The 115,343-nt window shown below is 61.5% G+C and carries 96 protein-coding genes, 1 tRNA gene and 1 pseudogene (1 of these 98 running past the window's edge); 31 read left to right on the top strand and 67 right to left on the bottom strand.

The genetic code is table 11. The features are described 5' to 3' along the window. The 4 genes from Cth01_RS19350 to Cth01_RS19335 form a co-directional block, all read right to left on the bottom strand. A protein-coding gene (locus tag Cth01_RS19350; protein WP_045840123.1) for a TonB-dependent receptor crosses the window boundary here: on the bottom strand, positions 1–551 show its 5' end (the start). Its footprint begins 1,549 nt before the window's first position; 551 of the gene's 2,100 nt are visible here — the first part of the coding sequence; the start codon lies at positions 549–551; the stop codon falls past the left edge of the window. A 351-nt stretch (positions 552–902) separates the two neighbouring features. Further along, positions 903–1,106 carry a hypothetical protein gene (locus Cth01_RS19345; protein WP_045840150.1) on the bottom strand — a complete coding sequence of 68 codons (204 nt, stop codon included), beginning with the start codon at positions 1,104–1,106 and terminating at the stop codon, positions 903–905. A 351-nt stretch (positions 1,107–1,457) separates the two neighbouring features. After that, positions 1,458–2,402, bottom strand: a complete 945-nt coding sequence (locus tag Cth01_RS19340) for a bifunctional OB-fold nucleic acid binding domain-containing protein/MaoC family dehydratase (RefSeq protein WP_034360358.1) — start codon at positions 2,400–2,402, stop codon at positions 1,458–1,460. 4 nt (positions 2,403–2,406) lie between these two features. Then, positions 2,407–3,621, bottom strand: a complete 1,215-nt coding sequence (locus Cth01_RS19335; RefSeq protein WP_034360356.1) for a thiolase family protein — start codon at positions 3,619–3,621, stop codon at positions 2,407–2,409. A gap of 210 nt (positions 3,622–3,831) precedes the next feature. Between Cth01_RS19335 and Cth01_RS19330 the strand changes: the two genes are divergently transcribed. Genes Cth01_RS19330 through Cth01_RS19320 form a run of 3 tightly spaced genes read left to right on the top strand, consistent with a single transcriptional unit; the run spans position 3,832 to position 7,780 of the window. After that, positions 3,832–4,839 (top strand): WD40/YVTN/BNR-like repeat-containing protein, encoded by a 1,008-nt coding sequence (locus Cth01_RS19330; protein WP_045840122.1) that lies wholly within the window; start codon positions 3,832–3,834, stop codon positions 4,837–4,839. Next, the gene (locus Cth01_RS19325; RefSeq protein WP_045840121.1) at positions 4,836–7,322 is read left to right on the top strand and encodes an efflux RND transporter permease subunit; all 2,487 of its coding nucleotides are present in this window, start codon (positions 4,836–4,838) and stop codon (positions 7,320–7,322) included. Before Cth01_RS19330 ends, Cth01_RS19325 begins: the two co-directional genes overlap by 4 nt. Then, the gene (locus tag Cth01_RS19320; protein WP_045840120.1) at positions 7,322–7,780 is read left to right on the top strand and encodes a nuclear transport factor 2 family protein; all 459 of its coding nucleotides are present in this window, start codon (positions 7,322–7,324) and stop codon (positions 7,778–7,780) included. Before Cth01_RS19325 ends, Cth01_RS19320 begins: the two co-directional genes overlap by 1 nt. 169 nt (positions 7,781–7,949) lie before the next feature. Here Cth01_RS19320 and Cth01_RS19315 read toward each other — a convergent pair whose 3' ends face one another. The 14 genes from Cth01_RS19315 to Cth01_RS19250 form a co-directional block, all read right to left on the bottom strand. Then, positions 7,950–9,053, bottom strand: coding sequence for a dienelactone hydrolase family protein (locus Cth01_RS19315; RefSeq protein ID WP_045840119.1), 1,104 nt, complete (start codon positions 9,051–9,053; stop codon positions 7,950–7,952). A gap of 71 nt (positions 9,054–9,124) precedes the next feature. Then, the gene (locus Cth01_RS19310) at positions 9,125–10,636 is read right to left on the bottom strand and encodes a DUF1302 domain-containing protein (protein ID WP_004341209.1); all 1,512 of its coding nucleotides are present in this window, start codon (positions 10,634–10,636) and stop codon (positions 9,125–9,127) included. A 35-nt stretch (positions 10,637–10,671) separates the two neighbouring features. After that, on the bottom strand, positions 10,672–12,051 hold the full coding sequence (locus Cth01_RS19305) for a DUF1329 domain-containing protein (RefSeq protein WP_034360342.1): 1,380 nt from the start codon (positions 12,049–12,051) through the stop codon (positions 10,672–10,674). A gap of 281 nt (positions 12,052–12,332) precedes the next feature. Then, positions 12,333–14,039, bottom strand: coding sequence for a class I adenylate-forming enzyme family protein (locus tag Cth01_RS19300; protein WP_034378508.1), 1,707 nt, complete (start codon positions 14,037–14,039; stop codon positions 12,333–12,335). Between the two features lies 1 nt (position 14,040). Next, entirely contained in the window at positions 14,041–15,168 is a 1,128-nt protein-coding gene (locus Cth01_RS19295) for an acyl-CoA dehydrogenase family protein (protein WP_045840118.1), read from the bottom strand. Between the two features lie 133 nt (positions 15,169–15,301). Then, positions 15,302–16,498: an acyl-CoA dehydrogenase family protein gene (locus tag Cth01_RS19290; RefSeq protein ID WP_034396838.1), complete on the bottom strand. Its 1,197-nt coding sequence runs from the start codon at positions 16,496–16,498 to the stop codon at positions 15,302–15,304. A 12-nt stretch (positions 16,499–16,510) separates the two neighbouring features. Next, on the bottom strand, positions 16,511–17,578 hold the full coding sequence (locus Cth01_RS19285; protein WP_045840117.1) for an MBL fold metallo-hydrolase: 1,068 nt from the start codon (positions 17,576–17,578) through the stop codon (positions 16,511–16,513). Further along, a complete protein-coding gene (locus tag Cth01_RS19280) occupies positions 17,571–19,382 on the bottom strand; it encodes a long-chain-acyl-CoA synthetase (protein WP_034396834.1) in 1,812 nt (603 codons plus the stop codon). Before Cth01_RS19280 ends, Cth01_RS19285 begins: the two co-directional genes overlap by 8 nt. 42 nt (positions 19,383–19,424) lie before the next feature. Continuing rightward, positions 19,425–20,606 (bottom strand): acyl-CoA dehydrogenase family protein, encoded by a 1,182-nt coding sequence (locus tag Cth01_RS19275; protein WP_045840116.1) that lies wholly within the window; start codon positions 20,604–20,606, stop codon positions 19,425–19,427. Between the two features lie 17 nt (positions 20,607–20,623). Then, positions 20,624–21,796: a lipid-transfer protein gene (locus tag Cth01_RS19270; protein ID WP_034410426.1), complete on the bottom strand. Its 1,173-nt coding sequence runs from the start codon at positions 21,794–21,796 to the stop codon at positions 20,624–20,626. Positions 21,797–21,828: 32 nt separating this feature from the next. Beyond that, positions 21,829–22,245 carry a MaoC family dehydratase gene (locus tag Cth01_RS19265; RefSeq protein WP_003078281.1) on the bottom strand — a complete coding sequence of 139 codons (417 nt, stop codon included), beginning with the start codon at positions 22,243–22,245 and terminating at the stop codon, positions 21,829–21,831. Between the two features lie 12 nt (positions 22,246–22,257). Continuing rightward, entirely contained in the window at positions 22,258–23,361 is a 1,104-nt protein-coding gene (locus Cth01_RS19260) for an acyl-CoA dehydrogenase family protein (protein ID WP_045840115.1), read from the bottom strand. Between the two features lie 15 nt (positions 23,362–23,376). Then, complete coding sequence (locus Cth01_RS19255) at positions 23,377–24,321, bottom strand: Zn-ribbon domain-containing OB-fold protein (RefSeq protein ID WP_045840114.1); 945 nt, start codon at positions 24,319–24,321, stop codon at positions 23,377–23,379. Positions 24,322–24,339: 18 nt separating this feature from the next. Next, entirely contained in the window at positions 24,340–25,131 is a 792-nt protein-coding gene (locus Cth01_RS19250) for an SDR family oxidoreductase (RefSeq protein ID WP_034360305.1), read from the bottom strand. 108 nt (positions 25,132–25,239) lie between these two features. Between Cth01_RS19250 and Cth01_RS19245 the strand changes: the two genes are divergently transcribed. Continuing rightward, positions 25,240–26,052 (top strand): enoyl-CoA hydratase, encoded by an 813-nt coding sequence (locus tag Cth01_RS19245; protein ID WP_012837522.1) that lies wholly within the window; start codon positions 25,240–25,242, stop codon positions 26,050–26,052. Positions 26,053–26,262: 210 nt separating this feature from the next. Here the strand turns inward: Cth01_RS19245 and Cth01_RS24555 are convergent. Together Cth01_RS24555 and Cth01_RS19235 are read right to left on the bottom strand one after the other, a co-directional pair. Further along, positions 26,263–26,454 (bottom strand): annotated as a pseudogene (locus Cth01_RS24555) (GFA family protein); the annotation flags it as partial. 220 nt (positions 26,455–26,674) lie between these two features. Then, positions 26,675–27,442: an SDR family NAD(P)-dependent oxidoreductase gene (locus tag Cth01_RS19235; RefSeq protein ID WP_045840112.1), complete on the bottom strand. Its 768-nt coding sequence runs from the start codon at positions 27,440–27,442 to the stop codon at positions 26,675–26,677. A gap of 108 nt (positions 27,443–27,550) precedes the next feature. On the opposite strand from Cth01_RS19235, the gene Cth01_RS19230 reads away from it, so the two are divergent. The 3 genes from Cth01_RS19230 to Cth01_RS19220 all read left to right on the top strand — a co-directional run bounded on the left by Cth01_RS19230 (position 27,551) and on the right by Cth01_RS19220 (position 30,267). After that, the gene (locus Cth01_RS19230; RefSeq protein WP_045840111.1) at positions 27,551–28,462 is read left to right on the top strand and encodes a LysR family transcriptional regulator; all 912 of its coding nucleotides are present in this window, start codon (positions 27,551–27,553) and stop codon (positions 28,460–28,462) included. A 43-nt stretch (positions 28,463–28,505) separates the two neighbouring features. Then, entirely contained in the window at positions 28,506–28,946 is a 441-nt protein-coding gene (locus Cth01_RS19225; RefSeq protein WP_045840110.1) for an acetyltransferase, read from the top strand. Positions 28,947–29,355: 409 nt separating this feature from the next. Next, positions 29,356–30,267 carry a bifunctional GNAT family N-acetyltransferase/nucleoside diphosphate kinase regulator gene (locus Cth01_RS19220; RefSeq protein WP_045840109.1) on the top strand — a complete coding sequence of 304 codons (912 nt, stop codon included), beginning with the start codon at positions 29,356–29,358 and terminating at the stop codon, positions 30,265–30,267. Positions 30,268–30,429: 162 nt separating this feature from the next. On the opposite strand, the gene Cth01_RS19215 is transcribed toward Cth01_RS19220, so the two are convergent. Further along, positions 30,430–30,807 (bottom strand): steroid Delta-isomerase, encoded by a 378-nt coding sequence (locus Cth01_RS19215; RefSeq protein WP_045840108.1) that lies wholly within the window; start codon positions 30,805–30,807, stop codon positions 30,430–30,432. A 144-nt stretch (positions 30,808–30,951) separates the two neighbouring features. Continuing rightward, a complete protein-coding gene (locus Cth01_RS19210; protein WP_045840107.1) occupies positions 30,952–31,725 on the bottom strand; it encodes a 3-alpha-hydroxysteroid 3-dehydrogenase in 774 nt (257 codons plus the stop codon). A gap of 155 nt (positions 31,726–31,880) precedes the next feature. Between Cth01_RS19210 and Cth01_RS19205 the strand changes: the two genes are divergently transcribed. From Cth01_RS19205 to Cth01_RS19180, 6 genes are all read left to right on the top strand, one after another. Then, positions 31,881–33,896 (top strand): NADPH-dependent 2,4-dienoyl-CoA reductase, encoded by a 2,016-nt coding sequence (locus tag Cth01_RS19205; protein WP_045840106.1) that lies wholly within the window; start codon positions 31,881–31,883, stop codon positions 33,894–33,896. Between the two features lie 16 nt (positions 33,897–33,912). Continuing rightward, entirely contained in the window at positions 33,913–36,039 is a 2,127-nt protein-coding gene (locus Cth01_RS19200) for an NAD(P)/FAD-dependent oxidoreductase (protein WP_045840105.1), read from the top strand. Between the two features lie 222 nt (positions 36,040–36,261). Continuing rightward, positions 36,262–36,846: a nucleotidyltransferase family protein gene (locus tag Cth01_RS19195; RefSeq protein ID WP_034410474.1), complete on the top strand. Its 585-nt coding sequence runs from the start codon at positions 36,262–36,264 to the stop codon at positions 36,844–36,846. Between the two features lie 123 nt (positions 36,847–36,969). Beyond that, on the top strand, positions 36,970–37,446 hold the full coding sequence (locus Cth01_RS19190; protein WP_034396803.1) for a GNAT family N-acetyltransferase: 477 nt from the start codon (positions 36,970–36,972) through the stop codon (positions 37,444–37,446). Positions 37,447–37,684: 238 nt separating this feature from the next. Next, complete coding sequence (locus Cth01_RS19185) at positions 37,685–38,176, top strand: hypothetical protein (protein WP_034378479.1); 492 nt, start codon at positions 37,685–37,687, stop codon at positions 38,174–38,176. Positions 38,177–38,456: 280 nt separating this feature from the next. Next, positions 38,457–39,290, top strand: a complete 834-nt coding sequence (locus Cth01_RS19180; RefSeq protein ID WP_034360279.1) for an aminoglycoside phosphotransferase family protein — start codon at positions 38,457–38,459, stop codon at positions 39,288–39,290. A gap of 52 nt (positions 39,291–39,342) precedes the next feature. Here Cth01_RS19180 and Cth01_RS19175 read toward each other — a convergent pair whose 3' ends face one another. From Cth01_RS19175 to Cth01_RS19160, 4 genes are read right to left on the bottom strand one after another with little or no spacing between them, the layout of a single operon-like run. Then, on the bottom strand, positions 39,343–39,603 hold the full coding sequence (locus Cth01_RS19175; protein WP_034360276.1) for a hypothetical protein: 261 nt from the start codon (positions 39,601–39,603) through the stop codon (positions 39,343–39,345). Between the two features lie 18 nt (positions 39,604–39,621). After that, positions 39,622–40,014 carry a nuclear transport factor 2 family protein gene (locus tag Cth01_RS19170; protein WP_034360523.1) on the bottom strand — a complete coding sequence of 131 codons (393 nt, stop codon included), beginning with the start codon at positions 40,012–40,014 and terminating at the stop codon, positions 39,622–39,624. Positions 40,015–40,031: 17 nt separating this feature from the next. Beyond that, positions 40,032–40,931 carry a twin-arginine translocation signal domain-containing protein gene (locus tag Cth01_RS19165; RefSeq protein ID WP_034360274.1) on the bottom strand — a complete coding sequence of 300 codons (900 nt, stop codon included), beginning with the start codon at positions 40,929–40,931 and terminating at the stop codon, positions 40,032–40,034. A 50-nt stretch (positions 40,932–40,981) separates the two neighbouring features. Next, on the bottom strand, positions 40,982–41,620 hold the full coding sequence (locus Cth01_RS19160; protein ID WP_034360271.1) for a DsbA family protein: 639 nt from the start codon (positions 41,618–41,620) through the stop codon (positions 40,982–40,984). A 79-nt stretch (positions 41,621–41,699) separates the two neighbouring features. Between Cth01_RS19160 and Cth01_RS19155 the strand changes: the two genes are divergently transcribed. Then, positions 41,700–42,635 (top strand): LysR family transcriptional regulator, encoded by a 936-nt coding sequence (locus Cth01_RS19155; protein WP_034360268.1) that lies wholly within the window; start codon positions 41,700–41,702, stop codon positions 42,633–42,635. Between the two features lie 262 nt (positions 42,636–42,897). Here the strand turns inward: Cth01_RS19155 and Cth01_RS19150 are convergent, their stop codons facing one another. Both Cth01_RS19150 and Cth01_RS19145 read right to left on the bottom strand, forming a co-directional pair. Beyond that, positions 42,898–43,668, bottom strand: coding sequence for a glucose 1-dehydrogenase (locus Cth01_RS19150; RefSeq protein WP_034360265.1), 771 nt, complete (start codon positions 43,666–43,668; stop codon positions 42,898–42,900). A 284-nt stretch (positions 43,669–43,952) separates the two neighbouring features. After that, the gene (locus tag Cth01_RS19145; RefSeq protein ID WP_034396793.1) at positions 43,953–45,377 is read right to left on the bottom strand and encodes a coniferyl aldehyde dehydrogenase; all 1,425 of its coding nucleotides are present in this window, start codon (positions 45,375–45,377) and stop codon (positions 43,953–43,955) included. 124 nt (positions 45,378–45,501) lie between these two features. Between Cth01_RS19145 and Cth01_RS19140 the strand changes: the two genes are divergently transcribed. From Cth01_RS19140 to Cth01_RS19130, 3 genes are all read left to right on the top strand, one after another. Beyond that, entirely contained in the window at positions 45,502–46,836 is a 1,335-nt protein-coding gene (locus Cth01_RS19140) for a spinster family MFS transporter (protein ID WP_233425231.1), read from the top strand. Between the two features lie 22 nt (positions 46,837–46,858). Next, complete coding sequence (locus Cth01_RS19135) at positions 46,859–47,695, top strand: SDR family NAD(P)-dependent oxidoreductase (protein ID WP_045840149.1); 837 nt, start codon at positions 46,859–46,861, stop codon at positions 47,693–47,695. A 158-nt stretch (positions 47,696–47,853) separates the two neighbouring features. Next, a complete protein-coding gene (locus Cth01_RS19130) occupies positions 47,854–48,963 on the top strand; it encodes an aromatic ring-hydroxylating dioxygenase subunit alpha (RefSeq protein ID WP_034360249.1) in 1,110 nt (369 codons plus the stop codon). 176 nt (positions 48,964–49,139) lie between these two features. On the opposite strand, the gene Cth01_RS19125 is transcribed toward Cth01_RS19130, so the two are convergent. Both Cth01_RS19125 and Cth01_RS19120 read right to left on the bottom strand, forming a co-directional pair. Beyond that, the gene (locus Cth01_RS19125) at positions 49,140–49,865 is read right to left on the bottom strand and encodes an EthD domain-containing protein (protein ID WP_034360246.1); all 726 of its coding nucleotides are present in this window, start codon (positions 49,863–49,865) and stop codon (positions 49,140–49,142) included. After that, positions 49,862–51,157, bottom strand: a complete 1,296-nt coding sequence (locus Cth01_RS19120) for an MFS transporter (RefSeq protein WP_233425230.1) — start codon at positions 51,155–51,157, stop codon at positions 49,862–49,864. The genes Cth01_RS19125 and Cth01_RS19120 overlap by 4 nt, the downstream gene beginning before the upstream one ends. 309 nt (positions 51,158–51,466) lie before the next feature. Here Cth01_RS19120 and Cth01_RS19115 point away from each other — a divergent pair, with 309 nt between their 5' ends. Together Cth01_RS19115 and Cth01_RS19110 are read left to right on the top strand one after the other, a co-directional pair. Continuing rightward, positions 51,467–53,182: an N-acyl-D-amino-acid deacylase family protein gene (locus Cth01_RS19115; protein ID WP_034410378.1), complete on the top strand. Its 1,716-nt coding sequence runs from the start codon at positions 51,467–51,469 to the stop codon at positions 53,180–53,182. A 260-nt stretch (positions 53,183–53,442) separates the two neighbouring features. Next, a complete protein-coding gene (locus tag Cth01_RS19110; RefSeq protein ID WP_034378327.1) occupies positions 53,443–53,883 on the top strand; it encodes a hypothetical protein in 441 nt (146 codons plus the stop codon). A 101-nt stretch (positions 53,884–53,984) separates the two neighbouring features. Here Cth01_RS19110 and Cth01_RS19105 read toward each other — a convergent pair whose 3' ends face one another. From Cth01_RS19105 to Cth01_RS19075, 7 genes are all read right to left on the bottom strand, one after another. Next, complete coding sequence (locus Cth01_RS19105) at positions 53,985–55,610, bottom strand: AMP-binding protein (RefSeq protein WP_045840103.1); 1,626 nt, start codon at positions 55,608–55,610, stop codon at positions 53,985–53,987. Positions 55,611–55,875: 265 nt separating this feature from the next. Beyond that, complete coding sequence (locus tag Cth01_RS19100) at positions 55,876–57,234, bottom strand: spinster family MFS transporter (protein ID WP_045840102.1); 1,359 nt, start codon at positions 57,232–57,234, stop codon at positions 55,876–55,878. Between the two features lie 103 nt (positions 57,235–57,337). Continuing rightward, on the bottom strand, positions 57,338–59,749 hold the full coding sequence (locus Cth01_RS19095; RefSeq protein WP_052703390.1) for an acyl-CoA dehydrogenase family protein: 2,412 nt from the start codon (positions 59,747–59,749) through the stop codon (positions 57,338–57,340). A gap of 29 nt (positions 59,750–59,778) precedes the next feature. After that, positions 59,779–61,485, bottom strand: coding sequence for a GMC family oxidoreductase (locus Cth01_RS19090; RefSeq protein WP_045840101.1), 1,707 nt, complete (start codon positions 61,483–61,485; stop codon positions 59,779–59,781). 86 nt (positions 61,486–61,571) lie between these two features. Then, complete coding sequence (locus Cth01_RS19085; RefSeq protein ID WP_045840100.1) at positions 61,572–63,731, bottom strand: 3-hydroxyacyl-CoA dehydrogenase NAD-binding domain-containing protein; 2,160 nt, start codon at positions 63,729–63,731, stop codon at positions 61,572–61,574. Positions 63,732–63,748: 17 nt separating this feature from the next. Continuing rightward, on the bottom strand, positions 63,749–64,954 hold the full coding sequence (locus tag Cth01_RS19080; protein WP_045840099.1) for an acetyl-CoA C-acetyltransferase: 1,206 nt from the start codon (positions 64,952–64,954) through the stop codon (positions 63,749–63,751). Positions 64,955–65,240: 286 nt separating this feature from the next. Further along, positions 65,241–65,984, bottom strand: a complete 744-nt coding sequence (locus Cth01_RS19075) for an SDR family NAD(P)-dependent oxidoreductase (protein ID WP_045840098.1) — start codon at positions 65,982–65,984, stop codon at positions 65,241–65,243. Between the two features lie 184 nt (positions 65,985–66,168). Between Cth01_RS19075 and Cth01_RS19070 the strand changes: the two genes are divergently transcribed. Further along, positions 66,169–67,302, top strand: coding sequence for a CaiB/BaiF CoA transferase family protein (locus Cth01_RS19070; RefSeq protein WP_045840097.1), 1,134 nt, complete (start codon positions 66,169–66,171; stop codon positions 67,300–67,302). A gap of 269 nt (positions 67,303–67,571) precedes the next feature. Here Cth01_RS19070 and Cth01_RS19065 read toward each other — a convergent pair whose 3' ends face one another. From Cth01_RS19065 to Cth01_RS18950, 24 genes are all read right to left on the bottom strand, one after another. Then, positions 67,572–69,020: a sensor domain-containing diguanylate cyclase gene (locus tag Cth01_RS19065; protein ID WP_174447120.1), complete on the bottom strand. Its 1,449-nt coding sequence runs from the start codon at positions 69,018–69,020 to the stop codon at positions 67,572–67,574. Between the two features lie 617 nt (positions 69,021–69,637). Then, positions 69,638–70,885: a LuxR C-terminal-related transcriptional regulator gene (locus Cth01_RS19060; protein WP_034360209.1), complete on the bottom strand. Its 1,248-nt coding sequence runs from the start codon at positions 70,883–70,885 to the stop codon at positions 69,638–69,640. Between the two features lie 41 nt (positions 70,886–70,926). Beyond that, the gene (locus tag Cth01_RS19055; protein ID WP_045840096.1) at positions 70,927–72,129 is read right to left on the bottom strand and encodes an acetyl-CoA C-acyltransferase; all 1,203 of its coding nucleotides are present in this window, start codon (positions 72,127–72,129) and stop codon (positions 70,927–70,929) included. Positions 72,130–72,265: 136 nt separating this feature from the next. After that, complete coding sequence (locus Cth01_RS19050) at positions 72,266–72,751, bottom strand: MaoC family dehydratase (protein WP_012837483.1); 486 nt, start codon at positions 72,749–72,751, stop codon at positions 72,266–72,268. A 2-nt stretch (positions 72,752–72,753) separates the two neighbouring features. Further along, positions 72,754–73,539 carry an SDR family oxidoreductase gene (locus Cth01_RS19045; protein ID WP_034378317.1) on the bottom strand — a complete coding sequence of 262 codons (786 nt, stop codon included), beginning with the start codon at positions 73,537–73,539 and terminating at the stop codon, positions 72,754–72,756. A gap of 216 nt (positions 73,540–73,755) precedes the next feature. Next, positions 73,756–74,934, bottom strand: coding sequence for an acyl-CoA dehydrogenase family protein (locus tag Cth01_RS19040; protein WP_045840095.1), 1,179 nt, complete (start codon positions 74,932–74,934; stop codon positions 73,756–73,758). Then, on the bottom strand, positions 74,931–76,070 hold the full coding sequence (locus Cth01_RS19035; protein WP_233425229.1) for an acyl-CoA dehydrogenase family protein: 1,140 nt from the start codon (positions 76,068–76,070) through the stop codon (positions 74,931–74,933). The genes Cth01_RS19040 and Cth01_RS19035 overlap by 4 nt, the downstream gene beginning before the upstream one ends. Before the next feature lie 68 nt (positions 76,071–76,138). Continuing rightward, entirely contained in the window at positions 76,139–77,014 is an 876-nt protein-coding gene (locus Cth01_RS19030; protein ID WP_034396763.1) for an SDR family oxidoreductase, read from the bottom strand. A gap of 57 nt (positions 77,015–77,071) precedes the next feature. Then, positions 77,072–78,661, bottom strand: coding sequence for an amidase (locus Cth01_RS19025; protein ID WP_080746878.1), 1,590 nt, complete (start codon positions 78,659–78,661; stop codon positions 77,072–77,074). Further along, positions 78,662–80,227 (bottom strand): amidase, encoded by a 1,566-nt coding sequence (locus Cth01_RS19020; RefSeq protein ID WP_045840093.1) that lies wholly within the window; start codon positions 80,225–80,227, stop codon positions 78,662–78,664. A gap of 100 nt (positions 80,228–80,327) precedes the next feature. After that, positions 80,328–81,482: an acetyl-CoA C-acetyltransferase gene (locus Cth01_RS19015; RefSeq protein WP_045840092.1), complete on the bottom strand. Its 1,155-nt coding sequence runs from the start codon at positions 81,480–81,482 to the stop codon at positions 80,328–80,330. Continuing rightward, positions 81,479–82,618, bottom strand: a complete 1,140-nt coding sequence (locus Cth01_RS19010) for an acyl-CoA dehydrogenase family protein (protein WP_034410342.1) — start codon at positions 82,616–82,618, stop codon at positions 81,479–81,481. The genes Cth01_RS19015 and Cth01_RS19010 overlap by 4 nt, the downstream gene beginning before the upstream one ends. Before the next feature lie 17 nt (positions 82,619–82,635). Next, a complete protein-coding gene (locus tag Cth01_RS19005; RefSeq protein ID WP_034360180.1) occupies positions 82,636–83,790 on the bottom strand; it encodes an acyl-CoA dehydrogenase family protein in 1,155 nt (384 codons plus the stop codon). Between the two features lie 28 nt (positions 83,791–83,818). Further along, complete coding sequence (locus Cth01_RS19000; RefSeq protein WP_034360178.1) at positions 83,819–84,577, bottom strand: enoyl-CoA hydratase family protein; 759 nt, start codon at positions 84,575–84,577, stop codon at positions 83,819–83,821. Positions 84,578–84,599: 22 nt separating this feature from the next. Next, positions 84,600–85,688, bottom strand: a complete 1,089-nt coding sequence (locus Cth01_RS18995) for an NAD(P)H-dependent flavin oxidoreductase (protein WP_045840091.1) — start codon at positions 85,686–85,688, stop codon at positions 84,600–84,602. Beyond that, positions 85,685–86,587 carry an enoyl-CoA hydratase gene (locus tag Cth01_RS18990; protein ID WP_034360173.1) on the bottom strand — a complete coding sequence of 301 codons (903 nt, stop codon included), beginning with the start codon at positions 86,585–86,587 and terminating at the stop codon, positions 85,685–85,687. Before Cth01_RS18990 ends, Cth01_RS18995 begins: the two co-directional genes overlap by 4 nt. A 1-nt stretch (position 86,588) precedes the next feature. Next, complete coding sequence (locus tag Cth01_RS18985; protein WP_034360171.1) at positions 86,589–87,359, bottom strand: CoA-transferase subunit beta; 771 nt, start codon at positions 87,357–87,359, stop codon at positions 86,589–86,591. A gap of 12 nt (positions 87,360–87,371) precedes the next feature. Beyond that, complete coding sequence (locus Cth01_RS18980) at positions 87,372–88,250, bottom strand: CoA transferase subunit A (RefSeq protein WP_034360169.1); 879 nt, start codon at positions 88,248–88,250, stop codon at positions 87,372–87,374. Between the two features lie 16 nt (positions 88,251–88,266). After that, positions 88,267–89,169, bottom strand: coding sequence for a VOC family protein (locus tag Cth01_RS18975; protein WP_034360167.1), 903 nt, complete (start codon positions 89,167–89,169; stop codon positions 88,267–88,269). A gap of 294 nt (positions 89,170–89,463) precedes the next feature. Beyond that, positions 89,464–90,546, bottom strand: coding sequence for an alkene reductase (locus tag Cth01_RS18970; protein WP_034396755.1), 1,083 nt, complete (start codon positions 90,544–90,546; stop codon positions 89,464–89,466). Between the two features lie 9 nt (positions 90,547–90,555). After that, positions 90,556–91,203 carry a nuclear transport factor 2 family protein gene (locus tag Cth01_RS18965; protein WP_045840090.1) on the bottom strand — a complete coding sequence of 216 codons (648 nt, stop codon included), beginning with the start codon at positions 91,201–91,203 and terminating at the stop codon, positions 90,556–90,558. 15 nt (positions 91,204–91,218) lie between these two features. Beyond that, a complete protein-coding gene (locus tag Cth01_RS18960) occupies positions 91,219–91,986 on the bottom strand; it encodes an SDR family NAD(P)-dependent oxidoreductase (protein ID WP_045840089.1) in 768 nt (255 codons plus the stop codon). Positions 91,987–91,998: 12 nt separating this feature from the next. Then, positions 91,999–92,730 (bottom strand): SDR family NAD(P)-dependent oxidoreductase, encoded by a 732-nt coding sequence (locus Cth01_RS18955; protein ID WP_034378305.1) that lies wholly within the window; start codon positions 92,728–92,730, stop codon positions 91,999–92,001. Positions 92,731–92,963: 233 nt separating this feature from the next. Beyond that, positions 92,964–94,451 carry a short-chain fatty acyl-CoA regulator family protein gene (locus Cth01_RS18950; RefSeq protein ID WP_034410332.1) on the bottom strand — a complete coding sequence of 496 codons (1,488 nt, stop codon included), beginning with the start codon at positions 94,449–94,451 and terminating at the stop codon, positions 92,964–92,966. Positions 94,452–94,622: 171 nt separating this feature from the next. Between Cth01_RS18950 and prpC the strand changes: the two genes are divergently transcribed. The 5 genes from prpC to prpF are packed head-to-tail and all read left to right on the top strand — an operon-like array spanning position 94,623 to position 100,818. Further along, complete coding sequence (gene prpC, locus Cth01_RS18945; protein ID WP_233425228.1) at positions 94,623–95,819, top strand: bifunctional 2-methylcitrate synthase/citrate synthase; 1,197 nt, start codon at positions 94,623–94,625, stop codon at positions 95,817–95,819. A gap of 24 nt (positions 95,820–95,843) precedes the next feature. Further along, complete coding sequence (locus Cth01_RS18940; RefSeq protein WP_233425227.1) at positions 95,844–96,332, top strand: GntR family transcriptional regulator; 489 nt, start codon at positions 95,844–95,846, stop codon at positions 96,330–96,332. Between the two features lie 25 nt (positions 96,333–96,357). After that, on the top strand, positions 96,358–98,985 hold the full coding sequence (gene acnD / locus Cth01_RS18935; protein ID WP_045840087.1) for a Fe/S-dependent 2-methylisocitrate dehydratase AcnD: 2,628 nt from the start codon (positions 96,358–96,360) through the stop codon (positions 98,983–98,985). Between the two features lie 9 nt (positions 98,986–98,994). Further along, positions 98,995–99,570 (top strand): 2'-5' RNA ligase family protein, encoded by a 576-nt coding sequence (locus tag Cth01_RS18930; protein WP_045840086.1) that lies wholly within the window; start codon positions 98,995–98,997, stop codon positions 99,568–99,570. 54 nt (positions 99,571–99,624) lie between these two features. Continuing rightward, positions 99,625–100,818 carry a 2-methylaconitate cis-trans isomerase PrpF gene (gene prpF / locus Cth01_RS18925; RefSeq protein ID WP_045840085.1) on the top strand — a complete coding sequence of 398 codons (1,194 nt, stop codon included), beginning with the start codon at positions 99,625–99,627 and terminating at the stop codon, positions 100,816–100,818. A gap of 51 nt (positions 100,819–100,869) precedes the next feature. On the opposite strand, the gene Cth01_RS18920 is transcribed toward prpF, so the two are convergent. Both Cth01_RS18920 and prpR read right to left on the bottom strand, forming a co-directional pair. Further along, a complete protein-coding gene (locus tag Cth01_RS18920) occupies positions 100,870–101,817 on the bottom strand; it encodes a sensor domain-containing diguanylate cyclase (protein WP_034360149.1) in 948 nt (315 codons plus the stop codon). Positions 101,818–102,048: 231 nt separating this feature from the next. Beyond that, positions 102,049–104,058 carry a propionate catabolism operon regulatory protein PrpR gene (prpR, locus tag Cth01_RS18915; RefSeq protein WP_082085688.1) on the bottom strand — a complete coding sequence of 670 codons (2,010 nt, stop codon included), beginning with the start codon at positions 104,056–104,058 and terminating at the stop codon, positions 102,049–102,051. 183 nt (positions 104,059–104,241) lie between these two features. Here prpR and Cth01_RS18910 point away from each other — a divergent pair, with 183 nt between their 5' ends. From Cth01_RS18910 to Cth01_RS18900, 3 genes are all read left to right on the top strand, one after another. Beyond that, the gene (locus tag Cth01_RS18910) at positions 104,242–105,216 is read left to right on the top strand and encodes a Bug family tripartite tricarboxylate transporter substrate binding protein (protein WP_034360145.1); all 975 of its coding nucleotides are present in this window, start codon (positions 104,242–104,244) and stop codon (positions 105,214–105,216) included. 75 nt (positions 105,217–105,291) lie between these two features. Then, positions 105,292–106,293: a Bug family tripartite tricarboxylate transporter substrate binding protein gene (locus tag Cth01_RS18905; protein ID WP_045840084.1), complete on the top strand. Its 1,002-nt coding sequence runs from the start codon at positions 105,292–105,294 to the stop codon at positions 106,291–106,293. 129 nt (positions 106,294–106,422) lie between these two features. Then, a complete protein-coding gene (locus Cth01_RS18900) occupies positions 106,423–107,283 on the top strand; it encodes an isocitrate lyase/PEP mutase family protein (protein WP_034360141.1) in 861 nt (286 codons plus the stop codon). A 145-nt stretch (positions 107,284–107,428) separates the two neighbouring features. Here the strand turns inward: Cth01_RS18900 and Cth01_RS18895 are convergent, their stop codons facing one another. Then, positions 107,429–108,766 (bottom strand): aminotransferase-like domain-containing protein, encoded by a 1,338-nt coding sequence (locus tag Cth01_RS18895; protein ID WP_045840083.1) that lies wholly within the window; start codon positions 108,764–108,766, stop codon positions 107,429–107,431. A gap of 90 nt (positions 108,767–108,856) precedes the next feature. Between Cth01_RS18895 and Cth01_RS18890 the strand changes: the two genes are divergently transcribed. Next, positions 108,857–109,459 carry a DJ-1/PfpI family protein gene (locus Cth01_RS18890; RefSeq protein WP_045840082.1) on the top strand — a complete coding sequence of 201 codons (603 nt, stop codon included), beginning with the start codon at positions 108,857–108,859 and terminating at the stop codon, positions 109,457–109,459. 240 nt (positions 109,460–109,699) lie between these two features. Here the strand turns inward: Cth01_RS18890 and Cth01_RS18885 are convergent, their stop codons facing one another. After that, positions 109,700–110,266: a TetR/AcrR family transcriptional regulator gene (locus Cth01_RS18885; RefSeq protein ID WP_139032105.1), complete on the bottom strand. Its 567-nt coding sequence runs from the start codon at positions 110,264–110,266 to the stop codon at positions 109,700–109,702. A 150-nt stretch (positions 110,267–110,416) separates the two neighbouring features. On the opposite strand from Cth01_RS18885, the gene Cth01_RS18880 reads away from it, so the two are divergent. Further along, positions 110,417–111,634: an MFS transporter gene (locus tag Cth01_RS18880; protein WP_034360135.1), complete on the top strand. Its 1,218-nt coding sequence runs from the start codon at positions 110,417–110,419 to the stop codon at positions 111,632–111,634. Positions 111,635–111,676: 42 nt separating this feature from the next. On the opposite strand, the gene Cth01_RS18875 is transcribed toward Cth01_RS18880, so the two are convergent. Continuing rightward, positions 111,677–112,600 carry a LysR family transcriptional regulator gene (locus Cth01_RS18875; RefSeq protein WP_034360133.1) on the bottom strand — a complete coding sequence of 308 codons (924 nt, stop codon included), beginning with the start codon at positions 112,598–112,600 and terminating at the stop codon, positions 111,677–111,679. 128 nt (positions 112,601–112,728) lie between these two features. Here Cth01_RS18875 and metE point away from each other — a divergent pair, with 128 nt between their 5' ends. After that, on the top strand, positions 112,729–115,050 hold the full coding sequence (metE, locus tag Cth01_RS18870; RefSeq protein ID WP_045840080.1) for a 5-methyltetrahydropteroyltriglutamate--homocysteine S-methyltransferase: 2,322 nt from the start codon (positions 112,729–112,731) through the stop codon (positions 115,048–115,050). A 210-nt stretch (positions 115,051–115,260) separates the two neighbouring features. On the opposite strand, the gene Cth01_RS18865 is transcribed toward metE, so the two are convergent. Then, positions 115,261–115,334 (bottom strand) — tRNA-Cys (locus Cth01_RS18865). Positions 115,335–115,343: the final 9 nt, after the last annotated feature.

Below are 115,343 nucleotides of genomic sequence, written 5' to 3'. Positions count from 1 at the left end.
TCGCCACGGCGCTGGTTCCAGCGCCCCAGAGTCAAGCCCACTTCGCTGAGATTGACGCCGGGCTTCTTGGTGATGCGATTGATCAGGCCGCCCGACGAGCCGCGCCCGTACAGCACCGATGCCGGACCCTTGAGCACTTCGATCTGCTCGATATTGGACAGATCGCGGAAATACAGCGCGTCATCGCGCAAGCCGTCCACAAACTGGTCGGCAATGGCCGAGAAGCCGCGAATGGTGACCTGATCGCGCTGACCGTCACCATGAGAAAAGCCCACACCAGGCACGGCCTTGAGAGCGTCCTGCATGGATTGAGCGACCTGATCGCGCAGCAGGCTCTGAGGCACCACATTCACGGTCTGAGGAATATCACGCAACGGGGCCTCGATCTTGGTGGCGCTCGTTGCCGTGGGTGGGTTGTAGCCGGAATCGGGCTGGCGATCGCTGCGGACCTGTACTTCGTCCAGCACCACCTCTGAAGCTTGCTGCGCCCACGCTGCACCGGAAAAAGCCAGCCCCAATGCCGCTGCCAGCGGCGAATACCTCAATGCCATGAATGCCTCGTTATACGGAGTTTTAATTCGGCTTGGCGGGTATCGTCCGCAGCAGGGACTACGGCATCAATTGGCTACAACCTGTGTGCTGTGCAAAAGCGTGCGCATCATAAGCGAGAATCGGTCTCATTTACCTGTACTTTACAGTATAGAAATTATCTGGAGATCAAAGTCATATACATGCTTTGAAAGCAGCAAGAGTCCATGGCTTAACAAAGCCGTATCCCCCCCTCCGAGGCGGGCTGGAGGCGATGCCGATGCAACGGCAACTCGCTGCCATCAGGCCGCCGATTTCAGGACCGATCAAGGGAAAACGAGAGGGCCCAACCGGCAGAGCTTTCAGCCCAGGGCTCAATAGCCCGATGCAAAAACCGCGCTCCAGGAAGTCTGGGCACCGGCCAGCACGATGCCTGCGGGCAGCTTGAGCGCAGAGTCCGCCTGCGCCGCCACCGCGGCACTCTGAGGCAGATTCATGGCGGGCAGATACAGCGCCAGTGCCGCAGCGGCCAGCGACACTGCGCGAAGTGCATTCATCCAGCGAAAAGAGGTTTTCATGCTTGTCTCCTGTGCAGGCTCTATGGCCTTTCTGGTTTGCAGTATGGCCAGCACGGAAAACGCAACATCGTCCATTTTGATGAGCAGGTATTTACTTAGGTGGCAACCCCAGATCGCCGACCCAAGGGCGCCGCCGCATGACTTTGACTCCTGCCGGCAAAGTTTCAATAATTTGATAGCTGCCATCGCTTTTAAGACATAGGTATAAAGCCAATTTGACTGATATTTCTCGCATTCCAACAGAGCCAGGATCCCATCCATGAACGGCCGCAAAAAAAGGGCTTTGCTTGCGCAAAGCCCCAACCCTTGAAGAAACTGAAACACCCGCCTTCACCGGGCGGGCAACGGCGATTACATGTAGAGAATCACCAGGTCGTTGATGACTGCAGGACGGTCCTGGCCGACCACATGGATGTTGAGCTCCATCGTGGCCTGCACGCCGCTCTTGACCTGCTCCACAGCCTTGATGCGAGCCCGCGCACGGATCTTGCAGCCGGAGGGCACGGGGGTCGGGAAGCGCAGGCGGTCCGAACCATAGTTGACCATGTTGTTGAAGTCCACCACCTCGTAGTCCAGCGGAATCCTGAGCTGACTGGCCAGCACCTGCACCAGAGCGCCGTGGGCGATGGTGGTGCCGAACGGGCTTTTCTCGCGCGCCTGCACGGGGTCGGTGTGAATCCAGTAGTCGTCGCCAGAGAGCCTGGCAAACTCGTTGATGACTTCCTGGCTTACAGTGAACTCGTTGGACCAGGGGCTGTACTCCTCGGACACCAGCGACTTCATGGCCTCGATGTCCTTGACGGAAATCCTGCGCTTGGCTGCGGCAGCCTCCTCCACCACGGCAACCGCAACTGCGGCCTCGGCGTCGGCCTTGATGACGGTCGGGTGGCTGCCCGCACGGGCGGTAAAACGCAGCAGGGTGACCTCGCCGGGGCGCTCGTCAAACACGGGACGCACCTCCATGCCCACCTTCAGCGCCTCGGGATCCACGCCGACCATGGTGGTGTTGATGCGCACGCCTTCGCGGAGTTCGACCACGGCCAGGGCCTGGGGCATCTCGTCCGTGAATTCGGGCATGGTGGGAATGCGTGCGATGGTGAAGCTGTAGAGCGTGCCTTCGCCCGACACTTTGTTCCACTTCAGGGTGCGCGATCCGCAAGTGGGGCAATGGGTGCGTGGGAAAAACAGCGAGTGTCCACGATCGCATTGCTGAATGCGCACTTCGTGGGCCTTGAGACCGTCCCAGTACGGCGCAGAAATTTCCGTGGGATGGGGCAGAGGTTTGTTCCAAGCCATGTTCTTATGCTCCCCGCAGGATCAAGGCGCCCTGCTCGCTCATCACGCCACCGGTGCCGGACACATAGGCCAGATCGTTGCGACCCAGCTGCCTGTCGCCGGCACGCCCCTGAATCTGGTGCACCGCTTCAATCACCTGGGACATGCCGCCCGCTGTGCCGGACTGACCGAAGCTCAGCTGGCCGCCATGGGTATTCATGGGGAAGTTGCCCTTGAAGGTGAAATCGTTGTTGCGCAGAAAGTCCATGCCCTTGCCCTTCTCGCAAAAGCCCGCGTCTTCCAGCGTCAGCATCACGGTGATCGTGTAGCAGTCATAGATCTGCGCCATATGCATGTCTGAGGGACGCATGCCCGCCATTTCGAAAGCCTTGGCAGAAGCCGGGCCGATGGGGGTCTGCAGCATGTCGGCCATATAGGTGGGCGACTTGCTGCTCACATGCTCGCCGCAGCCGACGATGCTGACGGGGCGGTGTCTGGTGGTTTTGGCGCGATCGGCGCGCGTGACGATCATGGCGCCGCCGCCCGCAGCCGGCAGCACGATTTCCAGCACATGCAAAGGGTCGGCCACCATGCGCGAGTTCAGCACGTCATCCACCGTGATGGGCTGACCGTAGAACATGGCGTCGGGGTTGTGACAGGCATTGAAGCGCTGGTCCACGCTGATGCGTGCCAGAGCGGCCGCGTCGTAGCCATGGACCGCGCCATAGCGCTGGGCGATCATGGCATAGCCGGTGTTCTGCGCCATATGGCCATAGGGCAGGTCCATCTCGGCCTCGGGCGCTCCAAAGCGAGTGCTGTGGCCGCCAAAGCGGCTGGCCTTCATGACTTCCTTGATGTGGTCGTCATGTTCTGAGATCGGTGCCATGCGCGAGGGCAGCACGCAGACCACGGTGTTGCACAGCCCCAGCTCGATCGCAGCCGCCGCGCGCCAGACCATGGCCACGGAACTGGCTCCCCCCAGGTCCACGACTTCGGCAAAGTTCAGGCGCACGCCCAGGTATTCGCCGGCCATGGCCGGCACAAAACAGCTGGCTTCATGAAAGTGCGGAGCGCTGGTGATCAGACCGTCCACCTCGGACAGCTCCATGCCGGCGTCCTCCAGAGCCTGCAGCGTCAGATCGGCCACCTGTTCCAGATGGAACATGCGCGGCGCCGTTGCGTACTTCTGCGGCTTGTACTGCGCGACGCCAACCAGCGCCGCTTTTCCTTGCAAACCCATATGTCTCCCTTACCAAGAAAGTGTGCATTCATTGTGTAAATGAAGCAGACCGAATCCATCGTCTGTAGAGACTAAAAAGCCGGCCCCGTACATACCCCTAATTCTCCGGGCAAACGTCCATTCGGACGATGTTGCTGAAGCTCCAAATCAAGAACCTGCACCCGTGTTTGCAATACATGCACAGCGTGTACGAATCAATAAGGAGACAACGTGAAAACAGCCGTCGGTATAGGCGCAGCAGCATTGGTGGCCTTTGCCTCAGCGCTCGCCTTTGCACCCCGCACACCGCCCCCCCTGGCCCCCACCACCATTGGCATCGAGCGCAGTCACTTCAACACCATCACGCAGGTGGGCGATCGTCTGCTGACAGCCGGCGCACTCGGTGAAATCCTGTACTCGGACGACAAGGGTGCTCACTGGCAGCAGGCACAGATCAAGGAGCAGCGTCAGGCGCTCATCGTCAGCATGGCTTTTGCGCCCGACAGAAAGACCGGCTTCGCCGTGGGGCACGAAGGCTGGATTCTGCGTACCAAGGACGGAGGCAGCACCTGGGAGGAAGTCGCTTTCTCCAAGGAAAACGGAGAGCCTCTGATGTCGATCGCGCGCCTTCCTTCGGGCGACTGGATCAGTGTCGGCGCCTTCGGCCGTGCCATCACCTCCAAGGATAACGGTCAGACCTGGGAGCAGTTGCCCCTGCCCTCAGAGGTGGAGGACAAGCACATGAACCGCATTGCCAGCGCCGAAGATGGCAAGCACTGGCTGATAGTGGGCGAGCGCGGCCTGGTCATCAAGTCCGAGGACTCCGGCGCAAGCTGGCAGATCGAGCCCGGGTTCTACAACGGATCTTTCTACAACGCCATGCCTACACGCGACGGCGGCTGGCTGATCTATGGCATGCGCGGCAACGCCTTTGTGCAGGCCGTACCGGGCGCGCAATGGGTCAAGTCGACGATTCAGGCTCCGGTCTCCTTCTTTGGCCATGCCCAGGAAAAGGACGGAACCATCATCCTGGTAGGACAGGGCAGCATGCTCGGCCTGAGCAGGGACGGCGGCAAGAGCTTCAGCCTGCAACGCGCCAAGGGCCGCGCCACCCTGACCGACATTGTGCTTACCGGCCCCGACAGCGGATGGATGTCCAGCGACGCAGGCCTGCAACCCTTTCCCCCACCACAACAAGCCAAGGCAGCCGCTCAGGCTGACCCAGGAGCGACACAATGACTCTGAGCGAACCCACCAGCCGGCTTGACCGGTTTATTGCATCCACGGCACGCTGGCTGATTTCGTGGAGCAAGTCCATAGTCGTGCTGACGCTGATTGCCACGGCACTGCTGGCTGTCTCGGCCATGCGCACGCACCTGGATCCAGGCTTCAACAAGTTGATCCCCATGCGTCATGAGTACATGACGGCATTTCTCAAGCATTCAGCCACCTTCTCCGGAGCCAACCGCATTCTGGTGAGCGTGGAATGGAAGGGCCGGCAAGGCGATATCTATAACAAGGAATTTCTCGAAGCCCTGCGTGGCGTGACGGACGAGGTCTTCTTCACCCCCGGCGTCAACCGCGGCCAGGTGTATTCGCTGTTCACACCGAACGTGAAATACATCGAGATCACCGAAGACGGCTACGTGGGCGAGGTGCTGATTCCTTCGCGCTTCGAGGCCAACGAACAAGGCCTGGCCCAGGTACGCTCCAACGTGGCCAAGTCCGGTCAGATCGGCTCTCTGGTCAGCAACGATCTGAAATCCGCCATGGTGCGCGCCGACCTGCTCGAGGTCGACCCAAAGACCGGAGAAAAGCTCGACTATCACAAGGTTGCGCAGCGCCTGGAAGAGATCCGCAGCAAGTTCGAAGGCAAGGACATCTCCATCCACATCATTGGTTTTTCCAAGGTACTGGGCGATGTGATGGACGGCCTGACCACGGTGATGACCTTTTTTGCCATCGCCTTTGTCATCACGGCCATCATGCTGCGTCTCTACACCAAGTCAACCAACATCACGGTGGTCGGCCTGGCCGTGGCACTGCTGCCCGTGATCTGGCTGCTGGGCATTTTGCCGCTGATCGGCTACGGCATCGACCCCATGTCGATCCTGGTTCCCTTTCTGATCTTCTCCATCGGTGTATCCCATGCGGTGCAGATGACGGGAGCCTGGAAGCATGATGTGCGCGCCGGCCTAAGCTCCAGACTGGCCGCCGAGAACGCGATTCGCAAGCTGGCCATTCCCGGAGCTCTGGCGCTGCTGACCAATGCTCTGGGCTTCATGGTCATCATGCTGATCGACATCCCCATCGTGCACGAGTTGGGCGTGACCGCCTGCATGGGCGTGCTGCTGATGATCATCACCAACAAGGTGTTCCTGCCCGCGGTGCTGGCCAATCTGCGCCTGGAAAAAAAGGCCATGCAAGCCCCCTCCTCCTCCTCAGCCAATGGCCGTAACCCCATCTGGTGGAAGCTGTCGGCACTGGCCGAAGGCAAGCCCGCCATGCTGACTCTGGTGGTGTCGCTGCTGCTGCTGGCCGCTGGCACCTACGAATCGCGCAATCTGCTGACAGGTGATGTGGGAACGGGCGCTCCCGAGTTGCGCGCTGAGTCGCGCTACAACCGTGATAACGACACCATCATCGGCAGCTATTCCATAGGCATGGACGTGCTGTCCGTCTTCGTCGAAACCTCCAACCTCGACGAAGGCTGCCTTAACTGGCAGGTGATGAACGCCGTGGAGCGCTTTGAATCGCGCATGCGCCGGGTTGACGGCGTGCAATCCGTCTCCACCGTCTCCGGTCTGGCCAAGATCGCGGCCTCCAGCAACAACGAGGGCAACCCCCGTTGGGCAGCGCTGCAGCGCACCGAAGCCGCATTGCGTTCGGGTGCCAAGGCACTTTCTCCCGATCTGGGCCTGAACACAGAGGGCTGCAAGGTCATCAATCTGCAGGTCTTCCTCAAGGATCACGAAGGCGCCACGCTGACCCATGTCGTCAATGAGGTGCGTGATTTCATCGCTGCGGACAAGACGCCCAACGTCAAGTTCCTGCTGGCTGGCGGCAACGCCGGCGTGGCGGTCGCGACCAACGAAGCCGTGGAACATGCCGAAGTGCAGATGCTGGGCTCCATCTTCGGCGCCATCACGCTGCTGTGCTGGCTGACCTTCCGCAGCTGGCGCGCCGTGCTGTGCATCGTCGTGCCCCTGGCCATCGTCTCCATACTCTGCAATGCCTTGATGGCCATGCTGGGCATAGGTCTCAAGGTCCCCACACTGCCCGTGGTGGCGCTGGGCGTGGGCGTGGGCGTGGACTACGGCATCTATCTGTTCGAGAGCATGCAGCATGAGCTGCGCGAGCGAGACATCACGCTGCGCGAGGCTTTCTATGAAGCCATGCGCCAGCGCGGCAACGCCGCCATCTTCACGGCGCTGACCATGTCCATAGGCGTGGGTACCTGGGCGTTCTCGGCACTGAAGTTCCAGGCCGACATGGGCATCTTGCTGGCCTTCATGTTCCTGGTGAACATGCTGGGCGCGATCTTCCTGCTGCCTGCCATGGCCTACTGGCTGAATGTGGGCGCGGCGGAAGCCAGGGCACGCGTCAAGCGCCTGCACCGGCAGCCCAGACACGCCCATGCGACGGGCAGCGCAGGCGGTATCAGCCATGCGGGCGGCATGCTCAAACCCGAGCCCCAGTCATCCGTGAACGGCAAAGTGTGATGCAGACCGCAGCAAGCACGCTGGAGCAGGTTCTTCTTGAACATGCTCTGACCCAGACCCTGACCCGCTACGCCACGGCCTGCGACACCCGCAACTGGGACTTGCTGCAGCAGGTGTTCACACCTGACTGCACCACGGTCTACGGTGGCAACTACATCTGCGAAGGGGTCGCCAAGGTCCGCCGCATGATCAGCACCCATCTTGACGGCTGCGGCCCCACCCAGCATCTGCTGGGCAATCTGGAAGTCGATGCAGCCGACCCGCAGCGCCCGCTCAGCAGGATTCAGGTGCGAGCCGCGCATCAGGGACTGGGCGAGCGCAGTCATCTGCGCTACGACGCCATTGGTTTCTATGAAGACGAATGGGTAAGGCTGCCCGAAGGCTGGCGCATCCAGAAGCGCAGCATGACCATGTTGCTTGAGATCGGTGAGCGCTCCGTGCTGCAGCCCGGCACCTGAGCAGCCACACTCCATCAATCAAGCCGCGCGGCCACGCTGCGCGGCTTTTCTGCTTCCGGACGACTCAATTGACAGAAGCCTACGCTCCATCAAAAAAGAACTTCGGGCAAATTTGACACGTGAAAAAGGCCAGCATTTGCTGGCCTTCTGCTTTTCCGCCGAGTCCTGTCTACTGCTCGAACTTTACCTTGAGAAACTGCAGCAACTGCTTGCCGGCCAGACTGCGTGCGGTTTCATCGCGTCCGGCGATATAGCCCACCTTGACGCAGTCCCCCAGAGCCTTGCCGCTCTGCACCCGAATCCTGTAGCGGGTCTGGCGATCGGACTGGACCCCGGCGGGAATCAGCGGCTGGCCATTGAGGACGGGAAAGTCCTTGTCATTGAACTCTATCGTGCAGCCGGACAGATAGGGGCGGTTCGTCATCTCTCGTGGCTTGTCGCTTTCCCAATCATGGCCTGCTCTGGCATAAACCACCGTACTGACCTCGGAGCCCGCCTCACGCAGGATTTTTTCCTGCTGCGCACAGGCCACCAGATCATTCGATGCATCCTCCCCCGCTCTGAAGCTGAGCAAAGGCGAACCCGTGGTTTTGCGTGACTGCAGCAGCGCATAGCAAGGCCCGTAAAAGTCCACATGCAAGGCAAAGGGCTGAATGAAAGGCGCCAGCTTGTCACGAATGCGCGCATCCAGGCTCATGCGTGCCGCAATTCCGCCTTTGGAAAATCCCATCACCCCGATACGCCAGCCATCGATGGCCGGGTGCTTGTTCAAGGCCTTGAGGGCGGCATAGGCATCGGCCACGGCATCGAACTCGGAGGTACCCATGATCTTGAGCGCATAAGGCATGTCTTCGCTGATGCCACGCGGCTTGAAGTTATCAACCAACAGCGCAGCTATGCCGTTGTCGGCCAGCATCTGGGCCGTTTCGCTCTCGCGCCCGGGAATGGCCCCCGCGCCACCTGGCAGGACAACCATGGCCGGTACCTGCTTCTTTTCGCTGGCCCCCTTGGGCAGGAACAGCTTTCCCATACCCATGGTTGCCTCTGCCCTGGCAGGCTGACTGAGCAGCACATCGAGGTCGTACGGGCTGCTGGACTTGAAACGGATATCGCCCTGTGTATCACCATGCAGCTCCGTGGGGGCCATCAAGGGAGCCACCTTGGGCAAAGGAGGCAAAGCATCGAACAGATGCTGTCCTGATGCCGCACTGCTCATCAGGCTCAGGGCTGCAGCTCCCAAAGGAGTTACCCATTTTCCGGTCAGTATTTGCATTCGCTTGCGCCTCTTTCAAACACAAAAGCCCGGAGAGCCGGGCTTTTGTGGTGTTGGCTCGTTGGTGTGGTTCAGAACGAGTACTTGGCGGTAACAGACAGCTGGTCGCGGTCGGCCAGCGGGCGTGCACGCAGGGAATCGGCAGAAGGATTGCCCAGGTAGTTGATGTAGGCCACGTTGATCGAGAAATTGCTCTTGCGAACGAAAGTCGCGCCAATGCTCAACCGGCTGTCGCTCTGGCCGCCGCCGAAGGTGCCAACCAGAGAACGGCCGCGCAGTTGCGACTGGTAGCTGATGGGGATGCTCAGATCCCAGCCTTCGAAGATGCCGGGGTAGCCCAGCGTCAGGGTCGCACCGGCCACCAGGGAGTTGCGGGTCTTGAAGCTCAGGTTATCGGTAGAGCTGCCATCGGCCACACTGATCACGCGAGAGCCGGAAATTTCGGCAGCCAGGGACATGTCGTCCGCGATACCGGTGCGGCCGATATTGAAGATACCGCCGACGTTGCCCTGCACAACATCGCCACGCACCGCCACACCATTGCCGTTGAGCACTGGCGTACCTTTTCGATAGCTGGCTTCACCAAATGCAGAGAACTTGCCGAAGGTCGTGCTGACCGTCGTTCCCAGCATCTTGATGTCGTCGAAATAGCGAACCTGATAGCCGGTCGGTATCGCACCATTCATGTTCACGACCAGCGATGGAGTGCGGTCGTTGTAGTTCAGGTAGTACAGACCGACTTCCGTCTCGTCGGTGACGCGGTAGCGACCGCCGATACCCCACTGACCCGAGCTGCTGGGCCGGATGTCGGTACCGCGTCGCAGGCCGCGACAGGTCGCACCGTTGTAGACGCCCAGGCAGGAGGCGCCGGGACCCAGGGCATTGCTGGTGCTGGTGTACATGCCGGGAGCCGGCAGCAGCGTTTCATGGAAGCCGAACTGGTAGTGACCAAGCAGCGAGAGTTTGGGACTGACTTCCAGCGAAGCCGAGATCTGATCTTCCGGCAGAAGGATTTCCTTGACCTCAGCGCCAGGCGAAGCTGCCTTTGCTGCATCGCTGGGTCCCTGGGCCGCAGCGATATTGGCAAAGTACATGGACTCGCCCCAGTTCACCACCTGCTTGCCCAAGCGTACCGTGGCGCGGGCCTCGCCCATGTTGAAGCTGGTGTAGGCGTAGGTATCCAGAAGGCGCGAATAGCCGCCACCATAGCGCTTGGCGGCAGAGTTGAACTCATTGACGGGACCTGCCGTGCTGATCGGTCCCTTGTTATCGTTGCGCTGGTGATATACGTCGTCATAAAAGGTGCTGGCATTCAGCACAAAGCCGCTGTCACCTTTTGACAGCTTGCTTTCCCAGACGGCACCCAGTCGGTTCGCCGTCAGAGCACCTTTCTTGAAATTGTTGTTGCCGTCTGTGTTCAGCACCGGAGACGGGTTATCCAGACGAACACCCAGGCCATAGCTCACGTTCAGACGCCAGTCGAACTTGAGGCCATCTCCCAGCTCGACAGTCTCCCCCGCCTGAACTGCTCCCATACCCAAGGACAGCAGTGCCGCCACTGCGATGGGCGTGAGTTTCTTCATATTGTTTTTCATAGTGAGTCGCTCGTTGATAAAACTTAGTTGCCCGCGTTGCGTGCGGCTTCTGGTGTGAACATGGCGGGCACGAGATCACCCTTGTTCAGGATGGGTCCTTGGGGACGCTCCTGAAAAAGGTTGTAGCCCATGTAGCCGCCGGAATTCAGGTCGTGATAGAAGGACGTGCCTGCATGCCAGGCCTTGATGTCAAAGGAGTAGTAGTAGTTGATGAAGGCGTGCTGCCACAACTGGCCACGCGCGTCGTACATGTCCGCGGCCACTGCCTGGCCGGTGTCCTCGTCCACGAACAGCACACGCTTGCCATACACATGTCGGAAACCGTCCTTCAGCGTGCCTTCCACGGCCCAGACTCTGCGCAGCTCGTAGCGCATGAAGTCGGGGTTGGCATGACCGGGCTTGAGCAGGTCGGCATACTTCACCGTGGGCTGATGGATCTTGTAGTTGTTGGCGGGGATATACATCTCCTTCTTGCCCAGCAGCTTCCAGCTGTAGCGCTCTGGCGAGCCATTGAAGAGACGATCCGAGTCGATGGTCATCTTGCCGCCGGTACCAGCCATGGGCTGGTCAAAGCCATACTCGGGCACCTGGCGCACGCGGCGTGTACCGGGGTCATAGCTCCAGGCCAGGCGCTTGTCCTTGCCGAAATTGACGGGCTCCACCGAGTGGGTCACACCGCCCTTTTCACGCTCTGGGGCCAGCGTTCTGGTGCGGGTATAGGCCATCACGCCCTCGACCGGCTTGCCAAGCATTTCAGGCTTGTTGACCATGTCCAGGTTCAGGTTCTGCATACGGCCAAAGCTCATGCTGCCGTCCGACAGCACATTCGCCATGTCACGCGTGATGGCCTCGGTGTAGGCACGCGTGGGCAGCAGGTTGTTCCAGATCACTTCCTGCCCGGTCTTGGGAATCGGGAAGTTGATCGCACCAAAGCTACCCTTGATTCCCATGCCGTTATCGACGACCTCGGACTCCAGTGCATTCTTCTTCAGCACTGCACAGACCTCATCGGTGTAGCGGAAATCGCGATGCCCCTTGTAGACCGGAATCTGCATGGTCTTGGAATACTTCTGGAACATGGCTTTCTGACCAGCACTGAGCTTGTCGCCATACTTCTCCATGTTCTCCGCAGTGATCACGAACAGTGGTTTTTCATCGGCATAGAGATCCACGGGGTGCTTGCCGCTGGATTGCACATGAGCCACGCCTGCAGGGGCACCGACCCATTTGCCTGTGAACTCTGGAATCGTGCCTTCCTTGTTGCCGGCCTTGATGGCACCCACGCATGTCAATTCCTTGCCCAGCTGTTCTGCCTCGTTCGCCGGCACCTTCGCCCATACCGACGTCGCCACCATCAAACCCACTGCCGCTGCGAGTGGAGTCTTGGCTGTCACAAACTTCATCTCTGTCTCCTAGGTTCTAGAACTTATTTTTGGCGGGTGCTACAAACGAGGTACATTGCCTCGCATCGCCCCATTGGTTTTGCCGTTTGCAGGCAGTTGCATACTGCGTCAGCAGGTCTCTTCAACCATCGTCTGAGTTGACTACTGACAGACCCTAGCGACCTAGTCCACATGGGTCACCTGAAGCGCCGCCCCGAATGAAAAAACCTGCTGGTGCACGAAGCAGCAGCAGGCTTTCGGAGCGTGATCGGGAAAGTCCTAGGACCACCCAATTCCGTGCATCAGGTCAGCAGGTGAGCGCACTCCTTGCGAATCGATGCCTTGAGCATCTTGCCTGCGGGATTGCGAGGCAAAGGCTCCGCGCGCACAACGATCCGACTGGGAACCTTGTAGCCCGCCAGGCGCTGTGCAACGAACTCGCGAAGCAGCTCGGGAGTCACCTGACTCCCGGACTTTCCGACCACCACGGCAACGACCTGCTCGCCCGTGACCTCATGCGGCATGGAGAACACAGCAGCCTCTTCCAGTGCCTCATGCTGCAGCAGACAGGCCTCGACCTCCGCCGCAGCAATCTTTTCACCACTGCGGTTGATCACGTCCTTGATGCGATCGACGATGGTCAAAAAGCCTTCATCGTCCAGAACGCCTATGTCTCCGGTATGGAACCAGCCGCCCTGCATGGCTTTGGCTGTGGCCTCTGCATCACCGCAATAGCGCTCCATCAGGGTCACGCCACGCAGCCAGACCTCACCGGGCTCACCGATAGGCAAGGCTGTGCCATCCAGGTCTGCGATTCGTACCTCGATGATGGGCGACAGCACCCCCGAGCTGCGCGGATGCGCCTCGAACATGCGCCCCGAGCTGCCTGCGCAGACTCCATTGGATTCGGTCAGTCCAAATCCAATGCCTGACATGCGCCCCTTGAACTTGGCCAACACCTCATCGATCAGGCGCGGGTGCAGGCCCGCTCCGCCAAAGCCCACACCGGAGAGGTTGCCAGAGCTTTCAGGCTGCTCGAAGCCGGGCAGTCCAATGAGCTGCTGCACCATGCTGGGCGCACCATTGAACTGCGTGACCTTTTCCTTGCGAATCAGCTCGGCCGCCTTCTCTGGCTCCCAGCGGTGCACGAAGATCAGGCGGCGACCATGGCGCAGGCTGACCAGCAACTGGGCATGCAGGCCGCTGACATGAAACAGAGGAACTGCCGACAAGGTCGTGGGCTGCAGCTGTCGCGCCATGATGGCGGCGATGGCGTCCGGCGAAGTCATGGCTGCCACTGCACCGATGAAGTCAATATTGAAGATGCCCTGGCAAACGGCGCGGTGGGTGGATTCCACGCCTTTGGCCCGGCTGGTGGCGCCCGAAGTGAACAGAATCAGCGCAGGCTCATCGGCACTCAGCTGCGGCGACACGAATCCATCATGGCCGCCTGCGGTCAACTCCGACCAGCTGATATCGCCCCCCTCGCCATCCACCACCACCGTCTTGATGGCAGTCTGCGCAATGGCCTGGCTGATGCGAGCATGGCGGTCCGCATCACAGATCAGCATCACCGGCCGGGTGTCCTCCAGATTGGCCATCAGCTCGCTGCTCAGGCCAAAACTGTTCAAAGGCACCGGCACTGCGCCAAGCAAGGCAATGGCAGCAAAAGCCACGGCCCATTCGGGACGGTTGCGCATGGCAATCGCCACCCGGTCGCCGGGCTTGATGCCGCGCTGCTTCTGCAAACGACTGGCCAGTGCATCGGCTGCTGCAAAGAACCTGTCAAAGGTCCATCGATCCTCGCCATAGACCATGAACTCGGCCGCACCATGAACCCGGCCGGCGTCAATTACCTGTGCCAGATTCTGAAAGGCATTGCGATAGGCTGCCACGCTGCGCCCATCGGACAGCGTGACCTGCTGCACTTCAAAAGGTGCGCCCTGCGAAGTCAGCTGCGCACGAATGTTCCTGATCTTTTCACCCATAGAAACCAAGGCATCGCTCATCTCAGAAACCTTTCAGTTGTGCAAAGCGGTTGCGGTGATAACCACCGTCGCCCAGCAGGCGTTGCAGAACGCGTGCCCGCTTGAAGAACAGGCCAATATCCAGTTCATCGGTCACCCCGATGCCGCCATGCAACTGGATCGCCTCGTTGCACAGCTTCTCGCACAAGTCAGATGCCTTGGCCTTGGCCGCACTGACCAGCTCGGGCACCTTGGCTTCCAAACCGGAATCAATGGCCTCGAAAGCTGCCAGCACACAGCTCTCCAGCAGCTCAAGCTCCACATACAGACGTGCAGCACGGTGCTGCAATGCCTGGAATGAGCCAATCTGCACGTCGAACTGAACGCGCTCCTTCAGATAGCTAACCGTACGATCAAACACCTCACGCATCAGACCCAGAGACTCTGCGGCCAGGCAGGCACGGGCTCGATCCAGCACTTCATCAAGCACCTGAGCAGCAGGCCGGGCCACCAACGCCATATCAGCACTCAGCTCCACCTTATCGAACTGCACGCGGGCCATGTTACGGCTGTCAATCATGCACATGGGTTTGATGCTGACGCCTTGTGCATCAGCTGGCACCAGCCACAAACCGGGAGCCCCTTCGCCAGACGCCGCCAGCACCACAAAGCCATTGGCGCCCACGCCATCCATCACAAAGGCTTTCTCACCGCTCAGGCACCAGCCCGTGCTGGTCTGCTCGGCTACCGTGCTCAATCTGGCTGAAAGATGCTGGCCGGACTTTTCATCCAAAGCCAGTGCCAGCCTGGCCTGCCCGCTGCCCAGCAGGGGCAGCCACTGCGCCTGCTGGGCTTCGGAGCCGGCACGAATCAGCAGCTCAGGTGCGATCACGGCCTGGCTCAGCAGCGGCTGTGCCGACAGGTTTCGTCCGATGGCTTCAAACACCGTGCCCATGCCCAGATAGCCCGCAGCCAGCCCGTCATGCGACTCGGGCAGCACTGCCACGGGCCACCCCATCTCCACCATCTGCTGCCACAGTTGTGTATCAAAGCCCTGCTCCACCTTGTCATCCCGCAGACGGCGCTGCTGGGCCACGGGTGCCTCCTGCGCGAGAAAGGCAACAGCGCTGTCCTTGAGCAATTCCTGCTCTTGCGACAAAAGCATGGTCATATTCTTGTCTCCATTTCAATTCGTTATCCTCAGCCTGTGCGACCAGCACTGCCCAGCTCAGAGCCGGCGAGCAAGGACCTGGGCAGCCCCGTCGCCCCGCAGCGAGGCTGTCGCCGCACAGCGGCTCAGGGGGTCAAGGCAATTCCAGCACTCGCTTGGCAATGATGTTCAGCTGCACTTCCGAACTTCCGCCTGCAATCGTGTAGCTCTTGGAGCGCAGCCATGCACGACCTATATCGATCTCATCGGCTGTGAAATCATCGCCTGCCTCCCAGCCCAGACCGCGCAGGCCCAGCACCTGCTCCAGCAGTTCGTACTTGGCGACTTCCTGCTCGGTCTGCACCAGCTTCATGATGCTGGAGGGGCCAGCAACGTCCTGACGCGCCAGAGCCTTCTCGGTCACCCGACGATGGGTCAGAGCGAAAGACTGTGCATCCATCAGCAGTCCAGCCAGCTTCTCGCGCAGCGCACCATCGCTGATCCGCCCCTGCTCGTCCACCATGTAGGGCAAGGCGGTCTTGAGTGCATCGTGCGACGGCGCGCCACCTTCCGTGAACTTGGACATGGCCGCACGCTCATGCTGGAGCAGCTTTTTGGCCAGCGACCAGCCTTCGCCTTCCTTGCCCACAAGCTGTCGCACAGGCACCCGCACATCGTCGAAGAAGACCTGACAGAAACTGGACTTGCCGCTGATCAGCTCTATGGGCTTGACCGTGACGCCGGGACTCTTCATGTCGATCAGCAAAAAGCTGATGCCGTCTTGCTTCTTGCCTTCGCTGCTGGTGCGCACCAGCGCATACATCCAGTCGCCCTTGTCTCCGTCCGAGGTCCAGATCTTGCCCCCGTTGACGATATAGGCCTCGCCCTGCTCGTCCGTCACGCGCCTGGCCGAGGTCTTGAGGCTGGCCAGATCGGAGCCGGCATTGGGCTCCGAAAAGCCCTGACACCAGCGCTGCTCGCCGCGCATCATGGGAACCAGATGCTCGAGCTTTTGCTCATGCGTCCCCACCTCCACCAGAACCGGCCCCAGCATCCACACGCCCAGGTTGTACTGGGGCTGACGGCAGCCAAGACGGGCCATCTCCGTGTCAAGGATACGGGCTTCCCTTGGGGAGAGTCCACCGCCGCCGTATTCACGCGGCCATGACGGTGCAAACCAGCCACGGTCACGCATGCGCTCGAACCACAGCTTCTGATCCTCGTTCAGAAACTGCAGCTTGGAGCTGCCCCAGACCATCTCCTCTGAAACAATGGGCCGGCGCATGCTCGCAGGACAGTTCTCCTCCAGCCACTGCGCCACTTCTTGTTTGAATGTTTCCAGTTCCGTCATGGCTTCCTCACCTCAGGCCAACGAGAAATATGCAATCTTGCCCTCACCCGAGGTTCGCAGCAGCGTTCCATCCTGGTGAAGCAGGTTCAAATGGGCTATCGTTTCCCCTAGTGCCATCAGGCGATCCACGGGGCTGCGCAGCCTGGGAAAGAGCACGGGCACCAGCTCCGCAGCCGTTGCACGCCCCACCTGGCCCAGATGTCCGGTCAGCAGTGCAAACTGCTCGGCATGGTGCTCGAGCACCTGCACCAGGCGCTCATGCAGGCCGTAGAAAACGCCCTGGTGCGATGGAAGCACCAAGGTCTCGGCCGGCAGCTCACGCAAACGATGCAGCGAATCGATCCAGAGCTTGAGCGGATTGCCCTCGGGCTCGATGGGGCTGACCATCACATTCGAGGTGATGCGCGGCAGCACCTGATCACCGGCCAGCAAAATGCCGTCTTCCTCGCAATACAGACAGGCATGCTCGGGCGAGTGCCCCTCGCCCAGCACAATGCGCCATCGGCGCTCCCCGATCTGCAGCACCTCACCCGGACGAATGCGCTGGTAATGGCTGGGCTGCCTGGGCATGAACGGATCCTTGCGCATGGCAGCCAGCATGTCGTCCAGCTCTTCGCTGCTCACCCCGGCACGCGCATAGAACTCGCGATGCGCCTCGGGCAGAGGATCGGGCGGTGGCCCCATCAGCGAGCGCAGCATCATGAACTCGCCATAGCTCATGAGCAGCGGCACGCCAAAGCGCTCCTGCAACCACCATGCCGCACCCGCATGGTCGTAGTGACAGTGGGTGCAGATCACACGGGTCAGCGGCTGGCCGGCCAATTTCTCCGTGAAGATCTTCTCCCACAGCTCGAAGGTGCCGGGAATTCCCAGCCCCGTATCCACCACCGCCCAGCCGTCGCCGTCCCTGAGCAGATAGACATTGATATGGTCCAGAGCCATGGGCATGGGCATGCGCAGCCACAGCAGGCCGGGGACGATCTCCACATGGCTGCCATCGGCTGCAGGCGGCGCAAAGGGATAACGCAGCACATCTGCGGGCTTGGCCCGTACGCGCTCCTGCGCGACGGCGCTATCCACGCAGAGCCTCTTCAAGCGTTGCAGCGTTCAGCGGCACATAGGTCTGCAGCTTGTCATTGCGTACAAACAGCGGGTCGCCAGTCTGAGCGCTGTCATAGCCCTGTTTTTGCAGATCCACCTTGCGCAGCTTGTAGTTGCCGGTCATGTCCGGCGTATCCATCAGACGCACGAACAGTGGTGCCGCATAACGCGGCAGACGAGCGATGGCCATCTTCCAGAAGGCCTTGGGATCGAATTGGGCTCCCTCATGCATCACCAACGCTGCCATGCCCGCACGGCCACCGTGACCGGGAACCTGCACACCATAGACGGTAATCGCATCCAGCCCCTGAAAGTCCCCGAGTGCGTCGCTGACCTCCATGGTCGAGACGTTCTCGCTCTTCCAGCGGAAGGTATCGCCGATACGGTCCACAAACCAGCAGTAGCCGTCTTCGTCGCAGCGCAGCAGGTCGCCCGATGTCCACCACACATCGCCCTGCTGGAAGACATTGCGCAGCAGCTTCTTTTCGGAGGCCTCCTCGCTGGTATAGCCTTCAAAGCGCCCGGCAACCACACCGGGATACTGGATGACCATGCCGATGGCCTCGCCGGGCTCGTTCACGCCGGCCAATTGCAAGAAACCGTTTTCATCCCGGATGTAATCGCCTTTTTCCTGGTCGTAGCGAACCAGGCGCAAATTGGTTTTTTCCCAGAAGGGAACGCGGCCGCAGGAGCCGATGCGATTGTCCAGGTTGATGGTATTGGTGTTGGACTCCGTGCCTCCCCAGCCTTCATAGATCTGGAACACGGCGCCAAAGCGCGATGTCCATTGCTGCCAGATCTCGGGCGTGAGACCGGTTCCGGCCATCTTGCGCAAGCTGTGCTCCCGGTCGCTGTCCGTCGCGGGCGCGCTGAGCAGGAAGCGGCAGATCTCCCCCACATACTGGCAAAAGGTAATGCCATGTGCGCGGATATCGCGCCAGAACTCGCTGCGGCTGAACTTGCGGCGCACCACGATGCGCGCTCCTGCAGCCATGGCGGTTGCCGTCAGCGACATGGAAGCCGCGCCGTGGTAGAGCGGCAAAAAGCAGTAGAAGCAGTCATCCCGGGTGATTTCCCACAGCAGCTGCATGGAGTCCCCCGCCATCAGCCAGCGTGCATGGCTGATGACCGCGGCCTTCGGCAGGCCGGTGGTGCCGGAGGTGAATATGTACTGCGCCGTATCGCCGGCCACCACGCCCTCGCGCCACTCCAGCGGTACGGCCGTGCCGTCCCGGCTCATGGCAAGAGCCTGCAAATCAGAGCCGAACTGCTGCAGAACTCCCGCCGCGGCGGGGCGCACTTCATCCGGCCAGTGCCAGTAGCTCAGCGCGGTGTTCAGTCCTTCGGTCTGCGCAAAGCGCTCTGCGCACTCCTCGCCCACGATCACATGGCTGGCGTTGGTCACCTCCAGTGCGTGCGTCAGAGGCTTGCCCATCACATGGGTGTTGATGAAGGCCACCACGGCACCCAGCTTGGCCACGCCAAACCAGGCAAAGAAGAAGGCTGGGCGATTCTCGATGGCCATGGCCACCACATCGCCCTTTCTCACACCCTGCTCGTGCAACGCACGTGCCACTTGATTGGCGCGCTGGTTGAATTGCGCATAGGTGTAGCGCACATCGCCCTCGGTCAGAAAGATGCGCTCGCCGAAATCTCGCGCACAGTCCTCCAGACGATCAGCCATGGTGTAGGGCGTATCGGCCAGGTACTTGGCCGCAATGGGCGCGCGACGATCCAGCTTGAGCTGGGTCTGCTCGCGCGACACCACAGTCGTGTCGCTCATCACATGTCTCCTTGGTATTTGTTATGTGTGAGATGTCTTCGATCAGCGCTGGGGGCGCGGCATGCCGAGGCCGAACTGGGCAATCAGCTCGCGCTGAATCTCGTTCGTGCCGCCACCGAAGGTGTTGATGGTGGAGGCGCGCAGCTCATACTCCAGCTCGCCCATCAGATAGGAAGCCACCGAGCCACCACGCACCAGAGCGCTGCTGCCCACGATGTCCATCAATCGATGCAGCACCTCGACCACGCCTTCCGAGCCATAGACCTTGGTGGCAGATGCCAGGCTCACGTCCATGGCACCGGCTTCCAGACTGGCCGCGATGCGGAAGTTGGTCAGTCGCATGGCTTCAAGGCGGGCATAGCACTCCGCCAGACTGCGTCGCACCCAGGCCTGATCGACAGCGCGACGGCCCTGCTCATCCTTGGCCTTGGCCCATTGCAGCACCTTGACGAAGGGGGCGAACACCTTGTCCGACCAGGCCCCCAGACCCAGGCGCTCGTGGTTGAGCTGTGCAGTGATCAGCTTCCAGCCCCCATTGAGCTCGCCGATCAAACGTGCTGCCGGCACTTCAACGTTGTCGAAGTACGTGGCTGCCGTGTAGTTGCCCACGGTCTGAATCAGCGTATGCGAAAAGCCCTTGTCCCTGGTATCCACCACCATGATGGAAATACCCTTGTGGCGAGCCAGTTCCTGGTTGGTACGTGCGGCCAGCCACACATAGTCGGCAGATTCGATGCCCGAAGTCCACAGCTTCTGGCCGTTGACCACGAAATGCCCGGTCTGAAGATCGCCCTGCAGCTGAGCCTGTGTCTTGAGCATGGCGAGGTCGGAGCCAGCACCGGGCTCGGAGTAGCCAATGGCGAAAATGATGTCGCCGCTGGCCATGCCGGGCAGAAACTCCTGCTTCTGCGCCTCGGTGCCATGCTCCATCAGCGCGGGGCCGACGGTGCTGATGGTGACGAAAGGCAGGGGAGCTCCGGCAATATTGGCTTCCTCAAAGAAGATCAACTGCTCGGTGGCCGACAGGCCCTGGCCGCCGAATTCCTTGGGCCAGCCTATGGCCAGCCAGCCGTCCCGCCCCATCTTGCGGATCAGTTCGCGGTACTCGTCGCCGCCCTCTGCGCCGCGCATGCGGGCCTTGAGCTCGGGCGTCATCAACGCCTGAAAGTAGTCACGGCACTTCAGGCGCAGCGCATGCTGCTCGGGAGTCAGGTCAATGAACATGAATGTCTCCCTTGCAATCAGGCCTCGTCGCCCAGAATCAGGCCGCTGGTGGGCACGCCTGTACCGGCGGTCACCACCATGTTGTGCACGTCCTTGACCTGATTGACGGAGCTGCCACGGATCTGGCGCACGGCTTCGGCAATGCCGTTCATGCCATGGATATAGGCTTCGCCCAGCTGGCCGCCATGGGTGTTGATGGGCATGGAGCCGCCGCGTGCATGCTCGCCGGCGCGAATGAAATCCTTGGCCTCGCCGCGCTTGACGAAACCGAACTCCTCGAGCTGAGGCAGCACAAAGGGCGAAAAATGGTCGTACAGCACTGCGCTTTGCACATCCTTGGGAGTCAGGCGGCTTTGCTGCCACAGCTGGCTGGCGACATGCCCCATTTCAGGCAGGCCGGTGATGTCCTCGCGGTAAAACGAGGTCATGGACTGCTGACCGTCAGAGATACCCTGGGCAGCCGCCTTGATGTAGACCGGCTTGGCCTTCATCTCACGGGCACGGTCGCTCGATGTGATGACCATGGCCACGGCCCCGTCGGACTCCTGACAGCAGTCCAGCAGGTGCAGCGGCTCGCAGATCCAGCGGCTGGCCTGGTGCTCCTCCAGTGTGATGGGCTTGCCGTAGAAGAATGCGTTGGGATTGGTGGCTGCAAAGTCGCGCACGGCCACGGCCACGCGGCCGAAGTCCTCGCTGGTCGCACCGAAGGCATGCATATAGCGGCGGGCAAACATGCCCACCCAGGATGCCGGCGTATGAAAGCCGTGGGGCATGTACCAGCCATAGTTCACATTGTCAAAGAATGGTGTGCTACCAAAACCATAGCTTCCGGTGCCAAAGCGGTACCAGCTGCGCTCATTCATGGCGCGGTAGACCACGACGGTCTTGGCAATGCCCGTGGCCACGGCCATGGCCGCATGCAGCACGGGGCCGCAGGCCGCGCCACCGCCATGCGGAACCTGCGAGAAAAAGCTCACATTGCGAGCCCCGAGCAGACGGGCGATTTCATACTCGGGGACCTTGTCCACGGAGTACGAGGAAAAGCCGTCCACTTCCTTGGGGTCGATGCCGGCATCGCTCAGCGCAGCCAGCGTGGCCTCCATGGCCAGACGCAGCTCGGTACGGCCCGAGTTCTTGGAAAATTCTGTTGCACCCAGACCCACAATGGCGGCGCGACCGGAAATATTCATATCGTTCACAGGAATGTCTCCGCTTGTTGTTCTTAGGCCAGGGCCACTTGCACAGTGCCGCTGACGTGAGAGCCCATGGAATTGCTGCCCTTGAGCGTGATCTGAACGCTGCGCGTGGCCTCGTTCTTCTCGGTCACGGAGCCCGTGAACTTCATGGTGTCGCCGGGATAGTTGGGCGCGCCCAGGCGAATCTTCAGATCCATGAGACGCGCATCGTCGCCAGCCCAGCTCTCGACAAAGCTCTGTACCAGACCGTTGGTGGTCAGGATGTTCATGAAGATATGGGGTGAACCCAGCTCGCGTGCGGCATCGCGGTCATGATGTCCGGGGAAATAGTCACGCGTGGCGATGGCGCCGCCGGCAATCAGCGGCACGGTGATGGGCACGCTGACGGGCTGCAGTTCGTCGCCCACGTTCACCGACTCGAAGCGAATAGATTGATTTGCCATGTTGTTGTCTCCTTAGCGGTCTTCGGGCAGGTCGTACTTCCAGCCGAGCGTGTCGTTGTCTGCGAGCCACTGGCCCAGCGCTTGCAGGTGCTGCTCGGCACTGCCGAGCTCGGCAGCCAGTGCACGACACCAGAACATGAAGCGGTGAATGTGATAGGTCACATCCACGCCCATGCCGCCATGCACATGCTGCGCAACGCGGCCTACCTTCAGGCCCAGCTCGTTGGACTGGGCGCGCACCGCGTGGGCCTGCGGCGTGCAAGGCAGGCCGGCATCCAGACGCCAGACCAGCTGGCTCAGTGCGCTGCGCTGCGCCTGCATGAGGATGTAGCCGTCGGCCATCTGGCCCTGCACCAGCTGGAAAGTACCGATGGGACGGTCGAACTGCTTGCGCTCGCTCACATACTCCACGGTGCGGCGCAACTGCTCCTGTGTCACGCCCTGCTGCAGGCTGGCCAGGCAGGCGATTGCCATTTCGTTGACCCAGTCCAGCGCACGGCCGCCCAGCACGGCCAGCACCGGCGTGTTGCGAAAGCTGATGTCGGCCACCGCACAGTAGTCTTCGCGCATGCCGGCCACGCGGCTGACGCCATCCGCCTGCAGGCTCACCAGCACCAGCTTGATCTCATCGCCCGCCGCCGCCGCCACCAGAGCCACCCGGGCCTGCTCGCCCAGCGGCACGGCTTGCAGCTGGCCTTTGAGTCGCTCACCCTGCAGCTCAAGCGCCGGCCCGCGTGTAGCCACTGCAGCCTGCAGCGACAGAGCCAGCAACTCGCCCTGCATGGCGGACTGAACGACTGCGTCCTGTCCCTCGGCAAACCTGGCAATCGCGGTCGCAGCGACCTGCTGCTGCCACAGCGGAACCTGCGCCAGCGCACGGCCTTGCTGCTCCAGCACGGCCAGCATCTCGCTCATTCCCAGACCCAGGCCGCCGGCAGCTTCCGGCACCAGGATGCTGTGCAGGCCCGCAGCCACGCACTGCTGCCACAGATCCTGCATGAAAGGCTGACCTGAGGCATCGTGCTCGCGCAGCTTGTCGTCGGTGCAATAGTCTGCAAACAGGCTTTGCGCCATGTCTGCGAATGCACGTTGGTCTTCACTGAGTTGAAAGTCCATGACGGTCTCCTCGCATCAGCCCACGGGACGGAACTGGGCCAGAGTCAGATCACCGTCGAAGGTGTTGAACTCAACCTGCACCTTCTGACCGATCTGCACCTCGCCGGGCTTGACGCCGACCAGTTGGGCAATCAGACGCACGCCCTCCTGCAACTCCACCAGACCGATGGGATTGGGGTGGTCGAAAGGCGGTACTTCGGGGTAGTGCATGACCACGAACGAGTACACCGTGCCCTTGCCGCTGGCCTCCACCGTGTCCCAGTCAAACGAATGGCACTTGGGGCAGACGGGACCCGGTGGATGGTGCAGATCGCCGCAGCTCTTGCAGCGCTGAATCAGGAGCTTGCCTTCCTTCAGGCCTTCCCAGAAGAAGCGGTTGTCATCGCTCACGCCTGGGGCGGGTCGCTTGATCTTCGGGGCGGCAGCCTGCGCAGGATCGGCCTTTTGCACATTGGCGGGACGGAACTTGAAGACGCGGAACATCAACTGGCCGACCTTCTCGTCTTCGCCATTCGCTGCCTTGATCGAGAAGTACTCCATGATCTGCGTGACAAAGTAACCCGTGCCCAGGGCCGTGGTCTTCTCTTCGCTGATGGCTTCCAGGCGTGTCGTGTAGTACAGGTCTTCACCTTCGAGCACATCGCGCTCGAAGCTCAGCTCGGAATTCACCGCCACGGTGGAAGGAAAGTCGTGCGCTTCGATCAGCTTCAGAACTTCATAAGGATTCTCTGTCGTGGAGCCTGGCGGGTAGTTGTTCTGCACCGGCCCTTCCATGCACCAGACCTGCAGCATCGCGGGAGGGGCAATGGTCTTGCCATCCTTGTTGGTCTTTACGGCCACCCCCATCAGCTCGCTCCACTGACGAATCATGGGGCTGTTGACCTTGTCCCAGGCATAGACACGCCCGTATTGCTTGCCCACGTATGCGCGGACCTCTGCCATCCAGTCTTGATCGGTCAAGATTGTCTCCTTTGAAATTCAGTGTTTTTGTTGCACGGATTCCGAGTTCGATGCGCTCAGAAATGCGGGGCGCTCACCACCGCCATGCAGCAGCAGATTGGTGCCGCTCATGTAAGAGGCGTTTTCGGAAGCCACATACAGACAGGCATTGGCAATGTCCTGCGGCTCGGCCAGACGACCCGCAGGAATGGTCCCGGCGACAGAGGCAATTCCCGCCTCATCCCCGAAATGCAGGTGCGACTGTTCGGTGCGCACCAGGCCGGGGCTGACCGCCACCACACGCACCTTGGGCGCCCACTCCACGGCCAGAGAACTGACCAGGCTCAGCACTGCAGCCTTGGCCGCTCCATAGGCTGCCGTACCGGGGGAAGGACGCAGCGCGCTGATGCTGCCGATGCAGACAATCACGCCACCGCCATCCTGCTGCTGCATCACGGCATTGGCGGCCTGGGAGGCGTGCAAGGTCGAGAACAGATTCAGACGCAGCACGCTTTCATGAAAGCGCGGAGACACCGTAGCGGCATCCACATGGGGGGCGCCACCGGCGTTGTTGACGAGAACGTCCAGACGGCCATGGCGGCGCTGCACCTCATCGACCATGTCCTTGACGGCCTGGGCCTCGCGCACATCGCATGCAACGAAGTCCGCGCTACTGCCATTGATGCTTGGCAACGCTTCAGGTTGCTGACGGCCGCACACCACTACCGTGGCACCTGCCGCGAGAAACGCCTGGGCAATGCCCTTGCCGATGCCCTTGGTGCCGCCAGTGACCAGCACCACCTTGTCTTGAAAGCTTTTGTTCGTATCCATGCCTGCCAATTTAGGTTTCGGCACCAGCAGCAGATACGTCCAAAAGGACGATGTTGCTCCACCCCTTGAAAACGACCATCGTCCCTGTTCAACTCCTTGGGAATTCCTATGTCGGCATCGCTTTCCGCTATTGAAAACATGGACACCGCGCAGCGAGAGCTACTGGTTCGGCATCAGGACCATGGCGTGGCAATCGTTCAGCTCAACCGCCCCGAGGCAACGAACGCGCTGAGTCTTTCTCTGCAGGCTGCGCTGTCCAGGACCTTCGCCGAACTGAGCGCAGACGCCAGCGTGCGCTGCATCGTTCTGACCGGCGGCGACAAGGTGTTTGCGGCAGGCGGCGACATCAAGAGCATGGACTCCTGCGGCCCCATAGAGATCATGAAGCGCCACACCGAGCGCGTCTGGGCCCCCATTGAGAAGTGCCCCAAACCCATCATTGCAGCGGTCTGCGGCTATGCCTTTGGCGGCGGGGCCGAGCTGGCCATGCATTGCGACATCATCATTGCCGGGCAAGGGGCCAGCTTTGCACAGCCCGAGATTCGCATCGGCATCATGCCCGGTATCGGCGGCACCCAGCGGCTGGTGCGCGCCGTGGGCAAGTTCCAGGCCATGCGCATTCTGCTGACCGGCAAACCCGTCAGCGCCGACGAAGCCTATGCCATGGGTCTGGTCAGCCTAGTCTGTGCAGACGATCAGGTAATCCCTGAGGCGCTGAAAATGGCAAAACTGATTGCCAATATGCCGCCACTGGCCGTGGAGCAGATCAAGGAAGTGGTGATTGCAGGCATGGACGCATCGCTCGATGCCGCCCTGATGCTGGAGCGCAAGGCCAACCAGATCCTGTTTGCGACCCGCGACCAGAAGGAGGGCATGAATGCGTTCATCGAGAAACGCCAGCCGGTGTTCAAGGGGGAGTGAGCACATCAAACCAGGGCCGCAACATCGCCTTGCACGAGGCCTGTGCAGCAACCCGAGGGGCTAAGGCGGCCCTCAGTCATTGCGCATGCAGCCACCGGCAAAGCTTGACCACAAAGGCTGCGACTCCAGATGCGCATGCTTTTGCTTGAGAGCCGAAAAAGGCGAGTCCAGCGTTCCCAGTGCGATACATATCCAGTCGACCCAGTCACCGGCCTGTCTGGACCAGAACAGGGATGAGCCGCAGTGCTGGCAAAACTGCCTGTGCACGGAAGCCGACGATGCATAGGATTTGATATCACTCTGCCCGGAGACTATGCACAAATCCTTGCGCGGTACGGCGCCATAGCTCGCGAACGCGGAGCCATGGCTTTTGCGGCACTGCCCGCAATGGCAGTGGGTCACGGCCCTGGGCGGCGACAGCAGCCGATAGCCGACTCTTGCACATAAACAGCTTCCCAGATAGTTCTCGGGCACGACTCAGTCTCCAAATCCTCTATCCCCAACACCTGGTCCGCAGGCATCGAATATCTGCCGCTGCGTGTCTGCATGCATCCCATATGCCTTGACCGCCCTGGCGCTGCCGGGCAAGGCCGCGTTCCGAATGGAGTTGCCCGGCGTACGCTCAGAGCATCATGCCACCAGACACTTCAATGCGCTGGCCCGTGACCCAGTTGTTGCCATCGGCAAGCAATGCGGCAACCGCGGCGCCCACATCGTCGGGGCGCCCCGCCCGGCCCATGGCGGTCAGGCCGCTGATATGGGCGTTGAGCTGTGCATTGTCGCGCACCACGCCGCCACCGAAATCCGTCTCTATGGCGCCGGGTGCAATGGTGTTCACGGCGATGCCGCGTGCGCCAAGCTCCTTGGCCAGGTAGCGCGTCATCACCTCAATGCCGCCCTTCATCACCGCATAGGCGGCGTAGCCGGGGAGACTGAAGCGTGCCAGCCCGGACGAGGTATTGATGATGCGTCCGCCGTCCCGGATCAGGGGTAGCAGTTTCTGCGTCAGAAAGAACGTGCCCTTGAGGTGAATATCGACGAGCAGATCAAACTGCTCTTCCGTGGTTTCGGCAAACGGCGCCACCAGGCCGATACCGGCATTGTTCACCAGATAGTCCAACTGTTCGCGCTGCCAGGTATCGGCCAGCACGCGCCTGACGCTGTCCGCAAATGCGGCAAAGCTCTTGCTTTCACCAACGTCCAGGCGCAGCGCCACGGCGCGACTGCCCTGTGCCTCGATGCGGGATAACAGCTCCTGCGCATCGCTTTCGCTGTCCTTGTAAGTGATGATCAGATGAACGCCGAGCTCGGCCAGCTTGAGGGCTTCGCTACGGCCCAGGCCACGGCTTGCGCCGGTGATCAATGCGATACGGGGTGCAGATGCTTGCATGTCGGTCTCATGGAGGATGTCAACAAGCCAGGACTTTAGGTGTTCTCAATTCATGAATAAACACGAGAAAAAAGATCGCACTGTTCACTTTGAAAATACAATAAAGCCATGGATTTCAATGCGCTTCATGTGTTCACCCGCGTTGCCGAACTCTCCAGCTTCACCCAGGCCGCAGAGCAGCTCGGGCTGACCAAAAGCCGTGTGTCTACCGTGGTGCAGCAGCTGGAAAAGCAGCTGGGAACCCGTCTGCTGCAACGCACCACCAGACATGTGCGGCTGAGCGCCGATGGCGAGCAGTTCCTTGAGCGCAGCAAGGAACTCATGGCCGACCTGGAACAGCTGCAAGCCATGTTCCAGCCTGCCGCCAGCGGGCTGCGAGGCAATCTGCGCATCGATATGCCCAATTCTCTGGCCCGGGATGTCGTCATTCCGAAACTGCCCGAATTCCTCTCGGCCCACCCTTTGCTGGAAGTAGGCATCAGCACCAGCGACCGCCGCGTGGATGTGGTGCAGGAAGGCTTTGACTGTGTGGTGCGCATCGGCCCGCTGGCAGATACCGACCTGATCGCCCGCACCATCGGTGCAATGGAGATGTGCAATCTGGCCAGTCCCGCCTATCTGGAGCGCCACGGCACGCCCGCAACACTGGCCGATCTGTCATGCCACCGCATCATTCACTATGCGAACCAGCTCGGGCGGCATGGCGCGGGCTGGGAGTATCAGCACGGCAAGGAAATCGCGCTGCAGTCCATGCGCTGCGCCCTGGTGGTCAACGGCACGGATGCCTACCAGGCAGCCTGCCTTGCCGGTCTGGGCCTGATTCAGGCACCCGTCCGGGGTGCGCGCCATCTGCTGGATCAGGGCCTGCTGGTCGAGGTCATGCCCGACTTCAAGGCCGCGCCCATGCCAGTGTCCCTGCTCTACCCGCATCGCAGACATATTGCACCGCGGGTCACCGCGTTCCTGAACTGGATCACCGAGGTGCTGGAGCCCCATCTGACAGGCATGGACCGCTCTTGATGCCTGACCACGGGACAAGCGTGTTCGTACGCATAATCCGGCGATGACTTCCATTCGAGCTTCCCGCCCCGACGAAGGGGCACGAGCGATCGAGATCTGGCGCCATGCCGTTGATGCCACACATGACTTTCTGAGTCCGCAGGATCGCTCCGAGATTGATGAGATGGTGTGCAGCTTTCTGCCAGACGCCCCGCTGTGGTTCGCCGTCGACGAGCAGGACTATCCCCTGGCATTCATGCTCATGGACCAGGGCCATATGGAGGCACTGTTTGTGGACCCCGACTTCAGGCACCGGGGCCTCGGTGCGGCGCTGGTGCGCCACGGCCTGGCACTGCATCCCGAGATGAGCACCGATGTGAACGAGCACAACGCTCAGGCAGTGGGCTTTTACGAACGCCTGGGCTTCAGGCGCACGGGCCGCTCCCTGCATGACGGACAAGGCCGCGCCTACCCGATCATCCATCTCAAATACGCCAATCCCTGAATGGCCGGCCTGGCTGGACTACGCGCGTCGCCCCGGCACGGATCGCAACATCCAGCGCTTCAAATGCTATCTAAATAAGAGCATATTGCGCCTGTCTTTTATTGACCATAACCACAAAACATTCGAAATTCGAATGCAGTCAGGCGCAAGCAGCTTCTGAATACAGAGCATCGCAGCCGCCGGCTGCTGCTGTGTTGCAGCGCCGGCGCCATGGCTTCTCCGGCTCCGGGGCAAGCGCCGCACGCCACACCACAGGCTCGCCATAGACCGAGCAAAGAGATGCGAGATCAGCGCTGCGCCTGCGCAGCAGAATCCGCTTGCCTAGAATCGGCGCCTGTGTCGAAAGAACCGTCATGGCCCGCGCCGTGGCCATGAAAGGCTTTCATTCTTGCAACCGACGGTGTTGAAGATGAGCAAGCCTTTCATATCCCTGTGCCCGGAAATCACGCGGGCCAATGCACTGAATCTGATGGACTGGCTGAGCGACGAAGACGTCGTGCGCCACCTCAGCGATTCGCGTCATGTCTCGCGTCACATAGAGCAGCTCATCGACCGGGTTCAGCTGCCCATACTCACCCATCTCTTCAATCAGGGCGGCCGCTTCTTCATGGCCTACGACCGCGACGACCTGCCCGTGGGCTTCGTGCGTCTGATCCGCAATGGACCGGACTGCGAAATCGTGCTGGTCATAGGCAAGCGCGACAACTGGGGGCGCAAGCTCGGTGCCAGCGCCTTGCACGAGGGCATGAAGCTGGCCTTTTTCGACATGCGCGCCGAAAGACTGATTGCGAGAATCCATGCCGACAACACGCGCTCGCTCAAGGCCTTTGCGCACAACGGCTTTGTGCTGGAGAGTGAAACGCCCGCACTCAAGTCCTATGCGATGACGGCGCAGCGCTACCTCCAGCGCTTGCGCGCCGGGCTGCCGGGAGCGGCGGGCGGCATTTGCATCACCGCCGTGGATCAGTCACGCCTCAGAGATCTGCTCGCCCTGGAATGGGAGTCGCAAGCGGTCGATCTGGAGCATGAAATCGAGCGTGCCGCCATCGTCGATGCCCGGCAGGTGCAGCGCAATGTGGTCACGATGAACTCCAAAGCCTTGCTGCGCCTCGATGAGGTGGCCGTCGAAGTGGCCCTGGTCTATCCCGAGGATGCCGATGACAGTGCAGGAAGGCTCTCGGTTTTCTCGGGCGTGGGCACGGCCATTCTGGGCTGTCGGGAAGGAGACCGCATCGACTGGCGGATTCTCGATCGCACCTGCCATATCCGGATCGAGAAAGTGCTCTACCAGCCCGAGGCAGCCGGGCACTTCCATCTGTAAGCCGGCTCAGGCTGGGGGCATTCACTGCACCGCCTTGAACAACAAAATCAATAGCATCTCCCGCTGTATATCAATGGATTTCAGATTCAAAGAGTCTTGTAATCCTTTCAAATCAGGCGAAGACAGCTTCCATATCAGAAGCAGTCAAACGCCTGACTCTCATCAGACGGCGGCGTGAATATTCTTCTCGCCAAACAAGGCGCGCATGCTCACCACCTTGCCAGCGCCATTGAAGCGAAAGTGATCGATGGGCGCAATCACGGTCTTGCGGCCCTGATACTCGAAACTAACGGTGAAAGCGAAGGCCGCCTCGTCGGCAACCGCGCGCACCTCCTGCGTCAGCTCCACCGCTAGCGGCAGCTTGAGCGAGTTGGCGTAAAACGCACGAATCGCAGCCGTGCCGCACCTCGGCTCGGAGCCCACCGGGTCTTCCACCGTGGCGTCATCGGCAAACAGCGCGACGATGCCGTCCAGATCGCCGGCGTTCAGCGCAGCCACATAGTGCTGCACAACCGCGGTCATATGTTCTGGGGTATTCATCTCAAATCATCCTTTTAGCAAGCGCCGTTGAAAACCGGCAATGCCCAAACATGGGACGGCAAGCAAAAAAGCCGCCTTGCGGCGAGGCCATATTCTCCCTACCACAGAGAGAGGAGGAAGACGCAGGGCCTGCCTCGGGGGATGTCAGAACTGTGTCGGACGCATCACCGCATCAATGCCGCCATCAATGACGATCTGCGCGCCATGCACATAGCTTGCGGCCGGGCTCATCAAAAAGGCGATGACCGACGCCATCTCGGACGGCTCGGCTCGGCGGCCTATGGGAGGCACGAACTTGGCAATGGATTCGCCATAGCGCGGATCCTGCAGACCCGCCTGCAGCAAGGGAGTCTCGGTCGCGCCGGGGGCGATGGTGTTCAGGCGCACGCCGGCCTCGCCCCAGGCGGCGGTGCGTTTGCGCACAGCCACCGTCAAGGCATTCTTGCTGCCCGCATAGGCCAGATTGCCGCCCTGCTCTCCCGCTTGTTCGACAATGGCGCGGGCCTTGGCTTCCTCGCCGGCCTCCAGTGCCGGTGCCAGTGGGTTCTTGTCAAAAGCCAGATGCGCGGAAGCCACGGACGAGATGACGACGGCTGCGGGCTGCCGGCCCTGCTTCAGCAACGGCAGAAAAGCATCCATCAGCTCGGTCGCGCCAAAATAATTGACCGAAACCACATTGCCGATCACCTTGGTCTGCGGCCCCAGGCCGGCGCACAGCACCAGGCCGTCCATGCCCTTGCTGCACTTCGCCAGTACATCGGCAATCGCCTGCTTTCGACCTTCGGCCGTCGAGAGATCGGCAATCACTTCCGCATCGCGTATATCGATGCCTACGATCTGGTGGCCGGCCGCTTCCAGGACCTTGCGCGTAGCGGCACCAATGCCGGTGGCGCAGCCGCTCATCACGATGATGGACATGTCTTGTTTCCTTTTGTCTGGGTGGTGATGGCGCACATCTAAGCCCATCATGAACAGCCAGACTACATGCAAACGGACGATGTAATTCCCCTAGGGAAAATTTACCGTGGCCCTTCCTACACTGGCGCAACATCTGCGCGTGAGGAAATCCAGCCATGTACCCCCATCTCTTCCAGCCCATCACCATCGGCCATATCACCCTGAAGAACCGGGTTCTGATGGGCTCCATGCATACCGGGCTGGAGGATCAGGCGCAGGGTTTTGAAAAGCTGGCGGTCTTCTACACCGAACGTGCACGGGAAGGGCTGCAGCTCATCGTCACAGGGGGCTTCGGCGTCAACGAGTACGCACTGGGAATGCCCGAGCATTCCGAGTTCTCGACACTGTGCACGCCAGAGCAGGCGGCGCGGCACCGCCTCATCACCGATGCGGTGCATGCCGAGGGCTGCCATATCCTCATGCAGGTACTGCATGTGGGCCGCTACGACCACGGCAGCGGCGGCGTCTCGCCCAGCAGCGTGCTCTCCAGGCTCAGCAACCGCAGCTCGCGCGAACTCAGCGCGGCCCAGATCGAGCAGATCATTGCCGACTATGTGCGCTGCGCCTGCCTGGCCCGCGAAGCCGGCTATGACGGCGTGGAAGTCATGGGCGGCGAGGGCTATCTGATCAACCAGTTTCTGGCGCCGCTGACCAACTTCCGCACCGACGAATGGGGCGGCGATGCCGCCGGCCGCAGCCGCTTTGCGCTGCGCATCGTGCAAGGCATACGCGCGGCTGTGCCCGAGAACTTCGTCATCAGCTTTCGCCTGTCTCTGATGGACCTGGTCGAGCATGGCAGCCACTGGAAGGAAGTGCTGGACCTGGCCCGCCAGCTGGAAGCCGCTGGCGTGAACCTGTTCAACACCAGCGTGGGCTGGCATGAGGCGCGCATTCCCACCATCGCCATGATGGTGCCACGCGCTGCATTCAGCTGGGCTGCCGAGCAACTCAAGCAGGCAGTCAGTGTTCCCGTGGCGGCCAGCAACCGCATCAATACCCCCGAAGTGGCCGATGACCTGATTGCCCAGGGTCATGCCGACATGGTGGCCATGGCTCGCCCCTTTCTGGCCGACCCGGCCTTTGTGCGCAAGGCGCAGGCGGGCCAGAGCAGCGCCATCAACACCTGCATTGCCTGCAATCAGTCCTGTCTGGATCGCATCTTCACGCGCCAGCAGGTCAGCTGCCTGGTCAACCCCAGAGCCTGCCGCGAATGGGAATGGCCGCAGGAAAAAGCCGCAGTTCCGCGCAAGATCGCCGTGCTCGGTGCTGGACCCGCAGGACTGGCCTGCGCGCGCGAGGCGGCCGACCGAGGCCACAAGGTGACGCTGTTCGAGCCCGGCATCCGCATCGGCGGCCAGTTCTTTCTGGCGCAGAAGGTGCCCGGCAAGCAGGAGCTGGGCGAGACGCTGCGCTACTTCGAGCATGAGATCCAGCGCCTGGGCATAGAACTGCGGCTCAACACCACACCGGACATCAACACCCTGAGCGTCTTTGATCACGTGGTCGTTGCCACGGGAGTGACACCGCGGCGCAGCGGCATCGAGGGGGAGAACAGCTCCAAGGTGGTGGACTATATCGAGGCCTTGCGCAGCCCCCGCTTTGTCGGCGAACGCGTGGCCATCGTGGGCGCGGGGCCGCTGGGCTTTGACATGGCCGAATTGCTGGCCCATCACAAGGCCGACGACGGCAGCGTGGCCGCCTTTGACCGCGAATGGGGCATTGATCCAAAGCGCGAGCAGCGCGGCGGCATCAAGGCCAGCGAGAAAGCCGGTTCGCCGCGTCAGATCTGGCTGCTTCAGCGCAGCAAGGCGGCCATGGGCAGCACCTTGCCAACCACCACGGGCTGGATTCGCCGCGCCCGGCTCAAGAACAAAAGCGCACGCATGTTCAACGATGTGGAGTACATCCACATCGACGACAACGGCCTGCACCTGCGCATACGCGGCGAGCAGCGCTGCCTGAGCGTGGACAACATCGTGGTCTGCGCCGGCCAGGAATCACATGACCCCTGGTCATCAAGACTTCAAGCACAAAACATTGCGCACACAGTGATTGGGGGCGCGCGCAATGCCCACAAAATTGATGCAGCGCGCGCCATCGAAGAAGGGGCCGAACTCGGCCGAAAACTATAGGAGACAGCGAAACAAAATGAGCAATCCCCACGCATCAATGCTGGAGCCGGGCCGTATCGGCACCATGGAGCTGAAGAACCGCATCATCATGGCCCCCATGGGCGAGAACTACGGCGGCACCGACGGTATCTGCGGCGAGCGCGCCCAGGACTATTACGAAGAGCGTGCCAAGGGCGGCACCGGCCTCATCATCATGGGCACGGCCGCCATCTCCTGGCCCACCGGCACCAGCGAGCCGCACCAACTGGGTATCTCCAACGACAGCTTCATCCCCGGTCTGGCCGAAGTCACGCGCCGCGTTCACTCGCACGGCGGCAAAGTCGCCATCCAGATCAATCACAGCGGCAAGGTCGCGGCCAATGACCGCACCCACGGACGCGAGATGTGGGTGTCCTCGATTCCGCCCGACGGCCCTGTGGCCGAAGCCATGCGCACCGTCACGCCCAAGGAGTTCTCGACCTTTGTGGGAGTTGGCCCCTACCCCGACCGCTACCGCGTGATGGACAAGGCCGATATTGCACAGATGGTGGAATGGTTTGCTGCGGCCGCCCTGCGCGCCAAGCAGGCCAACTTCGATGCTGTGGAAGTGCACTGCGCGCACAACTACATGATCGCCAACTTCCTCTCCCCCTTTTTCAACAGCCGTACCGACGAATACGGTGGCAGCTATGAAAACCGCAGCCGCCTGCTGCGCGAAGTGCTGACTGCCGTGCGCGAGCGCGTGGGCGCCGACTTCCCCATCTGGGTGCGTATCGACGCCGAGGAAATGCACACGCCCGGCGGCATCACCATGGACGAGGCGCTCAAGACCGCCAAGCTCTGCGAAGAGCTGGGCGTGGATGCCATCAATGTCTCGGCCTATGCGCGCCTGCCCACAGGCACGGCCTTCACCGATGCACCGATTCCGCAAAAGCAGAATGCCTATCGCGAATTTGCCACCGGCATCAAAAAGGCTGTCGGCATTCCCATCATCTCGGCCGGCCGCTGGGAGCTGGATGCCGCCGCCGCCGCCATCAGCAATGGCGAGATTGACTTTGTGGCCATGGGCCGCAAGCTGCTGGCCGACCCCGACCTGGCCAACAAACTGCAAGCCAACGCCGCCCAGAGCGTGCGCCCCTGCATTTATTGCTATGCCTGCGTAAGCGAGATTTTCATCAACAAGGGCATCAAGTGCGCGGTCAACGCACAGACCGGCCACGAGGCGAGCAGGACCATCACCTTTGCCGAAAAGCCCAAGCATGTACTGATCGTCGGTGGCGGCCCTTCGGGCATGGAGGCCGCCCGCGTCGCCGCCCTGCGCGGCCATCGCGTGACGCTGGTCGAGCGCAGCGACCGCCTGGGCGGCACGCTGTTCTTTGCCGCACTGGCCTATCCCGAGAACGGCCGCCTGCTCGACTATCTGGTGCGGCAGATGGACCACCCGAACATCCAGCTGCGCTTGAACACCACGGTCGACGCCGGGCTGCTGGCCGAGCTGCAGCCTGACGAAATTCTGGTGGGCACCGGCGCCAGGCGTGCCGCGCCCGCCATCGAAGGCGCGCAGCAAAGCCATGTCTGGAGCGGCGACGAACTGCGCCGTCTGATGACGGGCGATCGCGCCGAAGAAATTGCCAAGGCCAAGCTGAATCTGGCCGAGCGCGCTCTGTTCAAGGCCGGCGGCATGTTCAAGGTGACGGACAGCACGGCAGCGATCCAGAACCTGTCCAAGCTGTGGATGCCCCTGGGCAAGCGCGTGGTCATCATCGGCGCAGGCCTGGTCGGCCTGGAACTGGCCGAGTTCCTGCTCGATCGCGGCCGCGAAGTCACCGTGCTGGACCCCGGCACCCATCCCGGTACCGAGCTGGCCATCGTGCGCCGCTGGCGCGTGTACGACGCCGTGAAGAAGCACGGCAAGCTGCTGATGCAGTCCAACGTCACGCGCATCGATCGCAAGGAAGTCGTCTGGACGGACAAAAAAGGCGAGGAATACCGCACGCCAGCCGACTCCGTGGTGCTGGCCATTGGAGCCGAGGCTGACTCCGCCGTTGCCGACCAGCTGCAATCCCTTACCCGGACTCCCGTGCGCCGCATCGGCGACTGCCAGGACCTGGGCTATATCGAGGGCGCCATGCATTCAGGCCATCAGGCCGGACGCGAAGTCTGAAGATACTCCTTGATAGCTGAAACCGCCTGCGTGCTCCATGCACGCAGGCGGTTTTCCATTGGCATCACAGTATTTCGGCAGCACCTGGCCCTTTGCCGATTGCCACCATGCGGCCAGCCGGAGCGAGGGGCTTCATCTGGCCGGAAGCGGGTTTTCGCAACTGAAGCAAAATAGGCTCGAACCTGCCTCTCACTTTTGCTCCACCAAGGATTGACTGTCCCGATGCCTACGCCTGAGCGCTTCGTTGCGGATGTCCTCCAAAATATCAACAATCGTACGATTCTTGAACGCTGGGATGATTTGAATCTTCCAGATGGCTGGCTTGTTGCAGGCTGCTTATTTCAGACAGTGTGGAATTTGCAGGCGCAGCGGAATCCAGAGGATTCCATCAAAGACTACGATCTCTTCTACTTTGATCCATCGAGCACCACTGACGGTGCGGAGCAGAAAGTACAAGCACATGCCGATCGCGTCTTACGCGACCTGGGCATCAGGATTGAAGTCACGAACCAAGCTCGGGTTCACTTGTGGTATGAGTCATATTTCGGTCGCCCATATGAGGCACTGCGAAGCTCTTGCGAGGGAATAGACCGATTCCTGATCCCTGCTACCTGCGTGGGTCTTCGCCCAGGCGGCCTCTATGCACCGAACAGCCTGGATCTGATCTATGACGGAGTTTTGGCACTCAATCCATTGACCCCGCATCGTGAGCTTTTCCAACAGAAGGCCGAGTCTTACCAAGCGCGTTGGCCATGGCTGCGAATCGTTGCCCAGGGTCATCAGCCCCAGAGAATTGATGCACTCTGATGTGTGCCTGCATGTCCGCCCTGGGTCGTGCCGGGACGGTGGCCTACCGGCCACGAGCAGACCTTACACTTCGGTGCAGACCGTTCAATTTACTCACGGCTCGCACTATGAAAAGTCTTTCCCATGTCTAAAAGTGACGCTGCAACAACTGTCGTAGTAAGAGAAGTCCAACCACATGACTTTGAAGCCTGGCTTTCACTCTGGGATGGCTATAACGCTTTCTATGGAAGGTCCGGAGCAACCGGACTGGCGAAGGAAATTACCCAAAAAACCTGGGAGCGATTCTTCAATCCCATCGAACCTGTATTTGCGCTGGTCGCTGAAGATGCAGGAGAAGTGGTTGGTCTAGCGCATTACATATTTCACCGTAGTACTACGAGACTTGGTCCGGTCTGCTATCTGCAGGATCTTTTCACGGCCCCGAAAAGGCGTCAGCTTGGAGTTGGCAAGGCCCTGATCAGCAAGGTCTATAAGCAAGCAATGCTGGCTGGCTCAAATCGCGTCTATTGGCAAACACAAGCAACCAATGAAGCCGGCCGAGCGCTCTACGACAAGTTAGCCAAACATAGCGGTTTCATCGTGTATAGCCATGAACTTTAGTCTCTCACTCCAGATGGACGAATGAGGCTCGTCAATTGATGGTGGCTTTGGGTTGAATCGATGCTCGAGTGCAGCCGCTGCTTTCAACCAGGACGCTCTTGCCCAATGCCGGCCTCTGCATCGACCTGGTCAGGGCATGCATGGCCCACAACGCCCAAGCTTGAGATAGACCCAGCCTCACGAGCTGTATAAAGAAACAGTAGACTTTGGACTTGATAGCTCCAGAAAAAGTCCAGAAATGCCAGCAGAACTCGAACCAGAAGACGTCTCCATCTTCGAAGACCGCCTTTGGCACCACAAGGGCTGGGAAGCCCGCGTCATCAAGAATGAAGACGACGATGGCTGGGCGGTGTCAATGACTCAGGACGGCCAGGCGGAACCTGCTCTGGTCGGCCCATGGACCATGGGGCGCGACAAGAAGAATCCCAAGCCTCTTGACGTGTCGGCCTTCAACACGCTGGTAAAGACTGCCAGCGAGGTGATACGTCGCCATGAGCAACACCAGGCAGCGCTGCTGCACAAAGCCATACAGATTGAAGTTCGCGGATTGCGCGTGACGGTGGCTCTCGATATTGAGCCCGATGAGGACAATCCCACGGCGACTCTCACTGCCACCGCGGCGGACGGCAGCGAATTGGCCAAGGTACGAGTCCGGCCGGACCATAGTCTCACCCGTGCTTCTGCACAGCGCTGGGCAGACGCAGGCTACCCGCGTGAGAGCGAGGACTGAACCTCCGGACAAGACCCTTGCTCAGAAGTCGGGGGGCCCTTTCAGGGCGACCAATGTCCGTAGCATGGCCTTGGCTGCTTGTGGAAGCTGGCTTGAGCACCGGAAGAAAGTAATGCCGGAGAAATTGAGCACACCACCCAGCCGACCTTCCCAGGCATGCCCGACACTGCGGAGCCCCGGTCAAGGAGCTGCATTGACCCGTTGAAACCACAGCCGTCAGCGGACATTGGATATCGCACCACATCTTCGGATTGCATGAGTTAGCTCGAAAATCAGCCAGATGCCCAACCTTGACCTGTTTGATATCCATCTCCACCGCTGGAGTGCGAAGGCGGCTGGTGACCCCTTCACAACTCATACAAGTGACCTTCTGCCAGTCATCCTTGCAAGGAACTGGGCAGATCTTCCTGCGATGATCAAGATCACGCGAAACCTTGACGAGCGCATCGGAGGCAGAGTGCTTCAATGGTGGGACGGCAATGGAGCAGCGCGAGTCTATGCTTGCGACCAAGATTCAGGAGCGCTGCTGATGGAGCGCGCAACCGGCTCCAGGCATTTGCTGCACATGGCTAGAGAAGGCGAAGATGATGCAGCGACAAGCTGTATCTGCCGCACCATCGAGCAACTGCATTCAAAGAGGTCCTCGGCACCACCCGAAGAACTGCTGCCGCTGACGGATTTTTTTAGGTCACTCGCGTTGATGGCGCAGCAGGAAGGCGGCTTGATGGCCGAATGCGCAACGGTGGCAGCTGAGCTGCTGCATGAGCAGCGCGAGCCTGTCGTCCTGCATGGCGACGCGCACCATGGCAACATACTCGATTTCGACAGACGTGGATGGCTGGCGATAGATCCAAAGCGCGTCACAGGTGAGCGGTACTACGACTACGTTAGCGTGCTGTGCAACCCCGACCTGGAGACTTGCACCGACCCGGGGCGCTTTGCGCGGCAGCTTGCAGTAGTCATCAATGTCACGGGGCTGGAACGTTGGCGTTTACTCAAATGGGTTATGGCTCACGCCGCTTTGTCGGCAGCCTGGTTCCTGGAAGACGGAGAGCGCACCAGGGCCAACAGGCAACTGGCCGTTGCGCATCTCGCCCGACAGGCACTGGGATGAGGCTTCCAGCTCTGCCGCCAAAAAGCCGGCTCTCGGACGGCCGGCCTCGGGTTCACGCGCCGGACCGAGCGCGCAGCGCCGCTTCGAACCGGGCCAGCTCCTGCTGCAGCGTGCCGCGCTGCCTGAAGCGCAGGCCTGCCCGCTCATACCAGTTCTCGGCGTCCTCCAGATCGCCTTCCTGCAGATGCAGCAGTCCGTGCAGCCAGGCCGCGAGCAGGCCTTCATGTCGCTGCACGGCATCGTGCGCGGCATTCCATTGCCCGGCTCGCATCAGCGACAGAATGGCTTGCAGCTGCGCATTGACTTCGCTCATGACAGGACTCCGTCGCGCTCAGGCCAGCAGCGCCTGCTGCACCAGGTGGCTGTCCACATACTGCTCCATGCTCGTGATCCTGCCCTCCTTGAGCCGGTACAGGTGAGCGAAGCCCGCCATCATCGCCTTGCCCGTCTTGCGGTAGGTTCCCGAATAGACGCCGAAAGCTGCCACACGGTCGCCATCGGCCAGGTAGGTGTGGACCTTGGCGCTGTAGCCGTCCCACTCCGTCGCCAGCCGCTGGAACACGCCCGCGACGATCTGCTGCGGGCCGACGTAGGTTCCTGCATAGGGGAAACCGGCGGCCTCGGTCCATTGGGCATCGGGCGCCAGTGCTGCCAGCAGATTCCTGCCGTTCTCTTCGGACGAACCTTCGTAGGTCGCGCGGATGATATCCAGATTGGTGGTCATGGTGTGCATCCCGGGCTTCAGCCCCACTTCATCTCACCCATGGCCACCTTTGCGCCGATCTGCAGCGCGGCGGCCAGGCCGGCGTCAGGGTAGCGCTTGTTCATGGCTGCGATCAGCGCGTCGCCATTGGCCGCCCTGGCCAGCTCCTGTTCGAAGGCCAGCAGGTACTCGCGGGTGTAGTTCACGGCCGAAACATCCAGCGCTTCATGGGCGCCCAGGTGGCCCGGCACGACCACGGCCGGATTGCGGGCGGCGATGGCTTCCAGGTTCTTTACCCAGGCCGCGCGAGAGGCAGCCGTCGGGGTATCGGCCGTCCACACATGCAACCCGGAGAAGATCAGCACGCCACCGAAGACTGCATTCAGCGAGGGGACCCACAGGTAGCGGCGGTTCTCCAGTCCTTGTGCCTTGACGATTTCGATGGTGTTGCCTTCCAGCATCAGTGCAGGGCCGTCATAGGCTTCAGGAAAGACGATGTCGGCGAGCTTCTGCGGACCGTTCTCCTTGAGCTGGGGCGCCCAGGTAGCTATCTTCTTTTGCACATTGGCACGGATGGCGGCAATGGTGTCGGAGGCGGCCAGCACCCTGGCATCGGGGAAGGCGGCCTTGATCGAGCCCAGGCTGAAGTAATAGTCCGGGTCGCTCTGGCTGACGTAGATGGTGGTCAGCTGCTTGCCCGATGCCTTGATGGCTTCGGCCACGGCGCGTCCATCGGGCAGGGAAAAGCCGCCGTCGATGAGAATGGCCTCCCTATCGCCCGAGAGCAGCACGGGCGCACGGAAGAAGCCTTTGTCGCCTGCGGGAAAGTGCTTCCATTGCAGCCTGGAATGGCCGCTCACAGCTGCGGCGCAACCAGCCAGGCCTGTGGCAATGCCGACAGCGGCAGCGGTTTGAACAAAGTCTCGGCGATTCATCATGATGGTCCTTCAGTGAATTTCAAAAATGGCGGGGGTCAGACGCGAAAGGCTCAGGCCGCGCTGAGCTGCTCGGCAAAGGCCTGCGGGTTGGAGTAAGCGGCACTGGAGTTCAGCAATTGGCGCTGGCCATTGGTTTCCAGAATGAAGCTTGGAACGCCACGCGCACCAAGCTGGCTCTGCAGCGCCTTTGCACTCTCGATGCGGGCTCGATTGGCAGCCAGCAGTTCACCATCGGACCGGCGCAGGCTTGCAGCAGCCTGCTCCAGCCCCAGGGCCTGCAGAACGGCCATCAATGTGTCCGGTTGCGTGATGTCCTCGCCATTGACGTAGCGGGCATGCTGAATGGACTCAAGGGCGTCAAGCTCACGCTCTGGGGTGCACAGACTGACAGCGCTCAGCGCCAGGGTGGCCGGGCCGCTGTCGAACAGTTGCTGACGATCCGACAGCACATGGCTGCGGTAGCGCTCGCTAAAGCGCTGCCCCGTCAGGCGCTCGATGCGCTGATCGTTGCTCCAGGCATAGGCGGCAAAGCCATCGTCCATGAGACGTGCACCCGCGCCTGCGAAAAGGCCGCTGGGCAGCAGGCGCAGTTCGACCTCAGGCACTTTGCCCAAGGCCGCCACCGCTGCGGCGGCACCGTAGCACCAGCCGCACAGGGGATCGAATACGTAATGCAGGGTCTTGGTCACCGAGGGCTCCGTTGCTTCAATACCGTGATCGTAGGAACAAAGCATTGACAGAAAAAGCCTGATCGAATAGATAAACTGTATGTCAATAGCAAACAATTCAGAAGAATCCGTCGCCGGCAGGCTTGCCAATCTCAAGCGCCTGGCCTACTTCGCGGCCGTGGTGGAAACCGGCAGTTTCACGGCGGCCGCGGACCGGCTGGGCATCACCAAGGCCGTGGTCAGCCAGCAGGTCGCAAGGCTGGAGCGCGAATTCCACACGACGCTTCTGACCCGCACCACCCGCAAGGTCGTTCCCACCGATGCAGGCCGGATCTTTTATCAACGCTGCGCATCCATCCTCAAGGAAGCGGGCGATGCTTTCGACGAGCTGGGGGAAGTTGCGGCCGAGCCTTCGGGAACCTTGCGTCTGACCGCCCCGCTGGACTATGGCATCACGGCAGTGGTGCCAGCCATCACCGAGTTCACGCGGCACTACCCCCAATGCAAGGTGGACGCCGTGTTCAGCGACCAGCCGCTTGATCTGATGTCGGGGCAGGTCGAGCTGGCAATCCGCGTCGGCTGGCTTTCCCACTTGAATGTGCAGGCCCGTCAGATCGGGAGCTTCAGGCAATTGCTGGTCGCCGCTCCCTCATTGCGCCGGCAAGTGACGCAGCTCAAACAGCCACAGCACATCAGCGAGCTTCCCTTTGTCGCGAACACGGCCTTGCGTGAACCCTGCAACTGGAGCTTCTCGCGCAGCGAGCTGGAGCGCCAGAGCGTGACAGTGCACCCTGTGATCTCGCTCGATGCGACACTGGCCGTGCGCGAAGCCGTGCGTCATGGAGCGGGCTTGTCGGTACTGCCCGACTTTGCCGTGGCCGATGATTTGAAAAGCGGCGCGCTGATACAGGTGCTGCCCAGTTGGTCTCTGCCATCGGGGGGCGTTCATGCCGTGTTCCCGACCGCACGATTCCGACCGGCAAAGGTCAAGGCCTTCGTGGACCTGATGCAGGAGCAAATCCGCTCCAGGGCATGACCAAGGTCGGCCATCAGACAGCTGACAAGCGGCTCGGGCGATGGCATGCTGAAGACACATCGGACCACCACCGCACAGCAGCCACGCCATCCGTGGCAGCAGCTTGCAGACCTTGCAATTGCGCTTGACCGGGAACGCAGCGGCTCGATTCCTGCTACGGACCGGCTCAAGCGACATCGTCAACAGGGCAAAGAAAAAGGGAGCCCAAGCTCCCCTTTTTCTGTGCAAGGCGGCCGCTCCCGCCTGAGCGATGCCATCAGACTCAGAAGTTGGGCGCTTCCACACCTCCGTCCACCCCCAGCACTTTACCGGTCACCCAGCTCGATGCGGGGCTGGCCAGAAACAGCGCGGCACTGGCGATGTCTTCGGGCTGGCCCATGCGTGCCATGGGTGTGGTCTTTTCCATGCGCTCCTTGCGATCCGGCGTGAGAAACGGCGCCAGTGCATCGGTCATGATGGTGCCGGGCTCGATGGCGTTGATACGCACCCTGGGACCAAAGTCCTGCGCCAGGCAGCGTGTCATCTGGTTGAGAGCGGCCTTGGCCGCACCATAGGCGCTGAAGTACTTTTGCGAGTAGCGTGCCGCCGTCGACGAGATATTGACCACGGCTCCGCCGCCCGCAGCTTCCATGGCCGCGGCCGCCTTCTGGATCAGCGTGTATGCAGGCACCACATTGAAGGCCAGCATGTCGCCCACGGCCTTGCCCGCCACCTTGCGCGGGTCGTTGGGGCCGCCACCGCCCACATTGTTGATGAGCACATTGATCTTGCCCAGCTCCTCCACAGTGCGGACGATGAGCTTGTCCAGATCTTCTTCCTTGTTCACATCGCCCTGCACGGCAATGGCACGGCGGCCCAGCGCTTCAATTTCGGCCTTGACTGCCTTCAGATCCGCCTCGGTGCGCGCAAACAGCGCCACATCGGCGCCGGCCTTGGCCAGCGTGACAGCGCATGCACGACCGATACCCTTGCCCGCGCCGGTCACCACGGCCACCTTCCCCTCCAGCGAAAACTGGCGAAAAATCTCGTTCATGTCTCTTCCTATGATTGCGTTCAGACCCGCCCATGCTCTGTACGAAACGCTTTCAGGACATCAGCCAAACGGACCATGGGCAAGTCCCATGGCCTGCCCCTGCAGCTTGCGTCAACACGCAAGCATTGAGCCCTTGAAATTGATAGCGCTGCACCAGGGCAGAGCCGCGAATCAGGCAAAGTCCAGATCAAGGACAGCGAGCAAGGGCCAAAGCGGCCCCGCCGCCCCGCAGCGAGGCTGTCGTCCCCCTCCGCGAAGCACAGAGGGGGAAGCCGCGCAACGGCTCAGGGGGTGACTGCTGCCTGCAGCATCTGCGCGAACTGCTCGTTATAGGGCGGCAGCATGCCCCACTCGCGACGCGGGTCGTGGTTGCCGGCCTTGTAGACGGAGCGGGCATGGCTGAACTCCAGAAAACCCTCGCGGCCATGATAGTGGCCCATGCCCGAAGCACCCACGCCGCCAAACGGCGCATCCTCCAGCGCCGGATGCATGACCACATCATTGATGGAGACACCGCCGGACAGCGTGTTGTCCAGCACCCAGTTCTGCTCCGTCTCGTCGCTGCCGAAGTAGTACAGAGCCAGCGGGCGCTCACCGGCATTGATCGCGGCCACGGCGTCGCGGATGTTCTGGAAGCTGCGCAGCACCACGGCCGGGCCAAAGATCTCGTGCTGGGAGATTTCGGCTTCGGCTGGCGGGTTGATAACCAGCGCCAGCGGCAGGCGGCGGTCTGCGCCGGCTTGCGCGGCACCGACTTCCAGCACGGTCAGACCGCGCGCCTTGGCATCATCGACATAGGCTTTCACGCGTGCGTGGTGGCGCTCGTTGATCACGGGCGTCATGTCTGCGTTGCCTGTCACCGAGGGATACAGCGCCTGGTATTGCGAAGCAATGCCATCGGCCAGCGCCTGCAGGCGGGATTCATGGACCCAGACCACGTCGGGTGACACGCAAAGCTGGCCGGAGTTGAGCGACTTGCCTACGGCGATGCGCTCGGCCGCATTGGCGATGTCGGCGGAATCGCCCACCAGCACGGGAGACTTGCCACCCAGCTCCAGCGTCACGGGCACCAGGTTCCTGGCGGCAGCAGCCATGATGAGCTTGCCCACGCTGGTGGAGCCCGTGAAGACCATATGGTTCCAGGGCTGCTCGGCAAACGCCGCAGCCACTTCGGGGCCTCCCTGCACCACGGCCAGCACCTGGGGATCAAAGCGCCTGGCCACGGCCTCGGCCAGCACCTGGGCCGTACGCGGCGCAATTTCGGAGGGCTTGAGCACGGCCCGGTTGCCAGCCGCGAACGCGCAGGCCAGCGGCGACAGCAAGGTGAACAGAGGTGCATTCCAGGTGCCGATGATGCCGATCACGCCCTTGGGCTGGTACTTGACCCAGGCCGTGGCGCCAAACATGTCAAAGGGTTTGACGCTGGGACGTTCGGAGTCACCCAGCCAGTCCCTGAGGTGATCGCGTGCATGCTTGAGCGAGGAGAGCGAGCCAAGAATGTCATTGGCCAGCGAGAACACGGCGGGGCGGCCACCAAAGTCTTCGCCCATGGCCTGGCAAAGTTCCTCCTTGTGCTCCACCAGCATATCGATGACTTGCTGAATGCGCTGCATGCGCACATCGGCGCTGACCGCAGCCTCTTCGATAAAGGCCTGTTTTTGCATGTCCAGCAACTGGCGAATGCCGATGGACGAATTCGTCTGGGTCATTTTGTCTCCTCGATATTTCTCTTGAAAGCCATGAACGGAAGGCACATGCTCAGACCTCCGGATTTCGCGGTCGTCGTCCAAAAAGACGATGGCATAACCCTAAGCCCCTCGCACGATGCAGCGCATGCACACCCCTCAAACTCCGCCTCCCGCCGTCAGCTGGCGCACTCATCTCAGCCTCGCCCTGCTGGCGCTGGTCTATATTTTCTCCTTCATTGACCGACAGGTTCTGTCTATTTTGCTGGAGCCCGTCAAACAGGAATTCGGAGCCTCCGATACCGAGATGGGTTTGCTCACGGGGCTGGCCTTCGGTCTAATCTATGCCATGCTGGGTGTGCCTGTGGGGCGTCTGGCCGACACACGCAACCGCCGCAACATCGTGGCTCTGTGCTGCGGGATCTGGAGCCTTGCCACCGCTGCCTGCGGCATGGCCACCCAGTACTGGCACATGCTGCTGGCCCGCATGAGCGTGGCCGTGGGCGAAGCCGGCGGCATGGCGCCCTCGGTGTCCATAGTCTCGGATCTGTATCCTCCCAAGATGCGTTCGTTTGCCATCAGTCTGTTCATGATGGGCCCCAACCTGGGAACGCTGCTGGGACTGGTCATAGGCGGCATGGTGGCCCAGCATTACGGCTGGCGCTCCGTGTTTCTCGCCTTCGGCATTCCGGGCGTCATTCTTGCGCTGCTGGTGTATTTCTTTGTCAAGGAGCCGGCACGTGGCGCCTATGAAAGCATCAAGCCAGCAGCGCAAGACAGTGCTCCGCGCGAATCCATGTTTCGCCAGATAAGGCGCCTGCTGGGCATGGCGCCGCTGCGTTATATCTGCATCGCCTGCGGCGTGGCCGGTATTGCAGGTTATGGCTACGGTGTCTGGGCGCCGAGCTTTTTCATGCGCATTCACGGCATGAGCATCTCTCACGCCGGCCTGGTGTTCGGCCTGGCCAGCGGCCTGGGGGCCGTGTTCGGCGCCATGTTCTGCGGCTGGCTCAGCGACAGATTGACCCAGCGCGACTCGCGCTGGCAGCTGCGTCTGGCCGCCATGGGCACCTTCTGCGCCGTGCCTGCAGGCGTCGCCGTGTTTTTCTGGCCTGTATCCGACTTCTGGACGGTTGCCGGCATCAAGGTCCCCTATGCCATGGCATTCGCCCTGCTGTTCGGCTTTTTTGCGAGCTGGTTTGCCACGCTCTCATACAGCGCCGTCAGCCAGATGGTGACTGCAGCCGAACGCAGCGTCGCCTCGGCACTTCTCAATCTTTTCATGACCTTGCTGGGCGTGGGCCTGGGTCCGCTGGTAACCGGCATTCTGTCGGACTACTTTGCCCGGACCCATGGCTCCGAAGGCCTGCGCTGGGCGCTGATGGGCGTGACCTCGCTGCTAGTCATCACTTCGCTTTTCTTCGCGTTGGCCATCCGCCCCTATAAGCAGCGCCTGCAGCAGTTGCAGATGAATGCCGCCTGATCATCAAAAATTGGAGACTCTCATGAGCCGCCCCGTAGTTCTCATCACCGGTGCCAGCCGCGGCATTGGCGCTGCAACCGCCGTCTTCTTTGCCACCAAGGGATGGCGCGTGGCCATCACCGCCCGCACGCTGACCGAAGGTGCGCAGATGGAAAACCAGCTGCGCCTGCCCAACGGCCAGCTTCTGTCCGGCAGTCTGGAGTCCACAGCCAAGGCCATTGAGGCCGCTGGGGGCGAGGTGTTTCCGCATGTCATGGACCTGATGGACCTGAGCAGCCTGGACAAGGCCGCCGACGCCGTGCTGAAACGCTTTGGCCGTGTCGATCTGCTGATCAACAACGCCGTCTACCAAAACCGCGAGATCAACCATCTGATCCCCGAGATAACGGCCGAGTCGCTGCAGCGCTCCATGCTGGGCAATGTCATCGCCCCTTTCCATCTGGCTCAGCGCCTGCTGCTGGCCATGGCGGCACAAGGCGGCGGCCGCATCATCAATGTGTGCTCGGCTGCGGGCCAGTACAACCCGCCCGTGCCCGCCGACCAGGGCGGCTGGGGCTTTGCCTATGGAGCCTCCAAGGCCGCCATCGCGCGCCTGGCCGGCTGCATCAACACCGAATACAAGCAGCAAAATGTGCGCGCCTTCAGCGTCAACCCCGGGGTGGTGAGCACCGAGGCCGTCAAGGCCACGCTGGGCGACGATGGCCTGCTGGCTCAGCGCTATGGTGCCTCCACCCCCGAAGAAATTGCGGCGGCACTGTTCTGGCTGGGCACTGAGAAAGACGCTCTGCCACTGGCCAAGAGTTACACCATGATTGACCTGCAACCACTTCACAAAGAGCGCGTGGCTGCGACCATGTGAGCCGCAGGTAAGCGTGCGCAAACACCCGACCAAGGGCAAACCCTGTGCGGTTTGCGCCAGATCAAAGCCGCGCCTTCACTCGTCCAAACAGAGTATGCGCGGCGACGCCGCTTGCCAGAAGATTCATCCGTCCAAAACTAAATACGGAGACCTCTGCAATGGCAACCACGAAGGACTACCGCCTCGGTGAATTCACCTACCCACGTGGCTGGTTCATGATTTCCGAGGCCAAGGCGCTCGACACCCACAAGCCCGTGGCCGTGCGCTTCTTCGGCCAGGATTTCGCGCTGTACCGTGGCCGCGAAAGCGGCAAGGTCGTGCTGCTGGACGCTTACTGCCCCCATATGAAGACCCATCTGGCAGCGCCCAATGCCACCAGCTATGTGGTGATCGACGGCGGCGGCAGCAATGTGGAAGGCGACGGCATCCGCTGCCCCTATCACGGCTGGCGCTTCGGCGCGGACGGCAAGTGCAACCACATCCCCTATCACGACGGAGCCATTCCGGCAGCGGCTGCGGTCAAGAGCTGGAAGGTTGTCGAGCAGTACGGAGCCATCTGGGTCTGGTTCGATCCCGAAGGCGGCGAGCCCGACTACGATCTGCCCACTTTTGGCGACTGGCATGACGAGACCTATGTCAACGGCCAGTGGGACTACCTGGGCGAGCTGAACCAGCACCCCATGGAGGTCGTGGACAATATTGCCGACTATGGTCATCTGAGCCCCATCCACGGCTCCACCGTGGCACGCTTCGAGAACGAGTTCAAGGGCCACAACGCCATCCAGCGCCAGTGCGGCGGTCACCGCACCCTGGTGGGCGAAGGCGGCGCCAGCGCCGATCTGCACACCGACACCTGGTACCACGGCCCCTCCATCCTGGTCTCCAAGGTCAGCGGCATGTTCAACTCCTTCATGATGATCATGCACACCCCCATCGAGGACGGCAGGATCAAGGTCTGGCACAACCTGCTGGTCAAGACTGCACACGGCGGCCTGCCCACCAAGGCGGACGAAATCGCGGCCAAACAGTACCAGGAGGCCAGCCGCCTGGCCTTTGCCCAGGACTTCGAAGTCTGGTCTCAGAAGGCGCCCTGCCTGAACCCGCTGTTCATCCCCAGTGACGGCGCCTTCCTCAAGGCCCGCATCTGGTACAAGCAGTTCTACAACCCCCGCGCCAAGGCGGCCGAGTATCTGGACCAGTGCGAAGGCAGGTACATTCCTCGCGGAATGGTGGCCTATACCCAGGAAGCCGAGGAAGCGACGGCCTGATCCCGAGAATCTCCAAGGCCAAAGGCCCATGCGCTTGCATGGGCCTTTTTTTGTCGGGGTGAAGGTCTGCCCTTTAAAACCATAGCTTCCAGCGCTTTATCTCCATGGAAATTCAATACAAAACATATTGAAATCCTTATTCATAAAGCGCAAGCAGCTACTATCTTTTCAATCCCTCAAGGTCTGGCATGTGTCACCTCCGTCAGCATGAAGACATGCTCGCCCCAGCCGAACTCGCCGTCCTGCGCACGGGCCGAGACATCGAGTGAAGCCACTGCCGCCTGCGCCTGCTCCACCGTGTCAAACCACCACTCGACCACATGGCGGTAGCCGTAGCCGGAAGGAGGCTGCTCATCGATGGTGTTGCAGACAATGCGGCTGGCCAGGTCCAGAGCAAGGCTTTGCCACTGCGGTGGACAAATCTCCGGCAAGGCCGCAGCACCCCGCCAGACGTCGCTGCGCTGCAAAAAGCCGATCAACATGACTTGTTTATGCTGCGGCAAGACATCTGTGCACAGGTTGCCACGCAACACCTGCTGACGGCATAGCAGCGAGAAATTGCGAACATAGTCGGCAAACACGCGCGGCTCGTCGGGGCGCATGACGGCCAGGGTTTCGGGGTCGCTCCAGATCGCAGAGCCTGCTTCGCGCTCGGCCAGCACCATGAGGTTGACGCCGTCATAGTCCTTGTTCAGCTCTGCGGCATCTGCCTGCAGATGTCGTGAGCACTGGGCCACGGCCTTGACGCGCTGGCCCACGTTGCGACACTGGCGGCCCAGCGCGGAATGCTCGCGCCATGCCTGCGCGAACTCCTCTGGGCGCAGCGCCGGGTTGCGCCGCGCCAGATAGATCATCTTCCAGACGACGCAAGAATCCTTCTCGGTCACTTTTTCCGCCTTCATGCGGCAGCGACCACGGGCGCGTGGGCCTTGCGATAGGCGCCGGGGTAATGCTGCAGAGCACGGTAAAACGCCCATACCGCGGGCAGCAGCGTGCACATCATGATCGCCATGGCATAGCGCAGGCCTTCGCCGGGCGCAACGGTGTTGAGCACATCACTGAGCCAGCCGGCCACAATAGGCCCCACTCCGTTGCCCAGCAGGGCTCCGGCCATCAGCACCATGGCGCTGGCCGTGGCTCGCCGCTCGGTCGGCACGACCAGGCTCAAGGCAGCGTAGGTGGCCGGAGCCCACCAGGATGTGAAGAACGAATAAATCAACATGCAGGCCATGGACAGCATGAACATGTCCGAGCCCACCAGCAGATAGCCGAAACCCAGCACCATGGCCAGGCTGGTGCCGATCACGGGGATGCGAATCTGCCAGCGCACATCGCTGCGCGCCAGCCGGTCCGTCAACCAGCCAGAAAAGAGGCTGCCCGAGACCGAGAGCACAGCGGCCCCTGCAGAAATCGTCCCCGCCTGTTTGAGACTGAGATCGAAACGCCGCGCAAGCAAAGCCACATTCCAGGCGCCGATCGAGATTCCCGCGATCAGGACACAAGCAGCGCCCACGATTAGAAATCGGGTCACGGGCTCTCTCCATATCAAGGCGACGGCAGATTTGGCCTGCTGCCGGCCGTCCTGCGGCTCGGAGATCACCTGCGCGATGGCCCGAACGGGTTCGCTGATGCTCAGGCGCAGCACCAGGGACAAGACCATGATGGCCACACCGATGATGACCATGGTCACACGCCACCCCCACCACTCGGCAAACAACGGCCCCAGAAGCAAAGCCAGCAAGGCGCCCATCGCATTGCCGACACCAAAAACACTCATGGCACGCGAGCGCTCATGGGGCTTGTACAGATCGGCCAGTATGGACATGGACGCAGCGCCGCCACCGGCATCCCCCAATGCGGCACCGGCGCGCGATGCAGTCAGTCCACCCGAGCCAGTGGCCAGCGCGCCCAGCGCCGCCACGCTGCCACCAACGCCACGGCACCAGGCAATCAGGCTGCGGCGCTCTTTTCTGTCTGCCAGTCGTCCCAGAGGAATGCCCAGCACTGCGAACGTCAGCGCAAAACCGAGTCCGGTGATCAGGCCGATCTGCAAGTCCGAGAAGCCGAACTCCTGCTTGATGGGCTGCAGCAGCACAGCCAGGATCTGCCGGTCCATGAAGGTCAGGGCAGACAAGGCCGTCAGCAGCGCCAGCACATACACTCTTGATGAGCTTTGATGATTTTTGTTTGTCATTGTTTTCTTGGTTTTTTGCATCACGTCATGGCTCTCGCCGCTGTTCCCACCGCTGCTCACGCCTCAGCAGCGCTGTCTGCCCTCGGACGCAAGGAGCGCGAGAGCAGGTCTTCGCGCACGTCTCGCATCGCGGCCGCATCCATGTCCAGTCCGATGGCGCCGCCTTGAGCATCGTGGTCATGAGCAGCCGCCCTCACATCGTCCCAACGGACGATTCCCTAACCCGGATTGGCCTTGGGTGCGGATTGCCTCTTAATGGAATGCGGCTGCGGGCTCGACCGCATGCCAGAACCTCAAGGAGACTGACACATGCAGCAATTCGACTTGCTGATCCGCAACGGCCGCATCGTGGACGGCACCGGCGCCCCTGCTTACCGCGCAGACCTTGGCGTGCGCAACGGGCGCATCGCCGCCATCGGCCAAGACCTGGGAGCCGCCGCGCAGCAAATCGATGCCGACGGATTGCTGGTGACGCCGGGCTTTGTGGATGTGCATACCCACTTTGACGGTCAGGCGACCTGGGATGAAAGGCTTTGGCCAAGCTCCCAGCAGGGCGTGACCACCGCAGTGATTGGCAACTGCGGCGTGGGATTTGCCCCCTGCCGCCCCGAGGACCGCGACACGCTGATTGCGCTCATGGAGGGCGTGGAAGACATCCCCGACACCGCGCTGCATGAAGGCCTGCCCTGGAACTGGGAGAGCTTTCCTGAGTATCTGCAAGCCTTGGCAGGGCGGCACTACGACATCGATATTGCAGCCCTGCTGCCTCACGGTCCGCTGCGCGTCTATGCCATGGGCGAGCGCGCCATACGGCGCGAGCAGGCCAATGCCGAGGACATCGGCAACATGCGGGAGCTGATCAAGCAAGCCCTGGCAGCCGGAGCCGTTGGTCTGTCAACCTCGCGCACCATGGCCCATCGTTCCAAGTCGGGGGACTTCACCCCCATGTACCAGGCCGTGAGCGAGGAGTTGCTGGAGCTGGGACTCTCGCTCAAGAGCTATCCGAACAGCGTCTTCCAGATGATCTCGGACTTCGAGCACATCGAGGACGAATTCAGCATCCTCACACGCGTCAGTCAGGGCACGGGCTGCGCCGGCACTCTCACCGTGCTTCAGTATCCGCACCGCCCGCAGCTGCACCGAGAGCTGCTACGGCATATTGAAACAGCCAATGCCGGCGGGCTGCGCATCATGGGCCAGGTGCTCAACCGCCCTGTGGGCGTACTCATGGGGTTTGAATGCAGCCTGAACCCCTTTTCCTGCAAGCCCAGCTATGAAGCGCTGGCACAGCTCAGTCCGGCAGAACGCATCAAAGAGCTGTCCCGACCAGGCACGCGCAGCGCCATCCTCGGCGAGAAGGACCGCAATCCCCACCTGTTCATGGAGTACTTCGGCCAGAACTTTGCGGGCATGTACCCCTGGAGCGGCCAAGAGCCCAACTATCTGCCGCAAGAAGGCGATTCGGTTCAGGCTCTGGCCGACGCAGCCGGCCAGCCACCGCTGGATTGGATGTATGACTTCATGCTGGGCAATGAAGGTCAGGCACTGGTCTATCTGCCCATGGCCAACTATCTGGACCATGACTGCAGCGCCCTGCACGAGCTGCTCGGCCATCCCCACACCGTACCCGCCTTGGGCGATGGCGGTGCCCATGTGGGCACCATCTGCGACGGCAGCGCCACGACCTTTCTGCTCACCGAATGGGTGCGCGAGCGCGGCCTGTTCAGCATCGAGCAGGCCGTCCATATGCTGACGCAGCGGCCGGCTTCGCTCTACGGCTTTGCCGACCGAGGAGTCCTGCAGGTCGGCAAACTGGCAGATCTCAACCTCATCGATCTGCAGGCACTCAAAATTCTGCCGCCGCACATAGCTCGCGACCTGCCCGCCGGCGGCAAGCGCTTCCTGCAAGGCGCGCAGGGCTATCGCTACACCATCAAGTCCGGCCAGATCACCTACCGCGACAGCATGGCCACCGATGCATTGCCGGGCCGCTTGCTCAAGCGCAGCGAGCACAGGGCCAGCTGAGCGCTGCCGATCCTCCCCACCAGGCCTCGAAGCAAGCCCGGCTCTTGAGGCCTGCGCTCGTTTTTCATCCCCTCCTCATCCAAAAACGGCCCCAATCCGTCAGACCCGCCCTGCTTGCGAGCAGCCATCCTCCCTGGCCTCCTTCGCAGAAATAGGGCGCCTCGACCAAGCGCCTTGAGCAGGCACATCGAGCAGATCGTGTTCACGCCATGCGGATGCCAGCGATATAGTGACCCCGTCATCTTCCACGTCCATACCCCATGCATTTGCGCAAGTTCCGTATCCCGCCTCAGATCTGGCTCATGCTGCTGAGCTTTTGCGTCATGCCTTGCAGCGCGCAGGAAGCTGCGGCCTGGGAAAAGCAGGTCACGGGCCGCACTTCCATCACCAGGCTGGGCACGATTGACTACGAGGTGGGCTACAGCAGCGCAGGCTTTGACCATTTCTCTTCTGAAATCGTGGCCAGATGGAATGACGGGGGAGCGCAGGAGCAGACGCTGTACGAAGGCATTTACGACCGGCCGCCCGCCAAGGTCTGGGGGAACGGGCCCCATCTTTGCATTGCCATGCAGGCCTGCGCGCGCTATTCGGATCGCTGCAGCCGGTATGTGATTGCACACCGCTATGACACGCAAGCCAAAGCCTTTGTGGCCCTGAAGTCCGAGAAGACTGCGCGCCGGATCTGCGCTGCGCCACGCTGAAGATAAAAAAAGAAGGAGGCCGGAGCCTCCTTTAAATCCCGTCGTCAGGCGCGACGAACAGGGTATCCCTTGTGCTGTCTGTAACTGTTCTTCCCTCCGGTTTAGGCCGCTACGGCGCTCAGCGGTTCATGCTCCGCCGCATAGGCCTTGGCCCAGCGGTAATCCGCCTTGCCTGCCGGGCTGCGCTTGACTTCAGTGGCCAGATACACGGCGCGCGGCAGCTTGTAGCCCGACAGATTGCTGCGGCAGATCTTTTCGAACTCCTGCAGATCAAACTCGTGGCCCTGCTGCACCTGCACCACGGCCACCACCTTGCTGCCCCAGCGTTCGTCAGGAAGGCCCACGACTACCACATCCTGAACCGGCGGGTAGCGGCGCGCGGTTTCCTCCACCTCTTCGGGGTAAACCTTCTCGCCTCCTGTGTTGATGCACTGCGAACCACGGCCCAGCACCACATATTCACCCGTGGTGTCGATGCGGGCCCTGTCCCCTGTCAACACCCAGCGGCTGCCCTCGACCATCACAAAGGTCTCGGCCGTTTTCTTGGGATCTCCGTAATAGCCCAGGGGCATGTGACCACGGCGCGAAAGAATGCCTTCCTCACCTGGCTGCGTCAGAATGCGCAGATCTTCAGAGATCACGCTGAGGTCGGGACGCGGCGCGATGCGCATAAATCCTTCGCCCTCGGGCGTTTTCTCCCCTCCGCCCAAGACTCCGGATTCGGAGCTGGCCATGCCGTTGTTGAGCACCAGATGAGGCACCTGCACCAGCAGCCGCTCCTGCAGATGACGCGAGAACACGGCACCGCCATTGCCGAAGATCATCAGTGACTTGAGCGGCCAGCGCCCGGGGTTGTTCTCCAGCGTCTGGATGATGGGCAAGGCCATGGCATCGCCAACCACGGCCATCACATTGATCTGGTGATGCTCGATCAGATCCAGCATGTGTACGGGATCAAAATTCTTGCGATCGTTCACATAGACCGGATGTCCGGAAAACAGGCTGATCAGGGTGGCCCACATGGCTGCGCCATGCATGAGCGGTGCCGCCGCCAGATAGGCCAGCGCCGGGCCGTTGGGCACCAGTTGCAGCAGCTCCTCCGGCCTTTCGATGGGAGGTCTGCGGAAGTAATAGCCGCCACCGCCCAAGGCCCCCATGAACAAGGATTTATGCGGCCACATCACGCCCTTGGGCAGCCCCGTGGTGCCACCGGTGCAGAGCATGAAGATATCGTCATCGCTGCGCTCGGCGTCCGTGAGCTCCCGTCCACCTTCGGCCAACACGCGCTCGTAGGGTTGCACTGTCCTGGGCAGGCCATGACGCTCCTTGCCAACCCGCAGCGCCAGGCGCAAAGTGGGCACTAGGGCAATGACTTCCAGCACCGACGCATCGAAGTCCGCTCCATAGACCAGGCCGCGCAGGTCCAGGCTGTTGAACAGCCCCTGAAGCTCATCGGCCACGTAGCGGTAGTTGACGTTGACCGGCACGGCACCGATCTTGCTGCAGGCGAAAAAGGCCTCCAGATACTCGGCGCAGTTGTAGAGCTGGATGCCGACGTTGTCGCCCCGTCCTATGCCACGCGCACGCAGCGCATTGCCCAGCTGATTGGCTCGCTCATCGAGCTGCTTGAAGCTGAGCTTCTGCCTGCCGCAGCCAAAGGCAATGCGATCCGGCACAGCTTGCACCACCAACTCAAAAATATCCGCCAGATTGAAGGTCCGTGTCATCTCTTGTCTCCGTCTGTCTTCCCGTTTTTACGAATCCACTTGTCCCGCAGGTGCTGCAATGCTCGACGACGGCCTGTCCACATTCATCGTCTGCTTGAACCTGGTGCAGACCCTTGTGGTTTCGAGGGTGCATGCTCGCAGATAGGCAAGCCGCACCCAACAGCACCTACCCTTAAAAAACTTCCGCCATGGCATTTCCCGAGACTTAGTCGAAGAAAGCACAATCTCAGTGGAAACTCTCTCCATCGTCTGTTTCCAGATCGCTTCAAGCGATCTTTTTCGCAGTCACCATCGATGCATAGGGCTTGATGGTCCAGGCATAGATCAGCAGCGCCAGTGCATAAAAGGCGAGCATGCAGACCAGCGCCCAGCGCAGCGATTCACTGCCCGCCCGAACGATGAATGCATCGCTGAGCAGACCCACCGTCAGAGGTCCCAGACCACCGCCAACTGCAGTCAGCAGCAGGTTGTAGATGGACAGAGAAGTCGCCAGACGGCTGGAGGCAATCACATTGGTCAGTGCAGCAAACACCGGCGCGGCCCAGAAGCTGGAGAAGATGGAGAACAGGCCATAGTAGGCAATCGCATGCGGAATCTGCAGGCCGGCCAGCGTCCACTGTCCCGCAGAGTCATTCAGATAGAAAGCCAGCCCCAGCGGAATCGAAATCAGCGTCCCCAGAACCGGAACGCCAATCTGCCAGCGCACATCCCTCCTTGCCATCAGATCGGTGACCCAGCCACTGAGCAAAGCCCCAAAAATCGCCCCCGGCCCGCCGATGAATCCCATGATGGCGCCCGCGTCCTTGAGCTGAAGACCGTGGGAGCGCACCAGGAACGCGGTATTCCACATGCCGATCGCATAGCCCGAGAACGCCATCAGCATGCTGGCCAGCCCCAGGCCCACAAACGCCTTGTTGCGCACCAGGGCTGACATCACCTCGCTGAACTTCTCGGTTGCTGCCTGCACCACGGCACGCCCCTCCTGCGCACCGCGCACAGGCTCACGGCAAGTAATGCGCAGCACCAAAGCGATCAGCACGCCGGGCACAGACAGCCACAAAAAGGCCGCACGCCAACCATGGTGCTGGGCAATCCAGGCTCCCACGCCCAGGCCCACCAGCGAGCCCAGATGTGGGCCCAGGCTGAACACGCTCATGGCTCGGCTGCGCTGTTCGGGCGGGTAGACGTCGGCGATCATGGTGGTCGATGCCGCCGTGCTGCCCGCCTCGCCCACAGCCACGCCCACACGAGCAGCCGTCAGGCTCCAGAAGCCCACCGCCATGCCGCAAAGACCCGTGGCAACGCTCCAGCCGGCGCAGCACCAGGCAATCAGGTTGCGGCGGTTGGTACGGTCGGCAAAGCGGCCAAATGGCACAGCCAGAATGCTGTAGAACAGAGCAAAGGCCAGTCCTGTGAGCAGACCCATGGCACTGTCCGAAACCCCCATCTCCTGCTTGATGGGCTGAATCAGCACCCCCATGATCTGACGGTCTATCATGCTCACGCCATAGACGAGCAACAGCACCAGCAGCAGATAGTGACGACGCCAGCCCGTCACATTGCTGGCCGGCATCACCCTGGCCGAAGCGGCTTGCGGCACACGGGCCGCAGCAGATGCACTCATTTCCTGTCTCCTGAAAAACGTGATCTCCGCCACGTGGATTGAATGGAGTCTTGTATGCCCAGTAAAAAGGACGCGGCACATTGCGGTGTGCCGCGCCAAGTCACTAGGCAAGCAGTTCGCAGAAGGGCAGGTCCTTGTCCGCACGGGGCTCGGCAGCCAGCCCCAGCACGCGTTCGCCAATGCTGTTGAGCACCACCTCGTCGGTACCGCCCGCAATGCGCATGCCGGCAGAGCCGAACCACAGGCGCTCCACCATGGCAAAACGCTCTCCAAGTTCGCTGGCGGCCAGCACACCTCGCTCGCCCAGCAAGTCGATGGCGAAATAGCTAAAGGACTGCAGTGCGGCAGCGGCCACGTTCTTGGCGCCGCTCATTTCGGGGCCGGGCTGGCGACCCTTGCTCAGCGCCGTCAGAGCGCGGCACTGCAGCAGCCATAGCGCCTGCTCCTTCAGATAGAGGTCGGCCCAGCGCTCGCGCAGGCGACCGTCCTGCAGCGCCGGCCTGCCGTCAAATCGATGATCGGCCAGCAAGCCAGCCGTGGTGCGCCACAGCTCGGCGGGCATCACTCCGCCAATGGCCAGGCGCTCTGCCATCAAGCCTGTCAACGTGACCTTCCAGCCACCACCCAGCTTGCCCACCATCTGACTATCGGGCACGAACACGTCCTCGAAGAAGACTTCGTTGAACTCGGACTCGCCCCCTGCCTGGCGAATCGGGCGCACGGTAATGCCGGGCGACTTCATGTCCAGGAAGAAAGTGGTCAAGCCTTCAAACTTGCTGGCTTGGGGATTGGTACGAGTCAATACCAGACCAAACTGGGCAAACTGCGCGAGAGAGGTCCAGACCTTCTGGCCGTTGACGATCCATCCCTCGCGGCCATCGGTCGCACGCTCGGCACGGGTACGCACCATGCCCAGGTCAGAGCCTGCGCCGGGTTCACTCAGCAACTGGCACCAGAGGTTTTTTCCGCCCAGTGCCGGGGCCACATGCAGGGCCAGCACTTCGGCGCTGGCGTGCGCCATCACCGATGGCAACACCATGCCCAGGCTGACGTTGAACATGCCCGTGGGCACCTTGACCTTGCCCTCTTCCTGGCGCCAGATCAGCTCCTGCATGGGTGTACCGCCCCGGCCACCCAGCACCTTGGGCCAGGTAATCGCACCAAAACCCGCTGCTGCCTTCTTGCCCTGCCAGAGCCGGGCTGCCTCCATGCGCTGCTCGGCAGTCATGTCACGACCGAAGTAGTCGTCGACACTGGCCTTGGGCTCGGCATTGGCTTGCAGCCAGGCGCGGCATTCGGCGCGGAAGGCGGCCTCTTCGGGCGTGTCCTCAAAGTCCATGGACTGGCGGTCAGCCGCGGTCGAGCTCTGCACAATCGTCTCTTTCGCAGGAGCAAGCAATCGCTTTTGCAACTCGGCCGCCACCTGCTCGCGCCAGGCGTGGATACTGCCCAGCTCCACGGCCTGCTGACGCGCACGGCGGTAGAACAGATGGCAATCCAGCTCCCATGTATAGCCCATGCCGCCGTGGGTGTGCAGGTTTTCCTGTGCAGCATCCGACAGCGCCTGAGTGCTGCTCACGCGTGCTGCGGCGGCTGCGCCGGGCAACTCGGACGCACCATCAGCCAGAGCCATGTCTGCCGTCAGCGCCCAGGCTCCGTAGTAGCAATGCGCACGGGCCAGCTGGTTGTTGGTGTAGAGATTGGCCAGCTTGTGCTTGATGCCCTGATAGGACCCAATGGGCCGGCCAAAGGCCTTGCGCTCCCTGGCGTAGTGGCAGGCCATCTCCAGCGCGGCGTCGGCTGCTCCCAGCTGTTCAAAGGCCAGCATGACGGCAGCACGATTGCGCACGCGTGCCAGCACCTGGGCAGCGCTGCTGGCTCCGTCAAGTTGCTCGGCCACCGTGCCGTCAAAGCGCAACAAGGCATAGGGCTTGGAAGGATCCAGCGTCTTGAGCTTCTTGCGCTGCACCGAGCCGTCACACCTGAAGGCCACCAGCACATCCGCCGCCATCGCATTGCGCGCCAGCGCCACCCCCCATTGCGCGGCCATGCCATCGGCCACCAGCGGACACTCCCCCTTCAAGGTCTTGCCGTCAAACAGGGGCAGAGCGTATGGCGGCTCCTGCCCGTCCGTCGGCGCTGCCAGACAGCCAATGCTTCCACCCGAAACCGGCAGCAGCCATTGCCTTCGTTGCGCAGACTGCTCCTGTGTAGATAGCAGGACGGCCTGCACCGCCAGATACATGGTCGATGCCAGAGGCACGGGACTGAGCTGGCGACCCACTTCTTCGGCCACCACGCACATCTCCATGGCACCGAGGCCGATACCGCCACAGTCCTCCGGCAGCATCAGGCTGCTCACACCCAGCTGGGCCATGCCGCTCCATACGTCCTGGGCATGGTGACCCTCGCCCTCGAGCAAGGCACGCGCCTGCGTCAGCGGCGATTCCCTGGTCAGGAATTTTCGTATTTCGTTGCGCAATGCATTCTGGTCGTCACTGAAATCGAAGTTCATCTTTTTGTCTCCACCCAATCTTCCAAAGCTCAAACCACGGCGGCGGCGCATGCGCCATCCGGCAGCACGGCTGCCACATTCCACCGCCTTGCAGCGGGCGGTTCCAGGCCCAGCACCAGATCTGCGCCCTTGTCGCCAATCACCACCGATGCCGCATTCGTGTTTCCCGACACCAGATGCGGCATGACCGAGGCATCGATCACGCGCAGACCCTGCACGCCCTTGACCCGGAGGTCGGGCGTGACCACGCTTCGCGGATCGGCCGCATGGCCCATGCGGCAGCTGCCGCAGGCGTGGTGGCCCGATCCCATGTACATGGAGATCCAGTCCAGCAGCTCCTCGTCGCTTTGCAGGCCAGGTGCCGGGCGCGTCTGCGCTTCGATCAGGCCGGCCAGCGCGGGCTGGTGGGCAATCCTGCTGGCCATGCGTACTCCATGGAGCAGCGCCTTGCGGTCACGCTCGTCATGCAGATAGTTCATGCGAATGCTGGCCAGCTCCTCGGGCTTGCTGCTCCTGAGCCTTAGCTGGCCGCGTGAATAGGGCCGCACCTGATAGGGCGCCATCGTCATGCCGGGGAAGGCCTCGGTGCGGTAGTTCTTGCCGCCCTGCATATAGCCCTCGATATCGCCGGTCACGGGCAGGCCGTGAATCTGGATGTCGTTGTAGGGCAGGCTGGAGTCACTGCGGAACCATGCGGCAAACTCCGAGGCCGGCATGGCCATGGCTCCCTGCCTGGCCAACAGGTACTGAATGAGCGAAGCGCCAATCCCCAGGCCGCGCAGCGAGCGGTTGAGGCTGGGCGTTCCGGCCTTCATGCGCCAGGACATGGGGACAATCGCATGGTCCTGCAGATTGGCGCCCACCCCGGGCAGATCCACCTTGACCTCGATCCCCATCTCCTGCAGGTGCGCTGCCGGGCCGATGCCCGAAAGCATCAGCAACTGGGGCGACTGCAGGGCCCCTGCACACAGCAGGACTTCCTTGCTTGCGCGAGCTGCATGGCTTGCGCCGGCCTTGTCCTTCCAGTGCACCGTGCTGGCGCGCAGCCCGTCCAGACCTATGCGGGTGACCAGCACCTGCATGCGCACATCCAGATTGAGCCGCCGCATGGCGGGCTCGATGGCGTTTTTGGCCACCGACGAGCGCTGACCATTCTTGAGATTGACCTGAAACAGCCCTGCCCCGTCAGGATGGCCGTTGTTGAAATCCTTGCATGCGGGCATGCCGGCTTGAATGGCAGCCTGTACCATGGCCAGCGATACCGGATGGGGATTGTGCAGATTGTTGGCCGTCAGCGGCCCGCCGCGCCCATGCCAGGGCCGGGTGAATTCTTGTTCGCTGCGCTGCTGGTCTTCGGTGCGCACAAAATAGGGCAGCAACTCGTCATAGCTCCAGCCCTTCGCCCCTTGCTCAGCCCAGCTGTCGAAGTCCGCGCGATCCCCGCGCACATAAATCATGCCGTTGATGGAAGATGAGCCCCCCAGGCGCTTGCCTCGCGGCAGGCTGATGCGGCGCCTGGCTGCGTACTGCTCGGGCTCTGTTTCGTGCCCCCAGGAATAGCGAGAGCTGTTGATCATCTGGCCCCAGCCAGAAGGCATGGAGACCAGCAAATCCTTGTGGCTTGCGCCGCCTTCCAGCAGCAGGACCTTGTGCTGTCGGTTCTCGCTCAGCCGTGCAGCCAGTGTGCCGCCCGCCGAGCCCGCGCCTATGACGATGTAATCGAAGACTTCATCCATGGCTTGTCTCCATTGATTGTTATTGGATGAGTGACTGTGTCGAACCGATACCGGGTGAGCGCGCCCGCCCACCCTTTGCGGCCTGCTCAGGCCCTGGCAGTCTTTCCGTAGAAGGTCTGCCCCTTGGCCGCCATATCGCGCAGCAGCTGTGGCGGGCGCAGTTGCTCGCCAAACAGATCTGCCAGGCGATCGGCCTCGGCCACGAACTGCGCCAGACCTATGCCGTCGATAAAGCAGAAGGGGCCGCCGGTATAGGCGGGGAAGCCCACTCCCAGAATCGAGCCGATGTCGCCATCGGCCGGCGCCAGCAGCACGCCTTCTTCCATGGCACGCGCTCCTTCGACGGCCTGCACATAGAGAATGCGCTGCCTGAGGTCGTGCGCGCTGGGCTGCAGGTCTTTCAGCGGGTAATGCTCGGCCAGGCCCGGCCAGATGCGCTTGCCGCTTTCATCGTAGTCATAGAAGCCCTTGCCCACCTTGCGGCCCAGACGGCCCAGCTCGAACAGCTTGCCGATCACCGGCACGGAGCGACCGGGCTTGTATTCCCCTGGGAACTCCTTGGCCTGGGATTCGCCCGCATGCTTGGACAGATCAATCGACAGCTCGTCGGTAATCGCCAGCGGCCCCACGGGCATGCCCGCATGCTTTGCACAGTTCTCTATCAATGCAGGGGCAATGCCTTCTGCCACCATGCCGATGGCGTCATCCACAAACGCGCCGATGAAGCGGCTGGTGAAAAAGCCGCGCTTGTCGTTGACGACAATGGGCGTCTTCTTGAGCTGAGCCACGAAATCCAGTGCCTGCGCCAGCGTGGCATCCGATGTCTGCTTGCCGCGAATGACTTCCACCAGCGGCATCTTGTCGGCCGGCGAGAAGAAGTGCAGGCCGATAAAGCGATCGGGCCTGTCGCTCGCCTGCGCCAGCAGACTGATGGGCAGGGCCGAGGTGTTGCTGGCCAGCACGCAGCCAGGCGGCAGCACGGCGTCCAGCTTGCGGGTCACTTCAGCCTTGATGGCACGGTCTTCGAACACGGCTTCGACCACCATATCGGCATCTCGCAGCAACTCGTAATCAGTGCCGGGAGTGATGCGAGCGAGGATGGCATCGGCCTTCTCGCGGCTCTGGCGGCCCTTGTCCACCTGCTTGGACAGTGTCTTCTCGGAGTACTGCTTGCCCTTGTCCGCAGCTGCCTGATCCCGGTCTATCAGCACCACCTGAATACCGCGCTGGGCGGCCACCAAGGCAATGCCCGCGCCCATCATGCCTGCGCCTATCAGACCCAGCTTGCGGCATTGGAAGGGCTCCAAGCCTGCAGGACGGTGCATACCTTTCTCGGCCTTGGTCTTGTTGACAAAGAGCGTGCGAATCATGCCGCGCGCCACGGGACTGCGCGACAGCGTGGCCATGTATTTGCTCTCGATGCGCAGGCCCTTGTCCATGGGCAGCTGGCAACCTTCGTAGATGCAGCTTTGAATGCACAGCGGCGCCGGCATATTGTGAAAGGTCCTGGCCTGCAGCATGGTGTTGCCCACCACGAAAGCCGGTGCCACGCGCGCATCCAGCGGGCCGCCACCGGGGATGCGAAAGCCTTTCACATCCCAGGGCTGCACCGCCGTGGGACTGGCCAGCAGCCAGGCCTTGGCAGCGCCGAGCAACTGCTCGGGAGCCACCACCTCGTCGACCAGTCCGGCCTCCCTGGCCTTCACTGCCTGCAACTGCTTGCCCTCCATCAGAAAAGGCATTGCAGCCAGAATACCGATCATGCGCGGCAGGCGCTGGGTGCCGCCGGCACCGGGCAGCAAGCCCACTTGAGCCTCGGGCAGACCGACCATGACCGTGGGTGCATCGGCTGCAATGCGGTGGTGGCAGGCCAGGCAGATTTCATAGCCGCCGCCCAATGCCATGCCGTTGATGGCCGCCACCAGCGGCTTGCCCAAGGTCTCCAGTTTGCGCAGCAGCCTGGACAGCGATGCGCAGGAGGCGAACAGTTCCTCAATGGGCATGTCCGCCATGGCGTCGATATTGGCCTCCATGCCCATCAGGTCGGCCCCGGCGACAAAGCTGTCCTTGCCCGAGGTGATGATGCCGCCGCGCACCCGGTCGTCGCCGTGCATGCGTGCGATACAGGCTTCCAGGCTGTCCATGAAAGCCTGGTCGATCACATTCATGGTCTTGCCGGGGTAATCCAGCGTCAGCGTGGCAATGCCGTCCTCATCTACGGCGTAGCGAATGGTTTCCGGTGTCATGACTTGTGCTCCCTCACTCACACGCGTTCGATGATCATGGCCGAGCCCATGCCCGCGGCCACGCACAGGCTGATCAGCGCCGTGCGCTTGCCGCTGCGCTCCAGCTCGTCCAGCACAGTGCCCAGAATCATGGCGCCGGTGGCCCCCAGCGGATGGCCCATCGCGATTGCTCCGCCGTTGACGTTCATGCGCTCATGGGGAATGTCCAACTCCTCCATCATGGTCAGCACCACCGTGGCAAAGGCCTCGTTGAGCTCCCACAGATCAATGTCCGAAGCCTGCATGCGCGCCCTGGCCAAAGCCTTGCGCGCGGCATGGGCCGGGCCGTCCAGCATCAAGGTCGGCTCGGAGCCGATGCTGGCAAAGGCGCGGATGCGGGCCCTGGGCTTCATGCCCTGCCTGGCACCGGCCTCGGCCGTGCCGATCAGCACGGCAGCCGCACCGTCGACAATGCCCGAGCTGTTGCCTGCATGGTGATGATGGTGAATCTGCTCGACCTGCGGATAGCGCTGCAGCGCCACGCTGTCATAACCGTATTTCTGGCCCATCTCGGTGAAAGCGGGCTTGAGGGCGGCCAGCGAATCGGCGGTGGTCTCGGCTCGAATGGTCTCGTCCTTTTCCAGCAGCGTCATGCCCAGGAAATCTTTGACGGGAACGACAGACTGGTCAAAGCGACCTTCCGCCCAGGCCTTGGCCGCGCGCCGGTGGCTTTCGGCCGAGTACTCGTCCAGATCACGGCGGCTGTGGCCGCGCAGCGATGCCAGCAAGTCTGCCGAAATGCCCTGCATCACAAAATAGGTCTTGCTGGCCAGCTGCGGGTCCTGCGCCCAGGCGCCGCCATCGGAGCCCATGGGTACGCGAGACATCATCTCCACGCCGGCACCGATCGTCATGTCGGCCTGGCCGGCCATCACCTTGGCCGCGGCAAAGCTCACCGCCTCCAGGCCCGAGCCGCAGTAGCGATTGAGCTGCACGCCGGCCACGCTCTGCGCATAGTCGGCCTGCAGCACCGCCATGCGGCCCACATTGCCACCCTGCTCGCCCACGGGCACCACGCAGCCCATGATCACGTCGTCCACCACCGCCGTATCGAGCCGATTGCGCTCACGCAGCGCCACCAGCGGCTGCGCGGCCAGCCAGACCGGCGTCACCTCATGCAGTGCGCCATCCGGCTTGCCCTTGCCTCGGGGGGTTCGGACATGGTCGAAGATCAATGCCTCCATCTGCTTTCCTCACATCACCAGGTTGTTATCGAGTTCTTTTTCAGATTGCCATACGGCTTTTGCCCAAACCTACCTGATTCGGACTAGGGGCAGACTATGAGAAAAACCGGCCGCAACCGCCCCTGGTGGCACATGGCTTGCACCGCCGGGCGCGAAAGCTGGTTTGCGCCGCCAGAATGCCCGCACCGGAGGCTCTGTCGCCTTCGCTGCCACAACTCGCGGTCCCATGAGTGACAAAAAAGCCTTCCGGCTTGCACCGGAAGGCTGTTGAGGACGGCTGCTGAACTCAGGCCACCAGACCACCGCCGTTGACCGGCAGCACCTGGCCGTTGACCCACTCAGCCTCGGTCGATGCCAGATAGCTCACGGCCGCACCCACATCCTGGGGCGATCCTGCCCGGCCCACGGACGTACCCTTTCTGGCAATCTTCTCCGAGCCTTCCCAGTTGTTCATGGTGCCCAGCGACAGAGCGTTGGCCGTCACCCCGTGCGGGCCCACTTCGCCCGAGAGATTGCGAATGAAGCCAATCGCGGCCGCCTTGGCTGCACCATAGGCGCACAGCCCCATGCCCGTGGCCGTGCGCGCCGCGTCGGAGTTGATGGCCACAATGCGCCCCCAGCCCTGCTCCTGCATGGAGGGCAGCAGAGCCTGGCAGGCATGCATCAACCCATGCAGATTGAGCTGCAGCCAGGCGTTCCATTCGGACTCGGGCGACTGCAGAAACGGCGTGTAGCCCCAGCCCTGGGCCGGGATACCGGCGTTGTGCACAAAGATATCAACCACACCGACCTCGTCCCGAATGCGCTGCACCATGGCAAAAATGGCGTCGCGATCCGTCAGATCCGCCGCCTGTGCCGATGCCTTCAATCCCGCTTCGCGCAATTGACGTGCCGCACTCTCGGCGCGGTCCTGATGAAAGTCGTTCACCACCACATGCGCGCCCTGCGCGGCCAGCGCCTGCGCGATGCCGAACCCCATGCCGCGCCCGGCACCGCTGACCAGCGCCACTTTCCCATCCAGCCTGAACATGTATTGCTCTCCTTTTTTTATGGAATGTCCAGTGTTGGCCTGGCTTTCACCCCGGACATACTCCAAACGGACGGGTCCAAAACCGGCAGGATCCACAAGATAGAAAAGTCGCAGACAAAAACAGGAGACCGACTTGAGTACAGAACACCCTTTCCAAGGCCAGAGCCCGGGGCCTTTGGCCGGAATGCGTGTCATCGAATTTGCAGGCATAGGCCCTGCCCCCTTTGCCGGCATGATGCTGGCCGATATGGGTGCCGAAGTGATTCTCATCGAGCGCAGCGCAGACCATGCTGCGGCATCCCGCTACCCGCGCATGGCGCAGAACCGGGGCAAGAAGTCCATCGCGCTGGACCTCAAGTCCGAGGGCGGACGCGCCGCCGCCTGGAAGCTGATCGAGTCTGCCGACGCGCTCATCGAGGGCTTCAGACCCGGCGTGATGGAGCGCCTGGGCTTCAGTCCCGAGGAAGTCGCCCGCCGCGCGCCGCGCCTGGTCTTTGGCCGCGTCACCGGCTGGGGCCAGACCGGCCCCCTGTCCCAGGCCGCAGGCCATGACATCAACTATGTGGCGCTGACGGGCGTGATGTCCACCTCCATGCGCCCCGGCCAAGCCCCCGTGCTGCCGCCCACCATCGTGGGCGATATGGCGGGCGGTGCCATGTTCTTGCTGTTCGGAATCATGTGCGCCATGCACGAGGCAGGTCAATCCGGCAGGGGTCAGGTGGTGGACGCGGCCATGATCGACGGAGTGAGCGCCATGAGTGGTCTGATGCACCAGATGCGCAGCGGCATGGGCTACTGGAAGGACGATCCCGCGCAGAATCACTTTCTCAACACTTCACCCTTCTATGAAGTGTTCGAGTGCGCAGATGGCAAGCACATCACCCTGGGCGCCATCGAGCCGCAGTTCTATGCCCTGCAGCTGCAAAAGCTGGGCCTGAGCGATGTGGACCCCAGGCGCCAGTACCAGAGCTCCGACTGGCCCGAAGTCAAGGCCCGCGTGGCCGAAATCGTGCGCAGGAAGACGCAGGCACAGTGGAGCGAAGAGCTCGAAGGCAGCGATGTCTGCTTTGCCCCGGTACTGAGCCTGGCCGAGGCACCCGCTCATCCACACAACGCCCAGCGAAATCTGTTCGTCGATCTGGAAGTGGACGGCAGTACCCAGCGCCAACCCTCGCCGGCCCCACGCTTTTCACGCACCCCAGCGCGCCGCCCCACACCGGGAACCAGGATCGGGCAGGACACCGATGCCGTGCTCGCATCCCTGGGTTATGCCAGGGCAGATATTTCTGCGCTGCGCGCCAGCAAGGCATGCGCCTGAGCAAGGCATGCGCCCGAGCAACTGCCTGAGACAGCCACTATCAAAATAAAAGCTGCCAGCACAATATATCAATGGAATTCAGATACTTTCAATGCTGCCATCTATTGATATCAAGCGCTTGCAGCTATTAGTTTTGCATGCAGTTCTCCTTGCCGGGCAAATGCCGTTGGCCGAGAACCGGGGTGCATGCTTCAACGCAAGGCAAGTCCGGTAGGCACCAGGCCCCTTGCGCCACGCCGGTAAGCCAGGCAAGGGTTTGCGGAGCACTATTATGAATACGCGCTTGACAAAGCGACCTTGTTACGGCCCGTCATCTTGGCGCTGTACAGCGCCTTGTCGGCCGAACGCAAAATCGTCGGCATATCCAGATCTCTTGCCGGCACCCAGGCAGCACAACCTATGCTGACCGTGACGCACCCGAATTCGCTTCCAGTGTGCGCAATGGCAAGCTGTGCGATCGCCGCACGAATATTCTCGGCAATGAGCGCCCCTCCATCCAGGGGCGTGTCGGGCAACACCACGATGAATTCCTCACCTCCATAGCGTGCCGCACTGTCTTCCGGGCGCCGAATATTATCGCCAATGCATTTCGCCACGGTCGCCAGAACAGCATCCCCGGCCTGATGCCCGTAAGTGTCGTTATAGGCCTTGAACCAATCGATATCCACGAACAACAGCGAAAAAGCGCTGTGATTCCTTTTTGCCCTGCGCCATTCGTGATCGATGATTTCATCGAGTTTGCGGCGGTTGCTCAAGCCAGTCAGGCCGTCGGTACGTGCCAGCATCGCCAATTCAGACTCTGCGCACATGCGGCGTTTGAGCTGCACTCCGAAAGCGAAGGACAGGCCAATGAAAGCCATGGTGAGCATCCCCATGACAGAGGTAATCAGCAAGGCTCTCTGTCGCCAGACCGCGTAAATATCGGAATGCGCCTTGGCCACCATGATGATGAATGGCAAGCTGGGCAGATTCTTGAAGTAATACGCCCGCTGGGCCCCATCAAGGTACGACGTATCCGAAAAGCTGCCTTCGGGTGCCGACATGAACTGCTGGAACGTGCTTGCATTGCGGATATTGCGCCCGATGACCTTTGCATCGAAGGGCTGCCGCATCATCATGGCTCCGTCTTTCCTTATCAAGGCCAGCGATCCGTGTTTACCTAGCGAAAGCGCAGAAAACAGTTTCTGAAAGTACTCCAGCTGAACATCTATCAGCACAATGCCGGCAAAAGAGCCGTCCGCATGGGAAATCCGACGACTCAGAGGAATGCTCAGGGAGCCGCCATGCAGCGCGGATGAATAAGGGTCCCCCACGTAGAGACCGATGCTCGGGCTTTCTTTGTGCACCTTGAAAAAGTCATGATCCGAGTAATGCCCATTCACCGCATTCTCGACCCCTGCATTGAGGGCAATTTTTCCGTCTGCGTCAAGAACCAGGATGGATCCCAGATAGGTCGCGGTCGCGGCCTTGTCGAACAAGGCCGCATTACGCAAATGCGGCGAGGCGGCCATCACCTCGGAGTCGTTGAGTCCATCGACCACGGCTTGCAACGACAGTGCATAGAGCTCGAAGTTCCGAACCACGTCATTTTCAGCAAGAAGGGCAACATTGCGTGATGTTTCTATCGCATGCTCCATTGCATCCAGCCGACTCTGATAGAGGACGACGGTACAGATCACTGTCATCGACAGCGCAATAATCCCACCCACCAAGAGCATTGCATAGGGCGCACCAGAAATGAAGTTGAAGTGATCAAGAGCAGGCTTGCGAAATAGTTTCATGTCGTTGCTGTATTTGAGCGAGCCGGTCACATTTCTTCTGTTTAGCCATGCAAGTGCTTTCTTCCACAGGAACACCGGATACTCACCCTCGCGCACGTCATTCTGCCTTGGTTTCTCTAGTGAGGGGCGGGGGATTATCTTGCTCTGGAAGGCATTCGCACCGCGACCGCCAGCTTGTTTTCAAACGATTGAACTTGCGCGGATGAAATATATGAGAAGCAAGCCAGGGAGACCATGTGGCCATGCTGCGCGGACAAGCTGTGCGCAAGCAAACTCCAGGGCCTGGAGATTGATTTCGCCAAGGAATGCATGGACCCCAATCGCTGGGCTTGCCTGCAACCGTAAAGTCATTTCTGCATAGGCGCCATTTCGACCTGGCCTTCAATGAGTCGAGGCTGCTCCACGCCCGATCACAAGCGGCCTGAATCCGGGCCTCCCATCGACATGCTGTCGCGAGGAATTTTCCACGGTCAGGATTGAAAGCAGACTGCCCGGCTCTGCTCCATATACAAAAAAACGGGCCGAAGCCCGCTTTTTATTTCCACCAACCGTGGTCACTTGTTCCCCAGCCAGGCCACGCTGTTGAGGAAGATGCGCACCAGCTCGGTCTGACGGCGCACCCCCGTCTTGGAGAAGATGGAGCGCAGATGGGCTCGCGCCGTGTTGCGGCGGATGTTGAGCGCTTCGGCAGCCTCTTCAAGCGACAGGCCGTTGGCCAGTTGAATGGCCAGCGAAGTCTCGGCCGGCGTCAGCTGGAACAGCTGCTGAGCCAGCTTCACGGGAGGGTCGGCCTTGCCGCCGGTGTCGCGTACAAAGACGGCGACACTGGGACGCTGCTTGCCCTCGGTCCACTCGTCGGGAGAAATGCTTTGCACCACCACGCCCCAGTTGAGCTGGCCGGACTGCCGGCTGACCGACATGCCTTCGGTCATGGACAGGCGCGAGACCTGGGTATGCATGAGCGCATCCTTGATCAGGCGCTGCAGCTTGCGGTTGTCATTGGCGTAGTTGGCCTCCAGCATGCCGCCGGAGATCTTGAGACCGTCCTGCATGTCCAGAATGCTGGCCGCAGCGGGATTGCACTCCAGCACATTGCCGTTCTGATCGAGGATGACCACCCCCACCATCAGCTGGGCCGTGGCCTTGCTGTAGAGGGAGATGACCTGACGGTCCTGGTTCACCGAAAGATGCAGGTTCAGCGCGCGCTTGATATGCGGCAGCATCATGGCGCCAAAGGCACGCTCCTGCTTGTTGAAAGCCGGGGCACCTTCGGGCCGCGTGATGCGCAGACCGTAGACGCAGCTGTCCTTGGTGACGATGTCGGCAGCCATCACGTGGAACACCTGCAGCTGCTTGCACCAGTCGTTGTAGTAGCTTGAAGCGCGCCACTCGGACTCGGGCATCACATCCCCCACGGTCACGATACGATCGGTAGGCATGCTGCGAAACGGGCTCATGCTGATCTTGGGGCAGTTCGGCATCAGATCGCGGCGGTCGCCTGCGGCCGAGACGATCAACCCCACATCATCGGCGGAGCCTGGGCGCACTATGAGCGAGGCGTAATTGCCTCCCAGTTGCAGACGCAGAGTCTCCAGAAAAGGCTTCCAGCCTTCCGGGTCCATGGCAGCTTCATAGAGCTGACTGATCAGCGCACTGAACTGCTCGGCGCTCACGAAGGGTGCATCGGCCGATGCGCGCACGGGGGCCGGGGTGTCGAATATGGGCACATCCTTGATCACGCAAGCGATGGAACTTGGCGTGTAGGTGGAAAAACCCATCTTGGCGAAAGCGCTGTCCATCATGTTCAACTCCTTGGTTGAAGGTTGGTTGCAGACAGATCGGATCAGCTCAACTCAAACAGGCCGGCAGCGCCCATGCCGCCGCCAATACACATGCTCACCACCACAAAACGCACGCCGCGGCGACGCCCCTCCAGCAGGGCGTGACCAACCAGACGTGCGCCCGACATGCCGAAGGGGTGGCCGATGGAGATCGCGCCGCCGTTGACGTTCAGGCGCTCATCGGGAATGCCGAGTTTGTCGCGGCTGTAGATCACCTGGCAGGCAAATGCCTCGTTGATTTCCCACAGGCCGATGTCGCCAACCGTCAGCCCATGCTGCTTGAGCAGCTTGGGGATGGCATAGACGGGGCCGATCCCCATTTCATCGGCACGGCAGCCTGCCACGGCCACGCCGCGATAGATGCCCAGAGGCGCGAGGCCGCGACTGCGGGCTTCGTCGGCACTCATCACCACACAGGCGCTGGCACCGTCAGACAGCTGGGATGCATTGCCGGCCGTGATGAACTGGCCTTGCTCCACCCACTGGCCGTTCTTCCATACAGGCTTGAGCTTGGCCAGACTCTCAAGCGTGGTGTCGGCACGGTTGCCCTCGTCGCGGGTCAGCGTGACTTCCTCGCTGCCGGTGACATTGCCTTCCTTGTCAAACAGCTGCTTGACCGCGGTCAGCGGCACGATTTCATCGTCGAACAGACCACGGGCCTGTGCGGCTGCCACGCGCTGCTGGCTGCGCAGCGAGTACTCGTCCTGGGCTTCACGACTGATGCCGTAACGCTGGCTGACCAGCTCGGCCGTCTCTATCATCTGGATGTAGGCTGTGGGCTCTGCGGCCAGCACCGCCTTCGATTGGGCGCGGTACGAGTTCTTGTATTTGTTCTGAACCAGGGAAATGGACTCCAGGCCGCCGGCCACAGCGATATTCATCTCGCCGGTCATGACACCCTTGGCAGCCGTGGCAATGCTCATCAGGCCCGATGCGCACATGCGATCGATCACCATTCCGCCCACGGATTCCGGCAGGCCGGCGGTATAGCCACACAGACGCCCCAGGTTGTAGCCCTGCGTGCCCTGCTGCGCGGCAATGCCCAAAATGACATCATCCACATCCGCACCAGCCACGTTCGCCTTGTTGAGCGCCGCGCGAATGACGTGTCCGCCCAGCACCGGAGCTTCGGTGTCGTTGAAGGCACCACGGTAAGCCTTGCCTATGGGGGTACGTGCCGTCGAAACGATGACTGCGTCTTTCATGTCTTTGTCTCCTAACTTTCTTGTCGTCGCGCCCTGGGCAGCTTTTGCTGCCGTATCGAGGTCGGCTACTCTGTCGGCAGCTCATCCCTCTTCACAAAAAATGCAATCGCCCGCCGAAGCAGGCGCTTGCACACACTCAATTTTCCTGGATAAAGAACAGCCTGCTGATGGTTTCAACCACACAGCCGGGTTTATCCTGATTCCTGACCTGTACGGTGATTCGGATCGTGACCTGTACGCCGTCTTCTCCGATAGGCGTCGCCGCCACCACCTCGCCGCTGCCACGCACGAAGCTGTTCACCAGAACCGGAGCCGGAAAACGCACCTTCTCGCAACCATAGTTGACGCCCATCTTCAGCCCCTGATAGCTGACCAGCTGAGGCAAAAACAGATTGGCCAGAGACAGCGTCAGATATCCATGGGCCACGCAGGCGCCGAACGGGCCGTTCCTGGCCTGCTCGGGGTCCACATGAATCCATTGGTGATCGCCCGTGGCATCGGCAAACTGATTGATGCGCTCCTGCGTGATCTGCACCCATTCGGTCTCACCCAGCTGACGCCCCACCGATGCCTGCACCGAGGCTGCCGAGTCAAACAGCATCTTGTCTGCGACTGCATTCATGCTCAGGCCCTCTGCGAGCTGACGGACACCACTTCACCCGTCATGTACGAGGAGTAGTCGCTGGCCAGGAAGATCATCACATTGGCTACTTCCCAGGGCTCGGCACCCCGACCAAAGGCTTCCTTCTCGGACAGCTTGGCCAGCAGCTCTTCAGAGGCAGACTTCTTGAGGAAGGCGTGGATGGCGATGGAAGGTGCCACGGCGTTGATGCGGATGCCGAATTCGGCCGCTTCCAGCGCCGAACAGCGTGTGAGGGCCATCACGCCCGCCTTGGCGGCCGCGTAGTGAGCCTGCTCGGTCTGAGCGCGCCAGCCCAGCACCGACGCGTTGTTGACGATCACCCCCTTGCCGCGTGGCTGCATCAGCCTGAGCGCTGCGCGCGTCATGCGGAAGGTGCCGGTCAACGTGATGTCGATGACCTTGCTCCACTCGTCATCGCCCATGTCGACGACCTTGCAACTGGTGCCCAGACCCGCGTTATTGATCAGCACATCGATACCGCCCATGGCGCTGTCGGCTTCGGAGATCAGCGCCTGAACCTGCTCTTCCTTGCTCACGTCGCAGAGCTTGCCAAAGACCTGGTGTAAACCCGTATCCTTTTTGATCTGCTCCACGGCTTCGGCCAGCCGACGCTCATGCACGTCGGAGATAAACAAGGCCTTGCAGCCCTCCTCTGCTGCCCGTTTTGCAGCTGAAAAGCCGATACCGGCGCCAGCAGCAGCGGTAACGAGCACAGTTTTGTCTTTGAGCAGGCCGTGGGGAGCAACGTAAGAGGGAGCGCTAGTCATTTGTCATTCAAAAGTAGTTGCCTCGATCTTCCGATCGCCGCTGCGCTGCAGCATCGTCACTTTGGACGATAGGTCATTCCCTAATGTCGCTGAGAGGACATTTCAAAGGAGAAAATGCTGCAAACCACCAGGGAGAACCCGCGGTTCACAGCATCTTCTTTGGAGCCACTCAGCGTATTCACCTACTCCAATGACCAAAGGAGCAGGCGCGCTCGATCAGCGCGGCATGCCCAGTGCACGTTCGGCCATGAGGTTCATCTGAATCTCGTTGGTGCCTGCGTAGATGGTGTCGGCACGGCTGACCAGCCATAGCTGCTGCAAAGCGCTGAACGCGGGATCCTTGAGCACCAGTTCGCCCTGCTCGCCCAGCACATCCATGGCCAGCTCGCCCAGATCACGGTGCCAGTTGGACCATGCGTATTTGGATACGGAAGCCACACGGAAGGGCGTGCTCTCATCGCTGGAGCGCAGCGCATGGGCGCGCAGAGTCTGCAGGCCCATATCGGCCTTGGCCAGGCGCTGACGGATCAGCGGGTCGCGGGCAGCGCCATTGCGCCTGGCCAGGTCGATGATCAGGTCCAGCTCATAGCGGAAATGTGCCTGCTGGCCCAGAGTGGAAGCACCGCGCTCGCAGCCCAGCAGATACATGGCGACCTTCCAGCCATCGCCCACGGGGCCCAGATGCAGCGTGCCTTCGGTGCGTGCGCCGTCAAAGAAAACTTCGTTGAACTCCGAAGTGCCGGTGATCTGGCGAATCGGACGCACCTCCACGCCGGCCTGCTTGATGGGCACCAGCAGCAGCACCATGCCCGCATGGCGGGGGCTGGCAGTGCTCGCTCCGACCTCGTCGGTGCGAGCCAGCACAAACACCCATTCGGACTCATGAGCCCAGGAAGTCCAGACCTTCTGACCGTTGATCACCCACTCGCCCGTGACCGCATCACGATGGGCTTTGGTACGAATGCCAGCCAGGTCGGAGCCCGCACCGGGCTCGGAGTAGCCCTGAGCCCAATAGTCGGTACCGGCCAGAATGCCGGGCAGAAAACGCTGTTTCTGCTCTGGCGTGCCAAAAGCCATCAGCGTGGGGGCCAGCAGGGTCTCGCCGATATGACCGATGCGGCCGGGACCGCCGCAGCGCACATACTCCTCGTGGAAGATGACTTGCTGGGCCAGCGGGACGTTGCGGCCGCCGTACCGGGTCTCCCAGCCCAGGCCTGTCCAGCCGCCCTTGGCCAGCTCCTGCTCCCATTCTTTGGCCAGTTGCGCGTCATAACCTTCGGCCCCCAGACCGCTGGCATGCTTGAGCGGGGCGAACCGCCCTGTCAGATGTTGCGCCATCCATTCACGCACTTCAGCGCGAAAGGCTTCATTGATTTCCGACTCCTGCATCTTCATGCTGCCTCCGTCACGCTCTCGTCCAACAAACGCGCAGCCACCAGCTCGCGCCACTGCTCCACCGTGCCCATGCGCTGGCTGGATGCCTGCGCGCGGCGGAAGAACAGATGCGGATCAAACTCCCAGGTGAATCCCACTCCGCCGTGCAACTGAATGCTTTCGCGAGTGGAAAAGAGAGCAGCCTCCGTTGCATCTGTGCGAGCTTGGGCCGCGAAGTAGCTCAGATCGCTTGTGACATCGGCGCTATCAGCTATGAAAGCTGCTGCATAGACGGCAGAACGAGCGGTCTCCACCTTCACCAGCATCTGCGCTGCCCGGTGCTTGACGCCCTGAAAACTGCCCACGGCCTTGCCGAACTGCTGACGCTCCTTGGTGTATTCCACGGCCAGATTCAGCGCGCGCTCGGCCACACCGACTTGTTCAGCCGCCAAACCGATGGCCGCCAGATTGCGGGTCTGCGCCCACAGGCTCCTGAGCGCCTCGCCATGCATCAGCACGGCAGCACCAGTCAATCTCACATTAACGGCCATGACATCGGCACTGCTGCGTGTGGCGTCCACCGTAGTCAGCGCCTGCACGCTCAAACCTTCTTCCTTGGCGTGCACCTCCAGCAGGCCCAGCGAGCCGCAAGGCAGGGTGGCGGGCAGCAGGAACACATCGGCATGTGCTCCTGATCCCACCTGACTCCACTGGCCATTGAGCACCAGCGCATCGCCTTCGAGCTTCACGGTCGCGGCCGCGGTCAGTTCGCCACGCACCGTCATGCCCAGCACGCAGATCTGGCCCGAGGCCGCCAGGCGCTCCACCACACCCAGGCCCTGCCCGGTCTGGCTCAACGCTTGCCACAACGGCGTCACTGCGACGACAGCGTCAAAAAACGGCACACAGGCCAGGTGATAACCCATCTGCTCCTGAAGCAGAACCAGCTCGCGCCAGCCCAGACCCATGCCACCTGCGGCTTCGGGCAGGGCCACGCTGCACCAGCCCATGTCCAGCACTTCCTGCCACAGGGCACGGTCCAGCCCGCCCTCGGTTTCAGAAACCTTGCGCACCTGCGCCGTGCTGCATTTTTCCTGCAGAAACACCGCGGCGCTCTCGGCGATCATTTTTTGTTCTTCGTTCAGACTTAAATCCATGATGGCTCGCGTCCTGAGTTCTTCATCGAATGGGAAGGCCGGGCCCATGCCCCGGCTGATTCTTCTGCTTAGGTCCCGTAGACCTTCTGAGGGGCCTTGCCCTCGGCGATCAGCTGATCGACCACACCTGACAGCTCGGCAGGCTCCCAGCGCGCCTGCTTGTCATTGATCTTGCCGGTGAACCAGCCGTCGGCCACGGACAGCTCGCCGCCCTTGGCCTCAAAGCAGCGGCCCGTCACATGCCTGGACTGCGCGCTGCCCAGCCAGACGACGATGGAGGCCACGTTCATGGGGTCCCAGACGTCGAAACCTGATTCGGGCTTCTTGACCATATCGGGCATGGCGCCTTCGGTCATGGAGGTGCGCGCAGCAGGTGCCAGACAGTTGGCGGTGATGCCGTAGCGCGCCAGCTCCGCGGCCTGCACCAGTGTCAGACCGGCGATGCCGGCCTTGGCTGCGGCATAGTTGCTCTGGCCTATGGAGCCTTGCAGGCCCGCGCCCGAGCTGGTGTTGATGATGCGTGCATCCACGTCCTTGCCGGCCTTCTTCTGATCGCGCCAGTAGCCGCCAAACACCTTGGCCATGCAGAAATGTCCGCGCAGATGCACGCGCATGACCATATCCCAGTCCTCTTCGGACAGGCTCAGGAACATGCGGTCGCGCAGCACTCCCGCGTTGTTGACGATGACCTGCACATCGCCAAAGGCGGCCAGTGCCGCATCGAGAATCGATTGCGCCCCGGCCACAGTGGTGATGTCACCGGTGTTGGCCAGCGCCTTGCCACCAGCGGCCTTGACTTCCTCGGCCACGGCCTGGGCGGCTTCGGAACGGATGTCGTTGATCACCACATTTGCACCTTCTTGTGCGAAGGCCAGCGCATAAGCGCGGCCCAGGCCACCGCCTGCACCGGTGATGACGACGGTTCTCTGGTTGCAAATACCCATTTCTTTCCCCTTTTGCTTGCAATGCAGACAACCTCATGGCCGTCTGCCTTTTTGAAATTACGCTTTGAAAACCGACAGATCAGGCTGACGATGTGCCCAGGGAACGGCTTGCTCCAGCTGCGCGGCCAGCGCCAACAAACGCCCTTCGCGGCCGAACGGCGCAGCGAAGTGCGCGCCCACAGGCAAGTTGTCCCTGGTCCAGTGCATGGGCACGGACATGGCAGGCTGGCCTGTCATATTGAAAAGCGCGGTATAGGGCGAAGCCTTGACGGCTTCGCGCGCGAATGAGTCATAAGGCTGGTCCAGCGTCAGCACGCCCAACAGCGGTGGCGGCACAGCCATCACCGGGGTCAGAATCAAGTCGTACTTCAGAAAGAATCGGTCCAGAATCTGGCCGGCCGTATCGAAGTTGGTACGCGCCATCAGCATCTGCTCGGCGGTATAGGACTTGGCCTTTTCCAGATACAGCCAGTCCATCTGCTCTACCTCATCCTGGCGCACGGCGCGACCCAGCAGCTTTTCGCGGGCGCGAATGCTGGCCATCATGCCCACGGATGTCACCACGCCCAGGCCCGAGAACACCTCAGCCACAGGCAACTCCGGCATGTCCTCCACGATTTCATGTCCCAGCGCCAGGCAGGCCTTGATGGCCTTGTCCACCGCAGCCTGACAGTCCGCATGCACGGGAATGCCAAAGTAGTTCCTGGACCAGACTGCGATCCTGAGCTTCCTGGGTGCCTGCTTGAGGGCGTCCAGATAGCTACCCTCCACGTCGCGCGGCGGCACGGTGCGCGAGCCCGGCTCGCGCCCCTGCGTCAGATCGAGCAGGTGAGCGCTGTCGCGCACGCTGCGACTGATGACATGGTTCATGGACAAGCCCATCCAGCCTTCCATATTGGCCGGACCGGCGGGCAGACGGCCGCGGCTGGGCTTGAGGCCAAACAGGCCGCAGTGCGAAGCGGGAATGCGAATGGAGCCGCCTCCATCGCTGGCATGGGCCACGGGCACAATGCCTGCGGCAACCACCGATGCCGCACCACCCGAGGAGCCGCCCGTCGTGTGGGCAGCATTCCATGGATTGGGCGACTTGCCGTAGAGCAAGGACTCGGTCGTGGGCGTCTGGCCGAACTCGGGCGATGCGGTCTTGCCAAAGATATTGAGACCGGCCGCCTTGTAGCGTGCCACCAGGGTGCTGTCGTACTCTGCCACGGCCCCCTTGAAAAAGCGGCAGCCGTTGGTTGTGACCGTTCCCTTCAGATACTGGTTCAGATCCTTGAGCAGAAAGGGCACGCCCCACATGGGCGCCCTGGCTGTGGCTTCGGCACGTGCAGCGCTGCCCAGAGCCGACATCTGCCTGGCCTGATCACGTGCCAGATCGTAGTCCTTGATGACCACTGCATTGAGCTTGGGCAAGGCCTCCGTACGTGCAATCGCCGCTTCCAGCGCTTCCAGCGGCGTGATATCACCCCGGCGGATCTGTTCTGCCCAGGCGTAGCCATCCACCGCCGTCACCTCATTTTTCTTCTGTGCAGCCATTGCCGGCATGGCTGTTGCTGCGGCCACGGCACCTGCGCCCTGAATAAAGCCACGACGATCCACACCTTGATTCACTGATTCCATGCTCTCCTCCTTCTTGTTGCTGGACATTCAAGCCTTGAGTGCAGACAGGTCCGGCACGCGATGCGCCCATGGCAAGGCTTGCTCCAGCTGCGCCGCCAGACGCAGCAAGCGGCCTTCGCCACCAAACGGTGCGACAAAGTGGGACCCCACAGGGAGGTGTTCTGCCGTCCAGTGCAGCGGCACGGACATGGCCGGATGACCGCTGATGTTGAACAGCGAGGTAAACGCGGAGGAATTCATGGCCTCGGCGGCATAGCTTTCATAAGGCTGATCGAGTCGCAGCGCGCCCAGTTTCTGTGCAGGCACCACAGTGGTGGGCGTCAGAATCAGGTCGTACCTGGACAGGAATGCATCGATCAATTGCCCCGCCTTGTCGAAGCCTGCGCGGCCACGGTACAGATCCAGCGCCGAGGCCTTCTTCGCGGCCTGCAACGCAGCCCAGTTCAGCGGCTCCATCTCGTCTTCGCGCACAGCGCGGCCCAGCTGCTTCTCACGGTATTCAATGGCGCTGAGCAGACCTGCCGACATGCCTGCACCCATACCGCCAAAAATTTCGTTCACCGGCAGCTCCGGCATGGCCTCTTCAACAAAATGCCCCAGGGCCTCGCAGGCCTTGGCCGCTTTGTCCACAGCCTCCAGGCATTCGGCATGCACGGGAATCCCGAAGTAGTTCTTGCGCCAGACGGCAATACGCAGCTTGCGCTCGGGCTGGTGCATCGCTTCAAGGTAGCCCCGAGAAACATCAGAGGGAGGTCGCACTCGCGAGCCGAACTCGGGCCCAGCACTCAAGTCCAGCAGCAAGGCAGTGTCGCGCACGCTGCGGCTGATGACGTGGTTCACCGACAAACCTGTTGCGCCATCCAGCGCTCCTGGCCCTGCAGGCACACGTCCACGACTGGGCTTGAGTCCGAACAGGCCGCAATGTGCGGCCGGTATGCGGATGGAGCCGCCACCATCGCTGGCATGACCCACGGGCAGAATGCCGGCCGCCACCACAGCTGCAGTCCCACCGGAAGAACCGCCCGTGGTATGCCCGGTGTTCCAGGGGTTGGGCGTGGCGCCGTAAAGCTTTGACTCCGTGGTAGTCGTCATGCCGAACTCGGGAGATGCCGTCTTGCCAAAGATGTTGAGACCCGCAGCCTTGTAGCGCATCACCAGCGTGGAGTCCTGCGAAGCGACAGCATCCTTGAAGAAGCGGCAACCATTGCTGGTCACGGTTCCTGCCATGCTCAGACCCAGGTCCTTGAGCACAAACGGCAGACCCCACAGCGGAGCTTTGTCAGTCGCCTGTTTGCGTGCATCGCGGCCCATGGTCGAGAGCTTCTTGGCATGCTCGCGGGCCAGTTCGTAGTCTTTGATGACCACGGCATTGAGCTTGGGCAAGGCTTCAACGCGCGCAATGGCGGCATCAAGAGCCTCCAGCGGCGTGACATCGCCTTTGCGCATCTGCGCTGCCATGGTGATGGCATCGGCCTGCGCAACGGTCCTGGTGCCGACTTGAGCTTGCGCTGCTGGCAGACCCAGCGCTGCCGCTGTGGCAGTTGCTCCTGCCAGGAATGCTCTGCGATCTGAATCCGTCGCTTTGTCCTGCATGTCTTTGTCTCCGTTGATATTTTTGTGGATGACTTGCTAAGCTGCCAACACCGGATCTCCAACGCAATACAGGCACCCAGGGGTGCCTGCATGTCTGCCGTCAGAGTCTCTCGATGATGGTCACATTGGCCTGTCCTCCACCTTCGCACATGGTCTGCAAGCCGTAGCGCCCGCCGGTGCGCTCCAGCTCGTGCAGCAGCGTGGTCATGAGCTTGGCGCCTGAGGCTCCCAGTGGATGGCCGAGCGCAATCGCACCACCGTTGACGTTGGTCCTGGCATGGTCGTAGCCAGTCTCCTTGAGCCACGCCATGACCACGGAAGCAAAGGCCTCGTTGATCTCGACCAGGTCGATGTCGGACATGGTCATGCCCGCCTTCTTGAGCGCATATTCCGTGGCTGGAATCGGCGCGGTCAGGTGCCAGATGGGGTCATCGGCGCGCACGCTCATATGGTGAATGCGGGCGCGTGGCTTGAGGTTGTAGCGCTTGAGCGCTGCTTCGGACACCACCAGCACGGCAGCCGCCGCATCGCAGGTGGAGCTGGAGACGGCTGCAGTGATGGAGGGATAGTCGGGGTCCACCGGCTCCAGCGTAGCCATCTTCTCCAGAGTCGAGAGGCGAGCCGTCTCATCCATCCTGAAAGCGCCAAAGGGGACGATTTCACGGTCGAAGCGGCCCTCGGCAATCGCATTCAAAGCGCGGTCGTGGCTTTCCTTGGCAAATACTTCCATGTCGGCACGACTCACGCCCCAGTGGTCGGCAATACGCTGGGCGGCGTAGAACTGATTGACGGGTGCGTTACCGAAACGCGCCTGCCAGCCTTTGCTCTCGGCAAACGGCGTAGTAAAGCCCAGGGGCTGACCGGCGAGCATGGCCGAGGAAATGGGAATGGCGGTCATGGTCTGCACGCCACCGGCCAGCACCACGTCCTGCGTGCCACTCATCACGGCCTGGGCCGCAAAATGAATGGCTTGCTGGGACGAGCCGCACTGGCGATCAATCGTGGTGCCGGGCACGTTCAAGGGCATGCCGGCTGCCAGCCAGGACGTCCGGGCAATGTCGCCAGCCAGAGAACCTATGGTGTCCACGCAGCCAAAGATCACGTCGTCATAATCGGCTGCGGGAATGTCGTTGCGCTCGACCAGCGCTTTGATCACATGGGCGCCGAGATCGGCACCGTGCACAGTGGCAAGAGAGCCCTTGCGCTTTCCGGTAGGAGAGCGCAGCGCATCAACGATATAAGCCTGGGCGCTCATGCAGCCACCTCTTCCGCAACGTTCTTAATAGCATCTTGCGCAGAGCAGGAGGCACATGAATCGATTTCTCGATCAAAAGTCGATCCGGGGCCCACCGGGGCATTGGGACTGCGCAGCAGGCCCTGAGTCAGGCGGGCCGCGTGGTATGCCTTGTCGCCCCAGGCAGCGTCCAGCACCCAGGCTCGCTTCATGAACATCTGCAGATCGACTTCCCAGGTGTAGCCCATGGCGCCATGCACCTGCAGACTGTTGCGTGCCGCAAACCAGCTCGCTTCACTGCACTGGAGCTTGGCGTGCGAGATACGCACGGCCAGATCGGGTTCACCGTGCTGCAGCGCATAGAAGGCACGGTAGAGCACAGGTTTGGCAAACTCGATCTTGGTGACGATGTCCGACAGGTGGTGCTGCACGGCCTGAAAGCTGCCGATGACCTTGTCGAACTGCTTGCGCTGCGCCACATAGTCCACCGAGAGATCCAGCATGCGCTGAGCCTGGCCCAGCATCTGGGCAGCTGCGGCGATTGCACCGCGCTCGCCGGCAGTGTCCCAGACCTTCTGACCCTGAGTGCCGTCGAGCAAACGGGTGGCATCGGATGCCGTCCAGCGTACCCGTGACAGACGGCGCGAAGAGTCGATACTGCTCAGCGCCGTGATCTCGCACTGTGCAGGCCTGACCAGGTGCAGCTCCAGGCCGGTGGCCGTGGCATGGGGCAGCAACAGCACATCGGCCAATGCCGCGTCCGCCACATTGAGGTTGACGGGATGGCCCACGGCCACGCGGCAGCTGCCTTCGGCAATCCTGGACAGCCAGACACGGCTCTCATGTCCTTGCGGCAATGCACACAGCATGCCCACGGCCACATAGGCGGTGTCGCTCAGGGAATCGGGCAGAGCGTAATAGCCCACTTCCTGCAGCAGCAGTGCCCAGTCCACATCGGCCATGCCCATGCCGCCATCGGCTTCGGGAGCGGACAGGCCCATCAGGCCTTGTTCTGCAATCTTGGCCCACAACTCGGGGCTGCGACCGGTCGGAGTTTCCCAGATGTCGCGCAGCAGCTCGGGGGCTGCTTCGGTCATCAGAAAGCGGCTGATCGAGTCACGGAATGCGATTTGATCTTCGGTAAAGGTGAAGTCCATGGTTGTCTCCCTGCCGATCAGGATTTGGGCAGACCCAGCATGCGCTGAGCGATGATGTTGCGCTGGATCTCGTTACTGCCCGCGTAGATGGGACCTGCCTGCGAGAACAGGAAACCTTCCAGCCATTCGTTGGCCTCGACGTCATCGATGAGCTCGGCACGCGCGCCTAGAATGCGCATCGCGGTTTCGTGAATCATGATGTCCAGCTCGGACCAGACAATCTTGTTGGTGCTGGCTTCGGCGCCAATCTGTGCGCCCTTGTTCAGGCGGCCCACCGTGTGATAGGAAGACAGCGTGTATGCCTCCGCCCCCTGCCAGGCACGCAGCACGGCATCGCGAATGGAGTGATCGCGGTCGGCCTCGACCTGATTGCGCAGATACAGGTCCACCAGCTTCTGCGCACTGCGCTGATAGCGGGCGGGAGAGCGCAGCAGCAGGCCGCGCTCAAAGCCGGCCGTCGCCATCGCCACATGCCAGCCTTTGCCTTCTGCACCCAGCAGGTTCTCCACGGGTACTTCGACATCGTCGAAGAAGATTTCGGCAAAGTGCTCACGGCCATTGATGGCACGAATGGGACGCACGGTGATGCCGGGCGTATTCAAGGGCACCAGTATGTAGCTCAGACCATGATGGCGGCTTGATGTCGGATCACTGCGGAACAGGCCGAACACCCAGTCGGCAAAGATCGCACGGGTAGACCAGATTTTCTGACCGTTCAGAATGAATTTGTCACCCATGCGTGTGGCGCGGCTGCTGATGGCTGCCATGTCCGAGCCGGCGTTGGGCTCGGACCAACCCTGGGCCCACATATCGTCGCAGCGGGCCATACGGGGCAGAAAGCGGGCTTTCTGCTCGGGCGTGCCGAATTCCATCAGCGTGGAGCCCAGCAGCAGAATGCCGTTCTGGTTCACGCGGGATGGCGCATCGGCTGCCCAGTACTCTTCTTCAAAGATCAGCCATTCGGTCAGGTCGCAGCCGCTGCCGCCCAGGTCCTTGGGCCAGGTCACGGCGCTGTAGCCGGCGCTGGCCAGCTTGGCTTCCCACTGGCGGTGCTGCTCGAAACCCTCTCGAGTGTCATAGCTCTGCAGTCGTTCCTTGGGCACATTGTTCTTGAGCCATTCACGTACCTGGGCACGGAAGGTCTTCTGCGCTGGGGTGTATGTCAAATCCATGGTTGTCTCCTCTTCGCGCTAGTGATGCTCAGAATTTGGCGTCGCGCTTTTCCACAAAGGCGCTGCGCGTCTCGGCGGAATCTGGACTCATATAGGCTTGCAGGGTGAATCCCTGCTCCCAGCGGTATTTGTCTTCGAGATTGCCGTCTTCGATGCCGGTCAGCGCCTCCTTGGCGATGCGGATCATGGCGGGGCTCTTGGCGGCAATCTTGTTGGCGATCTCCATGGCGACGTCGCGCAGCTGCTCACGGGGAACAACACGCTCGATGGCACCCAGGCGCAGGGCTTCTGCCGCAGCGATCATCTCGCCCGTAAAGAACAGATAGCGAGTCTTCTGCACGCCGAACATGCGCTGCAGATGGGCGGCACCACCCATGGCTCCGCGGTCCACTTCAGGCAGGCCGAAAGTGGCGTCTTCCGCGGCGATCACGATGTCCGATGCCCCGCAGATACCGATGCCGCCGCCCAGCACAAAGCCGTGCACGGCGGTGATGACGGGTACCTTGTTCAGGTGCACGGCCTTGAACGTGGCGTAGTTGCCTGCGTTCACGTCGATGATGAGCTTGTCGTTGGTCGCCAGCTCCTTGATGTCCACACCCGCGCAGAAACCACGGTTTTCGGCACGGATGACGATCACGCGCACCTCGGGCCTGTCGCCCAGCGCCTGGATTTCCCGGGCCAGGCCATTCCAGCCGGCTGCATTCAAGGCATTCACGGGAGCACGGTCTATCACCAGCTCCGCCACGCCGTTGTCATGAATATTGGAGTGAAATTGTTGAGTGGACATATCCGGTCTCGTTGGCTTGTTGTTATGCGGGAGTCAATGAGTTCAATGCGTTGCGACGGTCCATGGCCTGGCGGACAATGCCGCCTATCACTTCCTCGCAGCTGTCGAGACGGCCAATCAGCGCGGCCACCTGGCCGGCAGACATCACGCCCTCTGCGGGATTGCCATCGACCATGGAGCGCTGCAGCAACATGGGGGCGTTGGCAGCCATCACGGTCTGTGCGACGGAAGACGAGTCTTCGCGCATGGCCTTCATGAAGATGCTCAAGGCCTGGCCCGTGGTCATGCCGGTCTCCGCCTTCCACTGCAATGCCAGACCCAGGGCGATGCGCAAGCGCTTCATGGGGCTGGCTTTTTCGAGCATGGCCAGGTATTCGTTGGGAATCATGCGCTGGGGCATGCCATCGACCAGATGCGAGATGGAGATCTTTTCCGCATCCCTTGCAGCCAGATAGCGCTGAAGCGTGGCGGCGGGCACCTTGGAATCACTGGTCATCAGAAACCGCGTGCCCATGGCAATACCCGATGCGCCATAGGCCAGAGCAGCCAGCAGGCCACGGCCGTCATAAAAGCCGCCTGCGGCAATCACGGGCACCTCGACCGCATCCACTACCTGAGGCAGCAGCACCGTGGTGGGAACGCTGCCTGTATGGCCTCCCCCTTCACCGCCCTGCACAGTGATGGCATTGGCGCCCATCTCGATCGCCTTCTGAGCATGCTTCAGGGCTCCCACTGTGGGCATGCAGACGATGCCGGCATCGCGCAGACGGCCTATCACCTTCTTGTCCGGACCACGGCCGTAGCTCACCGCACGCAGACGGTACTTCACGGCCAGATCCAGCAGTTGCTGGGCATTGGGCTGAAACATGTGAAAGTTCAGCCCGAAAGGTTGGTCGTCGGTCTCGCGCTTGACACGCAGAATTTCGGCTTCGATCCTGTCAGCGGGAATGGTGGCGCCGGCCAGAAAGCCGAAGCCGCCGGCGTTGGTAGTACCTATCACCAGATCAGCGCCCGCCACATAGCCCATGGCCGTCTGGATGACGGGGTAGCGGCACCCCAGCAGGTCGCAGATAGGAGTGCGCAGACTGCCCATATCGTTCATATTGCTCATGCCTTTGACTCTTCTTTATTGGCCTTTGCCATGGACCTGGCATCCTGGCCGCCCAGTTGCCCCATGCCCATCGCCTGACTGTGCGCGTGAGCAAAGTGGTGGTAGCCAAAAGCCATGTCCATGGTGGAACGCAGCCCCTGCAGCTCTTCAGCCTTGTTGACGACCATCTTGGTCAGTGCCAGGCCCAGACGCGGCTGTGCCGCCATGCGCTGGGCCATGGCATAGACCTGGTCCTCGAGCTCGGCACGCGGAACCACGCGGTTGACCATGCCCATCTGATAGGCGCGCTCTGCCGGCATGCGCTCGCCCAGCAGCAGGAACTCCTTGGCAATACGCGGATGCAGTTCGTGAGCGTGGGCGAAGTACTCCACACCGGGAATGCCCATGCGCACCACGGGATCCTGGAAAAACGCATCGTCGCTGGCCACGATCAGGTCGCAGACCCAGGCCAGCATCAGACCGCCCGCCACGCATGCCCCCTGCACCATGGCAATCATGGGTTTGGGGATCTCGCGCCAGCGTCGGCACATGCCCAGGTAGACCTCCTGCTCGCGGGCAAACAGCTGCTCGCCGCCGGGCTTGTTGGTGTGGTCCCACCACAGGTGTGCACGGTCAAAGGACTTGTTGATGTCTCGGCCGGGCGTGCCGATATCGTGACCCGCACTGAAGTGCTTGCCTTCGCCGCGCAGCACGATGACCTTGACGCTATCGTCATCGGTCGCCTTGCGGAATGCAGCATCCAGCGCATAGGTCATCTGCGAGTTCTGCACGTTGTTGAACGTGGGCCGATTCATGGTGACCGTGGCAATGCCGTTGTCCACGCTGTAGAGAACGGGCTCGTCCGTTTCATAGACGGCTTTGTCCTCGCGTGTCACAAATTCGCTGGATGCATCATCCATATCAGACTCCCATGGCCGTAGCGCGCAGATTGTGCGGATCGAGCTGAGCCAGCAAGGCCAGTTGCTCGGGCGTAGGATCAGGTGTCACTCCCACGTTCTCGGGAACATGGATCGGAAAGCCCGTGGCCTCCTTGACCTGCACCGCCGTCACGCCGGGATGCAGCGACACCAGGCGCACTTGATGACTGGGTCCGCCAAAGTCCATCACACACAGATTGGTGAAGATGAAGCGAATGTCGGTGGTCTCCTCCAGCGTCCAGCCCTTGGCCAGGCGCGCAGGGTTGTAGCCCACGCTGCCCACGGCATCGACCTCACCCGGGACAAACACCTTGGTGCTGTGGTTGGGCACAAAGAAGGAATTCGCGTGGTTGATCGAATTGCCGGGGAAGCCGCGCACCCCCAGCATCATGGACTTGGGACGAGCGTAGTCGCTGCCCACCATGGAGATATTGCCCTGACCGAAGCGGTCCACCTGCACGGGGCCCACCATGGCGTGGCGCTTGCCTCCCCAGACGTTGTCGAAGATGCGCGAAAAACCCATCCAGCTTTCACGCTTGATCTTGTATTCACCTCGTGGACCTACGGGCACGGGCTCATTGACCACCCAGGCTTCGGAGTCCGTCATCATCAGATCGGTGTTGATGGAACGCATGCACAGCGAAGCCGCCAGACGTGGCACCAGGCCAATGCCGGTGGCCAACACCTCGCCGTCGTTTTCCCAGGCACGTGCCGCGGCGCAGATGACGCGATCTACCAATGCAATTTCACTCATCTCTGTGCCTCCTCAGAACACGGGCAAGGGCAGGCGCTTGATTGCTTCCATGCCACCCACTTTTTCCAGATATTCCTGCTCCGTGCACTGCACGTATTTCTGCTGGTAGCTGCTCCAGCCGCCCTCTTCCTTGCTGCTGGCCGCGTATTCCTTGAAGTGCTTGACATCAAAGCCATACAGAGGAGCACAAGACGATGGGTGAGCACCGCCGGGCAGATGCACGACACCCGTGGTTTCAGAGCGCTCCCAGAACACCAGGCGCGCGGCTTGCTCCGAATCGAAGCTGCTGGACTCGACCAGTTCATCGCAGCTCACAAACGTATTGGTTGCGGCTCGCGCAAACAGGTCGTCCATATAGATATCGGGCCCGGCAATCTGGCAGACACCGCGAGAGTCCGCGCGATCCACGTGCAGCAGGGCCACATCCAGATTGATGGCGGGCATCGCCACCCACTCCTTGCCGTCGTAGGGCGATTCGATAAGGCGAATGGAGCTGTTGTGCTTGAGCACATCGGTGCCCAGACCGACTCGGGTGGGAATGTAGGGAATACGCATGCCGGCAGCCTTCAGGCCCAGCACCATATGACCTTCGTCAATTTCCATGACCTCGATCTCACCACTCTGGCGGGCCTTGCGAAAGTACGGCTCCAGCGGGATGAAGTCCAGCGACACGAAGGCGAAGATCAACTTCTTGACCTTGCCTGCCGCACACAGCATGCCCACATCGGCACCGCCATAGGCCACCACGGTCAGATCCTTGACGGGGCTGCGCAGCAGCTCGCGCACCAGGGCCATGGGCTTGCGCCGGGGCCCCCAGCCACCAATTCCGATCGTCATGCCGTCCTTGATGGATGCCACCACGTCCTTCGCTGTCATCAATTTATTGGCCATGTCTCCAAGCCTCCTATCAGTTGTTTTCAGGGCGGCCCACGCTGAAGTCGTGCCCCCAGAGGCTTACGGTCGTGAACTCGTGCGTGATGTGATGTTCCCAGTCGATGATGGCGCCGCCATAGCCGAACTCCAGGTCGAAGTTGGAAGGCGTCTTCATGTAGAACGAGATCATCTTGTCGTTGGTGTGCTGACCCAGAGTGGCCGAGAGCTTGACCTGGCTCTTTTGCATGCGGTCCATGGCACGGCCCACTTCGGGCATGTTGTCCACCTCCACCATCACGTGCACGCAACCCGAGGGAGAAGGGAATTCGGCCAGAGCCAGGCTGTGGTGACGAGCGTTGGCGCAGTGGAAGAAGTGGATTCGGACCGTGGGGCCGGCATCGCCTGCGGGCTTGAAGTTGTAAATATCCGAGAGGCCAAAGCCCAGCACATTGCGCACAAAGGCCACGGTCTTGTCAAAGTCGGGAGCAGGCAGCACGGTGTGGCCCAGACCATAGTCACCGGTGATGAAGCGCGAAACACCCTGGGGCGATGCGAAATGGCTGAAGTCGGACTTGAAGCCCCAGACGATCTCATGACGGTTTCCAGACGGATCCATCACGATGGCCAACTCCTGCACATGGCGCTTGGCACACAGTTCGGAGCTGCCCATTTCGTAGTGCACATCAGCGGCCTGCAGCACCTTGAGCGCCTGCTCGAAGGCTTGCTTGTTGGCCACTTCCCAACCTGATGCGGAGTATTTGTCATTGCTGCCAGGCTGAACCTGGAAGCGAAACTGACGCTCATCCATCTTGATCAGCAGATCGCCATCGGCAGTGGTGCTCGGCATCATGCCAAGCACGTCACGTGCGTAGTTGACCCAGCGATCCAAATCAGAGCTCTCGGCAACAACGTACGCTAGTCCACGTATTTCCATCATGATGTCGGGGCCTCCAACCCAAATCCTTTAGTGATGCAGAGGATTCTGAAGAGGAGAGCCTTTGCAAACATCGTCCATTGAGACTAACGATTTGCCGCTTCACTACCCAAATTTAATAGCACTCATACAAGAATCAGCATGTAGTTCAGCGGAATAGACTAGATTGCTTTCAGCCTTTTGAAACAGGCCGATCCGACACCCTTGCGACAGCCGTGAAAACCCGCAGTACGAAAAAAAAGGCCGCACCCCCATACGGGAATGCGGCCAACACGATGAACTCAGTTTCTTGATGGATCAGACGGTCTGCACTTCTTCTGCAGACGCATAGTCGTTGTAGCCCCTGGCACCGGGGGTGTAGAGCGTGTTGCGGTCAAACCTGGCCAGAGGCAGGCCCTGGCGCATGCGCTGCACAAGATCGGGGTTGGCGATGAAATGCCGCGCAAAAGATACCGCCTTGCCCTCGCCTGCCTGCAACGCGGCTTCGGCGCTTTGCGCATCAAAGCCATCGTTGAGAATCAGGTTCTCGCCAAAGTTCTCACGCGCCAGCTTGAAGGCATCGATTGAAGGATCGAAGACCGCACGCATCACATGCAGATAGGCAATGCCCAGCTTGGCGGCCTGACGCATCAGCTCGGCATGGGTTGCCGCGGAGTTTTCATCCGCCGTGTCATTGAAGGTGTTGCCGGGGTTCAGGCGCAGCCCCACGCGATCGATGCCGATGGCCTCCCCCATGGCGCCCAGGCATTCCACAGCGAAACGTGAGCGACTGCTGGCGTTGCCACCATATTCATCGGTACGCTGATTGGTACTGGAGTGCAGGAACTGCAGACTCAGATAACCGCTAGTGCCATGCAGCTCGACGCCGTCAAAGCCCGCATCCATGGCGCGCCGAGCAGCTGCAGCATGCCCGGCAATCGCCTTGCGCACTTCTTCGGTGGTCAATGCCTGGGGCTGGTCGAAATCCTGCATGCCTGCCGCATCGGTCCAGATCTTGCCCTGAGCCTGAATGGCGGACGCCGATACGGAACGCACACCAGCGGGTTTGATATGACTGCTGCCGATACGACCGGAGTGCATGATCTGCAGCACAATGGATCCGCCACGCGCATGCACGGCGTCCGTCACACGGCGCCAGCCGCGCACATGAGCGGCAGTTTCGATGCCGGGCTGACGACAGTAGGCTTGACCCGTGACCTCGGGCCAGGCCCCTTCAGCCACGATCAGGCCGGCATCAGCGCGCTGGCCATAGTGCTCGGCCATGATGTCGGTGGGCGTGCCATCGGCATCGGCGCGGTTGCGCGTCATTGGGGCCATGACCACGCGGTTCTGCAGAGCAATCTTGCCCAGCTGGGTGGGCGTGAAAAGCGTTTGACTCATGCCGACTCCTTAGCGCACACGCATGCGCGGCGCGGGTGTGCCACGGCGCATGCTTTTAAGGAACTGCTCCAGGGGCGCGGGCGCGGCCACTTGCGGCAACTCATCCTTGTCAGGGCGCTGGGCCCAGAATTCCTTCCAGCTCGGGAACAGGTCGTGGAAAGCGCCATGGTAGGGCTCACGACCGGGCCAGCGCATCTTCATGTCGCCAATCGGCGGCTTGTTCAGGTCTGTGGCATACCAGTAACAGGGCAGACGGCGACGGAAATACCACTGGCCGTCAATGCGCTCGTAGTCGTCCCAGTACAGCATCTGCATGATGACCCACTCGGCACCGCACTCATGCTCGTTCTTGGAGTAGACCACGCCGGTGGCGTGATCCCGGTCCACAAACTCGATGATGTGCTGGCCCAGATGGTGCGAGGTTCCCGTGAACTGGTCACGCAGCGTGCTGTCCTGCCAGGCCATGAAATGCGCCCGCCCCACTTTTTCCTTGCCAACCTTGATATCGGGAGCGAACAGGTTCACATGGGCGCCCATGTCACGCATGTCCAGGGACAGGGAGTACTTGCCAGCCAGCTGGCGAATCGCATCCAGCGACTCCAGCCTGTCGATACGCTCATCCAGCGTTTGCGGCCACTGATTCACGGGTTCACTCATCTCTAAAGCTTTCTGTTACAGCGCAGTCACCAGAACGGCGGAACGACCACCATCCACGGGCAGTGCAGCACCTGTCACATAGCTGGCTTCATCGCTGGCCAGGAACAGCACGGCATTGGCCAGCTCGCCGGACTGACCGACACGGCCCATGGGGATGAGCTTTTCGGTGTTCTTGCGCGATGCCTCATCAGCCAGCATTCCCGCTGTCGCAGGGGTCTCCACCACGGCAGGAATCACCACGTTCACGCGCACGCCAGCAGGCGCACCTTCGGCGGCTGCAGCACGCGAGAAGTTGAGAATGGCCGCCTTGGCTGCCGAGTAGCCCGACATATAGGGCGTGCCCAGCGTGCCGCAGATGGAGCCGATATTGACGATGGAGCCGCCCTTGCCGGCCATCAGCTTCAGCGCTGTGCGCGTCCCCCAGAAGGTGCCATCCACCGAAGTGCTGAAGTTGGCATGCCAGTCGGCCGTGGTCATGCTGTCGATGCCGCCCCATGTGTAGGCCATGGCGTTGTTGACCAGAATGTCCAGGCGGCCATGCTTTTTGGCAGTCTGCTCCAGCGCACCAACGAACTGGGCTTCGTTGCCCACATCGGCCACGATGGCCTCGGCACTGCCGCCTGCTGCCTTGATCCTGGCCACGACTTCGTCGAGAGGCTGCTTGCGGCGGCCGCAGATCACCACGGTTGCCCCCTCCTGTGCGAAACGCTCAGCCGTTGCGGCACCGATACCGGAACCACCACCGGTCACAAATGCAATCTTTCCTTCCAGACGCTTGCTCATGCTTGTCTCTCCTTAGAGGAAGGCGCTGCCGCCGTTGACTGCCACGTTCTGACCCGTCACAAAGCCGCTGTCGTCGCTGGCCAGGAACACTGCCACCTTGGCGATGTCTTCTGGCTCAGCCATGCGACCCATGGGCACGCCGGCGATGATGGCATCGGCCCACTCCTGGGGAATGCCCTGCATCATGGGCGTGTTGGTGGGTCCGGGAACCAGTGTGTTCACACGGATCTTCTTGGACGCCAGTTCCTTGGCCATGCCACGGGTCAAGCCCATCAGGGCGGCCTTGGAGGCGCAGTAGTGCGCCGGACCGTCACCGCTGACAGCCGAGGTGCTGGAGATATTGACGATGGCACCACCCTTGCCTTCCTGCATCTGCTTGACGGCGGCACGGGCGCAGTAGAAAGCGCCATTCAGGTTCACGCCAATCACGCGCTCCCAGGTCGCATCAGGAATATCGGCAAATTGGTCCACCGAGCCTACGCCGGCGTTGTTCACCAGCACGTCGACGGCGCCGAGCTTTTCGCGGATTTCGACAAACAGCGCATCGACCGCAGCGCTGTCGGCCACATTGGAGGAACGGGCCAGATGCTTGCCGCCCCTGCCTTCCAGGGTCTGTCTGGCTGCTTCTTCATTCAAGTCCACGGCCACCACAGTGGCACCCTCATCGGCAAAACGCTGTGCAATCGCTCGCCCCATGCCCTGGCCCGCCCCCGTGACCACGGCAACTTTTCCGGCTAAACGCATTCTTGTCTCCTTGTTGATGTGCAATCAAAACTTGGAGACAGCGTATGAAGAAATCGCCCTCAGCCCATCGTCCAAGAAGACTAAGCAAATTTTCTCGGAATGCTATCAAATGAATAGCAATAAATACAATACAGATTTTTGCTCCAATGCATTTTCACGCCTGTTAATCAGTTGGTAACAGCAATCCAGCGTCAGATGCATCCCCCCAACTTCACCGCACATGGCAGCAGCAACTAGCCGCCATAGGGGACAAATCCGCTCTCGTTTTCATTGACTTTGAGCGGTTTGGCTACGTACGGAAAAGCACGTTGCGGGCAAGCGCTGCGCTCGCATACCTTGCAGCCCATGCCGATAGGTGTGGCCGCTCCTATATTGCGCAAATCCATGCCTTGGGAGTACACCAGCCGCGCGGCGTGCTGCAAGTCGCAGCCCAGGCCGATGGAGAAGGTCTTGCCTGGAGCCCCCCAGCCCTGGCCGGCATGGCTGATGGTGCGAGCAATCCACAGGTAGACGCGCCCGTCCGGCATGCTGGCGAGCTGGGGCACTATGCGACCCGGCTGGGTAAAAGCCTCGTACACCACCCACAACGGGCAGGTGCCGCCTGTCTTGGAGAAATGAAAATGCGTGGCCGACTGGCGCTTGCTGATATTGCCAGCCCGGTCCACTCGGATAAAGAAAAACGGCACACCCGGCGCATCGCTGCGCTGCAGGGTTGAGAGACGATGACAGACGGTCTCGAAGCCCACACCGAAGTGCCTTGCGAGCAAGTCTATGTCGTAGCGCAGGCCTTCGGCTGCACGCAAGAACTCTCCATATGGCAGCACAAATGCCCCGGCTACATAATTGGCCAGCCCCATGCGTGCCAGCCGGCGCGTGGCCTCGTCCTGCCAGGGCACGCTTTGCAGCTCCCTTTCAAGCAGTGAATCAAACTCCAGCAGCGCCAGTTGCGTAGCCAGCTGAAATGCCTGCTGCATGGGACTCAGTTGCGGAGCCACATACAAGGTGCGCGTGAGCGCATCGTAGCGCCTATGGCTGCCCGCTTTCTCAGCAGTCCCGACATGAGCATGCAGAACCAATACACCATGTCGTGCCTGCAGCCGGTATTGCAGCCAATCATGCAGATGACCGCCTTGCTCTGCAGCCTGCCGAGCCAGCGCTTCGGCTGCACGATCAAGCGCATCAAGGTAATTGCGGTGGGAAAAAAAGAAATCACGCACCGCCTCGAACGGCATCTGGCGCGAGGGCTGCGTCAGCAGGCCTGCCATTGCGCCATTCCCGGCGACATCTCTGTGAACTGAGGTGTCGGCATCCGGCCCGGCGCGGCCATCACTCAGATGGGCGGTCAAGGCCTCCAGCCGCTCGGCGTCCGCCAGGTGACGCTGGTGCATGGCCAGCAGCATCTGTGCCATCTGCGGCAGCTTGGCTGCGACCTCACGCAGCTCGGGAAGCGGCACCGAACCTTCTGGCTGAGGCATGGCGGCCACCGCATCGCGCAATTGCGCCAGCAAGCGGGCCTCCTCATCCTCGGAGAACTGCTGGATATCGACGCCCAGCACCCTGTGAATCTTGAGCAGCACGGCCACCGTGAGCGGGCGCTGATCCTGCTCGATCTGATTCAGATAGCTCGGTGACAACTCCAGCGCCTGGGCCAGCGCAGCCTGCGTAAGACCACGCTCGGCACGCAGGCTGCGCAGGCGTACGCCCATGAAGGTCTTGGCCATTGGCTTGCTCCTTGTTTGTTGATCTCAAAGATTCGCAAAATTTGCAAATACATGCATTCAGTTTCGCAAGCATTCACCAATTCAGTTCTATACGCAGAGAAAGCAAATGCGTAGATTGCGAAGTATCGCAGACCAGCAAGGACCTGCACTGCACATCCAAAGGAGACACCCATGAGCACTGTGACAGCCCCAACATCCCCAATATCTTCAACCGCCATTAACCACGCCGCCGCAAGCTTCAGGCCAAAAAAGTCCGTCGCCCTCTCCGGCGTGACAGCAGGCAACACGGCACTGTGCACCGTGGGCAGGAACGGCAACGACCTGCACTACCGCGGCTACGACATTCTGGACATTGCCAAGGTCTGCGAGTTTGAGGAGATTGCCCACCTGCTGGTACACGGCAAACTGCCCACCCACGCAGAACTCAGGGCCTACAAAGCCAAGCTCAAGGCTTTGCGCGGCCTGCCCGGCAGCGTGAAGACTGCGCTGGAACAGTTGCCCGCCGCCAGCCATCCCATGGACGTGATGCGCACCGGTGTCTCCGCCCTGGGCTGCGCGCTGCCGGAGAAAGACGACCACAATCCTCCTGGCGCCCGCGATATCGCCGACCGCCTGATGGCCTGCCTGGGCAGCATGCTGCTTTACTGGTACCACTTCAGCAACTCGGGCCGCCGCATCGAGGTCGAAACCGGGGACGACTCTATCGGTGGCCACTTTCTGCATCTGCTGCATGGCACAAGGCCTTGCGAGAGCTGGGTGCGCGCCATGCATACCTCGCTCAATCTGTATGCCGAGCACGAGTTCAATGCATCGACCTTCACGGCCCGCGTGGTGGCAGGCACGGGCAGCGATATGTACTCGGCGATTACCGCTGCGATAGGCGCTCTGCGCGGCCCCAAGCATGGCGGAGCCAATGAGGTGGCGTTCGAGATCCAGAAGCGCTACGACAACCCGGCAGAGGCCGAGGTCGATATCCGCCGCCGCGTGGATGCCAGGGAAGTCGTGATCGGCTTCGGCCACCCCGTCTATACCGTGAGCGACCCTCGCAATGTGGTCATCAAAGGCGTGGCCAAAAAGCTCTCGGACGAGGCCGGCAGCAGCAAGATGTACGACATTGCCGTGCGCCTGGAATCAGTGATGTGGGAGGTCAAGAACATGTTCCCCAATCTCGACTGGTTCAGCGCCGTCAGCTATCACATGATGGGCGTGCCCACCGCCATGTTCACGCCGCTGTTCGTGATTGCCCGCACCAGCGGTTGGGCGGCGCACATCATCGAGCAGCGCCAGGACAACAAGATCATCCGTCCCAGCGCCAACTACACAGGCCCGGACGATCTGCATTTCGTGCCTATCGAGGCACGCCAGTAAGCTCCAGCAATGTCTGCCCAGCCCATGCAAGCCCATTCCCTGTGCATTGCCATCGCCGACAAGCTGCGCGAGCGCATTCTGAGCCATCAGTTGCCGCCCGGATCGGACATCAACGACGGAGCACTGGCCCAGGAGTTTGGCGTGAGCCGCACTCCTGTGCGCGAGGCCATGAAGCTGCTGTGCCATGAAGGACTGCTGAGCGCACAGCCCCGGCGCGGCATGAGCGTGACCTGCCTGAGTGCAGCCCAGGTGGCCGAGGCTCGCTTGCTGAGCAGCCTGCTGGCTGGCCATCTGGCGCGGCAACGCCAGATGCAGACTGCCAGCACGCAGCTTTGCGAGCAGTTGCTGCGCGTGTCGCAGGCCCGGCTCCAACTCGCACTGGGTACACAGCCCACCATGCAGCCGACAAGCCAAGCGCCGATGCCTTCACCATTGCCTGCAGCCCTTTCACAATCCCCGCACTGCCACAGCGCCGGCAACGCAGAAGCCTCACGCTCGGCTCTGGCCTATTGAGACTACTAAAAGAATCCCCGAGACAATGACTCACCACCCTTACCGTAAACCCTTGCCCGGCACTGCGCTGCATTACTTCGACGCCCGGTCCGCTGTGGAAGCCATCCGCCCCGGCAGTTGGACCACACTGCCCTATACCAGTCGCGTCCATGCCGAGAACCTGGTGCGGTGCAGCGATCCGGCCCACCTGACCGAGTACCTCAGGCAAATCGTTGAACGCAAGCGCGAACGCGATTTTCCCTGGTTTCCGGCGCGTGTGGTCTGCCATGACATCCTGGGCCAGACGGCTCTCGTCGATCTGGCCGGCCTGCGCGATGCAATTGCCGAGCAAGGAGGCGACCCAGCCGCGGTCAACCCCGTGGTGCCCGTTCAACTGATCGTGGACCATTCGCTAGCCGTGGAATGCGGCGGCTACGATCCTCAAGCATTTGAAAAAAACCGCGCCATCGAAGATCGGCGCAATGAGGACCGCTTTCATTTCATCGAGTGGTGCAAACAGGCCTTCAAGAATGTGGAGGTGATTCCGCCGGGCAACGGAATCATGCACCAGATCAATCTGGAGCGTATGAGCCCTGTGATCCATGCTATCGATGGTGAAGCATTCCCAGATACTCTGGTAGGTACCGACAGCCACACACCACATGTCGATGCACTGGGAGTGATCGCCGTGGGCGTGGGTGGACTGGAAGCCGAGAACGTGATGCTGGGCCGCGCCTCGTGGATGCGCCTGCCCGAAATCATTGGCGTGCAACTCACTGGCAGGCGGCAGCCCGGCATCACTGCCACTGACATCGTGCTGGCTTTGACCCAGTTCCTGCGTCAGCAAAAAGTGGTGGGAAGCTATCTGGAGTTCCATGGTGAAGGCGCGCGCAGCCTCTCCATCGGCGACCGCGCCACCATCTCGAACATGGCACCCGAATATGGAGCCACGGCGGCCATGTTCGCGATCGACGAGCAGACGATCGACTATCTGCGTCTGACGGGGCGCGAGCCTGAGCAGGTGCAACTGGTCGAGAACTACGCCAAACAGGCAGGTCTGTGGGCAGATAGCCTGGAAAGTGCCGAATACGAACGTACACTGAGCTTTGATCTGTCCGGCGTGGTGCGCAATATGGCCGGCCCTTCCAATCCACACGCCCGCCTGGCAACCAGCGAGCTTGCAGCAAGAGGTATTGCCGGTGAGTGGACGCAGGCCGAAGGGCAGATGCCCGATGGGGCCGTCATCATTGCAGCCATTACCAGCTGCACCAATACCAGCAACCCACGCAATGTGATCGCGGCCGGCCTGCTGGCGCGCAATGCGCGCAATCTGGGCCTGACCCGCAAGCCCTGGGTCAAGACCTCTCTGGCTCCCGGCTCCAGGACCGTGCCCCTGTATCTGGAACAAGCCGGTCTGCTACATGACCTGGAAGCGCTGGGCTTTGGCGTGGTGGCCTTTGCCTGCACCACCTGCAACGGCATGAGCGGCGCTCTGGACCCCGTGATTCAACAAGAGATCATCGACCGCGACCTCTACACCACGGCTGTGCTCTCGGGCAACCGCAACTTCGATGGCCGCATCCACCCCTATGCCAGACAGGCCTTTCTCGCCTCGCCTCCGCTGGTCGTGGCCTATGCGATTGCGGGCACCATGCGCTTCGATATCGAGAACGATGTGCTGGGCGTCTTCCAGGGCCGCGAAATCCGCTTGAAGGACATCTGGCCCCGCGACGAGGAAATCGACGCCGTGGCCAAGGCTGCCGTCCAACCCGAGCAGTTCCGCTCGGTCTATGAACCCATGTTTGCCATCCGCGCAGACCAGGGCGAGAAGGTCGAGGCACTGTATGACTGGCGCCCGCAAAGCACCTATATCCGCCGCCCACCCTACTGGGAGGGAGCCCTCGCGGGCGAGCGCACTTTGCGCAGCATGCGCCCTCTGGCCATATTGCCCGACAACATCACAACCGACCACCTCTCGCCCTCCAACGCCATCCTGATGGACTCGGCCGCAGGCGAGTATCTGCACAAAATGGGTCTGCCCGAGGAGGACTTCAATTCCTATGCCACGCATCGCGGCGACCACCTGACCGCACAGCGCGCCACCTTTGCCAATCCCAAGCTCCTCAACGAAATGGTGGTGGATGACCAGGGCAAGGTGCGCCAGGGCTCTCTTGCCCGCGTCGAGCCCGAGGGACTGACCATGCGCATGTGGGAAGCCATAGAGACCTATATACAGCGCAAGCAACCGCTGATCATCATCGCCGGCGCCGACTACGGCCAGGGATCGAGCCGTGACTGGGCTGCCAAGGGCGTTCGCCTGGCCGGTGTGGAGGTCATCCTGGTTGAGGGCTTCGAGCGCATCCACCGCACCAATCTGATCGGCATGGGGGTGTTGCCGCTGGAGTTCCTGCCCGGCACGAGCCGCCACACACTGGGGTTGAATGGCACCGAGAGCTTTGATGTCATCGGCCAGCGTAGCCCCCAGGCCAGGCTTACACTTCATATCCACCGCACGACCGGCGCCCGCACCGAAGTGCAGGTACTGTGTCGCCTCGATACCGCGGAAGAGGTCTCGATTTACGAAGCCGGTGGCGTGCTGCAGCGCTTTGCCCAGGACTTCCTGGCGGGTAGCGCCACAACCGATTCCGCGTCAACGGCTGAACTTGTGAGCTAAGGAGCAGCTATGAGCCAGGCACGCATGCTGATTGCCACCCAGCCCCAAAGCCCGGAACGTCATCGCCTGCGTGCCCGGATCAGCGCCTTGGGCCTTGATAAGGACCTGGGCGAGCGCATGTTCTCTCCAGATAACTGGCACCAAACCTGGTGTGGCCCTTTTGACTCCGGGCAAGAGGCACTGCTCGCCTTGCTGGCCGCAGGCAATGCAGTGCAAGCGGCGCAGCTGAAGGCCTTCGAGCTCAGCTTCAACCGCATTCGCGGTGAGGAGGGCGAGCGCATTCACTGGTCTTTGCTAACCCGCGGACGTCCAGAGCCTTTCAACCACCTGCTGACAACGCTGCAGACCGAGTTGAAATCCCACGGTTTCAAGGATGGCGGCCATAGACCGCATATCACCATCAGCTACAGAGCTCTACATGCCCTGCCCACTCGGCGTATCGATCCCGTCGACTGGCTGATCGATGAGATCCAGCTGGTCGAGCGAACCGGCACAGGCAAGCAGTTACGCTACCAGGTGCTGCATCGCTGGCCATTGGCTTCCGGCTCTCCGCCTCGTCCTCAACAGCTACATCTGTTTCACTGATTCAAGGCTCAAGCCCTGGCTTGAGCCTTGAATACCTTGTTTGTTTGCCATTCCATGTCCCTCACTTCGCAAATCCGCATTCCCGCCACCTATATGCGCGGAGGCACCAGCAAAGGTGTGTTCTTCAAGCTGCAGGATCTGCCCGAAGCGGCCCGGCAGCCCGGCCCTGTTCGCGACGCCATCTTTCTGCGCACTCTGGGTAGCCCCGACCCTTATGGCAAACAGATTGACGGCATGGGCAATGCATCATCCTCCACCAGCAAAGGCGTGATCCTCAGCCAGAGCACAAGCGCCGATCACGATGTGGACTATCTGTTCGGCCAGGTGTCCATCGATCAGCCTTTTGTGGACTGGAGCGGCAACTGCGGCAACCTGAGCGCTGCCGTCGGCCCCTGCGCCATTCACATGGGGCTGATTCCGGCCGAGCGCATTCCGCACAACGGCGTGGCCGTCATTCGCATCTGGCAGGCGAATATCGGCAAGACCATCATCAACCATGTGCAGATTCGCGATGGTCAGGTGCAGGAAACCGGGGACTTCGAACTTGACGGCGTGACCTTTGCCGCTGCCGAAGTGGCCCTGGAGTTCCTAGACCCCGCCGATGAAGGTGAGGACGGAGCTGCCATGTTTCCCACCGGCAATGTCAGCGACGAGCTGGATGTGCCCGGCGTCGGCCGCTTTTGCGCGACCCTCATCAATGCCGGCATTCCGACCATCTTTCTCGATGCCAGAGAGCTGGGCTATACCGGCTGCGAACTGCAGGATGCTATCAACAGCGATGGCCCCGCCCTGGCCAGGTTCGAAGCCATCCGCGCCCATGGCGCACTCAGGATGGGCCTGATCAAGGATCTGGGTGAAGCTGCCACACGCCAGCACACGCCCAAGATAGGCTTTGTGGCTCCCGCGCAAAGCTACACAGCCTCCAGCGGCAAAGCGATTGCCGCCAAAGATATCGATCTCCTGGTGCGGGCGCTTTCCATGGGCAAGCTGCACCACGCCATGATGGGCACGGCAGCCGTCGCCATAGGCACGGCTGCCGCCATTCCAGGCACGCTGGTCAATCTGGCGGCGGGCGGCGGCGAGCGCCAGTCCGTACGCTTCGGCCATCCCAGCGGCACCCTGCGTGTGGGGGCCGAAGCCAGGAGCGACCAGGGTCAATGGCAGGTCACCAGGGCCTTGATGAGCCGCAGTGCCCGCATTCTGATGGAAGGCTGGGTACGGGTGCCGTGCGAAGTGCTGAAGGCCTGACACCGGGTATTGCCCTGCCGGGCGCCTGCCGCACGCAGGCCTGGGCAGGGTTCAAGCGCTCAAGATGACGCTTTCAATCCGGTGGCGGCCTTTGTTCTTGGCCGCATAGAGCTGCCGGTCCACGGCTTCGATAAAGCCGGCAGGTCGATCATGCTCTGCCGGCAGCACCGTGCCCGCACCAATGCTCATGGTGACCCGCCTGCCATGGGGCGACAGCGCATGCACGATGGACTGCTTCTGGATCAGGCGCTGGCAGCGCTCGGCCACTTTTTGCGCAGTTTCGGCATCGGCTTCGGGCAGCAGCACCACAAACTCCTCGCCACCGTAACGCGCCACCAGGTCACGCTGTCCGTCCAGCGCCAGGCTCAGGGTCTGGGCAATATCCACCAGACATTTGTCGCCCTGGATATGACCGTACAAATCGTTGTATTGCTTGAAGAAGTCGACATCGAACAGCAGCATGGACAGGGGCTTGCCATCGCTGCGCGTGCGCTCCCATTCCTGCTCGAAGCTGGTATCGAAGCAGCGCCGGTTGGCAATGCTGGTCAAGCCATCCTTGAAGGAGAGCACTTCCAGCTCCTTCTGCAGACTCAGCAGCCTTTCCTCGGTCTTTTTGCGTTCACTGATGTCGAACATGAAGCCGATCAGCGCTTCGGCCTCGCCTTGCGCATTGCGCACCACATGGACCACATCGCGAATCCAGACATAGCCGTTGTCCTTGGTCAGCGCGCGATAGTCAGCCTCATGGTCCACGCCGGCCTGGGACTGGCTCACGCAGAAATTCACCACATATTCGCGGTCCTCGGGGTGCATGCGCATGGCCCAGTCTTCGACACTGACCCAGCTTTCACGGCTCCAGCCAAGCAGGCTCTCGATCTGAGGGCCGATATAGGCGAACTTCATGGTCGCCCAGTCGATCTTCCAGGGAATGGCCTTGGTGGACTCCAGCAAGGTTCTATAGACCGCACTCTCGTTCTCAAGCTCGCTCACGTCGGACATAACCCGTCTCTCTCCCGATCTCAATCGATAAAACATCAGGCCCGGCTGTGGCACCAGCCTCGACCCGGCTCACCAGACAGCGGAGCCTGCAGTCTTTCACACCGAGAAAGCCCCAGGCACAGCCCAACCTCCGCTTGCTGGTGATTGTTGCGCCGGTTGCCGCAATTCACGCCATGCACTCGCGATATTGGCCGAAATCATACGTATGGCGGACCTCACGCTGCAACGCCGCTAAGCCTTCATGCGCCGCCACAGAGTGGCCCGGCTGATGCCGAGAATTTCACAGGCCTGGCGCTGATCACCCCCGACCGACTCCAGCACCTCGCGCAATCGCTTCTGCTCGGCAAGGCGACCCGCGTCCCTGAGCTGTGCCTGCCGGGCCGCAGCAGGCTCGGCCAGAGCCAGGCCGTCGGCGCACTCCGGGAAGACTTCAAGCAAGCGCGCCATATCCAGAAGGCCACCCCGGCCTGAGTCCAGATAGTCGCTGCAGGCCAGCAGGCGCTCCACCCAGTTGTCCAGTTCACGGACATTACCGGGCCAGTCATGCGCCGCAGCCCTGGCCAGCAGTGCATCAAGCTGCTGCTCCACTCTGTCATGCAGTGCGCGGGGCAACCCGCTTGCAGCGTTCAGACGCTGAGCCAGCATGGCGCGGCCCAGTTCAGCAACATCGGCACCACCTCGCATTTGCAGCGAAGGCGTGCTCAGGCGCAGCACCGCCAGCCGGTAGTAGAGATCGCGCCGGAACTGACCCCGCTCCACCTGATCCGCCAGATCCGCATGGGTGGCGGCAATCACGCGCACATCCACGGGAATCGGCGTGGTGGAACCTACGCGCAATACCTCGCGTTCCTGGAGCACGCGCAGCAGTCGCGATTGCAGCGCCAGCGGCATGTCGCCAATTTCATCGAGAAACAGGGTCCCGGTATGCGCTGCCTCGATCAGCCCGGTCTTGCCGCCGCGCCTGGCCCCGGTAAAAGCGCCTTCCTCGTAACCGAAAAGCTCGCTCTCCAGCAGGCTTTCACTGAGCGCCGCACAGTTGACGGCCAGAAATGGCTGTGCCGCACGCCGTCCTGCACTGTGGATACCCTGCGCCACCAGCTCCTTGCCGGTCCCGCTTTCACCCAGGATCAACACCGTCGCATCGCTGTTCGCGTACTGCCTGGCCAGCAGTCGCACGCGCTGTGCAGCGGGGCTGCTGCCCAGATAGTCCTCAATGCGCCAGCGTACACCGGCGGCTCTTTGCCGCTGATTGGCGCGCAGGCTGCGATCGGCCCGCTGGATGACGGCTGGATCGCGGCAGACCAGCAAAGCGCCGGTCACCAGCCCGTTCTCCACAATTGGCGCACGTCGCACCACCAGGGTACGCAAGGCCAGTTGCACCACCTCTTCTCCCCCCTCCTCACCCGCCAGTGCCCGGGCCGTGCCCAGGGCCGGAGCCACCTCCTCCAGCATGCGGCCGTGCAAGGCCTCGACCGGGGCACCGAGCAAAGCGGCCATGCGAGGGTTCAGCGCGCAAATACGGCCACGCTCGTCCACGGCCACCACACCGTCCTGCAACTGGTGCAACACGGTTTCCAGCCGTTGATGCCGGTCGCGCTCGGCACGTCGATGACGGGCCAGCAGCATGGCGTCGCTGAGTGCCTGACGCACCGAAATATCGGAATACAGCAACACGCTGGCCATGCCCGCCTGCTCTGCCAGATCGGCCACCAGGCCCGGCGCCACCACGGCACCAACGCCCGACGCCTTGAGTTTCTGCACGCAGGCCGGCGCGTCATGCGGACCTTGATAGGCGATCTGGACCAGACCCAGGCCGAACAGGCTGTCGAACTGGGCCACCACGGGCGACGGCACCTCGAAGTTGACCAGGCCCACGCGCGGAGCCTCTTCCGTGGTCTGCAACTTGGCCTGGCGCAGCGCCTGCAGCAAATCCAGGCCACGTACTTCTACCATGGCCAGCGGAATGTCCACGCGCTCTCGAATCCAGGCTCCACTGGCTCCCGCCCCCACCAGGGCATCGATGGGCTGGCGCAGATTGAGCGCCTGCACCTGGGCCACCGCATCATCGAAGGAGGCCGAGATATGCGAGAACCTGGCCTCACCCGACCAGGGCTGTGCCAGCCGCTCCAGCACCCGCCCCACACGGTAGCGGCCTACGGTGACGATGTGCGGCAAATGCGGCTGGCCGGCTGCTGGCATCCGTTTGATGCCATCGTTCGATATCGCATCTATTTCACTCATGAAAACAATTATTTCATCAATGAAATACAAACAATACACCGCTACCGGCAGCTAGTCCACAGAATCACAAAAACCCCAATGATTTCAAACACTTGATATTCAGAGGGTTTTCCCCAAATTCGCCTGGCACAGTGCTTGCGGTATCGGGCCATACCAATAGGGATTTGGATCCAGGAGATATCCATGTTTTTGAACCGTCGCAATCTTGTTGCCCAGGCCTTGACTCTTTCCGTGCTGGGCACAGCCGGCCTGGCCCAGGCCGCCGACTGGCCCACGCGTCCGATTCGCCTCGTTGTGCCGTTTTCCGCAGGCGGCGCCAATGACTTGATGGCCAGATCGGCGGCCGAAGGCGCCTCCAAGATCCTTGGCCAGCCCGTGGTGATCGACAATCGTCCTGGCGCGGGTGGCACCGTAGGTGCCGATATCGTGGCCAAGGCCCAGCCCGATGGCTACACCCTGCTGGTCAGCGCGGCCGGCGTCATCTCCAACAGCATGATCAAGAAGACCATGCCTTTCAAGGACGATGCTCTGCAGCCCGTGGTGATGATTGGCCTCGCACCTTCGGTGATCGTGGTGCCCAAGAACGCGCCCTATAACAATCTGCGCGACTTCGTCGAAGCCTCCAAGAAGGGCGCCGGCTTCAACTTTGCCACCGCCGGCACGGGCAGCACGCCGCACTTCGTGGCCGAGATGCTGAATGTGAAATACGGCGCCAAGCTGCAGCCCGTGCCCTACAAGAGCGGTTCGGAGAGCACCACGGCCGTGCTCGGCGGCCAGGTCGAAGGCACTTCAGAAGCCAGCATCATCGCGCTGCCGCACATCATTCACGAGGGCAAGTTCAAACCTCTGGCCACGACCTGGACCCAGCGCATCTCGGCCTACCCCCAGCTCTCCACTGCCGTGGAGCAAGGCTTTGCCGATCTGCAGATCGCGCATTGGGCCGGCATTCATGCCCCCAAGGGCACGCCACCCTCCATTCTGGACAAGCTGGCAGCCGCCGTGGACAAGGCCATGAAGGAACCTGCCACCGTAGAGAAGCTCAAGGGGCTGGGCATCGAGCCGGTCGGCGGCACACGTGCGGAATTCGTGAAATTTGCCGATGCCGAGCGCAAGCGCCTGGGCGAGATCGTCAAGGCAGCTCATATGCAGGAAAAGTGAGTTTCACAAAAAACATAGCATCCAGCGTATGCCCTATATACGCTGGATCCTTAAAAGAATACTGAGACCTGATTCATGATTTCCCGTAGAAACGCCTTGCTCCGCGCCACTGCCTGCGCCGCCGCCGCTACCGCCTTGCTGGGCGGCGCCTCTGCAGCCCTGGCCCAGGGCTCTGAAGCCTGGCCCACCCGCACCGTCAAGCTCATCGTGCCCTATGCGGCAGGCGGCTATGCCGATACCCGCGCACGCCTGATTGCCGACTCGCTGGGCAAGGTGCTGGGCCAGCCCGTGATCATCGACAACCGCGGCGGTGCCGGCGGCGTGACGGGCACGGATGCCATCGCCAAGGCCAACGACGGTCACACCTTCGGCTTCGGCTCGCCCGGCCCCCTGGTCACCAACCCCATGCTGATGAAGAAGATGCCTTATGACGCCAAGACGGCGTTCAAGCCCATCATCCTCATCGAGCAGGCCCCCCTGTTTCTGACCACCGCTCCCAACCAGCCCTTCAAGAGCGTGCAGCAACTGCTGGCCCATGCCAAGGCCAAGCCCGGCGATCTGACCTATGGCTCCTCGGGCGTGGGCGGTGCCCACCATCTGTCGGGCGAACTGCTGGCCTATCAGACCCAGACCCAGCTGACCCATGTGCCCTACAAGGGAGGCTCGCTGGCGGCCACCGACCTCATGGGCGGCCATCTGGCCATGATGTTCGAGATGGGCTACTCGGCTCTGCCCTCCATCAAGGCCAAAAAGATCAATGCCCTGGCCGTCTCCAGCAAGACCCGTCTGGCCTTGCTGCCCGAGGTGCCCACGCTGGACGAAGCCGGGGTCAAGGGCTTCGAGTCGTACAACTGGCTGGGCATGATTGCGCCGGCCGGCACGCCCGACGCTGTGGTGGTCAAGCTCAACCAGGCCGTCAACGAAGCGCTCAAGAACGACAAGTCTCTGCGCCAGATGATCGAAAGCAGCGGCGGCCAGATCATGGGCGGCACGCCCCAGGCCTATGGCAAATATCTTGAAGCCGAGCGCGCCAAGTGGGGGCCCGTGATCAAGAACGCGAATATTTCGCTGGACTGATTCCCCCCGAGCCGCTTCGCAGCCTTGGGCGCGGGGCAGCTGCTGCCAGGCAGCGCCCTGCCTCGTCAAGGCTGACAGCCGGCCGCGCAGGGCAGATAAGCATCAGAGTCTTTTTTATCAAGAAATCCCATGAACCCCAAACAACAACTCAAAGCCCTGGCCGATGCCCGCCGCGGCGTCATCGTGCCCGGTGCATTCAACGCCATGTCGGCGCGGCTGATCGCCGATCTGGGCTTTGAAGCCATCTATGTGACCGGTGCCGGCGTGACCAATATGTGGTTCGGCATGCCCGACCAGGGTTTCATGGGTCTCAGCGATATCGCCGACCATACGGCCCGCATCCGCGACGCCGTGGAAGTGCCGCTGCTGGTCGATGCCGACACCGGCTTCGGCAACGCCGTCAACACCTACCACGCCGTGCGCACTCTGGAGCGTGCCGGCGCCGACTGCATTCAGCTCGAGGACCAGGTCAGCCCCAAGCGCTGCGGCCACTTCAATGGCAAGGCCGTGATCGAAACCGGCGAAATGCTGGGCAAGATCAAGGCCGCCGTCGATGCGCGCCGCGACAGCGGCACTCTCATCATGGCTCGTACCGACGCGGCCGCCGTCCACGGCTTCGAAGCCGCCATCGAGCGTGCCCAGCAGTTTCAGGAAGCCGGCGCCGACATCCTGTTTGTCGAGGCCGTCACCCAGGCCGAAGAAGTGCGCACCCTGCCGCAGCGCCTGCAAGCCCCACAGCTCATGAATATGGTCATCGGTGGCAAGACCCCCATCTTCAACGCCGACGAACTGGGCGAGCTGGGCTATGGCTTTGTGCTCTACGCCAATGCCGCACTTCAAGGCGCTGTGGCCGGCATGCAAAAGTGCCTGACCCTGCTGCGCGACGATCACAAGGTCGATGAAGACCCCGCCATCGTCGCACCTTTCCTTGAGCGCCAGCGGCTGGTGAACAAGGATTTCTGGGATGGTCTGGAGCAAAAGTACCAGTAATCCGGTCTCCGGACCCTGCGCCTGAATCGCGTGCAACCTTGATACATCAGGCGCCGCACGCCATGTTTTCAGGTCGGTGTGACCATGGCCGGCAGCATTCACTACCCTGGCTACGGCCTCGAAACCGGTTGCGCAGAGAGATCCTCTAGTGCAGCGTGGCTCCATCCAGCACCAGCCTGACTCGCATCAAGGCATGCCGAAGTTTTTCGAGCGGCACCGAACCCAAGGCCAGCCGCAGTGCTTGCGGCACTTGCACGCCAGTGACGAAGGGTTCGGCCGTTGACACGGAAATTCCTGCCGTCTGCAACACCATCGCGACCTGATCAGCCCTCAGGTCGTCAGGCATGGGGAGCCAGACAAAATACGAACTGGGGTGGCGCATACAGGGCAGCCCCTTGAAGACCCGCGTCACCTGTTTCTGACGCATCTGGGCGTCCTCTCGCTTCTGAGCTTCCAGCCTGGCAACCGTCCCGTCTCTCAGCCAATTCACAACCATGGCGGTCATGACGCCGGGGGTGTTCCAGGTCGTTGCACGGATAGCTCGTTCTATCCGAGATATCCAGGCTGCCGGCGCAGCCACAAAGCCCACCCGCAAACCCGTGGCGACACTCTTGGAAAAGCCTGAGACATATACCGTGGACTCAGGCAGCAGTGCGGCCATGGGCGGTGGAGCGTCCCGAGCAAGAAACGCATACGCGGCATCTTCGATCAGCAACAGGCCATGGCGACGGATCAACGCTGCAAATGCATGACGTCGGTTGATGCTCATCACCCATCCAAGCGGGTTATGGAGAGTCGGCATTGCATAGACCGCGCGCACCTTGCGGCGTCGGCACAGCTGCTCCAGCGCATCGAGGTCCGGCCCCGAACCAGCTGCCGGAATGGCAATCAGCTCAAGCCTCAGCTGTTGCGCCAGCACCTTGAAGCCCGGGTAACTCAAAGCATCAACAGCCACTACATCGCCCGGTTGCAGCAATGCCATGGCCGTGCTTGCGAGCCCATGCTGCGCTCCATCCACGATAAGCACCTGTTCGGCAGGAACCGTCAGCCTACGGTTTTCAAGGTATAGGGCGATAGCAGCTCGCTCATGGGCCCGGCCTCCGTGCGGCTGATAGCGCAGCAGTGCCTCCAAATCTCCGCTGGCGGCAAGTTGACGCAATGCAGAGCGCAGCAACTCGGCTTGACCAGGAAGAGCAGGAGCGTTGAAGTTCAGGTCCAGCATGCCTATCGCAGCGGCATGCTGGTCGATACCGAGGCCACGTGGCAGCGCTGTTTCGCGCACAAAAGTTCCTCGCCCCGTCTCGCCGCTGACCAGGCCCATGGCCTGCAGTTCGGCATAGACACGAGTCGCCGTGACCAGGGCCAGTCCCTCCCGGGATGCCAGTTGCCGGTGGGTGGGCAGGCGTGTGCCCGGTGCCAGCCGGCCTTCGCGAATTTCCGAGGCTAGCTGGTCCACCAGCTGCTTGTATCGGGCAATCGGCATATAGAACCTGTATCCATGACAATTATTTGAACGTATTGGATCTCATCTCTAGCATGACCATTGCTACAAGTTCACATCCGGAACCTCCCAATGCATATCGCAATCCTGACTTTCGAAGGCTTTAACGAGCTCGACTCACTCATTTCTCTAGGCATACTCAACCGCATCAAGCGACCCGGTTGGCGAGTGTCGATTGCCTGCCCGAGCGCACGCGTCAGGTCAATGAACGGAGTGGTCATCGAAGCCCAGGCCACTCTGGAGGATGCGGGCGCTGCAGATGCGGTCATCGTGGGCAGTGGAATGCAAACGCGTGAGGTCGCGCGCAATGCCGACCTCATGTCGAGACTCAGGCTGGGCCCTTCACGGCAACTGATTGCTGCACAGTGCTCCGGCACGCTGATACTGGCCAAGCTCGGCTTGCTGGATGGCGTGATGGCGTGTACCGACCTGACCACCAGGCCCTGGGTTGAAGAGGCTGGCATTCGCGTACTGGAGCAGCCATTCTTCGCAAACGGCAATGTGGCTACCGCTGGAGGTTGCCTGGCAGCGCAATACCTTGCCGCCTGGCTTATTGCCCGTGTCGAGGGGATCGAGGCCGCCAGGAGTGCATTGCATTATGTCGCCCCTGTGGGTGAAAAAGATGTCTATATGGCCCGGGCCATCGCCAATATCTCGCCTTACCTGCCGACCTGAGTTGCTGCATCAGCGTGATCGCGGAAGCGCGCTGAAGACCTCGGACGACTCGAATGCAGCCGGTCGCCGGTCCCGGTAAAGCCTCCGAGCCCGGACTCTTTGCACATTCCGGATTGTTCGCTTGCACAAAATCGCTGATGTCCTCAGCTCGAGAATACCCTGGCAGTCAAGACGATCCTCATTCTGGCTACTGCAGGCAAAGCACAGCAGGCATGGCTGCAGCACGGCTCTGGCAATGGCTCAGGCCGCCTTCCAGCCTTGCAGCATCAAATCCAGCGCCTGCAAGGCCTCGTTCAGGCGCTCGGGTGGAGCGCCCTCCTCGGCAATCCAGAAAGCCGCTTCGATCAGGCAGCCGTTGAGCAACCTTGCCAGCGCCGGTGCACTGGCGTTCACGATGACGCCCTCGTCGATGAGCTGCTGCAAAAAACCGGCGATAAAAGCAATGCATTGCTGGTGCTGCTGCCCCTGGTCGGTGCCGGTGAGCACGGAGCGTGCATCCTGCAACACAATGCGGCGAATTTCAGCCTCCTGCGCCATGGCCAGATAGGCGCGGCAATAGGCCAGAAAGCCTTCCCATGGATTGTCATGGCCCCGCAGCACTAGCTCCAGCCGCTGGTCCATTTCTTCATCCATCTGGGCCACCACGGCAGCTAGCAGGCCGGGCTTGCCACCAAAGTGGTGATAGAGCGCGCCGCGCGTCAAACCGGCCTGCGCAGTCAACTCGTCCATGGCGGCCTGGGCGTAGCCATGCTGGGCGAAAGCGCTGCGCGCAGCACTGATCAGCTTGGCCCGCGTGGCTTCGATCATGCTGGCACGACTCTGGCGAACTTGGGTCACTGCGAACTCCCGGCAATATTCACATACAAAGCGTATGCCAATCATACGCGCTACATCCCAAGCTCCTAGAATGTCACTCGCATACACGATGTATGCAAGTGAATCTATTCAAGGGTTTCCATGTTGAATGCTTACCGTAAGCTGTTTACGGCGCCGGGCAGCACGGGCTTTGTGCTGGCCGGGCTGCTGGCGCGGCTGCCGCTGTCGATGACGGGGATTGGCTTGATCACCATGCTGTCGCAGCAGCGCGGCGCCTATACGCTGGCAGGCATGGTGTCGGCCTGTTTCGCGCTGTCGATTGCCGTTCTGGCACCGCGCATCTCGGCGCTGGTTGACCGTTACGGCCAGTTCAGGGTGCTGCCGTTTGCGGCCGCCAGCAGTGCGCTGTCGATGCTGGCCTTGCTGGCCTGCGCCCACTGGCAGGGGCCGGACTGGCTGCTGCTGGCACTGGCCGCTGCCGTCGGCAGTCTGCCCAGCATGCCGGCCATGGTCCGCGCCCGCTGGACAGCGATCTACAGTGGAACGCCTCAGTTGCAGACCGCGTTTGCACTGGAAGGCGTGCTCGACGATCTGGCCTTTATCGTCGGCCCGCCGCTATCGGTGGGCCTGAGCATGCTGCTATTCCCTGAGGCCGGTCCGCTGGCAGCAGCGCTGTTCCTCATCATCGGCGTAGGCCTGTTTGTGGTGCAACGCCGTACCGAACCACCTGTCAGCCCCCATACCAGCTCGGAAAAAGGCAGGGCTTCGTCGATGCTGCGCCAGCCCGTGGTGCGCACGCTGGCGCTGTTCATGCTGGCACAAGGCGTCATCGTGGGCGTGATCGATGTGGCCAGCGTAGCCTTCGCCACGGCTCAGGGCCAGCCCGGCATGGCCAGTGTGGTGCTGTCCTTCTATGCGCTGGGCTCCTGCGCCATGGGCTTGCTGTTTGGCACGCTGCGCCTGCAGATGCCGCTCAGCCGCCAGATCGTCTGGGTCGGGGCATCGGTCGCCATCTCCGCCCTGCCCCTGTTGCTGGCCAGCAATCTGACCGCACTGACGCTGGCCGTGCTGCTGGCAGGCATTACCTTTGGCCCGACGATTACCGTGGCCATGAGTCTGGTGGAGCAGCAGGTACAAGCAAACCGACTGACCGAGGGCATGACCTGGCTGCTGACTGGCCTCGCCAGCGGTGTGGCCCTGGGCGCTGCCGCTGCCGGCTGGCTGATCGACCACTGGGGCGCACAGCAATCGTTTGTGCTGACGCTACTGGCGGGCGGTGCCATGTGGCTGTGGGGCGTGCAAGCCGGACGGCAAGCCGACCGTGCATCCGCACCGGGCATGACGGCCATCAACATGTGAGTCAGCCGCTATTGCTTATTCAGCCGTCGGCTGCCGCTCTTCTCAAGAGTCGTCCTGCGCGGATGCGGCAGCCGGCAGAGCCAGACCAGGTGCTCGTGCCAGCGCAATAAAGGCCTGCAGATAGTCGGTATGCAACTCTGCCTCGCGCGCGCCGAGGTAGATTTGCTTGGCTATGCCCTTGCTGCCCAGCTTCACGGGTACGACTGCCATCTTTTCGGCATATTCCAGAGCCAGCCAGCGCGGCAGGGCCGCGACACCCCGGCCGCTGGCGACCATCTGCATCATGATGTCGGTGGTCTCTATGGTCTTATGGCGCCTGGGCGCAATGCCTTTGGGCAGCAAAAACTGGGTATAGATATCAAGCCGGTCTACGGCCACGGGATAGGTAATCAGCACCTCGCGAGACAGATCATCGGGCTTGACATGGTCGACCTGGGCCAAGGCGTGATCCGCAGCCACGACCAGCACCTGCTCATAGTCAAAGACGGGCTCGAAGTGCAAACCCGGCTTGAACAGCGGATCGGGCGTAACCAGCATGTCGATCTCATAGCCGAACAGCGCACCGATACCGCCAAACTGAAACTTCTGCTTCACGTCCACATCCACGTCGGGCCAGGCGGCCAGATATGGGGAGACGATTTTCAGCAGCCACTGGTAGCAGGGATGACATTCCATGCCGATGCGCAAGCTGCCGCGCTCTCCCAGAGCAAATTGCTGCAAACGCGACTCGGCCAGATCCAGCTGAGGCAGCACGCGGTTGGCCACTGCCAGCAGGTATTGACCCGCCTGCGTCAGGCGCAGGCTGCGCCCTTCACGCAACCAGACATCGGTGCCGAGTTGGGCTTCCAGCTTTCTCATGCTGTGGCTCAGGGCGGACTGGGTGACGCACAGCACATCAGCTGCCGCAGTCAAAGAGCCTTGTTTTTCAACCTCTTGCACTATGGCGAGATGGATACGCTCAATCATCTGTGAACACAATTCATGGATACATGAGAAACAACCATTTTACTTCATGCATCGATTCCAGGAACATCCAGTCCGCTGACCCAAGCCACTCTGGCCATGGGCCGAAGATCACAAGACTGGATTTCTGCATGACGACTATTCACAACCTGGGCTTTCCTCGCATCGGCGCAAAGCGCGAACTGAAGTTCGCGCTGGAGTCCTACTGGAGAGGTGAATCCTCGCGCGATGCGCTCAAGGCGCTGGGCGCCGAGCTGCGCCAACGCCACTGGACCGCGCAGCAAGAGCTGGACTTGGTGCCCGTGGGTGACTTCGCGTTCTACGACCAAGTACTGGACATGAGCTTTACGCTGGGCAATCTGCCCGAACGGGTGCAAGACTTCGAAGGCGATGCACTGGACAACTACTTTCGCGTGGCCCGTGGCCGTTCGGCGGTCACAACCGAATCCCGTAGCACCGGCCACACCCACTGCTGCGCTGGCGTCGCCGCGGGCGAGATGACCAAATGGTTTGACACCAACTACCACTACATCGTGCCCGAGTTCAGCTCGACCACCGAATTCAAGCTCGATGCATCGCGCCTGCTGGAACAACTGGCCGAAGCCAGGACACAAGGCATACAGGCCAAGCCCGTCCTCATAGGCCCCGTCACCTATCTGGCGCTGGGCAAGGCCAAGGACGGCGCCAGCAAGCTAGAGCTGCTGCAGCGGCTGCTGCCCGTCTATGCGCAACTACTGGATGCGCTGGCGACCCAGGGTGTGGAATGGGTACAGATTGACGAACCCATCCTGGTCACCGAACTCGATGCCGACTGGCAACATGCGTTCAACACTGCTTACCACCACCTCAAGAGCTGCAGGGTCAAGCTGCTGCTGGCGACCTATTTCGGCCAGTTGGCCGAAAACAAATATCTGGCAGCAAACCTGCCCGTAGCCGGCCTGCACATCGATGCCATCAACGGCCAGGACGATGTGCAACAGCTGCTGGGGCTGCTGCCCGCGCACAAGGTACTGTCGCTGGGCGTGATCAACGGCCGCAATATCTGGAAAACCGATCTGGCTGCCGTGCTGGACTGGGTGGAGCCGCTGGCAGAGCGCCTGGGCGACCGTCTCTGGATTGCGCCATCCTGCTCCTTGCTGCATGTACCCGTGGATCTGAACAGCGAACAAAAGCTGGATGCCGACATCAAATCCTGGCTGGCCTATGCTCTGCAGAAACTGGATGAGCTGCGCGTGCTGGGCAAGGCTTTGCGCCATGGCCGAGATTGCGTCAAGGCCGAACTGGCCGACAACGCTTCAGCTCTGGCTGCACGCCGCACATCGCCTCGCGTCCACAACCCCGTGGTGCAAGCTGCGGTCAAGCAGATCAGCGCCGGGCTGGGCCAGCGCCAGAGCAGCTATGAAGCACGCGCCCCCAAGCAAGCCCGCTTGCTCAAGCTGCCAGTCTTCCCGACCACCACTATCGGCTCTTTCCCACAGACGGCAGAGATCCGCCAGGCACGCAGCGAATTCAAGGCCGGTCACCTGGATTTCGCCCGCTACCAAGGCGCCATGCGCGCCGAGATCGAACGCTGCGTGCAAGAGCAGGAAGCTCTGGGGCTGGACGTTCTGGTACATGGCGAGGCCGAGCGCAACGATATGGTCGAATATTTTGGCGAGCAACTCGACGGCTATGCCTTCAGCCAGTTCGGCTGGGTGCAGTCCTATGGCTCACGCTGCGTCAAGCCGCCCATTCTGTTCGGCGACATCAGCCGCCCCAAGGCGATGACGACGGAATGGATCCAGTACGCCCAGTCCTTGACCCGCAAACCCATGAAAGGCATGCTGACAGGCCCGGTCACCATCCTGAACTGGTCATTCGTGCGCGATGACCAGCCGCGCGCCACATCCTGCTATCAGCTGGCTCTGGCGATTCGCGCGGAAGTGCTGGATCTGGAAAGAGCCGGCGTGCGCGTGATCCAGATCGACGAGGCTGCATTGCGCGAGGGCTTGCCATTGCGCAAATCACAATGGAAGGAATATCTGCACTGGGCCGTGGAGTCCTTCCGCATCAGCGCCAATGGCGTTGCCGATGAAACCCAGATTCACACCCATATGTGCTATTCGGAGTTCAACGACATCATTGCTTCGATTGCAGCCATGGACGCCGATGTGATCACCATAGAGACTTCGCGCTCGGACATGGAGTTGCTGGAGGCCTTCGAGCACTTCGATTACCCCAATGAGATCGGTCCGGGCGTCTATGACATCCACTCTCCCAATATTCCCACCAAGGCAGGCATCGTGGAGCTCATGCAAAAAGCTGCAAAACGCATTCCCACGGAACGCCTTTGGGTCAACCCTGACTGCGGTCTCAAGACACGTCAGTGGGCCGAAGTGATTCCGGCGCTGCAACATATGGTCGAAGCCGCCAAGACATTGCGTCAGAGCGTGAAACTGGCCGAGCCCGCCTGAACGCGGGCATCGCTCCCGTCTTCTCCGACTCGCCCAGGGCGTTGCCCTGGGCTTTTGCATAGCGAAAGGACATGGCCTGCAGCAGGCCTGAGTTGCATAGGGCGATGCAGATGCGGCGCCCACCTTCAGGATTTGCGGCGTATTCAGATACCAGGCGCACAAAGCAAAAAGCCCTGCAGACTTTCATCTGCAGGGCTTGTGCCACAAGTTTGGAGGCGCGAACCAGAGTCGAACTGGTCTAACCGGATTTGCAATCCGGGGCATAACCGCTTTGCTATCGCGCCGCTATCACA

Origin of the sequence: Comamonas thiooxydans (genome assembly GCF_000964545.1) — a bacterium.
Classification (GTDB): Bacteria; Pseudomonadota; Gammaproteobacteria; order Burkholderiales; family Burkholderiaceae_C; genus Comamonas; species Comamonas thiooxydans.
The sequence above is the reverse complement of the archived record's forward strand: the minus strand, read 5'-3'. Positions and strand labels throughout refer to the sequence as shown.

Bases quoted from the DNA above. Each gene is read 5' to 3' on its own strand.
- Cth01_RS19345 (WP_045840150.1), bottom strand. From the start codon at position 1,106: ATGAAAACCTCTTTTCGCTGGATGAATGCACTTCGCGCAGTGTCGCTG.
- Cth01_RS19340 (WP_034360358.1), bottom strand. From the start codon at position 2,402: ATGGCTTGGAACAAACCTCTGCCCCATCCCACGGAAATTTCTGCGCCG.
- Cth01_RS19335 (WP_034360356.1), bottom strand. From the start codon at position 3,621: ATGGGTTTGCAAGGAAAAGCGGCGCTGGTTGGCGTCGCGCAGTACAAG.
- Cth01_RS19325 (WP_045840121.1), top strand. From the start codon at position 4,836: ATGACTCTGAGCGAACCCACCAGCCGGCTTGACCGGTTTATTGCATCC.
- Cth01_RS19320 (WP_045840120.1), top strand. From the start codon at position 7,322: ATGCAGACCGCAGCAAGCACGCTGGAGCAGGTTCTTCTTGAACATGCT.
- Cth01_RS19315 (WP_045840119.1), bottom strand. From the start codon at position 9,053: ATGCAAATACTGACCGGAAAATGGGTAACTCCTTTGGGAGCTGCAGCC.
- Cth01_RS19310 (WP_004341209.1), bottom strand. From the start codon at position 10,636: ATGAAGAAACTCACGCCCATCGCAGTGGCGGCACTGCTGTCCTTGGGT.
- Cth01_RS19305 (WP_034360342.1), bottom strand. From the start codon at position 12,051: ATGAAGTTTGTGACAGCCAAGACTCCACTCGCAGCGGCAGTGGGTTTG.
- Cth01_RS19300 (WP_034378508.1), bottom strand. From the start codon at position 14,039: ATGAGCGATGCCTTGGTTTCTATGGGTGAAAAGATCAGGAACATTCGT.
- Cth01_RS19295 (WP_045840118.1), bottom strand. From the start codon at position 15,168: ATGACCATGCTTTTGTCGCAAGAGCAGGAATTGCTCAAGGACAGCGCT.
- Cth01_RS19290 (WP_034396838.1), bottom strand. From the start codon at position 16,498: ATGACGGAACTGGAAACATTCAAACAAGAAGTGGCGCAGTGGCTGGAG.
- Cth01_RS19280 (WP_034396834.1), bottom strand. From the start codon at position 19,382: ATGAGCGACACGACTGTGGTGTCGCGCGAGCAGACCCAGCTCAAGCTG.
- Cth01_RS19275 (WP_045840116.1), bottom strand. From the start codon at position 20,606: ATGTTCATTGACCTGACTCCCGAGCAGCATGCGCTGCGCCTGAAGTGC.
- Cth01_RS19270 (WP_034410426.1), bottom strand. From the start codon at position 21,796: ATGAATATTTCCGGTCGCGCCGCCATTGTGGGTCTGGGTGCAACAGAA.
- Cth01_RS19265 (WP_003078281.1), bottom strand. From the start codon at position 22,245: ATGGCAAATCAATCTATTCGCTTCGAGTCGGTGAACGTGGGCGACGAA.
- Cth01_RS19260 (WP_045840115.1), bottom strand. From the start codon at position 23,361: ATGGACTTTCAACTCAGTGAAGACCAACGTGCATTCGCAGACATGGCG.
- Cth01_RS19250 (WP_034360305.1), bottom strand. From the start codon at position 25,131: ATGGATACGAACAAAAGCTTTCAAGACAAGGTGGTGCTGGTCACTGGC.
- Cth01_RS19245 (WP_012837522.1), top strand. From the start codon at position 25,240: ATGTCGGCATCGCTTTCCGCTATTGAAAACATGGACACCGCGCAGCGA.
- Cth01_RS19235 (WP_045840112.1), bottom strand. From the start codon at position 27,442: ATGCAAGCATCTGCACCCCGTATCGCATTGATCACCGGCGCAAGCCGT.
- Cth01_RS19230 (WP_045840111.1), top strand. From the start codon at position 27,551: ATGGATTTCAATGCGCTTCATGTGTTCACCCGCGTTGCCGAACTCTCC.
- Cth01_RS19225 (WP_045840110.1), top strand. From the start codon at position 28,506: ATGACTTCCATTCGAGCTTCCCGCCCCGACGAAGGGGCACGAGCGATC.
- Cth01_RS19220 (WP_045840109.1), top strand. From the start codon at position 29,356: ATGAGCAAGCCTTTCATATCCCTGTGCCCGGAAATCACGCGGGCCAAT.
- Cth01_RS19215 (WP_045840108.1), bottom strand. From the start codon at position 30,807: ATGAATACCCCAGAACATATGACCGCGGTTGTGCAGCACTATGTGGCT.
- Cth01_RS19210 (WP_045840107.1), bottom strand. From the start codon at position 31,725: ATGTCCATCATCGTGATGAGCGGCTGCGCCACCGGCATTGGTGCCGCT.
- Cth01_RS19205 (WP_045840106.1), top strand. From the start codon at position 31,881: ATGTACCCCCATCTCTTCCAGCCCATCACCATCGGCCATATCACCCTG.
- Cth01_RS19200 (WP_045840105.1), top strand. From the start codon at position 33,913: ATGAGCAATCCCCACGCATCAATGCTGGAGCCGGGCCGTATCGGCACC.
- Cth01_RS19195 (WP_034410474.1), top strand. From the start codon at position 36,262: ATGCCTACGCCTGAGCGCTTCGTTGCGGATGTCCTCCAAAATATCAAC.
- Cth01_RS19190 (WP_034396803.1), top strand. From the start codon at position 36,970: ATGTCTAAAAGTGACGCTGCAACAACTGTCGTAGTAAGAGAAGTCCAA.
- Cth01_RS19185 (WP_034378479.1), top strand. From the start codon at position 37,685: ATGCCAGCAGAACTCGAACCAGAAGACGTCTCCATCTTCGAAGACCGC.
- Cth01_RS19180 (WP_034360279.1), top strand. From the start codon at position 38,457: ATGCCCAACCTTGACCTGTTTGATATCCATCTCCACCGCTGGAGTGCG.
- Cth01_RS19175 (WP_034360276.1), bottom strand. From the start codon at position 39,603: ATGAGCGAAGTCAATGCGCAGCTGCAAGCCATTCTGTCGCTGATGCGA.
- Cth01_RS19170 (WP_034360523.1), bottom strand. From the start codon at position 40,014: ATGACCACCAATCTGGATATCATCCGCGCGACCTACGAAGGTTCGTCC.
- Cth01_RS19165 (WP_034360274.1), bottom strand. From the start codon at position 40,931: ATGATGAATCGCCGAGACTTTGTTCAAACCGCTGCCGCTGTCGGCATT.
- Cth01_RS19155 (WP_034360268.1), top strand. From the start codon at position 41,700: ATGTCAATAGCAAACAATTCAGAAGAATCCGTCGCCGGCAGGCTTGCC.
- Cth01_RS19150 (WP_034360265.1), bottom strand. From the start codon at position 43,668: ATGAACGAGATTTTTCGCCAGTTTTCGCTGGAGGGGAAGGTGGCCGTG.
- Cth01_RS19145 (WP_034396793.1), bottom strand. From the start codon at position 45,377: ATGACCCAGACGAATTCGTCCATCGGCATTCGCCAGTTGCTGGACATG.
- Cth01_RS19140 (WP_233425231.1), top strand. From the start codon at position 45,502: ATGCACACCCCTCAAACTCCGCCTCCCGCCGTCAGCTGGCGCACTCAT.
- Cth01_RS19135 (WP_045840149.1), top strand. From the start codon at position 46,859: ATGAGCCGCCCCGTAGTTCTCATCACCGGTGCCAGCCGCGGCATTGGC.
- Cth01_RS19130 (WP_034360249.1), top strand. From the start codon at position 47,854: ATGGCAACCACGAAGGACTACCGCCTCGGTGAATTCACCTACCCACGT.
- Cth01_RS19125 (WP_034360246.1), bottom strand. From the start codon at position 49,865: ATGAAGGCGGAAAAAGTGACCGAGAAGGATTCTTGCGTCGTCTGGAAG.
- Cth01_RS19120 (WP_233425230.1), bottom strand. From the start codon at position 51,157: ATGACAAACAAAAATCATCAAAGCTCATCAAGAGTGTATGTGCTGGCG.
- Cth01_RS19115 (WP_034410378.1), top strand. From the start codon at position 51,467: ATGCAGCAATTCGACTTGCTGATCCGCAACGGCCGCATCGTGGACGGC.
- Cth01_RS19110 (WP_034378327.1), top strand. From the start codon at position 53,443: ATGCATTTGCGCAAGTTCCGTATCCCGCCTCAGATCTGGCTCATGCTG.
- Cth01_RS19105 (WP_045840103.1), bottom strand. From the start codon at position 55,610: ATGACACGGACCTTCAATCTGGCGGATATTTTTGAGTTGGTGGTGCAA.
- Cth01_RS19100 (WP_045840102.1), bottom strand. From the start codon at position 57,234: ATGAGTGCATCTGCTGCGGCCCGTGTGCCGCAAGCCGCTTCGGCCAGG.
- Cth01_RS19095 (WP_052703390.1), bottom strand. From the start codon at position 59,749: ATGAACTTCGATTTCAGTGACGACCAGAATGCATTGCGCAACGAAATA.
- Cth01_RS19090 (WP_045840101.1), bottom strand. From the start codon at position 61,485: ATGGATGAAGTCTTCGATTACATCGTCATAGGCGCGGGCTCGGCGGGC.
- Cth01_RS19085 (WP_045840100.1), bottom strand. From the start codon at position 63,731: ATGACACCGGAAACCATTCGCTACGCCGTAGATGAGGACGGCATTGCC.
- Cth01_RS19080 (WP_045840099.1), bottom strand. From the start codon at position 64,954: ATGGAGGCATTGATCTTCGACCATGTCCGAACCCCCCGAGGCAAGGGC.
- Cth01_RS19075 (WP_045840098.1), bottom strand. From the start codon at position 65,984: ATGTTCAGGCTGGATGGGAAAGTGGCGCTGGTCAGCGGTGCCGGGCGC.
- Cth01_RS19070 (WP_045840097.1), top strand. From the start codon at position 66,169: ATGCGTGTCATCGAATTTGCAGGCATAGGCCCTGCCCCCTTTGCCGGC.
- Cth01_RS19065 (WP_174447120.1), bottom strand. From the start codon at position 69,020: ATGCTCTTGGTGGGTGGGATTATTGCGCTGTCGATGACAGTGATCTGT.
- Cth01_RS19060 (WP_034360209.1), bottom strand. From the start codon at position 70,885: ATGATGGACAGCGCTTTCGCCAAGATGGGTTTTTCCACCTACACGCCA.
- Cth01_RS19055 (WP_045840096.1), bottom strand. From the start codon at position 72,129: ATGAAAGACGCAGTCATCGTTTCGACGGCACGTACCCCCATAGGCAAG.
- Cth01_RS19050 (WP_012837483.1), bottom strand. From the start codon at position 72,751: ATGAATGCAGTCGCAGACAAGATGCTGTTTGACTCGGCAGCCTCGGTG.
- Cth01_RS19045 (WP_034378317.1), bottom strand. From the start codon at position 73,539: ATGACTAGCGCTCCCTCTTACGTTGCTCCCCACGGCCTGCTCAAAGAC.
- Cth01_RS19040 (WP_045840095.1), bottom strand. From the start codon at position 74,934: ATGAAGATGCAGGAGTCGGAAATCAATGAAGCCTTTCGCGCTGAAGTG.
- Cth01_RS19035 (WP_233425229.1), bottom strand. From the start codon at position 76,070: ATGGATTTAAGTCTGAACGAAGAACAAAAAATGATCGCCGAGAGCGCC.
- Cth01_RS19030 (WP_034396763.1), bottom strand. From the start codon at position 77,014: ATGGGTATTTGCAACCAGAGAACCGTCGTCATCACCGGTGCAGGCGGT.
- Cth01_RS19025 (WP_080746878.1), bottom strand. From the start codon at position 78,661: ATGTCCAGCAACAAGAAGGAGGAGAGCATGGAATCAGTGAATCAAGGT.
- Cth01_RS19020 (WP_045840093.1), bottom strand. From the start codon at position 80,227: ATGCAGGACAAAGCGACGGATTCAGATCGCAGAGCATTCCTGGCAGGA.
- Cth01_RS19015 (WP_045840092.1), bottom strand. From the start codon at position 81,482: ATGAGCGCCCAGGCTTATATCGTTGATGCGCTGCGCTCTCCTACCGGA.
- Cth01_RS19010 (WP_034410342.1), bottom strand. From the start codon at position 82,618: ATGGACTTCACCTTTACCGAAGATCAAATCGCATTCCGTGACTCGATC.
- Cth01_RS19005 (WP_034360180.1), bottom strand. From the start codon at position 83,790: ATGGATTTGACATACACCCCAGCGCAGAAGACCTTCCGTGCCCAGGTA.
- Cth01_RS19000 (WP_034360178.1), bottom strand. From the start codon at position 84,577: ATGTCCACTCAACAATTTCACTCCAATATTCATGACAACGGCGTGGCG.
- Cth01_RS18995 (WP_045840091.1), bottom strand. From the start codon at position 85,688: ATGAGCAATATGAACGATATGGGCAGTCTGCGCACTCCTATCTGCGAC.
- Cth01_RS18990 (WP_034360173.1), bottom strand. From the start codon at position 86,587: ATGGATGATGCATCCAGCGAATTTGTGACACGCGAGGACAAAGCCGTC.
- Cth01_RS18985 (WP_034360171.1), bottom strand. From the start codon at position 87,359: ATGAGTGAAATTGCATTGGTAGATCGCGTCATCTGCGCCGCGGCACGT.
- Cth01_RS18980 (WP_034360169.1), bottom strand. From the start codon at position 88,250: ATGGCCAATAAATTGATGACAGCGAAGGACGTGGTGGCATCCATCAAG.
- Cth01_RS18975 (WP_034360167.1), bottom strand. From the start codon at position 89,169: ATGATGGAAATACGTGGACTAGCGTACGTTGTTGCCGAGAGCTCTGAT.
- Cth01_RS18970 (WP_034396755.1), bottom strand. From the start codon at position 90,546: ATGAGTCAAACGCTTTTCACGCCCACCCAGCTGGGCAAGATTGCTCTG.
- Cth01_RS18965 (WP_045840090.1), bottom strand. From the start codon at position 91,203: ATGAGTGAACCCGTGAATCAGTGGCCGCAAACGCTGGATGAGCGTATC.
- Cth01_RS18960 (WP_045840089.1), bottom strand. From the start codon at position 91,986: ATGAGCAAGCGTCTGGAAGGAAAGATTGCATTTGTGACCGGTGGTGGT.
- Cth01_RS18955 (WP_034378305.1), bottom strand. From the start codon at position 92,730: ATGCGTTTAGCCGGAAAAGTTGCCGTGGTCACGGGGGCGGGCCAGGGC.
- Cth01_RS18950 (WP_034410332.1), bottom strand. From the start codon at position 94,451: ATGGCCAAGACCTTCATGGGCGTACGCCTGCGCAGCCTGCGTGCCGAG.
- prpC (WP_233425228.1), top strand. From the start codon at position 94,623: ATGAGCACTGTGACAGCCCCAACATCCCCAATATCTTCAACCGCCATT.
- Cth01_RS18940 (WP_233425227.1), top strand. From the start codon at position 95,844: ATGCAAGCCCATTCCCTGTGCATTGCCATCGCCGACAAGCTGCGCGAG.
- acnD (WP_045840087.1), top strand. From the start codon at position 96,358: ATGACTCACCACCCTTACCGTAAACCCTTGCCCGGCACTGCGCTGCAT.
- Cth01_RS18930 (WP_045840086.1), top strand. From the start codon at position 98,995: ATGAGCCAGGCACGCATGCTGATTGCCACCCAGCCCCAAAGCCCGGAA.
- prpF (WP_045840085.1), top strand. From the start codon at position 99,625: ATGTCCCTCACTTCGCAAATCCGCATTCCCGCCACCTATATGCGCGGA.
- Cth01_RS18920 (WP_034360149.1), bottom strand. From the start codon at position 101,817: ATGTCCGACGTGAGCGAGCTTGAGAACGAGAGTGCGGTCTATAGAACC.
- prpR (WP_082085688.1), bottom strand. From the start codon at position 104,058: ATGAGTGAAATAGATGCGATATCGAACGATGGCATCAAACGGATGCCA.
- Cth01_RS18910 (WP_034360145.1), top strand. From the start codon at position 104,242: ATGTTTTTGAACCGTCGCAATCTTGTTGCCCAGGCCTTGACTCTTTCC.
- Cth01_RS18905 (WP_045840084.1), top strand. From the start codon at position 105,292: ATGATTTCCCGTAGAAACGCCTTGCTCCGCGCCACTGCCTGCGCCGCC.
- Cth01_RS18900 (WP_034360141.1), top strand. From the start codon at position 106,423: ATGAACCCCAAACAACAACTCAAAGCCCTGGCCGATGCCCGCCGCGGC.
- Cth01_RS18895 (WP_045840083.1), bottom strand. From the start codon at position 108,766: ATGCCGATTGCCCGATACAAGCAGCTGGTGGACCAGCTAGCCTCGGAA.
- Cth01_RS18890 (WP_045840082.1), top strand. From the start codon at position 108,857: ATGCATATCGCAATCCTGACTTTCGAAGGCTTTAACGAGCTCGACTCA.
- Cth01_RS18885 (WP_139032105.1), bottom strand. From the start codon at position 110,266: ATGATCGAAGCCACGCGGGCCAAGCTGATCAGTGCTGCGCGCAGCGCT.
- Cth01_RS18880 (WP_034360135.1), top strand. From the start codon at position 110,417: ATGTTGAATGCTTACCGTAAGCTGTTTACGGCGCCGGGCAGCACGGGC.
- Cth01_RS18875 (WP_034360133.1), bottom strand. From the start codon at position 112,600: ATGATTGAGCGTATCCATCTCGCCATAGTGCAAGAGGTTGAAAAACAA.
- metE (WP_045840080.1), top strand. From the start codon at position 112,729: ATGACGACTATTCACAACCTGGGCTTTCCTCGCATCGGCGCAAAGCGC.